Annotated in this window: 93 protein-coding genes and 2 pseudogenes (1 of these 95 running past the window's edge); 57 read left to right on the forward strand and 38 right to left on the reverse strand. The window is 67.7% G+C overall.

Translation table 11 applies throughout. The features are described from left to right. The 4 genes from J2W14_RS02715 to J2W14_RS02730 all read left to right on the forward strand — a co-directional run. Positions 1 to 1,313, forward strand: the 3' portion of a protein-coding gene (locus tag J2W14_RS02715; protein WP_307457980.1) for an acyltransferase family protein. 25 nt of this gene lie to the left of the window's left edge; the window shows 1,313 of its 1,338 coding nt (coding positions 26-1,338); its start codon lies off the left edge, out of view; the stop codon is at positions 1,311 to 1,313. Further along, a complete protein-coding gene (locus J2W14_RS02720; protein WP_307457982.1) occupies positions 1,310 to 1,654 on the forward strand; it encodes a GNAT family N-acetyltransferase in 345 nt (114 codons plus the stop codon). The genes J2W14_RS02715 and J2W14_RS02720 overlap by 4 nt, the downstream gene beginning before the upstream one ends. A gap of 117 nt (positions 1,655 to 1,771) precedes the next feature. Beyond that, positions 1,772 to 2,419 carry a hypothetical protein gene (locus J2W14_RS02725; RefSeq protein WP_307457984.1) on the forward strand — a complete coding sequence of 216 codons (648 nt, stop codon included), beginning with the start codon at positions 1,772 to 1,774 and terminating at the stop codon, positions 2,417 to 2,419. Between the two features lie 29 nt (positions 2,420 to 2,448). Beyond that, a complete protein-coding gene (locus tag J2W14_RS02730; RefSeq protein WP_307457988.1) occupies positions 2,449 to 3,231 on the forward strand; it encodes an SDR family NAD(P)-dependent oxidoreductase in 783 nt (260 codons plus the stop codon). Positions 3,232 to 3,241: 10 nt separating this feature from the next. Here the strand turns inward: J2W14_RS02730 and J2W14_RS02735 are convergent, their stop codons facing one another. Continuing rightward, on the reverse strand, positions 3,242 to 4,732 hold the full coding sequence (locus tag J2W14_RS02735; RefSeq protein WP_307457990.1) for a helix-turn-helix domain-containing protein: 1,491 nt from the start codon (positions 4,730 to 4,732) through the stop codon (positions 3,242 to 3,244). Positions 4,733 to 4,853: 121 nt separating this feature from the next. Here J2W14_RS02735 and pxpA point away from each other — a divergent pair, with 121 nt between their 5' ends. The 6 genes from pxpA (at position 4,854) to J2W14_RS02765 (ending at position 9,997) form a co-directional block, all read left to right on the forward strand. After that, entirely contained in the window at positions 4,854 to 5,609 is a 756-nt protein-coding gene (gene pxpA, locus J2W14_RS02740) for a 5-oxoprolinase subunit PxpA (RefSeq protein ID WP_307457992.1), read from the forward strand. A 43-nt stretch (positions 5,610 to 5,652) separates the two neighbouring features. Further along, positions 5,653 to 5,898 (forward strand): acetyl-CoA carboxylase, encoded by a 246-nt coding sequence (locus J2W14_RS02745; protein WP_307457994.1) that lies wholly within the window; start codon positions 5,653 to 5,655, stop codon positions 5,896 to 5,898. After that, on the forward strand, positions 5,895 to 7,250 hold the full coding sequence (locus tag J2W14_RS02750; RefSeq protein ID WP_307457995.1) for an acetyl-CoA carboxylase biotin carboxylase subunit: 1,356 nt from the start codon (positions 5,895 to 5,897) through the stop codon (positions 7,248 to 7,250). Before J2W14_RS02745 ends, J2W14_RS02750 begins: the two co-directional genes overlap by 4 nt. Continuing rightward, on the forward strand, positions 7,247 to 8,158 hold the full coding sequence (locus J2W14_RS02755; RefSeq protein WP_307457999.1) for a 5-oxoprolinase subunit B family protein: 912 nt from the start codon (positions 7,247 to 7,249) through the stop codon (positions 8,156 to 8,158). The genes J2W14_RS02750 and J2W14_RS02755 overlap by 4 nt, the downstream gene beginning before the upstream one ends. Further along, entirely contained in the window at positions 8,148 to 9,107 is a 960-nt protein-coding gene (locus tag J2W14_RS02760; RefSeq protein ID WP_307458002.1) for a biotin-dependent carboxyltransferase family protein, read from the forward strand. The genes J2W14_RS02755 and J2W14_RS02760 overlap by 11 nt, the downstream gene beginning before the upstream one ends. A 119-nt stretch (positions 9,108 to 9,226) precedes the next feature. After that, complete coding sequence (locus J2W14_RS02765) at positions 9,227 to 9,997, forward strand: potassium channel family protein (protein ID WP_307458005.1); 771 nt, start codon at positions 9,227 to 9,229, stop codon at positions 9,995 to 9,997. A gap of 645 nt (positions 9,998 to 10,642) precedes the next feature. Here J2W14_RS02765 and J2W14_RS02770 read toward each other — a convergent pair. The 7 genes from J2W14_RS02770 to J2W14_RS02800 form a co-directional block, all read right to left on the reverse strand. Next, positions 10,643 to 11,557, reverse strand: a complete 915-nt coding sequence (locus J2W14_RS02770) for an aminopeptidase (RefSeq protein ID WP_307458007.1) — start codon at positions 11,555 to 11,557, stop codon at positions 10,643 to 10,645. Beyond that, a complete protein-coding gene (locus J2W14_RS02775) occupies positions 11,550 to 12,239 on the reverse strand; it encodes an AroM family protein (protein ID WP_307458010.1) in 690 nt (229 codons plus the stop codon). The genes J2W14_RS02770 and J2W14_RS02775 overlap by 8 nt, the downstream gene beginning before the upstream one ends. After that, on the reverse strand, positions 12,232 to 13,176 hold the full coding sequence (locus tag J2W14_RS02780) for a DUF1177 domain-containing protein (protein ID WP_307458012.1): 945 nt from the start codon (positions 13,174 to 13,176) through the stop codon (positions 12,232 to 12,234). Before J2W14_RS02780 ends, J2W14_RS02775 begins: the two co-directional genes overlap by 8 nt. Beyond that, positions 13,173 to 14,240 carry an S-methyl thiohydantoin desulfurase domain-containing protein gene (locus tag J2W14_RS02785; protein WP_307458015.1) on the reverse strand — a complete coding sequence of 356 codons (1,068 nt, stop codon included), beginning with the start codon at positions 14,238 to 14,240 and terminating at the stop codon, positions 13,173 to 13,175. Before J2W14_RS02785 ends, J2W14_RS02780 begins: the two co-directional genes overlap by 4 nt. Before the next feature lie 2 nt (positions 14,241 to 14,242). Beyond that, positions 14,243 to 15,853 carry an OPT/YSL family transporter gene (locus J2W14_RS02790; RefSeq protein WP_307458018.1) on the reverse strand — a complete coding sequence of 537 codons (1,611 nt, stop codon included), beginning with the start codon at positions 15,851 to 15,853 and terminating at the stop codon, positions 14,243 to 14,245. 50 nt (positions 15,854 to 15,903) lie between these two features. Beyond that, on the reverse strand, positions 15,904 to 16,551 hold the full coding sequence (locus J2W14_RS02795) for an aspartate/glutamate racemase family protein (protein ID WP_307458021.1): 648 nt from the start codon (positions 16,549 to 16,551) through the stop codon (positions 15,904 to 15,906). A gap of 128 nt (positions 16,552 to 16,679) precedes the next feature. After that, positions 16,680 to 17,936 carry a PucR family transcriptional regulator gene (locus J2W14_RS02800; RefSeq protein ID WP_307458025.1) on the reverse strand — a complete coding sequence of 419 codons (1,257 nt, stop codon included), beginning with the start codon at positions 17,934 to 17,936 and terminating at the stop codon, positions 16,680 to 16,682. Positions 17,937 to 18,869: 933 nt separating this feature from the next. Here J2W14_RS02800 and J2W14_RS02805 point away from each other — a divergent pair. Then, a complete protein-coding gene (locus J2W14_RS02805; RefSeq protein WP_307458028.1) occupies positions 18,870 to 19,088 on the forward strand; it encodes a hypothetical protein in 219 nt (72 codons plus the stop codon). Then, on the forward strand, positions 19,088 to 19,468 hold the full coding sequence (locus J2W14_RS02810; protein WP_307458032.1) for a hypothetical protein: 381 nt from the start codon (positions 19,088 to 19,090) through the stop codon (positions 19,466 to 19,468). Before J2W14_RS02805 ends, J2W14_RS02810 begins: the two co-directional genes overlap by 1 nt. Before the next feature lie 159 nt (positions 19,469 to 19,627). On the opposite strand, the gene J2W14_RS02815 is transcribed toward J2W14_RS02810, so the two are convergent. Beyond that, on the reverse strand, positions 19,628 to 21,241 hold the full coding sequence (locus J2W14_RS02815; protein WP_307458034.1) for an MFS transporter: 1,614 nt from the start codon (positions 21,239 to 21,241) through the stop codon (positions 19,628 to 19,630). 400 nt (positions 21,242 to 21,641) lie between these two features. On the opposite strand from J2W14_RS02815, the gene J2W14_RS02820 reads away from it, so the two are divergent. After that, positions 21,642 to 21,869 (forward strand): hypothetical protein, encoded by a 228-nt coding sequence (locus tag J2W14_RS02820; protein WP_307458036.1) that lies wholly within the window; start codon positions 21,642 to 21,644, stop codon positions 21,867 to 21,869. Positions 21,870 to 21,978: 109 nt separating this feature from the next. Continuing rightward, the gene (locus J2W14_RS02825; RefSeq protein ID WP_307458038.1) at positions 21,979 to 22,236 is read left to right on the forward strand and encodes a hypothetical protein; all 258 of its coding nucleotides are present in this window, start codon (positions 21,979 to 21,981) and stop codon (positions 22,234 to 22,236) included. Between the two features lie 93 nt (positions 22,237 to 22,329). Here the strand turns inward: J2W14_RS02825 and J2W14_RS02830 are convergent, their stop codons facing one another. Continuing rightward, a complete protein-coding gene (locus J2W14_RS02830; protein WP_370871181.1) occupies positions 22,330 to 24,819 on the reverse strand; it encodes an ATP-dependent DNA ligase in 2,490 nt (829 codons plus the stop codon). Positions 24,820 to 24,943: 124 nt separating this feature from the next. Between J2W14_RS02830 and ku the strand changes: the two genes are divergently transcribed. Next, positions 24,944 to 25,948: a non-homologous end joining protein Ku gene (gene ku, locus J2W14_RS02835; RefSeq protein WP_307458046.1), complete on the forward strand. Its 1,005-nt coding sequence runs from the start codon at positions 24,944 to 24,946 to the stop codon at positions 25,946 to 25,948. A gap of 32 nt (positions 25,949 to 25,980) precedes the next feature. Here the strand turns inward: ku and J2W14_RS02840 are convergent, their stop codons facing one another. The 6 genes from J2W14_RS02840 to J2W14_RS02865 form a co-directional block, all read right to left on the reverse strand. Continuing rightward, on the reverse strand, positions 25,981 to 26,268 hold the full coding sequence (locus J2W14_RS02840) for a DUF7218 family protein (protein ID WP_307458049.1): 288 nt from the start codon (positions 26,266 to 26,268) through the stop codon (positions 25,981 to 25,983). A gap of 213 nt (positions 26,269 to 26,481) precedes the next feature. Beyond that, positions 26,482 to 26,760 (reverse strand): HPr family phosphocarrier protein, encoded by a 279-nt coding sequence (locus J2W14_RS02845; protein ID WP_056428072.1) that lies wholly within the window; start codon positions 26,758 to 26,760, stop codon positions 26,482 to 26,484. 60 nt (positions 26,761 to 26,820) lie between these two features. After that, a complete protein-coding gene (locus tag J2W14_RS02850; RefSeq protein ID WP_307458052.1) occupies positions 26,821 to 28,890 on the reverse strand; it encodes a PTS fructose transporter subunit IIABC in 2,070 nt (689 codons plus the stop codon). A 2-nt stretch (positions 28,891 to 28,892) separates the two neighbouring features. Further along, complete coding sequence (locus J2W14_RS02855; protein ID WP_307458056.1) at positions 28,893 to 29,879, reverse strand: 1-phosphofructokinase family hexose kinase; 987 nt, start codon at positions 29,877 to 29,879, stop codon at positions 28,893 to 28,895. Beyond that, entirely contained in the window at positions 29,876 to 30,679 is an 804-nt protein-coding gene (locus J2W14_RS02860) for a DeoR/GlpR family DNA-binding transcription regulator (protein ID WP_307458058.1), read from the reverse strand. Before J2W14_RS02860 ends, J2W14_RS02855 begins: the two co-directional genes overlap by 4 nt. A gap of 660 nt (positions 30,680 to 31,339) precedes the next feature. Then, positions 31,340 to 31,603 (reverse strand): DUF6458 family protein, encoded by a 264-nt coding sequence (locus J2W14_RS02865; protein ID WP_226774695.1) that lies wholly within the window; start codon positions 31,601 to 31,603, stop codon positions 31,340 to 31,342. A 389-nt stretch (positions 31,604 to 31,992) separates the two neighbouring features. Between J2W14_RS02865 and J2W14_RS02870 the strand changes: the two genes are divergently transcribed. From J2W14_RS02870 to J2W14_RS02890, 5 genes are all read left to right on the forward strand, one after another. Continuing rightward, entirely contained in the window at positions 31,993 to 33,213 is a 1,221-nt protein-coding gene (locus tag J2W14_RS02870; protein ID WP_307458064.1) for a beta-ketoacyl-[acyl-carrier-protein] synthase family protein, read from the forward strand. Between the two features lie 9 nt (positions 33,214 to 33,222). After that, complete coding sequence (locus tag J2W14_RS02875; protein ID WP_307458066.1) at positions 33,223 to 33,867, forward strand: alpha/beta hydrolase; 645 nt, start codon at positions 33,223 to 33,225, stop codon at positions 33,865 to 33,867. 140 nt (positions 33,868 to 34,007) lie between these two features. Continuing rightward, on the forward strand, positions 34,008 to 35,042 hold the full coding sequence (locus J2W14_RS02880; RefSeq protein ID WP_307458068.1) for a LacI family DNA-binding transcriptional regulator: 1,035 nt from the start codon (positions 34,008 to 34,010) through the stop codon (positions 35,040 to 35,042). Positions 35,043 to 35,177: 135 nt separating this feature from the next. Beyond that, complete coding sequence (locus J2W14_RS02885; protein WP_307458071.1) at positions 35,178 to 35,915, forward strand: HAD family hydrolase; 738 nt, start codon at positions 35,178 to 35,180, stop codon at positions 35,913 to 35,915. A 97-nt stretch (positions 35,916 to 36,012) separates the two neighbouring features. Continuing rightward, positions 36,013 to 38,343, forward strand: coding sequence for a glycoside hydrolase family 65 protein (locus J2W14_RS02890; RefSeq protein ID WP_307458074.1), 2,331 nt, complete (start codon positions 36,013 to 36,015; stop codon positions 38,341 to 38,343). On the opposite strand, the gene J2W14_RS02895 is transcribed toward J2W14_RS02890, so the two are convergent. Continuing rightward, positions 38,314 to 39,708, reverse strand: coding sequence for an MFS transporter (locus J2W14_RS02895; protein ID WP_307458077.1), 1,395 nt, complete (start codon positions 39,706 to 39,708; stop codon positions 38,314 to 38,316). The two genes, J2W14_RS02890 and J2W14_RS02895, sit on opposite strands and share 30 nt — an antisense overlap. Before the next feature lie 103 nt (positions 39,709 to 39,811). Between J2W14_RS02895 and J2W14_RS02900 the strand changes: the two genes are divergently transcribed. The 3 genes from J2W14_RS02900 to J2W14_RS02910 all read left to right on the forward strand — a co-directional run bounded on the left by J2W14_RS02900 (position 39,812) and on the right by J2W14_RS02910 (position 42,115). Next, positions 39,812 to 40,411 carry a hypothetical protein gene (locus J2W14_RS02900; RefSeq protein ID WP_307458079.1) on the forward strand — a complete coding sequence of 200 codons (600 nt, stop codon included), beginning with the start codon at positions 39,812 to 39,814 and terminating at the stop codon, positions 40,409 to 40,411. Between the two features lie 112 nt (positions 40,412 to 40,523). Continuing rightward, positions 40,524 to 41,375 carry a hypothetical protein gene (locus J2W14_RS02905; protein ID WP_307458082.1) on the forward strand — a complete coding sequence of 284 codons (852 nt, stop codon included), beginning with the start codon at positions 40,524 to 40,526 and terminating at the stop codon, positions 41,373 to 41,375. Next, positions 41,366 to 42,115 carry a LamB/YcsF family protein gene (locus J2W14_RS02910; protein ID WP_307458085.1) on the forward strand — a complete coding sequence of 250 codons (750 nt, stop codon included), beginning with the start codon at positions 41,366 to 41,368 and terminating at the stop codon, positions 42,113 to 42,115. The genes J2W14_RS02905 and J2W14_RS02910 overlap by 10 nt, the downstream gene beginning before the upstream one ends. A gap of 1,036 nt (positions 42,116 to 43,151) precedes the next feature. Here J2W14_RS02910 and J2W14_RS02915 read toward each other — a convergent pair. Continuing rightward, positions 43,152 to 43,586 carry a hypothetical protein gene (locus J2W14_RS02915; RefSeq protein ID WP_307458088.1) on the reverse strand — a complete coding sequence of 145 codons (435 nt, stop codon included), beginning with the start codon at positions 43,584 to 43,586 and terminating at the stop codon, positions 43,152 to 43,154. 287 nt (positions 43,587 to 43,873) lie between these two features. On the opposite strand from J2W14_RS02915, the gene J2W14_RS02920 reads away from it, so the two are divergent. The 3 genes from J2W14_RS02920 to J2W14_RS02930 all read left to right on the forward strand — a co-directional run bounded on the left by J2W14_RS02920 (position 43,874) and on the right by J2W14_RS02930 (position 45,014). After that, a complete protein-coding gene (locus tag J2W14_RS02920) occupies positions 43,874 to 43,939 on the forward strand; it encodes a hypothetical protein (RefSeq protein ID WP_307458293.1) in 66 nt (21 codons plus the stop codon). A gap of 255 nt (positions 43,940 to 44,194) precedes the next feature. Beyond that, complete coding sequence (locus tag J2W14_RS02925; RefSeq protein WP_307458090.1) at positions 44,195 to 44,572, forward strand: hypothetical protein; 378 nt, start codon at positions 44,195 to 44,197, stop codon at positions 44,570 to 44,572. Between the two features lie 67 nt (positions 44,573 to 44,639). After that, positions 44,640 to 45,014, forward strand: coding sequence for a sigma factor-like helix-turn-helix DNA-binding protein (locus tag J2W14_RS02930; RefSeq protein WP_307458093.1), 375 nt, complete (start codon positions 44,640 to 44,642; stop codon positions 45,012 to 45,014). Positions 45,015 to 45,455: 441 nt separating this feature from the next. Here J2W14_RS02930 and J2W14_RS02935 read toward each other — a convergent pair. Continuing rightward, positions 45,456 to 46,491: pseudogene (locus tag J2W14_RS02935) on the reverse strand (NAD-dependent epimerase/dehydratase family protein). A 208-nt stretch (positions 46,492 to 46,699) separates the two neighbouring features. On the opposite strand from J2W14_RS02935, the gene J2W14_RS02940 reads away from it, so the two are divergent. The 5 genes from J2W14_RS02940 to J2W14_RS02960 all read left to right on the forward strand — a co-directional run bounded on the left by J2W14_RS02940 (position 46,700) and on the right by J2W14_RS02960 (position 49,929). Beyond that, positions 46,700 to 46,876, forward strand: a complete 177-nt coding sequence (locus J2W14_RS02940; protein ID WP_307458096.1) for a hypothetical protein — start codon at positions 46,700 to 46,702, stop codon at positions 46,874 to 46,876. 589 nt (positions 46,877 to 47,465) lie between these two features. Further along, complete coding sequence (locus J2W14_RS02945) at positions 47,466 to 47,636, forward strand: hypothetical protein (RefSeq protein WP_307458099.1); 171 nt, start codon at positions 47,466 to 47,468, stop codon at positions 47,634 to 47,636. A gap of 469 nt (positions 47,637 to 48,105) precedes the next feature. Next, positions 48,106 to 48,321 (forward strand): hypothetical protein, encoded by a 216-nt coding sequence (locus J2W14_RS02950; RefSeq protein ID WP_307458102.1) that lies wholly within the window; start codon positions 48,106 to 48,108, stop codon positions 48,319 to 48,321. Between the two features lie 522 nt (positions 48,322 to 48,843). After that, positions 48,844 to 49,146 carry a DUF4193 domain-containing protein gene (locus J2W14_RS02955; RefSeq protein ID WP_307458104.1) on the forward strand — a complete coding sequence of 101 codons (303 nt, stop codon included), beginning with the start codon at positions 48,844 to 48,846 and terminating at the stop codon, positions 49,144 to 49,146. A gap of 93 nt (positions 49,147 to 49,239) precedes the next feature. After that, positions 49,240 to 49,929, forward strand: a complete 690-nt coding sequence (locus tag J2W14_RS02960) for a nucleoside/nucleotide kinase family protein (protein WP_307458108.1) — start codon at positions 49,240 to 49,242, stop codon at positions 49,927 to 49,929. A gap of 197 nt (positions 49,930 to 50,126) precedes the next feature. On the opposite strand, the gene J2W14_RS02965 is transcribed toward J2W14_RS02960, so the two are convergent. Next, positions 50,127 to 50,267: a hypothetical protein gene (locus J2W14_RS02965; protein ID WP_307458111.1), complete on the reverse strand. Its 141-nt coding sequence runs from the start codon at positions 50,265 to 50,267 to the stop codon at positions 50,127 to 50,129. 156 nt (positions 50,268 to 50,423) lie between these two features. On the opposite strand from J2W14_RS02965, the gene ppk2 reads away from it, so the two are divergent. Together ppk2 and J2W14_RS02975 are read left to right on the forward strand one after the other, a co-directional pair. Continuing rightward, positions 50,424 to 51,359, forward strand: coding sequence for a polyphosphate kinase 2 (gene ppk2, locus J2W14_RS02970; protein WP_307458114.1), 936 nt, complete (start codon positions 50,424 to 50,426; stop codon positions 51,357 to 51,359). Between the two features lie 39 nt (positions 51,360 to 51,398). After that, positions 51,399 to 51,521, forward strand: a pseudogene (locus J2W14_RS02975) (DUF4193 domain-containing protein); the annotation flags it as partial. A 306-nt stretch (positions 51,522 to 51,827) separates the two neighbouring features. Here J2W14_RS02975 and J2W14_RS02980 read toward each other — a convergent pair. Continuing rightward, a complete protein-coding gene (locus J2W14_RS02980) occupies positions 51,828 to 53,165 on the reverse strand; it encodes a DUF445 domain-containing protein (RefSeq protein ID WP_307458117.1) in 1,338 nt (445 codons plus the stop codon). A gap of 50 nt (positions 53,166 to 53,215) precedes the next feature. On the opposite strand from J2W14_RS02980, the gene J2W14_RS02985 reads away from it, so the two are divergent. From J2W14_RS02985 to J2W14_RS03010, 6 genes are all read left to right on the forward strand, one after another. Then, the gene (locus J2W14_RS02985; protein WP_307458120.1) at positions 53,216 to 54,115 is read left to right on the forward strand and encodes a glycerophosphodiester phosphodiesterase; all 900 of its coding nucleotides are present in this window, start codon (positions 53,216 to 53,218) and stop codon (positions 54,113 to 54,115) included. 66 nt (positions 54,116 to 54,181) lie between these two features. Beyond that, positions 54,182 to 54,625: a DoxX family protein gene (locus tag J2W14_RS02990; RefSeq protein ID WP_307458123.1), complete on the forward strand. Its 444-nt coding sequence runs from the start codon at positions 54,182 to 54,184 to the stop codon at positions 54,623 to 54,625. After that, positions 54,622 to 55,368 (forward strand): AzlC family ABC transporter permease, encoded by a 747-nt coding sequence (locus J2W14_RS02995; RefSeq protein ID WP_307458126.1) that lies wholly within the window; start codon positions 54,622 to 54,624, stop codon positions 55,366 to 55,368. Before J2W14_RS02990 ends, J2W14_RS02995 begins: the two co-directional genes overlap by 4 nt. Continuing rightward, a complete protein-coding gene (locus J2W14_RS03000) occupies positions 55,365 to 55,676 on the forward strand; it encodes an AzlD domain-containing protein (RefSeq protein WP_307458128.1) in 312 nt (103 codons plus the stop codon). The genes J2W14_RS02995 and J2W14_RS03000 overlap by 4 nt, the downstream gene beginning before the upstream one ends. 83 nt (positions 55,677 to 55,759) lie before the next feature. Beyond that, on the forward strand, positions 55,760 to 55,951 hold the full coding sequence (locus J2W14_RS03005) for a hypothetical protein (RefSeq protein WP_307458131.1): 192 nt from the start codon (positions 55,760 to 55,762) through the stop codon (positions 55,949 to 55,951). Continuing rightward, a complete protein-coding gene (locus J2W14_RS03010; protein WP_307458135.1) occupies positions 55,951 to 56,676 on the forward strand; it encodes a GAF and ANTAR domain-containing protein in 726 nt (241 codons plus the stop codon). Before J2W14_RS03005 ends, J2W14_RS03010 begins: the two co-directional genes overlap by 1 nt. 4 nt (positions 56,677 to 56,680) lie before the next feature. Here the strand turns inward: J2W14_RS03010 and J2W14_RS03015 are convergent, their stop codons facing one another. Beyond that, the gene (locus J2W14_RS03015; RefSeq protein WP_307458138.1) at positions 56,681 to 57,097 is read right to left on the reverse strand and encodes a YkvA family protein; all 417 of its coding nucleotides are present in this window, start codon (positions 57,095 to 57,097) and stop codon (positions 56,681 to 56,683) included. 5 nt (positions 57,098 to 57,102) lie between these two features. Continuing rightward, a complete protein-coding gene (locus J2W14_RS03020; protein WP_307458143.1) occupies positions 57,103 to 57,735 on the reverse strand; it encodes a TetR/AcrR family transcriptional regulator in 633 nt (210 codons plus the stop codon). Positions 57,736 to 57,902: 167 nt separating this feature from the next. Here J2W14_RS03020 and J2W14_RS03025 point away from each other — a divergent pair, with 167 nt between their 5' ends. The 5 genes from J2W14_RS03025 (at position 57,903) to J2W14_RS03045 (ending at position 62,534) form a co-directional block, all read left to right on the forward strand. Beyond that, the gene (locus J2W14_RS03025) at positions 57,903 to 58,250 is read left to right on the forward strand and encodes a thiamine-binding protein (protein ID WP_307458145.1); all 348 of its coding nucleotides are present in this window, start codon (positions 57,903 to 57,905) and stop codon (positions 58,248 to 58,250) included. A gap of 101 nt (positions 58,251 to 58,351) precedes the next feature. After that, on the forward strand, positions 58,352 to 59,029 hold the full coding sequence (locus tag J2W14_RS03030; protein ID WP_307458148.1) for an O-methyltransferase: 678 nt from the start codon (positions 58,352 to 58,354) through the stop codon (positions 59,027 to 59,029). A 162-nt stretch (positions 59,030 to 59,191) separates the two neighbouring features. Beyond that, positions 59,192 to 60,298 carry an acyl-CoA dehydrogenase family protein gene (locus J2W14_RS03035; protein ID WP_307458151.1) on the forward strand — a complete coding sequence of 369 codons (1,107 nt, stop codon included), beginning with the start codon at positions 59,192 to 59,194 and terminating at the stop codon, positions 60,296 to 60,298. Then, complete coding sequence (locus J2W14_RS03040) at positions 60,292 to 61,713, forward strand: bifunctional PIG-L family deacetylase/class I SAM-dependent methyltransferase (RefSeq protein ID WP_307458154.1); 1,422 nt, start codon at positions 60,292 to 60,294, stop codon at positions 61,711 to 61,713. Before J2W14_RS03035 ends, J2W14_RS03040 begins: the two co-directional genes overlap by 7 nt. Before the next feature lie 5 nt (positions 61,714 to 61,718). Beyond that, on the forward strand, positions 61,719 to 62,534 hold the full coding sequence (locus J2W14_RS03045) for a glycosyltransferase (RefSeq protein WP_307458157.1): 816 nt from the start codon (positions 61,719 to 61,721) through the stop codon (positions 62,532 to 62,534). A gap of 117 nt (positions 62,535 to 62,651) precedes the next feature. Here J2W14_RS03045 and J2W14_RS03050 read toward each other — a convergent pair whose 3' ends face one another. After that, the gene (locus J2W14_RS03050) at positions 62,652 to 62,807 is read right to left on the reverse strand and encodes a hypothetical protein (RefSeq protein WP_156135027.1); all 156 of its coding nucleotides are present in this window, start codon (positions 62,805 to 62,807) and stop codon (positions 62,652 to 62,654) included. A gap of 1 nt (position 62,808) precedes the next feature. Continuing rightward, positions 62,809 to 63,288, reverse strand: coding sequence for a DUF6325 family protein (locus J2W14_RS03055; RefSeq protein WP_307458161.1), 480 nt, complete (start codon positions 63,286 to 63,288; stop codon positions 62,809 to 62,811). A 320-nt stretch (positions 63,289 to 63,608) separates the two neighbouring features. On the opposite strand from J2W14_RS03055, the gene J2W14_RS03060 reads away from it, so the two are divergent. Then, complete coding sequence (locus J2W14_RS03060; protein WP_307458165.1) at positions 63,609 to 66,245, forward strand: cation-translocating P-type ATPase; 2,637 nt, start codon at positions 63,609 to 63,611, stop codon at positions 66,243 to 66,245. Between the two features lie 32 nt (positions 66,246 to 66,277). Beyond that, the gene (gene ppsA / locus J2W14_RS03065; RefSeq protein WP_307458168.1) at positions 66,278 to 68,668 is read left to right on the forward strand and encodes a phosphoenolpyruvate synthase; all 2,391 of its coding nucleotides are present in this window, start codon (positions 66,278 to 66,280) and stop codon (positions 68,666 to 68,668) included. On the opposite strand, the gene J2W14_RS03070 is transcribed toward ppsA, so the two are convergent. Continuing rightward, entirely contained in the window at positions 68,616 to 70,601 is a 1,986-nt protein-coding gene (locus J2W14_RS03070) for a heavy metal translocating P-type ATPase (protein WP_307458171.1), read from the reverse strand. The genes ppsA and J2W14_RS03070 overlap by 53 nt on opposite strands. Before the next feature lie 231 nt (positions 70,602 to 70,832). On the opposite strand from J2W14_RS03070, the gene J2W14_RS03075 reads away from it, so the two are divergent. From J2W14_RS03075 to J2W14_RS03085, 3 genes are all read left to right on the forward strand, one after another. Further along, complete coding sequence (locus J2W14_RS03075) at positions 70,833 to 71,945, forward strand: SDR family oxidoreductase (RefSeq protein WP_307458174.1); 1,113 nt, start codon at positions 70,833 to 70,835, stop codon at positions 71,943 to 71,945. A gap of 74 nt (positions 71,946 to 72,019) precedes the next feature. Beyond that, positions 72,020 to 72,967 (forward strand): polysaccharide deacetylase family protein, encoded by a 948-nt coding sequence (locus J2W14_RS03080; protein WP_307458178.1) that lies wholly within the window; start codon positions 72,020 to 72,022, stop codon positions 72,965 to 72,967. Continuing rightward, positions 72,964 to 76,146 (forward strand): HAD family hydrolase, encoded by a 3,183-nt coding sequence (locus J2W14_RS03085; protein ID WP_307458181.1) that lies wholly within the window; start codon positions 72,964 to 72,966, stop codon positions 76,144 to 76,146. Before J2W14_RS03080 ends, J2W14_RS03085 begins: the two co-directional genes overlap by 4 nt. Positions 76,147 to 76,195: 49 nt before the next feature. Here the strand turns inward: J2W14_RS03085 and J2W14_RS03090 are convergent, their stop codons facing one another. The 6 genes from J2W14_RS03090 to J2W14_RS03115 all read right to left on the reverse strand — a co-directional run bounded on the left by J2W14_RS03090 (position 76,196) and on the right by J2W14_RS03115 (position 81,404). Beyond that, the gene (locus J2W14_RS03090; RefSeq protein ID WP_307458184.1) at positions 76,196 to 77,203 is read right to left on the reverse strand and encodes a zinc-dependent alcohol dehydrogenase family protein; all 1,008 of its coding nucleotides are present in this window, start codon (positions 77,201 to 77,203) and stop codon (positions 76,196 to 76,198) included. Between the two features lie 63 nt (positions 77,204 to 77,266). Beyond that, positions 77,267 to 78,178 (reverse strand): universal stress protein, encoded by a 912-nt coding sequence (locus tag J2W14_RS03095; RefSeq protein ID WP_307458186.1) that lies wholly within the window; start codon positions 78,176 to 78,178, stop codon positions 77,267 to 77,269. Between the two features lie 74 nt (positions 78,179 to 78,252). Beyond that, positions 78,253 to 79,419 (reverse strand): YihY/virulence factor BrkB family protein, encoded by a 1,167-nt coding sequence (locus tag J2W14_RS03100; protein ID WP_307458188.1) that lies wholly within the window; start codon positions 79,417 to 79,419, stop codon positions 78,253 to 78,255. Positions 79,420 to 79,503: 84 nt separating this feature from the next. Next, positions 79,504 to 80,112 carry a DUF3618 domain-containing protein gene (locus tag J2W14_RS03105; protein WP_307458192.1) on the reverse strand — a complete coding sequence of 203 codons (609 nt, stop codon included), beginning with the start codon at positions 80,110 to 80,112 and terminating at the stop codon, positions 79,504 to 79,506. 18 nt (positions 80,113 to 80,130) lie between these two features. Beyond that, positions 80,131 to 80,544 carry a phage holin family protein gene (locus tag J2W14_RS03110; protein ID WP_307458194.1) on the reverse strand — a complete coding sequence of 138 codons (414 nt, stop codon included), beginning with the start codon at positions 80,542 to 80,544 and terminating at the stop codon, positions 80,131 to 80,133. Next, positions 80,541 to 81,404 carry a hypothetical protein gene (locus tag J2W14_RS03115; protein ID WP_307458196.1) on the reverse strand — a complete coding sequence of 288 codons (864 nt, stop codon included), beginning with the start codon at positions 81,402 to 81,404 and terminating at the stop codon, positions 80,541 to 80,543. The genes J2W14_RS03110 and J2W14_RS03115 overlap by 4 nt, the downstream gene beginning before the upstream one ends. 203 nt (positions 81,405 to 81,607) lie before the next feature. Between J2W14_RS03115 and J2W14_RS03120 the strand changes: the two genes are divergently transcribed. Then, complete coding sequence (locus J2W14_RS03120; protein WP_307458298.1) at positions 81,608 to 82,528, forward strand: spermidine synthase; 921 nt, start codon at positions 81,608 to 81,610, stop codon at positions 82,526 to 82,528. 28 nt (positions 82,529 to 82,556) lie between these two features. Here J2W14_RS03120 and J2W14_RS03125 read toward each other — a convergent pair whose 3' ends face one another. Then, the gene (locus tag J2W14_RS03125; protein WP_307458200.1) at positions 82,557 to 83,474 is read right to left on the reverse strand and encodes a LysR family transcriptional regulator; all 918 of its coding nucleotides are present in this window, start codon (positions 83,472 to 83,474) and stop codon (positions 82,557 to 82,559) included. Positions 83,475 to 83,616: 142 nt separating this feature from the next. Here J2W14_RS03125 and J2W14_RS03130 point away from each other — a divergent pair, with 142 nt between their 5' ends. Further along, positions 83,617 to 84,366, forward strand: coding sequence for a 3-hydroxybutyrate dehydrogenase (locus J2W14_RS03130; protein ID WP_307458202.1), 750 nt, complete (start codon positions 83,617 to 83,619; stop codon positions 84,364 to 84,366). Positions 84,367 to 84,377: 11 nt separating this feature from the next. Here the strand turns inward: J2W14_RS03130 and J2W14_RS03135 are convergent, their stop codons facing one another. The 3 genes from J2W14_RS03135 to J2W14_RS03145 all read right to left on the reverse strand — a co-directional run bounded on the left by J2W14_RS03135 (position 84,378) and on the right by J2W14_RS03145 (position 85,762). Continuing rightward, positions 84,378 to 84,638 carry a helix-turn-helix domain-containing protein gene (locus J2W14_RS03135; RefSeq protein ID WP_307458205.1) on the reverse strand — a complete coding sequence of 87 codons (261 nt, stop codon included), beginning with the start codon at positions 84,636 to 84,638 and terminating at the stop codon, positions 84,378 to 84,380. 17 nt (positions 84,639 to 84,655) lie between these two features. Continuing rightward, a complete protein-coding gene (locus tag J2W14_RS03140) occupies positions 84,656 to 84,916 on the reverse strand; it encodes a hypothetical protein (RefSeq protein WP_307458208.1) in 261 nt (86 codons plus the stop codon). A 192-nt stretch (positions 84,917 to 85,108) separates the two neighbouring features. Continuing rightward, a complete protein-coding gene (locus tag J2W14_RS03145; RefSeq protein WP_307458209.1) occupies positions 85,109 to 85,762 on the reverse strand; it encodes a LysE family translocator in 654 nt (217 codons plus the stop codon). 194 nt (positions 85,763 to 85,956) lie between these two features. Here J2W14_RS03145 and J2W14_RS03150 point away from each other — a divergent pair, with 194 nt between their 5' ends. Beyond that, positions 85,957 to 86,925 (forward strand): NAD(P)-dependent alcohol dehydrogenase, encoded by a 969-nt coding sequence (locus J2W14_RS03150; RefSeq protein WP_307458210.1) that lies wholly within the window; start codon positions 85,957 to 85,959, stop codon positions 86,923 to 86,925. 11 nt (positions 86,926 to 86,936) lie between these two features. Here J2W14_RS03150 and J2W14_RS03155 read toward each other — a convergent pair whose 3' ends face one another. Next, positions 86,937 to 87,272 carry a hypothetical protein gene (locus J2W14_RS03155; RefSeq protein ID WP_307458211.1) on the reverse strand — a complete coding sequence of 112 codons (336 nt, stop codon included), beginning with the start codon at positions 87,270 to 87,272 and terminating at the stop codon, positions 86,937 to 86,939. A gap of 227 nt (positions 87,273 to 87,499) precedes the next feature. On the opposite strand from J2W14_RS03155, the gene J2W14_RS03160 reads away from it, so the two are divergent. From J2W14_RS03160 to J2W14_RS03180, 5 genes are all read left to right on the forward strand, one after another. Then, entirely contained in the window at positions 87,500 to 88,342 is an 843-nt protein-coding gene (locus J2W14_RS03160) for an IclR family transcriptional regulator (RefSeq protein WP_307458212.1), read from the forward strand. 240 nt (positions 88,343 to 88,582) lie between these two features. Then, positions 88,583 to 90,283 (forward strand): urocanate hydratase, encoded by a 1,701-nt coding sequence (locus tag J2W14_RS03165; RefSeq protein WP_307458214.1) that lies wholly within the window; start codon positions 88,583 to 88,585, stop codon positions 90,281 to 90,283. 105 nt (positions 90,284 to 90,388) lie between these two features. Then, positions 90,389 to 91,981: a histidine ammonia-lyase gene (gene hutH, locus J2W14_RS03170; RefSeq protein ID WP_307458215.1), complete on the forward strand. Its 1,593-nt coding sequence runs from the start codon at positions 90,389 to 90,391 to the stop codon at positions 91,979 to 91,981. A gap of 150 nt (positions 91,982 to 92,131) precedes the next feature. Further along, the gene (locus tag J2W14_RS03175) at positions 92,132 to 92,368 is read left to right on the forward strand and encodes a hypothetical protein (RefSeq protein ID WP_307458217.1); all 237 of its coding nucleotides are present in this window, start codon (positions 92,132 to 92,134) and stop codon (positions 92,366 to 92,368) included. A 111-nt stretch (positions 92,369 to 92,479) separates the two neighbouring features. Beyond that, positions 92,480 to 93,784, forward strand: a complete 1,305-nt coding sequence (locus J2W14_RS03180; protein WP_307458220.1) for a cation:proton antiporter — start codon at positions 92,480 to 92,482, stop codon at positions 93,782 to 93,784. Between the two features lie 30 nt (positions 93,785 to 93,814). Here the strand turns inward: J2W14_RS03180 and hutG are convergent, their stop codons facing one another. Beyond that, positions 93,815 to 94,768 carry a formimidoylglutamase gene (hutG, locus tag J2W14_RS03185; RefSeq protein WP_307458222.1) on the reverse strand — a complete coding sequence of 318 codons (954 nt, stop codon included), beginning with the start codon at positions 94,766 to 94,768 and terminating at the stop codon, positions 93,815 to 93,817. Positions 94,769 to 94,981: the final 213 nt, after the last annotated feature.

The following is a 94,981-nucleotide window of genomic DNA, read 5'->3' on the forward strand; positions in this document are numbered from 1 at the left end:
GCAACCCAACCCTGAAGCCGGACCGCGACCTGGTGATTGATCTCGCCAGATTCTTCTGCCTTGCGCTCGTGGTGGTGGCGCACACCATGATGGTCAGCCCGGTGCTGCACCCGGACGGCACAGTGACCTCCTACAACACGCTCGGCAACGAGAAGTGGTTCGAACCCGTGGTCTGGGTCCTGCAGGTCATGCCGCTCTTTTTCGTCGCAGGGGGCATGACCGGGCTGCAGTCCTGGCGCCGCCTGCGCGCCCGGGGCGGCAATACTTTCGACTTCATGCAGGCGCGGATGCTGCGGCTCCTGCGTCCTGCCGCCGTCCTGCTCGCGATCATGTTCACCGGTCTCTGGGCGGCTCGGCTGGGCGGGGTGGACCCCCAGGTCGTCGAGCTGCTGGTATCCGGAGCGGGCATGCCGCTGTGGTTCCTGGCCGCCTATCTTGCGGCGCAGCTGAATCTTCCGCTGCTCGCTCGCCTGCACGCCCGGGCGCCCTGGCTGACCCTGGCGGGCCTTACGTCGCTGGTGGTGGCGGTGGACTGCCTGCGCGGGGCGATGCCGGCGCTGGCGTACCTGAACATGGTCTTCCTGTGGTGCGCCGTGCAGCAGCTGGGCTTCTTCCTCGCCGACGGCGGACCGCTGGCACTCGGGCGCCCCGTGCTGGTGGCCATCATCGTGGGCAGCAACCTGGTCCTGGGCCTGCTCGTCTGGCTGGGACTGTACTCCGGGAACATGCTGGTGAACCTCAATCCGCCCAACCTGACCCTGTTCCTCCTGGGGGTCTCGCAGGCCGCCACCCTGCAACTCCTCCGGCCCGTACTGTCCAGACTCGCTTCCCGGCGGCGCGTGCGGCAGTTCATTGGCGTCGCCGGACGACGGTCGATGACCGTCTACCTGTGGCATCTGCCCCTGCTCGCCGCGCTGTCCGGGCTCCTGCTGCTGACCGACTTTCCGAAGCCTGCGGGCGGAACCGCCGCCTGGTGGTGGGGGCGGCCGCTCGTGCTGCTGGCGTTGATCGGACTGCTGCTGCCCGTGCTGGCGCTCTTCGGCCGGCTCGAGGAACGCCCGACGGCGCCCGCGTCTGCCCGGTCCCGCCCGGCGGCCGCCGTGCTGATGGCCGCCGTCGTCGTCTATGTTCCGGTAGCCGACGCCGCACTGAACGGATTGACGCTGGGACTGCTCGGCGGGGGCGCGGCCTGCTTCGCGCTCGCCGTCCTGCTGCTGGGGCGGATCCCGGCCCGGTTCCTGGCCGATCCGGGCTCCGACGGATCGGGCCCGCCATTGCCACGCCCGCCATTAAGTGCCAATGTCGAACCATGACGGAGAACTCGGCAGCCACTGAAGACACGTTCAGCCCGAACGTATCCACCACGCGGAATGATGAGCTGCACCGCTACGAGCTCCACGTCGGCGAGAAACTGGCCGTCCAGATCCGCTTCATCGACGAGCCCGGCCATATCGACTTCATCCACACCGATACGGCGGAACAGTTCCAGGGCCAGGGGCTCGCCAAGGTGCTGGCCCACTTCGCGCTCGACGACGTGGTGGCGTCCGGCAAGAGGATCATCCCGAACTGCCCCTTTATGTACCGTTACCTGCGCCGGCACGACTCCTATACCCAGTACATCGACTGGCCGGAGCAACCCCCGGCCGGGGCCTGAAACGCGGACCGGCAGCGGGCCCGGTCGCCGGGACCGCTTGTGACCGGGGCGACAACCTCGTAAAGTTTTAGCAGAGTTATGCAGTTGGCTCTTGGACGTGTCCCTTTGGAGAACCCCGTGAACCATAAACTGCGTGTGCTTGTCCGTGTGGATGTCGATCCCGGACTCGTGACCCTCGAAGTCACCGGCTGCCTGACCCAATCCGATTTTCCCTCCTTGCTGCACATCATGCGGCGGGCCGGACGTCTCGGCGCAGGAACCGACGTCCTCGTCGACCTTCACGGTTCGTCCCATCTGGACCCGGAAATCCTCCTGCAGCTGCGGTCCATTGCCGACACCGGCGTGTCCGCCGGGCCCGGCGGAGTGGCCCGGGGCGTGACTGCTGCCGAAGAACAGCCCTTCCGCGTCACGCTGGCGGAACCCGCGGACCTGCCGATCTGCCTGCTGCACGTGGGCCCGGAGGGCGAAGTCCTCGCCGGGCTGGAGAAGGCCAGCAGCCCGATTCCCGCCGAGCTCAACACCATCGACGGCCTGGAGCTCGCCGAATACTTCGAGGGAACCCTGGACCCTGCCGCCACCGTCCGGGCACTGTCCGACACGGCCCTGTGCCAGCTGGCCGATGCCCTGTACCGGCACCTCGACACGAGCAGCCCGTCCTTCGGCGCGCACACCTGGTATGAGCTGGCCACCGAAGAACTGCAGAACCGCCACCTGGGCGGCGCGGCCGATTCCGCGGAAGATGAACTGGCCGCGGGCCTGGCCTGACGAGGGGGGAGCGGGGCTAAGCTGGCGCCATGACTGAACAAGCCGCGACGCCGGCTGCCACCACGGCCCTGATCACTGGAGCGAGCGCCGGGATCGGTGCGGAATTCGCCCGCCAGCTCGCCGAACAGGGCCACGACGTGGTCCTTGTGGCCCGCGACGCCGCCCGGCTGCAGGCCACGGCCCGGGAACTGGAGAACCGGTACAGCGTGCGCGCCGAAGCCCTCTCTGCCGATCTCGCGGACGACGCCGGAGTGGCGGCCGTCGTCGCCCGGCTTACGGATCCGGCCCGTCCGGTGGACATCCTCGTCAACAACGCCGGGATGGGCCTGCTGCACTCCTTCGAGGAGAACGACATGGCGGAGGAAACGCGGCACCTGAAGCTGCACGTCGAGACAGCCATGGAGTTGACCCATGCCGCCCTGCAGGGCATGCTCAGGCGGCGCTCCGGCAGGATCATCAATGTCGCCAGCGTGGCTGCGTTCCTTCCCCGGGGGAGCTACTCCGCGGCGAAGGCGTGGCTGGTCAGCTTCTCCCGCTGGGCCAACCTTGCCTATTCCAAACAGGGCGTGAAAGTGACTGCGGTCTGCCCGGGATTCACCCACACCGAATTCCACGACCGGATGGGCATGGACAAGACGGTGACCCCGCGCTGGCTGTGGCTCCAGGCCGAGCGGGTGGTGCGTGAAGGCCTCGCTGACAACGCAAAGGGCAGGGCCGTCTCCATCCCGACCAAACGCTACAAGGTGCTGACCGCGGCCGCCCGCGTCCTCCCCGACCGGCTTGTGACAGGGCCGGCCCGCCGCGCGAAATAGGCGCAGGGCATCAAAGCGTATCCTCGGTGATCCGGACCGCCAGCATGCAGGTGGTCAGCCCGTCCAGGGTGTCGAGACGGACGTTCAACAGCCGCGACATCAGGGCCAGCCGCTTGCTCAAAGTATTCCGGTGGATGTACAGCGCCTGGCAGACCCGGGACGGCTGGGCGTCATGCTCAAGGTAGGCCCGGAGCGTGGACAGCAGCTGGCCGTTGCTTGCCCGGTCGTAGTGGAGGAGCGGAGCGAGCAGGTTCTCCGCGGCGGCGTGGGCGCCGCTGCCCGCGGTCGCCACCACCAGGGATCCGATGCTCATCGGGGCCGCGATGGAGGGGCCCTGGACCTCCCGGACCAGGCGCTGGGCATGGGCCAGGCCAAGCCGCACCTCATCCACGCTGCGCAGCGGCCCCTTGATCACCAGGGGAAGCCCGGGGACCATCCGCCCGAGCGAGTCCAGCAGCCGGTCCGGGATCACGTCCCAGTCCGCGGCGGTGTCGGTCCGGGCCTGGGCGAGGGCATAAAACGCGCCGCGATAGGTGAAGACGTAGGCGTTGTTCAGGTGCTCCTGTACTGCCAGCCGAATCCGCCAGGCGTGCGGCAGCTGGCTCTTGTCCGGCCCGGCCACCACCAGGAAGGTGGGTGCGTGCGGGTCCAGGCCCGTGGCCCGGAACGTCCGGGTCAGCTCCTTCAGGGCCACGCCCTGCCAGTCCTCCAGCTGGTGCATCAGCTGCTCAAGCTTGGCCTGGTGCGGGACGCTGGCCTTGAAGGCGCTGTTGAGCTGCATGGCAAGAATGGACGACGCCGGCCCGATCAGGGTAGCGAGCGGCTCCCCGGTGGTCCCGCCCCGGACCACAAGCTGGAAGTGGTCCGTTCCGCCGGTGGGGAGCGCGAAGCTGGACCCGGCGGTGCCGCGCCCGTCGGTGCGGAGGTCCTCTGCCGTCCAGCGTGAACTCGCCGGCCAGCAGCTGATCAGCGCGCCGGTGGTGTCAAAGATTGCGCAGTGGCCTCCTGCCGCGGTGCCCACCTCCGCCAGCACGGCCTTGAGCGATCCGCCGGACCGCGCGGCCTTTGCGCACAGGTCGGCCAGCTCCCACGACTGCCGGGTGAGGGCAAAGCGCTCGGCCTCGAGGACGCTCGTGACGAAGCGCTGCAGCTGCAGGGCCGGAACCACGCTGGGAACCTCCAGCAGCGGAATCCCGTGGGCCTTGGCCGCCTCCACCAGCGGGGTGGGAATTAGCCGGTGAGCCACGCCCGTGACGAACGCGATGGCACAGACGGGGACGCTGGCCAGCCGTTCGACGTAGGCGTCCCAGGTCCGCTGGTCGAAGAAGTTGAAGCCGATTCCGTGGGTGATGAGCAGGCAGTTGGCGCCCAGGAAGGGCGTGGGGTCCAGGAACTCCGCCGGGGCGGTGTAGCTGATGGACGTGGCCAGGCTCTTCGCCGTGGACGGGGTGTGCAGCCTGAGCTGGAGCGAGTCCTCCGCCAACAGATCCTGGACTCTCATGATGCCCTCCCGGTGCGTCGTCGACGTCGGAAAAACGGTGTGCAAACTGCCCACTTGCTTACAAAGTTAGTGGACATTTGCCCACTATGTAAGGCGTGGGGCAATCCCTAATGTTGAGTGCATGAAGAATGTTAATGTGGCGAATGTCACAGCCGAAATCGAGATTAATTCGGACATGGGTGAAGCGTTCGGGCTGCACAGCTTCGGCAACGATCTGGCGCTGATGGAAATCATTGATGTCGCCAACGTGGCCTGTGGTTTCCACGCCGGGGACCCGGACACCATGGAAGAAACCGTCGCGGCAGCCAAGGCGCACGGCGTGCGGATCGGTGCGCACCCGGGCCTGCCGGACCTGACCGGCTTCGGGCGCCGGGAAATGAAACTGACCCCGGCCGAGGTCGAGTCCATCATCCTGTACCAGACGGGTGCCCTCGTGGGTTTCCTGAAGAAGGCCGGACTGGAACTCAACCACATCAAACCCCACGGCTCCCTGTACGGGATGCTCTCGCGGGACCCCGAGCTGATGCGGGCCGCCGCGAACGTCGCGGCGCTCTATGGGGTCCCGATGTTCGGCCTCGCCGGAACAGCGCACGAAAGCGTCTGCGCGGAAATGGGCGTGCCGTTCGTCGGGGAACTCTACGTGGACCTGAACTACAACCCCGCCGGCCAGCTCATCATCCAACGCCGGCCCGAGGCCACGGATCCTGCCAAGGCCGCCGAGCGCGTGCGCCGGGTCCTCAAGGACGGACTCGTGGAAACCTCGGACGGCTCGACCGTAAGCATCGACTTCACCAGTATCTGCGTCCACTCCGATGCCCCCGGTTCGCCGGCCGTGGCGCAAGCCGTACGGGAAGCCCTGGACGCCGGCAGCCAATGATCTCCCATGCACTGCCCCACCCACCGCAACTGAAAGGCACCCCATGTCACACCAAGTCACCTCGCCGCTTCCCGGAGTGTTCTACCGCAAGCCCGGCCCGGACAAGGATCCCTACGTGCAGGAAGGCGACCGCGTCGAGGCGGGCCAGACCATCGGCGTCGTCGAAATCATGAAGCAGTTCAGTGAAGTCAAGACGGAAGTGGCCGGGAACCTGGTCAAGTTCGAGGTGTCGGATTCAGGCACGGTCAACCCGGGTGACGTCATTGCAGTGATAGAGGAAAAACCATGAAGAAACTGCTTATCGCCAACCGCGGGGAGATCGCGGTACGGATTATCCGCACAGCCCGGGAACTGGGGATCCGCACGGTGGTGGTGGCCAGCGAACCCGACGTCGACGGGCTGGCGGCCCGGCTTGCGGACGAGCACGCGGTCATTGGCCCCGCCCCGGCCAGCCAGAGTTACCTGGACCATGCCGCAGTCCTGAAAGCGGCAGGGGATTTCGGCTGCGACGCGGTGCATCCCGGCTACGGGTTCCTGTCCGAGAACGCAGTCTTCGCCCGGGCGGTCATCGACGCGGGGCTCATCTGGGTGGGCCCGTCGCCGGAAGCCATCGAGCTGATGGGGGACAAGGCGCAGGCCCGGCAGGCGGCCGAGGCGGCGGGAGTCCCCACCCTGCGCGGAACCCACGGCGAGGCCCCCACCGGCGACGCGCTGCTCGAAATCGCGGCCGAGATCGGCTACCCCCTGGTGGTCAAGGCGGCCGCCGGCGGCGGCGGGCGCGGAATCCGGCTCGTGACACGGGCGGAGGACCTGGCCTCAACCGTCGAAGTGGCGCAGGCCGAAGCGGCCGCCGCGTTTGGCAGCGCCGCCGTCTACCTGGAGAAGTTCGTGGAACGCGCACGGCACGTTGAGGTCCAGGTTCTCGGCGACGGCACCAACGTGGTCCATCTCGGGGACCGGGACTGCTCCATGCAGCGGCGGCAGCAGAAGATCCTGGAGGAAGCACCCGCCCCGGACCTGCCGGACGCCGTCCGGCAGCACATGCTGGAGTCCTCCGTGGAACTCGCCCGGCAGTGCCACTACAAGGGGCTGGGCACGGTCGAATTCCTATACGACCCGGTCAACCACGAGGTGTCCTTCATCGAGATGAACACCCGTCTGCAGGTGGAGCACCCGGTCACGGAAATGGTCACCGGCCTGGACCTGGTCCGCGAACAGCTGCTGATTGCCGCCGGGGAGCCGCTGCGGATGCGGCAGGAAGACGTCGTCTTCCGCGGCCACGCCTTCGAATTCCGGCTCAACGCCGAAGACCCGTCCAAGGGCTTCATGCCTAGCCCCGGGCTGCTGGAGCGCCTCGACTGGCCGGGCGGGCCTGGTGTCCGCATCGATTCCGGCTTCGTCGCCGGATCCACGGTGATGCCTTTCTACGATTCGCTCCTGGCGAAGATCATCGTCTGGGACGAGACCCGGGACGAGGCCATCGGCCGGTCCATCCGCGCCCTGGATGAGATCGCGATCGAAGGCGTCTCCACCACGATTCCGCTGCTGAGCGCCGTGCTGCACCGGCCGGAACTGAAAACCGTGGAACACCACACCAAGTTCATCGAAACCTGCCCGGAGATCCTGGGGGACCTGTCATGAGCGATACCCTGAGCGCCGACTCGCTGAAGGGCACGGCACGCTACACCTGGGGCGGGGACGAGTTCCTGTTCGTGGAAATCTCCGAGGCCATGAGCCTGGCCGCGAACTTCAAATCCAACTCGATGGCCACCCGGCTCGGCGGCCGGGCGCTGCCCGGCGTGACCGAAATCTGCCCCGCCAACGCGTCCCTGCTGGTCCGCTTCGACCCCGACGTGCTGGGCGCCGCGGAACTGGAAGCTGCAACCCGGGAGATCGAAGTCGAAGTGGACAACACCACCCACCCGGTGCTGAACACCCGGCTGATCGAAGTGCGGGTCTGGTACGACGACCCGTACACGAGGGAAACCGCGGCACGCTTCCGCAGCGGCCACCAGCGGCCCGAGGGGACCGACCTGGATTTTGCGGCCGAGGTCAACAACCTCTCCGGTGCCGCGGAGTTCATCCGGCGCCATCACAGCAGCCCCTGGCTGGTTTCGATGGTCGGGTTTGTCGCCGGTCTGCCGTTTATGTTCCAGATGGTGCCCCGCGAGCAGCAGCTGGAGGTGCCGAAGTACCTCAGCCCGCGCACCGACACACCACCGCTCACCGTCGGCCACGGCGGGTGCTTCGCCTGCATCTACTCCGTCCGCGGCGCCGGCGGCTACCAGATGTTCGGCATCGCGGCGGCGCCGATTTTCGACCCGGCGCAGTCCCTGGCGGACTTCAAGGACTTTATGGTCTTCTTCAAACCCGGCGACATCGTCAAGTTCCGGCCCATCGATGAGGACGAATACAAGATCATCAAGGGTCAGGTGGAGGCGGGCACCTTCGTCTACAAGCAGGTGCCGGTTACGTTCGACCTGGCCGAGGCCCTCGGCGACCCCGAGAGCTACAACACCAAGCTATTGGAGAACCTCAATGACTCTTGAGATCTTGGAACCCGGCCTGTCAACGACGGTCCAGGACCGTGGGCGATTCGGCCACTACAACGTGGGAATCCCGCAGGGCGGCTCCATGGACCAGCTCTCCGCGGAGATCGTGAATGCCCTGGTGGGCAACAGCCTTGAGGAAGCGGTGCTGGAGTGCACCTACCTTGGCCCGAAGTTCCGCACCTCCGAACCCGCGGTCATCGCCGTGGGCGGGGCCCCGGTGGACGTGAAAGTCAACGGGGCCACCGCCCCGCAATGGGAAGCCATCGAACTCGCCGCCGACGACGAGGTGTCCTTCGGCTTCCTCCAGGGCGGCACCCGCTATTACGTGGCAGTCCGCGGCGGCATCGACGTGCCCCTGGTGCTCGGCAGCCGCTCGACGTACGCGCTTGGCGCCCTGGGCGGCTATCTGGGGCGCAAGCTCGCCGCCGGGGACGAGGTCCCGGTCGGTGACACGGCCTCCGGGGACGTCCTCACCGGCATCGCCCCGGAGCTGCGGCCGGCGTTTCCGGCCGAAACGGAGATCAGGGTCCTGTTGGGCCTCTACGACCACCGGCTGACCGCCTCAGGGCTCGCGACCCTGCTGGATTCGACCTGGACCCTCACCCCGGTGGCCGACCGGACCGGCCTGCGGTACAGCGGGCCGCAGATCGAATGGAAGGCGCGGGAACAACCCTTCGGCGCCGGCTCCGATCCCTCCAACATCGTCGACGCCGGCTATGCGGTGGGTTCCATCCAGATCCCCGGCGGCAACGAACCGATAGTCCTGCACCGCGACGCCGTGTCCGGGGGAGGCTACGCCATGGTCGCCACCGTCATCAGCGCCGACATGGACCAGCTCGCCCGCAGCGCCCCCGGCACCAAGACGCGGTTCGTCGCCGTGACCATGGAGGAAGCCGTCGCGGCCCGCGCGGAAGGCAAAGCCCTCCGCCGCTCCATCTGGGGATAACCCCAGAGGCCTGTGTGGAGCCACTCGTTGTAAGAAGGCAATAGGCCCCACGATCTGCGCAAAGATCAGCACGAGATCGCAACGCCCGCGGTGCCGGTGCCCTGCCTTAGAATGCAGCCATGACGCAAGAATCATGGCGAAGGCGCTCCGAGTGGCCGTTGGTAATCGCCGCTGTGCTGTTCCTCGCCGCCTATTCCGTCCAGGTCATTTCCAACACCGACTTCGCTGTTGTCGAATTCCTGATCTGGACGACGTGGCTAGCGTTCGCTGGCGACTACGTGATCAATCTAGTCCTAGCTCCGAATCGTGGGGGCTGGTTCGTCCGAAATCTCCACGAATTGGCAATTGTCGCACTACCGGCGCTGCGGCCATTGCGGCTGCTGCGCCTGGTCAGTCTCCTGAGGGTCGTTCACCGCGTCGGCGGAAATGCCCTGCGCGGCAGGGTGCTGATCTTCGTACTGAGCTCAGCCGCGCTCTTGATCTACGCCGGTGCCCTAGCGGTCCTCGACGCCGGAAAAAATGCTCCCGGTTCGAATCTGACCCTCTTCGGAGATGCCGTTTGGTGGGCTATGGCCACCATAACGACCGTGGGGTACGGGGACCATTACCCCGTGACGGCGCTCGGCCGGTGTGTTGCCGCCGGGCTCATGGTCGGCGGCGTCGCCGTCCTGTGTGTCGTCACGGCTCCCGTCGCGTCCTGGATGGTGCAGTCCGTCGCGGAAGAAACCGCAGCGGAGATCGACTCCGCAGAGGAACCGATCCGAGAGGAACTCCGCCGGCTCTCAGCACAGGTTGGACACCTGACGACGCTCCTGCAGGCGCGCGCAACCAATCTTCCGTCTGGTACCTCAAAGGTGCCCGGGGTTGAACCAGCGGCGACCTTGAAGTAAATGCTGCGTTCCGCGTAACCACCACCTCGGCCGGAGTTCGTTACGTATGGGCTGTTATCGGCGTTTCGGTTGTGCCCCCTTCGTGAAGGTCCCAAGGCGTACGGTCCCAGAGGGAAGCGGCCGCTAGGGGTGTTTGGATCCGGCTGAACCCCGGAAAGGACGCAAGAAGGGCAACATGATTGGCAATTCATTGCGGGACCTGGAACTCACCGACGAGGAGACTGGCCGACACCGTGATATTTGATCGCCATAACGACTGCGCTGGTATCGGCGTTCATTCCGGCCGTTACCCCCTCGATTCCTATTGCACGTTGGAGTTGTCGCCGCCGCGTTTGGGGGCGGCCAGGCCCGGCAGGAAAATCCAGCCGTAGTGAGCAAAGCCACGGCGCCGTTTTCGACGGCACCATGGCTTGGCCGGAATTGATGCTCGTGAAGCGGGTCCTCCCGGCTCCACGAGGCCCCTGATAGAAGTCGACCTTATTGAGACTGCCGTCCTCATACACACCAAGCGGGCGAGGGAACTAGATGGTTTCCAGATCGCAGGTCGACAGTGTCAGCGTAGTTTGTGGCGTCCAGTGAGGGCGTGGGCTGACGGCTGGCGACATCCCACGTCTAAGACGAGGGGCGGCCCAGCGATAGAGGGGGCTAGAACTCCCACTCGACACGAGGTTCAATTACGATGCAGTCGATGTGGACGCCGGCCGCCACCGTGCCCCCGAAAGTGTCATTTGAGCCAAACGCTATGTGAATGGTTTTGTAAGCTTTCTCATCCTCCAGAATGTTCCCAATCACCCGGGCCGCGTGATTGGTTCCGATACCGAGTTCTGCAACGTTGCGGCCAGGACCATCTCCGAGCAGACCAAGGAGCTTGTTCCCGGTGTCACCCGTCGCATCGACAAGTCGACCCTCCGCGATCGTGAGCAGCACTGGCTCTGTCACGAGCCCAAGGCCAGCAATGGAGCCATTAACTTCGAGCAGCCCCGAAGCCTTTCCCTCATCCGGTGCGATATATGCCTCCCCGCTGGGAAGATTCCCAGATGTTCCTCTCGTCCGGTAGACCCCGGTGCTGGCGATGCCATGGCGTTCAGCGACGGGCACTTCCAAGACCCGGTCCACACCCGTGCGAATACGTACCAGAGAAGCGGCTGTTAGCCGGGCGGTCATTGCTAGAGTCTCTGCTTCCACCCGCGCGTAGTCTGCCGTCATCGCTCCCTCGGTCAACATGGTCGAGGTGATACCAGGCATGGTCACGAATGCGATGCCCTGTGCATTGGCTTGTTTGCGAGCAGATGTGTGCGTCAACGAGTGTTTGGTCATGGCGAAGACCAGGTCTGCGGAACGGATCGCCTCGACTGCCTCTTTCGGAGGCTCTTCACCGGACTTACTCAGATCAATCATTTGGTGCACACTCGGCTCCACACCATGAGCGCGAAGTCCCGCGATAAATTCCTCCGCCACTGGCGCAGTTGTGTTATCGGTGAGCACCAGGACTCGTTCATATTCATGGACTGGAACGTTCTGCGAGATAACGTTGGCCACTGTCGCAGCGATGTCAGACACGAGGATCGGAACCTTTCGCTTCAGGGCGGGAAAAGCACTCTTGCACCGTGGCGGCGATCAGCGACTGGGGTAGAACTACAGGAAGATCGGTAGCAGCTCTCACACGGTCACGGTGCCAGGGCGAGTAGCCCATGCAGTCGAGCACAATTAAGTCCGCTCCTTGATCTCTTAGTTTGATGGCTGCCTCCGTCGGATCGCTGCCATCATAGGGAGACGAGGAGGCCACAGAGATCCGGCCCGGGAAGTCCAGCCATTTCTCTCTCATGTGATGCATCTGTTCCGGTAGCGGAACGAGCAACCCTAGATGGGAAACAAAGGTCAACCCGCGGACCACACCGGATACGAGTTGGTCGGGGTATATCATCGGCGTGCGCGTGCTGAGCTCGGGAAAGCTACCAGTGCACGCCATGACGACGGCATCCACCTTATTGCCGAGCTGATCCAGCTTGTCAGCAAGCCGCGGCACGAGCGCTTCCTTGCTGATCCGGACCGGCGCACCTGTTCGCAACTTCGAGATATACACAACGTCGTCGGCTGAAGGTAGCAGTGCGGCCCACTGGTCTTCACTCACGTCGTCGAGAGCTCCGGCTTCCAGAATGTCGATGTCGGGGAACCGGGCAAAAGGGGCGGCGATGTCTGACCTGGGCGACTGGCCGATGGTAAGTAAGCCAATCCTAGGCATTCACCCCACCCCCTACAGTCTGCAGGTGACTCAGATTCCCGTACAGTTCGGTCAGCCGCGAGTACTCGTCCGCGTCGTAGAACTGTGCCCGTTGGCCGGTGAATTCCTTGGCCGCTTCAATGCAGAACCTCGCCGCGGAGGCGACATCGGTCTCGTGGCTTGCTCCGGTGGCACTGCCTGGGACTACGGAAGCGGACGTAATGGCCAAACCGACCACAGGAGCCGCGGTGGCGACCGCGGGCTGGAGAATACTGTTGATATGGAAGACACCGTTGCCGTAGGGGGTGATGTCCTGCGTGGTGACAGCGAAGGTGTGGGCCGCCTCGCCGGTCGTCATCTCCAGCAGCCTGACCAGGTCATCAGAGAACTTCAGAACGTAGCCGGACTTGACCGTAGGCGACAGCGCAATCCCTCGGTGGTTGAAGACCCGGTTTCCCTTCGTTGTGTCCACTGAGATGACCGCGTCCATGTCTGCTTTGACTTCATGACTGTTCATTGTGGAGATCTCCACGGGCGAGTCCATGAACTCCACGGGTTCATGGGGGAGCGTCGGTGCATCCTGGCATATGTGGGTTGCGATGATTACATCCCCGGGCAAACGGTCACCCCGAGTGCTCATCTCCGCGAGCTTGAGTGCCGCGGAGATCACGGCGATGGCTCCATCTCCGTCTGACACCGATCCAATCCTGGTGGGCCGAGCGCCAATGCCACCGAGTCGGCCAATGAGTCCCAAAGTGGGGTTCGTGCCGCCCGCAGTCCGTCCGTTCACGCCGGCGATTGTGATGCAGATGAAATCCGTGCTTCCTTTGACACCGTGCACGGTCTGCACCGCCGCGGAGCAGTGTCGGTGATCAGTAAATAGGTCTGCGACGTTCTGGCCACCGACTTTGGGGTGATCGAGCATGTCGGTAATCTCGAGTACCTGTTTCAGCGTCATCTCAGCACACCTTCGGCGTTGGCAAGGATAGGTTTACCGATGACCGGCTCGATCGCTTTGAGCAGTTTCGGGTTGTTCATGGTGCTGCTTAGCAGAAGTTGATCCCGTGGCACGAGAATCGTCGTGACGGAGCGGCCTTCGCATAGCTCTGCGCTCACGATGGGCTCACCTGTGGCGGTATCCAGAGTCATAATTAGGTCGGGGAAAGTTCCTACCCGTTGACCAGCGATTTCGGCCGTCATGTACTCGTTCCAAATAGTCAGCTCAATGTCGCCGATGAGCACCTCGCCGACATCAAAGCCGCCTGACTCGACCATGCGAAAGCTGGTAACTGTTCCGGTCGAGAGCACGCTACCGCCGAGGAAATCGATGACGGCGCTAACTCGAGAAGCACCCGACGTACGCGCGTGGTAAACCTGGCCGAGCTTAATGGCCTGGGTGATGCCCCCTAAGGCAGCGTTCTGGGACAGATATTCAATCGATACCGGGTTGCGGCAGACGCTGACCATACCGCCTGCCTGGATAGAGACAGAGCGCACTGCGCTGGATGCCAAATCCAGGCTCGCTGAGACGGTTCCTGCTATTTGACGGGTTCCCTTGCCTCCAGCGAAGGCCTGGAAGGAAACGTAGTCCTCGAGCTCAGAAAGGTTAAGGGCTCCCATGGAACCTGTGGGGTGTGCCCGACCATTGGCTGGGCTGTCGAGCACCGGGAGCCCTAGAGCCGCTGCCTGCAGCCAGCCGTTGGTCGTCGTGGCGGCGCCATTTTCGTTTGTCATGATCGCGACAATCGGGACATCGTTCCTGACGCGGGCAACGCTGTCGATCATCTGGTCGGTGCTGAGATACATCTCTTTGGCGGATGGTGCGCCGACGAGCGCGACGCAGGGCACTACGGCATCTGAGTCGAATTCATCGATAGTAGCCAATTCCGGGGCGTGCCGGGGAAATATCTCAGCGGCTTTGCTCAAACCTTCAGCCAAGCGACCACCGCCGCCGCCGCCGAGAATGCACCCACCGTAGATCGCGTTGATTGCGTCATCGTGAGTCAGGGTTCGTCTAGTCATTTTTATTTCGCCTTCCAGAGCGAGGAGAAGAAGCTGTACAGGGCGTCGCCAGCGATGAATCCGGCGGCCATGGTGACCATCGTGTCTTCGGCTGCAGGGCCCTTGATCTTTATGACCAGGAATCGGATGATCACGCCGGCCGCTACTGCCCAGCCAGCCATGGGGTTGAGGATGATCAGGCCACTGGCCAACATGATTCCGAGTTGCCGCTTAGGTCCGCCGATAAACTGGATCAGCGCGCCCGGGATAGCCCACAGGGCCAGCTGTAAACCAGCGCTGGAATCGAGGCCGGCCTTGATCGTCGCGGCGAACACGCGATCGACTGGTGGTATCAGGCCCTGTGCAAAGAAGGACTGGTGGGCGAAGGCAACCACTATAACCGCGACGCCAAGACCGATCACCGAACTCTTGAGCTGCAGCCTGCGACCATAAAGTTCTTCGGCCACAGGCATGCCGGCGCGTAGCAGGGCACCGGTCTTAAAGTCGAACCCCATGTCGGCGAAGGCCGGACCTGTGGCAGCTGTGTAACCGCAAAGAAGCGCCAGGGCGATGGGAGGGAATCCCATGAGCATTCCCAGCACGAGAACGATCAACGTAACGGCAAACGCCGGGAACCAGCCCGAATGCATGGCTGCGATACCGACAATGATCTGGTGCATAAAGGACGCGAACGCTGCGAAGACCACAAAAAGCAGCAGGTAGCCGAATGACAGCTCGGCGAAGAGGCCACCCATGATTGCAACCAGGACAGCGCCGAGAACAAAGAGAAGACCTCCGACGGAGAAGGCGCGTCTGACATCACGGTCACTGCGGGTGACGGCGGGGACAGGTGGCTCGAAGACGGACGCGGCTGCACCGCCGTGGACGGCACGATCCTTTGGAACGATATCTTTACTCCCGGCACGCCGGGCAACCAGGAGGAAAATGAACTGGGCCAAGGCAACTAATCCGGCGCCGATCATCATGCCGTGCGGGACGTACATGGCGTTCAAGTTGATGTTGAAGAGCTGTCCCGAGTAACCCCGCGAAAGCAGACCCAAACCGAACATTGAAAGGGCCCAGATATTGCCGATGAATGCTACGCCAAATGCTGACATGGGGATGCCGAAATGTGCGCCAACAGCACCACCAAGGATTCCGAAGCCGAGGAGTTTGGCCTTGTTGCCGCCTTCATCTCCGGCCCTGATAGTTTCAGCTGAGGCTACACCGGCCGGCCAGGTTTCGTGTGCCCCGAACAGTTTGGAATCGAAGACCCGGTAGAGGACAAAGACGTCCAGCGCCATTGCCATGGCCGCTCCGATAAGCATCGGTACGACCAGCTCGGGCATTCCAAGTGCCCACGGAATGCCGATCGGAATCAACAAACTGTTAGCCGCGCCGAAGGTGGCAGCCGAAACCGTTGTCTGAATGAGGTTCTGGTTGTGAATGTTCCGGAACTTCAAGAACATCTGCATCGGGATTCGCGAGATTATCATGGCGAGAAGCACACCGATGATAGAGGTATTCGGGCTGATACCGAGGGTCGTGATTAGTTGCATGCCAATGATCGCGCCGAAGACTGCAATCAAGGCAGAGACCACGAAAAACGTTATGCCGAAGGGTTTCTTCGACATGACGTGCGTGTGGTCTCCACTCAAGACTTCCCTACTCATGATTTCACGACTCACGAAGCTCTCCCGGGGGTAATAAGGGTCAACGCAGTAGCTTGTGCTTCTACGAGATCGATAATGGGTATTGTGATCTGTTCGGCCAGGTAGGACTTGAGGTCGATGGTGGAAAATCCGGTGCACGCGAACAAGATAACGTCTGCGCCTTCCCGGCGGGCGTCCTCCGCAAGCCTGAGGAGTGCTGGTTTGGCGCTGTCTTCAAATAGGTCAGTGGCCTTGCGGTGCTCCGGTGAAAACCGGTAGGAGTGGAAAGCTTCTCCCAGAGCAGCGCGCATGCGAGGAAGTGCTTCGTCGAGTATGCCGATAACAGCGATCTTTTCGCCCACCATCCGTGCAGCAAAGGCGCCTGCCTGACCGGCGCCGATGACTGGCAGGTCAGTGTGCTCCCGGACCAGGGTGAGCCCTGGATCCGCAGCACAACTGATCGCAAGAACCTGTACGCCGGGCTCTGCTTCTAGCTCCTTAGCCAGTGCGAGGATCTTTGGTTCTGCGACCAGTTCAGTGGCCTCGTCATGTATGCCATGCGGCTGATCCTGAATGCACCTGCTCAGCGTGGCTATTCCCGTCTGCGCTTCGATTCTTCTGCCGTGCTCCAACAGGACATTCTCATTCTCGGTAGTGAGAACGCGGATGATTCCAAGCATTTTTCTGTTCCTCGCCGTCGTCGCGACAGTCAGTTGCTGTCACTCAGATCACACTAGGAGCGGATACAAGGCCGGAGATAGGCGCAAAGTGTGCACCCTTGGAGGATCTTAGTTTCCCATTTGGGAAATCAGAGCCGACCTTGAACCCGCAAACAGAAGTGCAGAAGGAAGACAGTCTCAGAGTTACCGAGGTCCATTCCGAGGGCTTTGCGGATTCGTTCCAATCGGTAGCTAACGCTTCTTCGAGTCAAGTACATGCGCTCTGCTGTGCGAACCACATTTGTGTTCTCTTGGAGGAACAAAGCCAGAGTGTCTATTAATTGCTTGTCCTGCTCCAGCGGAGCCAAGACTCGTCGGGCGTAATCCTGCACTTCCTGATCGGAGAATAGCGGCATCAACAGCTCATGTAGCCCTATCTCAACACTTGAGTAGACACGCACAAGCGGCAACCGCTGTTTGCCTAAATCAAGGACCCGAACGGCCTGGTCGAAATGCTGGGCAAGCTGTGACGATCGTTTGAACTCCGAGCTGACGGCCAGAGCGGTGCTTCGGAAGGCAGCGTTCTTGCCAAGCAGCGAGTCCAGCTGCCGCTGAACGCGCTCCCGGTCAGGAAAACCACTCTCGGGGTGCAGGGCAATGAGTATGCCCAGGCGATTACCGTGGATGAATACGCCATGACCGGGCAGATGCCGGATAGCCTCCGGGCGCCAATCCGTGGACTCTTCTATAGCCCGGATGACGAGACGTTTTCCCGCGCGTCTGCCTAGCGCCTGATAGTCCAATGGGAATGACCGAGACTGCAGGAGTGAATATCGTTGGAAATCTACGGCGAGGACGACGTATGTGGGCTCAGCTGTACGGAAGTGACCGCCACGAATATGGTTCTCTAGCTCGCCTACTAGGTCCTCCATTCGGAAGGAATGGGAAGCTGTGTCGTACAGTTCCCCAATCATGACCATGTAGATCTTGTCACCAATCTCCTTCAGGAATGAGTGCTCAAGGAGCAACGTATGAAGATCAAAGTTGGACCGCGAGGTCAAATGGACGAAGGCAAAAGGCTGTCCCCGAAAAGTGAGGGGAAGAATCACGTGGTGTTCCGTGCTCACCAACGGCAGTTGGGCGACGGAATACATGGGCAGTTCCTCTGCCCACGACTTCAGGTATGTGCCAGCCTCCGGGTTGCTTGGTGCCGAGAACATACTGAAGTCGGTTCGCCAATCGTCTGCCACAAGGCTCCTTGAGGCGAAGAGCAGGTTTCCGTTCGTGTCCTCGATATAGACGGTTGCTTCTAGCCGAGTAGAAATAAAGTTAAGGGTCGACTGGATATCGAGCTGCTTATAGCTCTCGAAAAAATAGCCGGGTGGTGTGGCATTGGAACTTGACATATTATCCTGTGATTCCCAACGCTTCGTGGATAAGTGGCGAACTGCGCTCCTCCAAGGAAGCCGGCGGCTACTCATCATCGCCTCTGCGTTTTCAGGTTACCCTTTGAACGGCAGGCGACACTTGGTTCCGCTCCTATAATATCTGCATTACCCGGGAGACATGCGTCGCAACCACTGCGCCGATGCCCTGCGCGGCCCCTGTTACTACAACCACTTTGGCCAGAAACCGCCTCCGATTTGAGCCCAGTTCGTTGTCCATGTTCCCCCTGCGACGTAAACGAGCCCCGCGCTGGACGTGACAGGCGTCACTGGGCTGCCGCATCAACACTGCACCATTCTTTGGTCGTTGAGAAATACTAATTTCGGCCTGATTGATATCCCTAGGCACCTAATGGGTCGGGTCGGGGTCAACGCTGATGGGATCTTCCAAGAACGGAAAAAGATGGCGGGAAGAATAGACGCTGAAATTGCGCGTTGTGCTCTGACGGTGACGTTGGTTGGCAGTCTTGACGTCACGTCGCTCCATCACTGGAAATTTCATCCGCAGTCGGCGACGTCGAACCGGCCCGCAAAGACACTGAAGTCGCCCAGATCCAGCGTTACATCGAGGAGCACGACTGCACTGAAGGATGTCGACCTCAACGCCGATCCCGCTGCTGGACCAGCGGCGGGGAAACCTGCTGAAGATTCACAAATCTCACTATCACGGACAGGTGCCCGTCAACCGAAACGGGGCGACGTTTCTCGTGTTCCGGGTAGCTTGGCGCTGTGCCTATCGTGGTCTGGCGATATAGGAAGCCAGCCCCGTCTCGTGGTGAGACGGGGCTGGCTGGGACGGTCCAGGGAAACGCCCGGTACCCTCACCTTCGGCTGGGTGTTTTACGCCTTCACGTTCGGGCTGAACGGCCTGGTCGGCATCCACATCATGAGCGCATGGGGCTGGAGGCGTCCGAGACGGGCGTGGTCACGTCGTTCATTTCTTCGCTGGGCATCTGGGGTGTGCTGGTCATCTTCATCTCGCAGACCCGCATCAACACGGCCAACTACTTCCTCGCCTCGACGAATCTCTCGGCTTTCGCCCACCGCGCGTTCGGCCTCAACCTGCCGCGGTATGTCTGGGTGATCGTCTCCGGCGTGCTGGCCTACTGCTGATGCTCACGGACGTGCTGAGCTACCTGCTCAAGGCGCTCGCCTGGCAGGGAGTCTTTGTCACGGCCTGGGTGGCGATCGCGCTGACGTACATTGCCATCAACTGGAAAGAGGAGCGGTATCTCCCGGAAGTCCGGCCGGGTCGGCTGAAGCCTGTCACCGCCGGGGCCGTTGCCTGGCTGATCGCCTCCGCCACCGGCATCCTGCTGACCGAGCAGACGGCGCTGCCCGTGGTCTCGCAGCTCACGCCGGTGATCACCGTGGCACTGGCTGCCGGCCTGTACTACGCCGCGTACAAGCTGTCCCCGCCGCCAGTCATGGACGGGCGGAAGGACCTCACGCCGGCGGAACACGCCGAACTCCAGGCGGCAGAACCGCAGTAACCGGCGCCGCCGGCGCCGGACACGCCTAAGGCCTGCCCTGCGTGCTTCCCCCAACGGGTAATCACGCAAGGCAGGCCTCAATGGGCGGGACTTCGCTACAGAATCCGGATTAGCCGGCTGGGCTCAGGATGAACCAGGCCGGGCTGCCAGAGGGCAAGCTCAGGCTCCGGCGGGAACCTTTTCGGCGTCTCGGGCCGGCGTCGAACCGGCAACTGAATCCGCCGGCCCCGTGGTGAACGGCATGTCCATTTCCACCAGGTCAATCAGCGGGTTCTCGTCCTGGTTTGCGACGAGTTCCTTGGCCTCGGCCTGGGAGTCCACGCTGGGCATGGAGCCCGGCAGGGGTCGGTTGGCCGATTCCTTGAGGAAGTAAATCGCAACGGCACCGATCGCCGAGGTGGCCATCAGGTAGTAGGCCGGCATCATGTCATCTCCGGTGGCGCCGATGAGGGCGGCAACGATGAAGGGAGTGGTGCCGCCGAAAATGGCCACGGAGAAGTTGTACGCGATGCCCATGGCGCCGTAACGGCTCGCCGTCGGGAACTGTGCCGGCAGGGCCGAGGCCAGGTTGGCCACGTAGAACGTGACCGGGAAGGCGACGAGGGCGAGACCCAAGAGGGTGGACCAGATTTCTCCGACGCCGATCAGCATAAAGGCGGGGACGACCAGCACAATGGTGCTGCCGGCGCCGATCCACAGCACGGGGCGGCGGCCGATCCGGTCGGACAGCTTGCCGGTCAGCGGGATGCACAGGCTCATGATGACCAGCACGGGGATCGTCAGCAGGGTGCCGTGCACGGGATCGTAACCCTTGGACTCGGTGAGGTACGTCGGCATGTAGGACGTCAGGGCGTAGCCGGCGGTGTTCGCGGCTGCGACCAGGATCATGGCGACGATGAGTGAACGCCAGTAGGCCTTGACGATGCCGACGGGGCCCTTGGAGGCGGTGACATCGGCGGACGTGGCGTCCTTCGCGTTCGCCTCCTGGGCGTCCAGGGTGGCCTGGAACTGCGGGGACTCCTCGATCTTGTTACGGAAGTAGACCGCGATCAGGCCCAGCGGGCCGGCAATGAGGAACGGGATCCGCCAACCCCACTCCTCCATGGCGCTCTGGCCGAGAGTCAGCTGGAGAACGGAGACGAGGGCGGCGCCGAGGGCGAAGCCGAGGTAGCTGCCCATGTCCAGGAAGCTGGCGAAGAAGCCGCGGCGCTTGTCCGGGGAATATTCGCTCACAAACGTCGTGGCACCGGCGTACTCGCCGCCGGTGGAGAAGCCCTGGACGACCTTCAGCAGCACCAGCAGGGCAGCAGCCCACATGCCGATCTGCGCGTAGCCGGGCAGCAGGCCGACGGCGAACGTGCTCGCGGCCATCAGCATCAGGGTCCAGGCGAGGACCTTCTGGCGTCCCACCTTGTCGCCGAGCCAGCCGAAGATGACTCCGCCCAGCGGGCGGGCAATGAAGGTGGCGGCGAAGGTGCCCAGCAGGAACAGGGTCTGCACGGACTTGTCCGCTTCGGGCAGGAACACCGGTCCCATGGTGGTGATCAGGTAGCCGAACACGCCGACGTCGTACCATTCCATGGTGTTACCCACGATGGTGCCGCCGAGGGCTTTTTTAAGCATCGGCTTGTTGACGACGTTGACGTCGGACTCTTTGAGTCGACGGCGCGTCCGTAGCTTTGGTTTCTTCGCACCGGTGGGTGCGACTGGGTAGGTTCCGCTGGCGTTCATAACGCCTGCTGAAGAGTCGGTCGTGCTTCGGTCTTTGGGCATTTGGGCCGCTCCTAGGGAGGTCATTTGCTTGCGACTTGTAGCTGCCCCGCTCTGGGCAGACCTTCAATTTTACGCGATTTCCATGGTGTTTCCGAGTTTGGTGCCGTATGATCCGGTGTTTCGGCCCGGATCGGGGTCCCGTTGGCGGTTTTCTTTTCCGCGGTTTCACCGCGCCATTGCAGGGAAACCCCGGTCCGCGCCGGGTGTTGCGGAAACTTTTTCGCCGCGGGACCGCTTAGGGCCGGAAATCCGGGCCAAATGGCACTGTTGCGGCCCGCATGACCCGCCCTTCGGACGGCCCCGCCGGACGGCAAAAAAGGGGGTACCCAAGGGATCGGGAATGCGCTTAGGGTTGACAGCAGCGCAGTGCTGACCACGAGCCACCCAAGGAGAACAGTCCATGACTGGCAAAGAGACCAAGAAGAGCGACAACAGCGGGGCCGAGGGCGACGAGAAGACCCAGGCCAAGCAAGGGAAAGGCATCAAGTCGCGCCTCACGGACGCCCAGCGGGAGATGCTCGAGAGCAAGTCCCGGGGCGGCGCCGCCTCACAGAGCGTGGGCCACAGCCACAAGCCCACGCACGTCAGCGGCAAGCAGGGCCCGGCGGAGAAGAAAGTCCGCTGGTAGCCCTACAGACATCGCACACCGGCCGACCTACGATGGTTGGACACTTCGTTTCACAGCTTATTTCGACGACGTAAGTCGGCAGCGTAAATCAAGAGCGGAAGGAAGAGCAATGGCGGAACACCAGTTCGGCGACGACATCAATCCTGAGGTTGCCAGTCATTTGGCGGAGTCCATGGACGAGGCGCCCGGTCCGGAAACAAGACGCCCCGCCCCGCCCACCGCAGCCGACGGGCAACAGTGGCCGGACGGCAGCGGCAAACACCGCCATCCCAAGGAGCACGACGTCCAGCACGGCCGGCTGGGGCACGAGGCCGCGGTGAACGCGGTCCACCGGATCACCCCGCCGGACACCCCGCACTCCTCCTGAACCACTGTGTCCTGAATCAACAGCAGGGCGCCTTGCGCCGGCGGCTACGAGCCCGGGACGGCCTGCATCGGCCGCCCGGGCTTTTCACTGCCATCAGTCCGATTCCACCACCACGTCCGCCGGGCTCTTGTCCAGCCGCCAGCCGCGCCAGACCGGGTGCCGGAGCTTGCCGCTGCCGGTCCATTCCCCGTAGGTGACCTCCCCGACAAGCTTGGCGCTCACCCAGTGCGCGTCTGAGGCGTCGGCCGCCGGCACGTCGTCGAAGGGTGAGGTCTTCCGGGTCAGGGCATCGAGTTGCTGGCGCAGTTCCTTGAGCTCCCGGGAGCTGAAGCCGCTGCCGACGCGCCCGACGTAGCGCAGCTTGGATCCGGCCGGGATCCCCAGCAGGAGTGAGCCGACGGATTGCCCCCGCTCGCCTTTGCCCGGCCTCCAGCCGCCGACCACGACCTCCTGGGTGCGTTCGAACTTGAGCTTGAGCCAGGACCTGCTGCGCTGTCCGACGTAGCGGCCGTCCGTGCGCTTGGCCATCACGCCCTCCAGCCCCAGTTCCTCGGCGCTTTCCAGGATGTGCCGGACGTCGGCGTCGATCAGCGGGGACAGTTCCACCGGGCATCCGGACGTGGTGAAAAACGCTTCGAGCCGGGCCCGCCGCTTGCGGAGCGGAAACCGGCGCAGGTCGGTGCCGTTCTCGGACAGGAGGTCGAAGAGCATCAGCCGCACGGGCGTCGACGACTGCGCCTTCGCGACGTCGGCGGCCTTGGTGAGCTTCATCCGCCCCTGCAGCAGCCCGAAGTCGGGCCGACCGGAGGGGCCGACGGCGATGATCTCGCCGTCGGCCACGAATGGCCGGTCCGGCCAGCAGGAGCGGTCCGTCAGTTCCGGATAGGCAGCCGACATGTCGTTGCCGTTCCTGCTGATCAGGCGGATCCTCGCCGCGTCCCCGACGATCAGGGCCCGCACACCGTCCCATTTGAGTTCAAACTGCCAGTCCTTGTCCGGCAGGTCCGCGGCGGTGCCGGAGCTGGCGAGCATCGGCGTGAACCCCGCGGTGGCCGGGGCGGCCGGCGGTTCACTGTCCGGCGCTGCACCGGATTCCTGTGCCTGTTCTTGCGCCGGTGCCGACGCCGGTTCCGGCTCCGGCTCCTCCGCCGGCGGCCGGGGCGCCCGGCCCTTCTTCGCGCCCGGCGGGTCCATCAGGTGGATGAGCCACTGATCGTCGCCCCGGCCGGTGTGGATCAGCGCGAACCGGCGGGCGCCGCCCAGGCCGCCGTCGTCCTGGCCGGTGAGGGTGGCGATGACCTCTTTTCCGGCAATCCACTTCTCGCACTCGTAGTAGCCGCGGTCCCAGATGCTGATGGTCCCGGCGCCGTACTGGCCTTTGGGGATGGTGCCTTCGAAGTCCGCGTAGTCCATCGGGTGGTCCTCGGTCTGGACCGCCAGGTGGTTCTGTGTCTTGCTGGTGGGGACACCCTTGGGCAGCGCCCAGGACACCAGCACGCCGTCGCGCTCCAGCCGGAAGTCATAGTGCAGCCGGCTGGCGTGGTGTTCCTGGATGACGAACTTCTCCCGGAGGGTGCCGCCTGCTGTCTCCGCGCTTTCCGTCCCCGCAGTTTCTGTCCCCGCGCGGTGGCGTTCCGCCGTAAACGGCTCCGGCGTCGAGGCCGCGTCCCGCTTGGCCCGGTACTTCTCCAGCCGCGGGTCGGTGTCGCCGCCGTCGCCGCGCCCCTCCCCGGCCGTGCCGCCCGCAAGGGCGTCCGGCCGGGCCCTGCCGGAGATGACGGCGAAAGGATCCTTGCCGGACTTCACCCGTTTCAGGACCTCCTCATAGTCGAGCTGGTGAAGGGACGGGGAGCTGAGCTCGCGCCAGGTCCGTGGCGCCGCCACAGTGGGCCGGAGCCGGCCGCGCAGGGAATAGGGGACGATGGTGGTTTTTGCAGCGCTGTTCTGGCTCCAGTCCACCAGGACCTTCCCGGTGCGCAGTGTTTTCTTCATGTCGCTCACGGCCAGCTCCGGGTGATCGGCTTCCAGCGCCCGGGCCAGTTCGTGGGCGAACTCGGAGATCTGCTCGGAGCTCTGCGTGCCGTCGAGCGCCGCGTACAGATGGATGCCCTTGCTGCCGCTGGTCACGGGCACCGGATCCAGGCCCACGTCCTGCAGGATGGTGCGGGCGAGCTTGGCGACCTCCACGCACTCGGCCAGCCCCGCCCCCTCGCCGGGATCCAGGTCCAGCACCAGCCGGTCCGGCGGCAGGGCGTTGCCGTGCGAGTCGACGCGCCACTGCGGCACATGGATCTCCAGGGCCGCGATCTGCGCGAGCCAGGCCAGCGTGGCCGGGTCGTTTACCAGCGGGTACTGGATGGTGCGGTCCTTGTGCGTGATGGACGCCCGCGGCACCCACCCCGGCGTCGAATGGTCCAGGTTCTTCTGGAAGAACATCTCGCCAGGCGCATCGGCCGTCCCCACGCCGTGCACCCAGCGTTTCCGGGTGGCCGGGCGGTTCGCGGCGGCCGGGATCAGGACGGACGCCACCGCAGCGTAGTACGCCAGCACATCGGCCTTCGTGGTGCCGGTCTCCGGATACATCACCTTGTCCAGGCTGGTGACCACCAGTTCGCGGCCCCCGACGCGGACCCGTTCCCTCTTGCTGCCGGATGCCCTTTCAGCCAAGGGGCTTCACCTCCACGCAACTGTGATGTTCACTTGATCCATGAGAGCCATCTGGAAAGGCGCGATAGCGTTCGGGCTGGTCAACGTGCCCGTCAAGGTCTACAGCGCGACCGAGGACCACGACATCAGCCTGCACCAGGTCCACAATGCCGACGGCGGACGGATCCGCTACCAGCGCCGCTGCGAGGTCTGCAGCAAGATCGTGGACTACGAGGACATCGATAAGGCCTACGAGGACGACGGCCGCACCGTGGTCCTCAGCCGCGAGGAACTGAAGTCCATTCCGGCCGAGAACAGCCACGAGATCGATGTCGTGCAGTTCGTGCCGGCCGAGCAGCTCGACCCCATGATGTTCGAGAAGAGCTACTACCTGGAACCGGACTCCAAGTCGCCCAAGGCCTATGTCCTGCTGCGCCGGGCGCTCGAGGACACCGACCGGGTGGCCATCGTCCAGTTCGCCCTCCGGGACAAGACCCGGCTGGGCGCCCTGCGGATCCGCGGTGACGTGCTGGTGCTGCAGTCCCTGTTGTGGGCCGACGAGGTGCGGGAGGCCAGCTTCCCCTCGCTCGAAACGACGATCCGGATCTCCGCGCAGGAGCGCGAGATGTCCGCCGCGCTGGTCGATTCGATGGCCGCGGACTTCGAACCGGACCAGTTCACCGACGACTACCAGCTCCAGCTCCGCCAGCTCATCGAGGCGAAGCTGGAGAAGGGCGAATCCTTGGACACCGAGGAAACCTTTGGTGTCCCGGCGGCCGAGGCCGGCAGCGGCGAGGTGATCGACCTGATGGAGGCACTCAAACGGAGCCTGGAGAAGAAGCGCGGCGGAGGAGCGTCTGCCGCGGACGAACCCGCCAAGCCCGCTGCCAAGTCGACGGCGGCCAAGGCCGCGCCCAGGACAGGTACGCGGACCGCCGCCAAGACGCCGGCCAAGACCGCTGGCAAGACGCCAGCCAAGACGCCGGCCAAGACCGCCGCCGCGAAGACTGCCGCTTCGAAGACGTCCGCCCCGACGTCCGCACGGAGCGCGCGGAAGGAGGCCTGAGCGGGCGGTTGTCCGGCCCGTGGCCACCGGGATCAGGAGTTCCGGAGCGCGGAAATGAGCTCGCTTTTCCTCTTGGCCGAGTAGCCCTTGAGTCCGATTTCCTTGGCGCGTTTCTTGAGCTGGGGGACAGTCCAGTCCTCGTAATCGCCGGCCTTCCCGCCCTTGCGGCCCACGGCTGACCGGCCGTTCCTGGCAGCGGCATTGGAGATGCGGGCGGCTTTCTGCTGCGACGCACCGTCCTCCAGCAGCTCTTCGTAGAGTTCCGGATCTTTGATGCTGGGGCTCTCGGAGCCCCGCGGGGCGTTCTTCTTCGTCGGCATGGCTCCCTCGGCTGCTGGTGGTAAATCCTCCCGCGGCGCCGGTGAGTGGTGCCGCGGATTCCAAACTAACGGCGCCGCCGGGCCCTGACAAGGACTTACTAAGTTTGCTGAGGGGTATCCCGGGAAGCCAGGGACGACAGAGGCCCGGCCGCACCCCCTGTTCGGGGTGCGGCCGGGCCTCTGAAGCGGTGGCGGTACCGCCGGACGGTGACGCTATTCGGCGTCGTGGTCCGTTTCGAGGATCTGGACCAGGCGTTCCAGGGCGGCGTCGGCGCCGTCGCCCTCGGCGCGCAGGACCACAACTTCGCCGTGGGAGGCGCCCAGGCTCATAAGGGACAGGATGCTGGCGGCATCCATGGCCTCGTCGACGGGTTCGCCCAGGCGGGCAATGGTGATTTCGAGATCGAACTCGCCTGCAGCCTCGGCAAAGATGGCGGCCGGGCGGGCGTGCAGCCCGACACGGCTGGCAATGGTGGCGTTACGTTCGGTCATTTTTGCTCCTTGGTTTCAGCTTGGGGAATATCAGCCGGGTGTTGGTGTTGGTGGAGTGGTTCAGGCGGCGACGGGAACAGTTTCCACCGTATCAACCGGCTTCTTGACTGCCCAGCGCTTCAGCGCGATCACGGCGAAGGCGCTGACGACGGTTCCGGCCGCGATGGCAATAACGAACCACAGGAAGGGATCGATCGCGAAGAAGACGAAGATGCCGCCGTGGGGGGCTTTGGACCCCACGCCTGCCGCCATCGAGATGGCGCCGGTCACGGCACCGCCGAGCATGCTGGCGGGGATGACGCGCAGCGGGTCCGCAGCGGCGAAGGGAATGGCGCCTTCGGTGATGAAGGAGGCTCCCAGCAGCCAGGCGGCCTTGCCGTTTTCCTGTTCCGCCAGGCTGAAGAGCTTCTTGTTCAGCACGGTCGCAGCCAGTGCCATGGCCAGCGGCGGGACCATGCCGGCGGCCATCACGGCTGCCATGATCTGCCACGGGGCCTGGTTGGTAATGGAGGCGGCTCCCAGGCCGGCGACGGCGAAGGAGTAGGCAACCTTGTTGACCGGACCGCCGAGGTCGAAGCACATCATCAGACCCAGGATGACACCCAGGGCGATGGCGCTGGCGCCCGTCAGGCCGGACAGGAAATTGTTGAGGCCGACGGTGATCTGCGCGATGTAGGCGCCCAGGAACACGAACAGCAGGCCCGACGCCGCGAGCGATGCCACGAGCGGGATGACGACCACCGGCATCAGGCCGCGCAGCCAGCGGGCCACTTGGAGCTTGCCGATCGCATGCGCCACGTAGCCGGCGATCAGGCCGCCCACGATGCCGCCGAGGAAGCCCGCGCCCATGAAGACGGCAACGGCGCCGGCAACGAAGCCCGGGGCGATGCCCGGCCGGTCCGCGATGGCGTAGGCGATGTATCCAGCCAGTGCGGGCACGAGGAAGCCCAGGGACAGTGCACCAATCTTGAACATCACGGCACCCAGGTACGCGCCCAGCGGGCCCCAGGCGAGTTCCGGATACACGGTGGGCAGGTTGAAGAGGCTGTTCTCCGCCAGGATCTTGTCCGCGAAGGCAGTGATGTCGTAGCCGCCCAGCAGGAAGCCGAGGGCGATCAGCAGACCGCCGCCCGCCACGAACGGGATCATGTAGCTGACACCCGTGAGGAGCGCCTTTTTCAGCTTCGTGCCGAAATGCTCGCCCTTTTCCTCGGCCTCCTGCTCGGCCTGGTCCTCACCAAAGTGCGGGACGCGGCGGGCATTCGGGTTGTCCGCGGCGGCGAGGGCTTCCTGGACCATCTTGCCGGGCTCGTCGATGCCGCGCTTGACGGGGGCGTTGATGACCGGCATGCCGGCGAAACGCTCCTTGCCGCGCACGTCCACGTCCACGGCGAAGATCACGGCGTCGGCGGCCGCGATCACGGCCGGGTCAAGGGCTTTGGCGCCGGAGGAACCCTGCGTCTCCACCTGCAGGTCGATGCCGACCTCCTTGGCCGCGGCCACGAGCGAATCGGCGGCCATGTAGGTGTGGGCGATGCCGGTGGGGCAGGCGGTCACGGCGACGAGGCGCTTGGGGCGGGGTGCGCCGGCCGCTGCGGGCTCGGCGGCTGAGCCGGCTTCGGCTGAGCCTGCAGCGGTGGCAGCGGCTGTTCCCGCTGCCGGGGCTGCGGCGGCGGGCTTGTCCGCGAGGGCGCCCTCGACGAGCTCGACGACCTCGGCCTCCGAGCCGGCGGCGCGCAGGGAAGCGGTGAAGTCCTTTTTGATCAGGGAGCGGGCCAGGCGGGAGAGCAGCTTGAGGTGCTCCTGGTCCGCGCCTTCGGGGGCGGCGATGAAGAAGATCAGGTCCGCGGGTCCGTCCTTGGCGCCGAAGTCGACCGGCTGGGAGAGCCGGGCCATGACCAGCGTCGGTTCGGTGACCGCCGTCGAACGGCAGTGCGGGATGGCGATGCCGCCGGGGACGCCGGTGGCGGTCTTCTGTTCCCGGGCGAAGGCGTCGGCAAAGAGGCCCTCCACTTCGGTGGCGCGTCCGTTGGCTGCAACTTTGCCTGCCATGTGCCGGATCACGTCCTCGGGCGTGCTGCCCAGGTTCTGGTCGAGCTCGACCAGTTCGGTCGTAATGAGCTGAGTCACTGTCAATCCTTCCGGAGGGCCGTGATGGTTACGGCGTCAGGGGTGGTTTGGTGGACTGCCGGGACTGTGGAGCCCGGCAGCGAAGCGGCGGCGGCACCATGGGCCACAGCCTGACGGAGACAATCGGCCGGGGCGGCGCCCTGGCTGGAGGCGAGCAGGTAGCCGGCCAGCGAGGAATCACCGGCGCCCACCGTGCTCACCGCGGTGACCGGCGGGTGCGTGGCCAGCCACGCGCCGTCGGCCGTCACAAGTACCGCACCCTTGGAACCGAGAGTTGCGAGCACGGCACCCACGCCGGAGCGCACGACGGCGGAGGCGGCCACGGCGGCGGCCTCCGGATCCGCTTCGAGTTCCTCGGCGGACTTGTGCGTGGCGAACCCGGCTGCGGCAGCCAGCTCCACCAGTTCCTCGGCGTTGGGTTTCAGGAGATCCGGTTTCCCCAGCGCGTCGCCGGAGATCGCGGCGGCGAGCGGTTCGCCGGAGGAGTCGACGGCGATGAGGGGGGCCTCGTCGCCGTGATCCATGGAACGCAGCCGCCGGGTGACGGTGGCGTAGAAGTCGGCCGGTACCCCGGGTGGGAGCGATCCGGCCAGCACCACCCAGCTGGCTCCGCGGGCGCGGTCCAGGAGCAGCCCGATCAGGGCCTCCTGCTGGTCCGCACTCAGCACCGGGCCGGGTTCGTTGATCTTTGTAGTGACGCCGCCCGGTTCGGTGAGCGCCACGTTGCTGCGCAGCGGCTCGCCGATCGGGAGTGCGGCGAACGGGACGTCGGTCTCCCGGAGGCCGGCGAGGACGGGGTCCGCCTCGGCTCCGGGCAGCACCGCGACCGTCGTCAGGCCGGAGGCGACGAGGGCGCGGGAGACGTTGACTCCCTTGCCGCCGGATTCCTGCCGGACGGAGACGGCCCGCTGGACTTCGCCGCGGAGCAGGGGTCCCGGCAGCGCCACGGTGCGGTCCAGGCTCGGGTTGGCGGTCAGGGTGACAATCACGCGACCACCACCTCCACTCCGGCGTCCGCGAGGGCGTCAGCCAGGTCCTGGCTGGGTTTCGTGTCAGTGATCAAGGTGTCCAGATCTTTCAACGAGGCGAACTGGACCAGGGTTTCGGTATCCAGCTTGGAGGCATCAGCCAGCACCACAATGCGGCGCGCTGATTGGACGAAGGCAGCCTTGACAGCGGCTTCTTCAGGATCGGGAGTGCTCAGCCCGAAGGCTGCGTGGATGCCGTTGGTGCCGATGAAGGCGATGTCCGGGCGGAGCCGGCGGGCGGCTTCCACGGTGGACTGGCCAACGGCGGCCTGCGTGATTCCGCGGACCTTTCCGCCCAGCAGGTGCAGGGCGATGCCGGGTTCCCCGGACAATTTTGCCGCGACGGGCAGCGAGTGGGTGATGACCACGAGTTCCGCGGCGGGCTCCGAGATGGCAGTGGTTGCTGCCGTCCGGGCGGCCAGGAGTTCCGCGAGGGCCTCGGTGGTGGATCCGGCGTCGATCAGGATGCTGCCGGTGCGGTCCTGCGGGATGAGCGCCAGGGCGGCCTCGGCGATCCGGGTCTTTTCAGGCTGCCGCTGGTCGGTGCGGACCAGGATGCTTTCCTCGTTGGTGCTGAAGCGGTCCGGGGACACCGCGCCGCCGTGGACCCGGCGCACACTGCCGGCTGCTTCGAGGGCGGCAAGGTCGCGGCGGACGGTCTCGGTGGTGATGCTGAAGCGCTCGGCAAGGTCCGTGACGCTGGCGCGGCCGCTGGCAGTAATGAGCCCAACGATCAGCTGTTGGCGTTCTTCGGCGAACACTGGCTCTCCCTTGCGTCAGTACTGCGGGCCTTCCCGCCACTTCAGTGATAGCCATCACAGGTAGTGGAGTTGATTGACTTTATCTTTGAATCTGTGGCTTTGTCAATGGAAAACAACATGAACGCAGAATTCTCACCCCGCCCCCCGGGGGGACATGCCCAGTTTTCGCGCCTCAGGGTGGGCATATGGGCACTATGTCCGCTGTTGGCCGCACAGGTCGGGCATGCGCGGTCCGGGGGTTGGTGAGCCGTGGGACATGTCCAGTCTTTGCGCCGGGGGAATGGTGAGCCGGGGGACGTGTCCAGTCTTTGCGCCGAGTGGTTGTGGGCCCGTGGGACATGTCCAGTGTTCGCGCCAGGACGTGGGCACGGTGGGACTATGTCCACCCGTGGCACCGCAGGCTGGGCATGCCCGAGCTGGGGGTTGGTGAGCCAGGGGAGCATCGGGCGCTGGAGGCGCTCGGGCCGCGGGACATGTCCAGTGTTCGCGCCAGGGCGTGGGCATAGTGGCACCCTGTCCACCGGTGGCACCGCAGGCTGGGCATGTCCCCCGGGGCGGCGGGGGCGCCCGGAAATGCCGGACGCCGGGCCAGACCTGAGGTCCGGCCCGGCGTCCGGGTCGTTCATGGGGCGCACCGTGGTGCACGGCAGCGCCCGGGGACTAGATGCCGGCGTCGCGGCTCTCATTGCGGGTGATGGTCTCGCCGGTGTTGGGGTCGACGACGGAGCGGGTTTCGCTGACCCGGCGGGTGCGGCTGCGGCCCGGGGACGCCAGCACCAGGGAGGCGATCAGCCCGATGACACCCACCGCCATCAGGATGTAGCCGATCATGGTCTGGTCGACGTTGGGGATCAGTCCGGGGGTGATGGCCCAGGCCAGGATGGCGCCGAGGGCAATGAGGAAGATGGCGGAACCGATTCTCATGACTTGCTCCTTGTGTCCGGTGGGACGGATAGGTACTGCTAAGCATGCTGTCCAGCGTCAGGCTACAGTCCGGTGAGTGCTGTTTCAACGAACCGCGCGGCGCCGCTCCGGCCAGTTTTCGCGCGGCATCGTGCCTGCCCCGGCGGCTCCGGACCGCGGCGGCTGGGCCAGTGTGCGGCCGGGCCGCGGTTGTCCGATTCCGTAACGGACCGGCGGCTGGCGAAACCGGGGCGGCCCTGGACGGCGGATCGCACGTACTCTTAAAGGGTGCATCGCGGCATCCCCGTGCCTGCTGCCCCCGTTTGACCCTGCCTGACCCCGCTACGCCGCCCACCTGCCCCCGCACTGCCGCGGGTCCCATGGTGGGCCTCACAGAAATGCCGGTACCCATGCCTGAAGCTTCCCCCAGAGTTGTTGTCACCGGACTGGGCGCCGTGACTCCCGTAGGCGGGACCGCCGCCGAGACCCGGGCCGCGCTGCTGGCCGGGCGCTCCGGAATCACGGCGCTTGAGGAGGACTGGGCACAAGCGCTGCCCGTCCGCATGGCCGGCCAGGTGAAGATCGACGTCGCCGCGCTGCTCACCAGGCCCGAATACAAGAGGATGGACCGGTGCGGGCACCTGGCGCTGATCGCCGCCCGGGAAGCCTGGGAGCAGGCCGGCCGCCCGGAGGCAGATCCGGAGCGCCTGGCTGTGGTGATAGGTTCCGGCTACGGCGGCCTGGACACCACACTGGAGCAGACCCGGACCCTGGATTCCAGCGGCCCGCGCAGGGTTTCCCCGCATACCCTCACCCGGATCATGACCAACGCCCCCGCGGCGTGGGTCTCCATCGACGTCGGTGCCAAGGGAGGGGCGCGCACCCCGGTGAGCGCCTGTGCCTCCGGGGCGGAGGCCATCGCCCAGGCCGCCGACATGATCCGGGCCGGTGCGGCAGACGTGGTGATCGCCGGCGGCGTCGATGCCTGCATCAACGGCCTGATCATCAGCGGCTTCGCGCAAATCCGCGCCCTGTCCACCCGCAACGGGGACCCGCAGTCCGCATCCCGGCCCTTCGACCGGGACCGGGACGGATTCGTGATGGCCGAAGGCGCCGCGATCCTGGTCCTGGAACGCGAGGACCACGCCCGGGCCCGCGGGGCGGAGATCCTGGGTGTCGTGGCCGGAACCGCCGTCACGTCCGACGCCGTCGACATCGTTGCTGCCGATCCGGCCATGCAGCGCCGGGTGATGGAAAAGGCAATCGCGGCCGCCGGCCTTGGCGCCGGGGACATCGGCCTCGTCCACGCCCACGCGACGTCCACACCGGTCGGCGACCGCCTGGAAGCCGGGGCGATCAGGGCCGTGCTCGGAAACCAGGTTCCCGTCACCTCCACGAAATCCCTCACCGGTCACCTCCTCGGCGGGGCCGGCGCGCTCGGAGCCATCGTGATGATCCAGGCCTTGAAGACCGGGGAATTCCCCGGCACCGGCAACCTGGACCAGCCCGATGACGGGATCGACCTCCACCTCCTCCGCGAAACCGTTGCAGGCCAGCCGGCCAGGGCGGGCATCGCCAACGCATTCGGATTCGGCGGGCACAGCACCGCGCTGGTGATCACCGAAAGCTAGGCTGTTCCGATGGAGACAGTCGTCTGGTCCAGACCGGAACACGAACGCGCCGGCACGCCGCTGCTGGTGATGCTGCACGGCTACGGCCGGGACGAATCCCGGATGGTGAAGCTCTTTGGGAGCCTGCCGTCCGGGTTCACCTGCGCCGCGCTGCGCGGCCCCAAGGAGATCGGGGACGGCTACGGCTGGTTCCTGCTGGACTACTTCCTGACCCATGACTTCGCCGACGTCATCTCCTCCACCAACGCCGTCTTCGGCTGGATCGAATCCGTCAAGGCCCAGCACAGCAGCATCAGCCTTTTCGGCTACTCGCAGGGCATGGCCATGGCCACCACCCTGTTGCGGCTGCGGCCCGAGCAGTTCCGGGCCGTCGTCGGGCTCTCCGGTTTTGTCCTGGAAAACGAGCTTCTGGCCATGAGCGAATCGTTCGACGCCCGCCCGCCCTTCTTCTGGGGCCGTGACCGGGACGACGTGGTGATAAACGACGCCGCCACGGAGCACACGGAGGCATGGCTCCACGAGCACACGCAGCTCACGGCGCGGACGTACCCCGGAATGGGCCACTCGATTTCGGCGGCGGAACTCGTGGACGTCAGTGCGTTCCTCCGCCACTACGTGCTGCGCCCGGACGGCCCGGCGCAGGGCGCCGCCTAGGCCGCGGGGCGCCCGGCGCAACAGGGCTAAACGACCTTCATTCATTTATCCACTTGCGCGCCAATTTTGTAAGCGTTTACACTCGACGTTGGCCATGTTCACGGCCCACTTACTTCTGGGGGAAGAAAGGGCTGAGCCCCGTGCAGCAGGCCAAGACGCCGCGCGTCACCATCCAGGACGTCGCCGCCCTCTCGGGGCTGTCCATCTGCACCGTTTCCCGGGCCCTCCGGAATCTCCCCAACGTCTCCGTCCACGCCCGGGCCAAAGTCGACGACGCCGCCGCCAAGCTGGGATACAAGGCCTCACCGGCAGCCTCCCGGCTGGCGGGCGGAAGCACCGGTTCCGTGGCCATCATCGTCCCCACCGCCACCGCCTGGTTCTTCGCGCAGGCCGTCGAAGCGGCGGAGGAGATCTTTGCCGACAGCGGCTACGACACCGTCCTGATCAGCCTCCGCAGCCGGCCCAGCGTGCAGCACCAGCTGTTCGCCGACCTCGCCGGGCTGTCCCAGCGTGTCGACGGCGTCCTGCTTCTCAATATCGCCCTCAGCGACGCCGAACTGGCAGCCCTCGCCGGCTCGGGACTGGCCGTGGCCAGCGTGGGCATGCACGACGTGCCCTGGGACAACGTCGGGATCGACAACGAGGCCGCGGCGCGCACCGCCACCGAACATTTGCTGGGCCTGGGCCACTGGGATCTGGCCATGCTTTCCGGCAGCGAGGCGGGCGAACCCTCCCTGGTGACCGCCAACGAGCGGCTGCGGGGATTCGAACACGCCCTCGGCGCCCATCATCTGACGGTCGATCCGGACCTGGTCCTTGCGGCGGGATACAGCATTGAAGGCGGTCGGCTGGCCATGATCGAGCTGATCGAAAACCGCCGGATGCCCTCCGCGATCCTGGCCGGCTGCGACGAAACAGCCTTCGGCGCCCTCATGGCCCTGAGGGATCTCGGTTTGTCTGCACCGAAAAACGTGTCCATTATAGGAATAGACGATCACCAGATGAGCTGGTTCCTGGGGTTGAGCACTATCTCCCAGCCGGTAGCGGATCAGGGCGCGTTCGCGGCCAGCCTGCTGATTGACAGACTTCACCGCGCCGGGTTGCCGAACCCCCCGGCCAGCCACGTGCTGGAAACCAAACTGATAGCGCGCAAGAGCACCCGCCGCCGGCGCTGACCGGCGCTGAGCTCCGCGACTGGCTCCTCCAAGCGTTTGCCCTCCAAAGATTCCCGCCATGGCGCCGTGCCTGCCACCCGCCGAATGGCGTGCCCACCGATTTTGTTTACCGCCGTCTGAAAGGACAACCGATTCATGACTGAGCTTTCCAACAGCACCCCTTCGAGCTGGACCGGGGCCTCCGCCATCCTCTTTGACCTCGACGGCGTCCTGACCCCCACGGCGATCGTGCACGAACGCGCTTGGCAGGAACTCTTCGACGGCTTCCTCAAGACCGTGCCCGAGGCGCCCGCCTACCGTGAAAGCGACTACTTCGACCACATCGACGGCAAGCCGCGCTTCGACGGCGTCCGCGACTTCCTGGCCTCCCGCAACATCGTCCTGCCCGAAGGCCCGCTGGATGACGACCCGGCGCACGACACCGTCCACGGGCTGGGCAACCGCAAGAACAAGGTCTTCAACGACATCGTCGAGGCCGGCGGCGTCAAGCCCTACGAAGGCTCGGTGCGCTTCATTGACGCAGCGCTGGCCCGCGGGCTCAAGGTCGCCGTCGTCTCCTCCTCCCGCAACGCCCCGGCGGTGCTGAAGGCCGCCGGACTCTCGGACTACTTCCCGGTGGTGGTCGACGGCGTCGTCGCCGTTGCCGAAGGCCTGCCCGGCAAGCCCAGCCCGGCGACCTACGAGTACGCCGCCCGGCTGCTGGGCCTGCCCAGCGAGGAGTGCGTCGTCGTCGAGGACGCCGTCTCCGGGGTCCAGGCCGGAAGCGCCGGGAACTTCCACTCGGTGATCGGCGTGGACCGCGGTGCCGGCCGGCAGACCCTGCTGGCCGCCGGCGCCACCCTCGTGGTCAACGACCTCGACGAGCTCCTCTAGCCTCCGTTTCCGCCCTCCGTTTCCGCCCTCCGTTTCCAACCGCAGGGTCCCGCACCGACTTTCGCCACCTGACTCTTTACCGCCTGAAGGAAAATCCATGGCCCTCATCACTTCGGACCGCGCACGGTTCCCCAACGACCCCTGGCAGCTGGTGGAGACCGTCCACCTCCCTGGCAACGCCGGGACGCTGGAGACGCTCTTCAGCCTGGGCAACGGCCACCTCGGCATCCGCGGCGCCCACTGGTCAGCCCCGGACGCCGACCTGCCGGGCAGCTTCATCAACGGCTTCCACGAGACCTGGGACATCAAGCACGCCGAGAACGCCTACGGCTTCGCCCGCACCGGCCAGCGGATCCTCTACATCCCGGACGCCAACAACTTCACCGTGGTCATCGACGGCGAAACCCTGAGCCTGGAAGAAACCACCGTGCTGGACTACCGGCGCAGCGTCGACTTCGCCACCGGCGTCTACGACTGCCGGATCACCTGGCAGTGCCGCTCCGGCGCCACCGTGACCACCACCGAACGCCGCGCCGTTGGCTACGAATCCCGCGGCGCGCTCGGGATCTCGCTGGAACTGGCCGCGGACCGGGACATCTCCGCGGACGTGACCTCCTCGGTGATCAACCGCCAGGACCAGCCGGTCGAGGACCACTCGTCCCATGACCCGCGCCGCGCCGGCCGGCACGCCGGCCGCGTGCTGCTTCCCGTGCGGCTCGACGGCGGCGACGGCTCGCTGCGCCTGTCCTGGGAGACCGCGGAATCCAAACAGCGCATCGGCCTGGCCGTGGACCACTGGACGAACGCGGGGGTGCAGCCGTTCGACACCCAGGTGCACGAGGACGACAGCAGCGTGCGTTACGTCCTGGCCGTCGGCGCCGACGAGCCGTTCGTGCTGGAAAAAAGCGTCAGCTACGCCGTCGGGCAGGCATCCGAGGACCTGGCCGACGACGCGGAGGCGGGCCTCAGGACGCTCGCGGAGATCTTCGCCGAGAGCGCCGCGCACTACCGCGAGTACTGGACCACCAGCGACATCATCCTCGCCGGCCAGACCGAACTCCAGCAGGCCGTCCGCTGGAACCTCTTCCAGCTGGCCCAGGCCACGGCCTGCGCCGACGTGGCGGGCATCCCGGCCAAGGGCGTCAGCGGGTCCGGCTACGAAGGCCACTACTTCTGGGACCAGGAGGTGTACCTGATGCCGTACCTGACCTACACCAGCCCGGGCAACGCCCGCCAGGTCCTCGAGTTCCGCCACAACATGCTCCCGGAGGCCAAGATCCGCGCCAAGGAGCTCAGCGTCGACGGCGCCCTCTTCCCGTGGCGCACCATCAACGGGCTCGAGGCGAGCGCCTACTACGCCGCCGGCACGGCCCAGTTCCATATCGCCGCCGCCATCGCCTTCGCCACGAACCGCTACATCTGGGCCAGCGGCGACCAGGCGTTTGAGGAGACCCTCGGCTCGGAGCTGCTGATCGAGACCGCCCGGATGTGGGTCTCCCTGGGCTTCTTCGGCAAGGACGGGCTCTTCCACATCCACGGCGTCACCGGCCCGGACGAGTACACCGCCGTCGTCAATGACAACCTGTACACCAACGTCATGGCCCGGTTTAACCTGCGCGCCGCTGCGGCGCTGGACCACGCGGAGATCGACGACGCCGAACGCCAGCTCTGGGAACAGGCCGCCAACCGGATGCAGCTGCCCTACGACGAGGACCTCCAGGTGCACTCGCAGGACAACGACTTCATGACCCTGGAGCCGTGGGACTGGTCCACGCCGCGGGACAAGTACCCGCTGCTGCTGCACTTCCACCCGCTGGTGATCTACCGCCACCAGGTCCTCAAGCAGGCGGACAGCGTGCTGGCGATGTTCCTGCAGTGGCAGGACTTCACCGCCGAGGAGAAGCGCCGCGCCTTCGACTTCTACGACCCGATCACCACAGGCGACTCCACCCTGTCCGCCTGCGTGCAGGGCATCATGGCGGCCGAGGTCGGCTACGCCGACGCGGCGCTCGAGCACTTCACGCACGCGCTGTTCATCGACCTGGACGACACTCACGGCAACACGATCGACGGGGTGCACATCGCCTCGACCGGCGGGGTTTGGAGCTCGCTGGTCAGCGGCTTCGCGGGCCTCCGCGACCAGGGCGACGTGCCGTACTTCGACCCGCGGCTGCCCGCCGAATGGGACGGGCTGTCCTTCCACCTGAAGCTCCAGGGCCGGCTGCTGCAGCTCGAACTGGCACAGGGCTCCATCAGCCTGACCGTGCGCGAGGGCGCACCGCTGGAGGTCGAGGTGCGCGGCGAGCGGCTCACCGTCGACGGCGACACGGTGCGGGTTCCGCTGGCCCCGGTCGCGGTTCCGGAACCCACGATCTTCCCGAGCGGACTTCCGACGGCGTCAATTCCGATCGTGCGCGCGGCGGTCTAGGCCCGGTCCGGAGGCTTCGGCCCGGGCCGTGGCGTCGGCGAGGCCGTCCACCTCGAGGCCGTCCGGCTCGCGGCCGTCCAGCGGGTGGGCGAGTTCGTCGGCCGGCATCCGGGCGACGGCCATGGCGACGGCCGCCATCACCGGGCACACCGTCCCGGCGACCAGGAAGATAAGCCAGATCGGCAGCACCTCCGCGGCGGGTCCGGCGAGGGCCATCGAGACCGGCATCAGGGCCAGCGAGACGAAGAAATCCAGGCTGGACACCCGGCCCAGCAGGTGCGGCGGCACCCGGCGCTGCAGCAGCGTCCCCCAGATGACCATGCCCATGCCGCCGGTGGCGCCGAAGATGAACACCGCGGCGGCCAGCGCCCAGAAACTGTCCAGGATGCCCACGGCTGCCAGCGGCAGGCTGCCCGCACCCCAGCCCACCATCATGACGGTGAGATAGCGGCGCGGCAGCGGGAACGACGCCGTGGCCAGCGACGCTGCCGCGCCGCCGACGCCCGCGATCGCCAGCAGGAAGCCGAACATACGCGAGTCGCCGCCGAGCTGGTCGCGGACCACGAACGGCAGAAGCACCTCAATCGGTCCGATCAGGAACAACACGGAGATGCAGGCCCACAGCAGGGTCCACAGCAGCCAGGGCGTGCGGACCGTATAGCTGACCCCCTCGCGGAGGTCGTGCAGCACGGACGTCCGGGCGGGTTCGCCGGACCCCGACCCGGACCCGGCCTCGGCGCGCTCCGGCCCGGCCCCGCCCTCCGCCCCGGGCCGGGGCTGGCGGTGGAGCAGGTTGAGGATGGAAAAGGCCAGCAGGTGGCACACCGCCACCCCCGTCACGGCGTGCGCGGGGGACAGGGCGGCGACCAGGATGCCCGCGACGGCGGGACCGGCGGCCTGCTGCAGCATCGGCCGCATGGTCCCCTCCATGCCGTTGGCCGCGAGCAGGTCCTCCGGCGGAAGGATCCGGGGGAGGATGGCGGAGTAGGCGGGAAAGAAGAACGCCGCCCCGACACCCAGCACAAACCCGCCGAGCGCCAGATGCCAGAGCTGCAGCCAGCCCAGCAGGGCCAGCCCGCTGATGACGGCGATGACGGCAAGGTTGGCACCCTCCACCGCGATGATCAGGAGCCGCTGCGGGAACCGGTCCGCCGCGATGCCGCCCGCGAGGACAAACGCGACGAGTCCCACGCTGCCCGCCGCCGCCACGAGGGAGAGCTCCAGCGGGCCGCCGCCCAGATGGATCACCTCATAGACCATCGCCACCGCCCACATTCCGGAGCCGAAAATGGAGATGGCCAGGGCCGCAATCAGCACACGGTATTCCCGGTGCGCGAACGGGCGGAGGGCCCTCAGTGAACGCATGGCTCCAGTCTAGAGGCCCGGTCCCGACCCCACCCAGCCCATCCGGGGACGCGTCGGCGGGGCGCGTCCGCGCCGCAGGGCTACCCCCGGCTAGGCTCCTGTCATGAACACATCGGCCGGCTCGGCCACAACAACTTCGCGGCGCAGCCTGGCCCTCATCGGCGCCAACGCGGGACTCGCCCTGCACCCGGTGGACGCCGGTGGAACCCTGCTGCCGGGCGAGCCGGCGAGCTGCTTCGCGTCGTTCTGGATGGTCGACTGGTCCCGCTGGGGCGCCGGCCATGCCCTGCTGGTCGCCACCCTCCAGGGCTGGCGGAGCTACGGCACCAGCGAGTTCTTCGCCGCGACCCTGGCCACCGAACTGACCCGCCATTTCCCGGAGGCTGCCCGGTTTCCGCTGGACGCCATCACCCACACCGACGACGAGTTCGACGTCGGCCTCGACGCCGGGAGGGGACTCCGGGCCATCGGACGGAAGGCCGAGCTGGAGATCAGCGGGGTCCTGGACCGCCGGCAGTTCGCCGCTCCCAACTTTCAGCTCGGAGACTCCAGCGCCTCGCTCAGCAACGTGTACCTGCCGTGCGGCACCGGCCGGCTCGTGGAATTCGGGGTGGAATGGCCCGGCGCCGCCAGTATGTACCCCGGTCCGCTGGGCCCGGCGTCGTCGGCGTTCGTGGCCGTCGCCGAATCGTGGGCGCTCTAGCTGCCTCGCCCGGGCGGTGGCTGAGGCGGGCCGATGCGCGGTCGGCGCGGCCGTGGCCTAGTGTTAACACCAGACGAAACTCAGCACCCTTACAGTTCACGGAGAGGCGACGATGGCCAAGCGCAGCAACCCGGCAATGAAGATTGCCCAGAAGTCAGCACACAGTGCGATGTTCGACGCCCAGGGCAAGCCCAAGCCGGGCGTCCACAACGTGCTCCTGCGGGCCGTGGAAGTCCAGCGCCCGCTGGTGCTGGCGAACATCCGCCGGCTCCAGCGGAGGAATCCCCAGGCCACGGCGGCGCAGCTCGCCGCGACCCTGGAACGGGACTACCTCATCGCCGTCACCGGCGGCGGCGCCCTGGTGGGCGGCGCGGCCGTCATTCCCGGCGTCGGGACCGCCGCCGCGCTGGGCCTCTCGGCCGCCGCGACCATCGGTTTCCTCGAAGCCACCGCACTGTTCTCCACCTCCCTCGCCGAACTCCACGGCGTCCGGCTGGTGGACCCGGAGAAGGCCAGCACCCTGGTCATGGCCATCATGCTGGGAGAGGAAGGCACCGCACTGTTGAGCTCGCTGAGCGGGCAGGCCGCGGGACAGGGCAAGGGCCCCACCCAGGCCTGGGGTTCCCTCTTCTCCCGCCGGGTCCCGCTGTCCGGCTTCGGAACGGTGCGCGAACGGATCCAGACCATGTTCCTCCGCACCCTGCTCAAACAGCAGGGCACGGCCCTGCTGGGCCGGGCGTTGCCGTTCGGCATCGGCGCCGTCGTCGGCGGCGTGGGCAACCGGATGATGGGGCGCGCCGTCGTCGCGAACGCCAAGGAGGCGTTCGGCCCGATGCCGCTCATCATCCCCGGCGAACTGGGCGGCCCCGCGGCACCTGCCGGCCCGGCGGCAGACGCAGGCCCGGGGGCCGTGCCGGGCAGCAGGGACAAGGCGGCGCAGGAAGGCGGCACGTTTTGGATCTGAACGCTGACCTGGGGGAGTCCTACGGGACCTGGACCATGGGCGACGACGCCGCGATGTTCCCGCTGGTCACCAGCGCCAGCGTGGCCTGCGGCCTGCACGCCGGGGACCCGGTGACCATGCTGGACACCTGCCGGGCCGCGTACGAGCTCGACGTCCGGGTCGGCGCGCACCTCGGCTACCCGGACCTCGCCGGCTTCGGCCTCCGGTCCATGGACATCACCTTTGATGACCTCTTCGGCGCCGTGCTGTACCAGCTCGGCGCCCTGGACGGGGTGGCGCACGCCGTCGGCGCCTCAGTGGACTACGTCAAACTGCACGGGGCGCTCTACGACCGGACAGTGCGCGACGCCGAGCAGGCCTCCGCCGTGGTCGCCGCGATCCAGGCCTACGATCCGGGACTTCCCGTCCTGGGCTTCCCGGGCTCCGCCCTGCTCGGCATCGCCCGGGAAGCCGGCCATCCGGTCTTCGCCGAGGCCTTCGCCGACCGCGCCTACCTGCCGGACGGCACCCTCGTGCCGCGCGCGCAGGACGGGGCCATGCTGGACGACGTCGACCGGATCACCGAACGGGCGGTGCGCCTCGCCACGAAGGGCGAGATCGAGGCCGTTGACGGCACCGTGCTCCGGATCGAACCGCAGTCGCTGTGCATCCACGGCGACACCCCCGGTTCCCTCGCCACGGCCGCCGCGATCCGCACGGCCCTGGAAAGCGCCGGCGTCGAACTGGAGAGTTTCGCCTGACCCGTGTCTGACGGATCCCCCCGCCCGGTTCCCGCGCCGCTAACCGGCGAGATCTGGCTTCCACGTACGCCATGAGTTGTTCCCGTTCGCGCGCACTCTCAGGATCGGTCAGTGACATCAACGCCTATGGCATGCCGGCGTATGTCTGGCATTTTCTTCCAAGCTGCGGGAGTCATCGCCCTGGGCGTCCGTCGGCCGAGGAGCGCCGGGTCTGGGAGCTGGCGCTTTGGGCGTCCGATTTCAGTTCTACGGGTGCCTGATCCGCCGGTACTTCAGAGTCGCTGCGGTCGGTCATCGTCCCTGCCTTTCCGAGACGAATCGTGCGTCTACTCCGGCGAGATTCAAGTCTGGTCAGAGCTAAGGCACCCCAACGAAGCCGCGTGTTTGGTTCCGTGGGAGATCGTGGCCTCCGTTCTTCCGCGTACGGGACACGCGCAGCGTCCAGGGAACGATGAACGCACCCACCGAAGGTCCAAATCGAGAGGACGAGGTATCCGCAGTTTTGTTTTCTGTTGTCCTCGGTTCCGGCTGCCGTCCATGAGGTCGCTGTGGGGCTGGCGCTGCTCTTCGGTGTGCTGACTTGCAGTGACTTGCTGGTCGGGCCTTCGTCGGCGTGCGTCGTTCGTGGGGGTGCCCTGATCGCCGCCCTGACCTTCGAGTTGTTTCAGGATGCCTTCGAGCACCGGGGAATCGGGCTCGCAGCGACCGGCCTGTTCATCGGTGCCCCCGGGTTCGTGCTCTCGTGTTCCCGCTACTCATGCGATTGCGGCTCGACCGGGTCGGCGGCCGCTTCGGGAGTGCCCATATCCGGGTCGATCTTGTTTGCAGCATCACCAGCAAGGGAGTCTCGTGCGGACGCGTCCTCGGGTGGCACTTCGTCCCGTTCACCCTCCCGGGGTTTCCGGACGTTGTGGTCTTTGTTTCCCATGTGCTCCTCCAGATTTGTGCAACTTGATCAGGGACGCGTGCCCGCTCAGCAGACCTATCCGCCACTGGACAGCTGCCGGGTGTTAAGGGTCGAGGGCGGATGGCCCCCTCAGCCGCGGCCCATGGAGGCAGCCGGGTCCTCGTCCCCTTCCGAGGGGTCGGCGCGAAGGCCATCCGGGTCCGGCTCCGGCAGGCCGCCTGGTCCAGGGACCCCGCGCGGGGGACGCGCGACGCTTTCCTCCCCCGCTGCTGCTTCGCTGCCCAAAGCCCCGGAGCGATCATCGCCCTCACTGGGGACCGGAGTTCCGGCGCTCCCATGACCTCGCGCCTCCACGGTACCGTCGGTCCGGTTCGCTGCGTCGGCCAACGTCTCTGCCCCCGCTTCACCGGCATTGGATCCTTCACTGATGGATGAGTGGACCTTGATTTCTTCATCGGGGTCGCCGGGTTCCGGCACATGAGCGTCGTCATTCGGCTCTGACAGCCCGGCGAGATCCTTAAGAGCGTTCTCGGCCGCTCCACGCACGTTGTCTTCGATTCCCATCACACGCTCCTTCGCTGTCGTCGCATTGCTCTCGTGCGGACTTGACAGCACCAGAAATAGCAGCATGCTTACCAATAGTCCATAGCCAATGAGCACGGAAGGCTGCAGTCGATGAGAGCCCAACATTCTGGCGGCGGACCGGACAATCCGGACCGGGCCCTCGACGGCAGCCCCGATCGGCAGCACGGATGAGGCGGAAGACCCCGACGGTACAGCCGGGGATCGGCGTCGTCCTCGAAATCGGATCCGCTGGAGGGGAACGTTACCGGCCGGAGCCGGGAGGGGGAATGGCCCCTGGGGAAACCCCGCCCGCGGAGGACCAGATGAGCAGGGATCAGGGTCACGAAGAGTGACTGCCGACGCCCCGGGAGCGGAGGACCACGACAGAGGGGTCCTGCGCCTGTCAAAACAGCAGCCCTACAGTCAGGACAACGCCGCGCCGCGCTGCCCGCTCGTACATTCCTAATCTCTGAGCCGTGTATCTTTCGGCCCTGCATCACGGTCTTTACGAGCCCGAACCGGGTAGTCCTCGAGTAATTTGGATCTGGCCGAGTCGCTGGCATGGCGATTCGGCCAGCAGGAGCCGCAAACGGGAGGATCTGGTCCAGGTGGCGTACTTGGGCCTCGTCAAAGCGGCGCGGGCGTTCGACGAATCCAAGGGCACCAGCTTTGCGAGCTTTGCCGCCCCCTCTATCAAAGGGAGCTCAAGCGCCACCTGCGAGACCGGTGCTGGGTCGTCCTCCCCCCGCGGGGCGTTCAGAACCTTCGCATTGAACTCCTGCGTGCAGAACCGGAACTGGCCCAGGCCCTGGGCCGGAATCCAGGTCCGGCGGAACTGGCCGGGGCGTTGGGTGCTCCAGTCCGGGCCGTGCAGGTGGCAGCGGCGGCCGCATCCAGTATGCGTCCGGATCACTCGATGCCGCCGATCCACACTCCGATGCTCCGTCGAGGACAGAGGGGCTGGCGGTACAGGATCCCACAGTTGAGCGGCTCGATGAGCTCATCTGGCTGACCCAGGCCATTGAAGAACTCTCAGGTCCAGAACGGGATCTGTTGTACCGTCGCTTCTTCTGTGAGGAAAGCCAGGCCGAATTGGGCAGGCGGTTCGGGGTGTCGCAGATCCAGATCTCACGGCGGCTGGCGCGGGTGCTCATGTGTCTGCAACAGCGGCTCTTGGAGGCGGAGGGTCATAAGAGCCGGAGCTCGCGGATGGGGCTTCCAGCCGTCCAGAGCAGAGACGGCCAGCAGCGCAGGATCCGGGTCGGAGGCAATGGCGTCGCCCCGGCGCAGCCGGCCTTTGTCAGTACGATATGCGGACCCGGCGGTCTGACGCCCATCAGCCTGGACTTCAACCATTCCCACCGAACGGAAGAACCACGAGCGGTTACCGTCCGGAGAACGATTCTTCGAATCCTGATAAAAAGTTAGGTGGCGGGGACGGGACCACGCCTGGCCGCAGCAATGCAACGCAGGCCAAGGATCCCGCGGCCAGCCAACCCCGATCCTTTGAAAGGCAACATAACCAAGGTCGGGCCCGAGGCGGGGGTGGCGCCGGGGGAGACGCCTACCGCCGAGGACTCAAAGAGCGGGGATCAACGTCAGGAGGAATGAGCTGAGTCGGCTCTAAGGCCTCCGCCATGCGGATGTTCCGGCTCTCCAGGGTGGTCGTCACGATGGCGACCCGCCGGATCTGTTGGCGGAAGTCGGGAGGATCCCGCCCTGGTGTCGCCACGCAGGTCTGGGACCGGTCTTCCAAGCGGCCAATACAGAGGAAGTGGACGTTGCGGTTTCTGGCCATGCGACTGCACCGGATCATCCCCATGGTGTCCGACACCAAAATGGGGCCGGTGACTTCCCAGGGCGTGACCGTTATCGGGGAGTGAGCGGGGGCGAGGACTGCCGTCCCCGGCCTGCGCCCAGGCCATCCAGCATTTCAGTCAAAGCCTCGAGTGACGACCATCGGGGCGTCCACCCCAAGAGCTCGCGTGCCCGCGCCGTTTCCATGATAGGTGCCCCGGCCGCCATGTCGATCCATCCGCCGTCGGTTGCCTGCAGCCGCAAGCGCCAACTAACGTCGACCACGGCGCGCAGTACAGGAAGCGGCAACGGCAACAGCCGTCGGGTGCCGAACACCCAACCCAGCGCATTGGGATCGAGAATAGGTTCTGCTGCGATGTTAAATGCGCCTTCGGCCCGCCTCTCCAGCACGCGCCAATAGGCGTCCGCGACGTCGGCGGCGTTCACTGCCTGGAATACCAGCTCCTTCGGAATCGGCAGCAGGGGCAACCAGAGTTTTGCGCGGGATGAGACGCGCCAGGACCCTGCCAAGGAAATAGCGGCCGACCTCGCTGCCGGCCTCGGCACTGAACGTCAATCCGGGTCGAAGCCGTGCCACGACGACGTCGGGGTTCTCCTTGGCAAAACCGTCCAAAAGCCTTTCCTGCGCGGCCTTGTCCACACTGTAATGGGACCCCTTGATGCCGCCTGCCGGCCAGCTCTCTTTGGTCCGCTGGTTTTTGGGAGCAGGCGAGTAGGCGCCCACTGACGAAGCGCACACGACGTGCCGGACCCCGGCCGTCCGGGCCGCAGCGAGAACGTGGGCCGTGCCGGCCACGTTCGTCCGGCGGAGGAGCTCCCGGTCATGGTTGGGCTGGATCAGCCAGGCCAGGTGCACCACCGCGTCGGCCCCGGTGAAGGCCTTCGCCAATGCCGCTTGGTCCCTCGGGTCTCCGATGTCCAGGCCATGCCACTCCACGTCGCGATACGGGGGGGCATCCTGGTCTGGGTCACGGCGGGCTATACCCACGAGTTGAAGGTCGGCGCCCTCCTCCGAGTGGGCTGCCTGAAGCCGCTTCAAAAGTGCCGAGCCAACGTGGCCGGTGGCTCCGGTGATGACAATGCGCATGGGCTTCTCCTCAGCGTGGTTTGGCGGCTGTGGTTCAGGTTGTGCTTGGCAGTGCGGGTACTTGCCGATGCTCAGTGATCGTCGCCTGCGTTGCCGCGTCACTGCTTTCACGATCGAGGAGAACCTCTACGCCAAGCAGAATTGTCACCCGGCAACAGGGCGTCAGCGATGCCTCGACACTAGCTGGTGCCCAGCCTACATTGAGGCTATGAGCGAAGAACCTAACCAACCGGCCACAGTACCTGTCGGCGCCGGGAACGAAGGCAGCACCCCAGGCACAGGCGACTTCACCACTGGTGTCGATCCCAGTTTTATCCCTGATGAAAGCGACGAAACCCCGGAGGAAAAGCGCGCCCGGATACACCCTGAAGCGACCGGAAGCTAGCACTCCCGACTACCTTAACCCTGCACGACGGTGGGCCACCCGCTGCGTCCGACCGTCAACTCCCGTTTCAGCGAGTGAAATGCGTCCGGCCAAACACGTTTGGCCGGACGAATCTGGAGGAATGCCTGCACATCGCATGGGCCCGTACACACGCAATTTCACGATTTGCCGCAGCACTCCTCCGCAACGGCCGCGTCATGGCGCATCTCCTTTCCGCAGCAACACCGCCCCGACGGTTCTAATGACAACCTCGCTCTTGGACCAGGCCGGCCTGAAGCCGCTGTGTGTGCATCGGCTACGGGAGGCGGGTGCTCATTCCCTTGACGTTTCCCCACAAGACCCCTGGACCTGGAATCTTTGACTAGCACCGCTGGATGGTCACCACCGGGTGAAAGAACGAGGGACGCGCTTGTGCATTTTGCTGCCCCGGACCACATGACCGGAGCAGGGCCGACTTATAGCTGTCCATTGCTGGGTCAATTTGGGTTATCCACGGCTGGAAACCGGAAGCCCTTGGGGGAGCTTCCTCGGCAGCAGGTGCGGGGATAACTCAGGCTACAGCCCGGGCTCCGTTCAAAGGACCAATGTCATGGGTGTACGTGTCGATGATCTCGTCAACGACGTTGCCCTTGATGTAGCCCGCGTCCTCATGGACAACGAAGGCCCCTTCAAGAGATGCGCCCACGACGGACACAAGACCCGAACATCGGAGAAGGCAGCACTGCCCCACGTCGTGCCTGAGGCCGGCATCTTCGACTGAGGCCGGGGCCTACCGCCACCGCGATAACACCTGCGTCCGAACTTTGTGCCCCGGGCCGCACCGCAAGCCACTCCGAACGCCCGGCACCTCTTCTGAGCCGGCGTAATGACGTTTCCTCAACCTGCCTGTTTGGTCAGCGAACATGCAGGAGCCACACGGCAGAGTCCCACGAAGCTCCCAGCTTTAGGGATTAACCTAATTTAGCCCGCGCAGTCCACTCCGCGCAGAACCATGGCCGTGAAATTTGCCGTAGCAGCCAAATGGCTCCTGATGAACGCTGGCGCAGGCCTTCTTCTTGACATGCTCACTTTGAAGTTCCGTGTCGCAGGTCGAACCCGCGCCACTTGAGGAAGGGACCACTCCTTCGATACTTCAACATTTAACTAAATGGTGGACATGCTGTCAGCTGCCCGGGCAGAGGCGCCCCTGAAAGCCCCAAGCAATCGCCGCACAAGAAAGCCAGATCCATATGAAAACAACTATTGAGCTCCCGAAGACCGTCACCGCAACCGACCGCGCAAGCATGGAACGCCAGCTCGACGAAGCCGTGGACGCCGCCTTATCACAGGCAATGCATGAAGGGCGTCAGGGAATCCTGGTCACCCAACATGACCCCGTCTCCTTCACGGTCGATCTCAGCGATGCCGTCCCGTTCGGACTGACCCGCGAACATCGGGACTGGTAGACCACCCCTGGCTGGGCTGATACCGGAAACGCCGGCAGCTGACTGACAACCGTCCGCGCACCGCATCCGGCCAGCGGGGTCCAGGGCTCTGCGCACCGCCCAGGCAGGCCGCGGTTAGCTGTATGCCATTGTCCCCGACATGGCGGGCAATGCGGATGACCTGGTGTCACTGCGGACGGCCACCGTGGCTCGATCGGGAGGCGGTTTATGCGCTGTGAAGCAGCTCTTACCGGGCTAATTCCGGAACGCCGATATTGGACCTTTTGTGAGGCTGGCGTTCCGGGTCGAACGCAGCTGAACACTGTCGGCGCCAGGACCTCGAAGACGGCCAAGCCGGACGGTGGGTAAGACGCTGGGACGCGGGGGGCTGGAAGAATTAAGAGATTGGCCACGCATTCGAGGGTCAACTTTTGGCGCTTCGGACGAGGACTGCAGGCCGGGGGCGATCAGGGAATATCGGGGCTATGGTGTACGTTGCAGCTCCGTCAGACACAGAACACCCGAAAAGAGATACACAACCAAGTGGCAACCGATTACGACGAAGTACGTTCCGACGTTAAGGAATCACAGGACCGCTCCCTTGAGGCGCTGCAGTCCGCCAACGCTCCTGATGCCCGAAGCGTCGTCCGCGAGCTGGACGAATCCGATGCTCTGGACGAGGCCATGACCCCGGGCGGGGAATTTGTCTCCGAGGAACTCATTGTTCAGGTCATTCCCCAGGCCGAGGATGAGTTCACCTGCTACTCCTGTTTCCTGGTCCGGCACCGGTCCCAGCTCGCGCATGAAAGGGGCGGCCACTCGTACTGCATCGAGTGCGAGGGTTAGGAAGCTCGCGCACCCGATGCCCGGCCGTCGGCCATGCTCCATGCTTCCTGTTGGTTGCCGTCCTGGTCCAGACAGACTCGGAAAGAAGAGGCGATGAACACCCCTCCCTACGTGCGCTGGGACGTATCCGGCCAGCAGCAGCTCCTTGCCCGGGCTGAAGCGCTGCTCCTGCGGCGCGGACGGTGCCTGCTCGGAATAGCCGGGGCGCCCGGTGCCGGAAAATCCACGATTTCCGAATGGCTGCTGGAGCACCTGCTCACCGACTATCCCGGGCAGGTCGCGCTGGTTCCCATGGACGGATTTCATCTGGCCCAGTCGCTGCTCGAGTCCCGCGGGCTTGAGCACCGCAAGGGCGCTCCGGACACCTTCGACAGTGCCGGCTACGTCGCCTTGCTCCGCCGGCTGCGCTCGGAGACCTGGCGGGAGATCTTCGCCCCGATGTTCCGCCGCGAAGTCAACGACGCCATTGCCGGGGCCATCGCCGTCCCGCCGGAAACACGCCTGATCATCACCGAGGGCAACTACCTTCTCTTCGACGACGCCCCATGGAACGAGGTCGCATCTCTCCTGGATGAAACCTGGTTCGTGGAACTCGAACAGGACGAACGCCTGCGCCGGCTCACCGCCCGGCACCTGAGGTTCAACAACGACGCCGCTATCGCCGAATGGCGCGCAACCGGCAATGACGAACGCAATGCCCGCCTGGTCGCAGCAGGAAGCGAGCGCAGCACACTCGTAATCGAGCACCCACCCGCGACCTTCTCGGCGCCCGGCCGCGAGTAAGCGGCTGGAAACCGGGCCGCCGGCATCATATGGGCGGCGCCGTTGCTCACTGCCTGCGACATATAGTGCCCTCGAGGCTCATCGATAGTACTCACATAGCGAGCAGCAACTTGTCAGCAGTGGGCCTGCGGGCAGCGACTCACCGACTCCCGTAGTGACAGACTTCCGAGTCTCATGCTTCAAGGTCAACCCGCGGGCTAATCAACGACCGCAACAGATTCGATTACCAGGCTGCCCGAGTGCCATTTGATGGCCTGAGCCACGTCGTCAGACCAGATGATCCATACGGCGCAGGACGAAATTGAGGCCAGCGAAGCCGCATAGTGTTCGGCAGTCATTCCTGCGTCCCATTCGGACTCCGGCCAGAGTCGGTTGCCTCCGCGCGCCCGTGCCGGACCGGTGCGTTTGTGAGGTTTCCTCACGGCTTTCCCGGTGAGACACTCATCTTGTTGATTGGATGCGGCCGATCCGGGCGGTTCCGGAAGGGGGACCTGATGGCGCAGGGGGACGGGCCTTGGAAGCCCCAGGAACAATGGTGGGTGAGGGACAACCTGCGGGAGGCCATCGATAACTTGGTGGAAATGGGCTATACGGTCAGCGGTGGCCAGGCCGAGGACCCGGAGCTTATCGATCCCCAAGGCTCCGCGGTGCAGACGTGGCGGGATGACTACCCGTACGAGCAACGGATGTCCCGGGAGGAGTACGAGCTCGAAAAATACCGCCTCCAGATCGAACTGCTGAAGTTCCAATATTGGGGACAGGATCACGGCCTCAAAGTCGTTATCGTTTTCGAGGGCCGCGATGCCGCAGGCAAGGGCGGAACAATCAAGCGCTTTACCGAACACCTCGATCCTCGCTCGGCCCGGACTGTGGCCTTGAGCAAACCCTCGGAACGTGAGCATGGTCAGTGGTATTTCCAGCGTTACATTCAGCACCTTCCCACCGCCGGGGAAATCGTCATGTTCGATCGCTCCTGGTACAACCGGGCAAACGTCGAGCGGGTCATGGGCTTCTGCACGGAACAGGAGTACAACACCTTCATGGTTCAAGCGCCGCTTTTCGAGAAGATGCTCGTGGCCTCCGGAATCCACTTGACCAAGTTCTGGTTCTCCGTCACCCGCCGCGAGCAGCGCACCCGTTTCGCGATCCGCCAGATCGACCCCGTCCGCCGCTGGAAGCTATCCCCTGTGGATCTTGCCTCCTTGGACCGGTGGGAGGAGTACACGGCCGCCAAGGAAGAGACCTTCCTGCGCACAGACACGGATCATGCGCCATGGATCACCGTCAAGTCCAACGACAAGAAGCGCGGCCGGATCAACGCCATGCGCTTCTTCCTCAATCAGTTCGACTACGACGAGAAGGACACCTCGATCGTTTATGACCCTGACCCGCTCATCGTGCGCCGCGGCCGTGAAGCCGTCGGCGACTAGCCCCGCTGATTGCCCCAGGGCACCGAGTACTAAGCGTGCAGTTCGACGCCGGCGGATGCCAGAAGCGTCGTCCGCGACCTGGACGAGGCCGACGCGCTGGATAACGCGATGACCCCGGGCGGAGAGTTCGTCGCCGAGGAACTTATCGTCCAGGTGGTTCCAGGCACTGGCTCAGCGGGCGTAAGGGGAGACCTGCCCTTCTTCGTTGAAAGGGTTTCTCGATCTGGTCCAGGAGGCACCGGACGGCGAGCTCCTGGCACCGCAACTGGGAGAGGTCCAGCCGCTGGTGAGTTTCGTGGTCATGTCAGCGGCCACCACGAGGAATCGCTGTGCGAAGAGTCCGTTGTACTTTACGGCGTACTGCTGTGGCAGGCCGGAGAGAATCCAGGTTTCATCGATGTCCTCCCGCGTGTTGGACTCTTTTCCATGCAGCGTGTGGATGTCCTGGAAGACCGGCGCGCCGCGGTGTCAGCCGAAGGCCAGATGCGCCACCGTGAAGATCGCGAGCCCGGCGAGGGCGCCCACCACGGTGCCGTTGATCCGGATGAACTGCAGGTCCTTGCCGATCTGGAGTTCGATCTTCTGCGAGGTCTCCTCCGCATCCCAGCGGGCCACGGTATCGGTGATCACGCCCGCGATGTCGGAGCGGTACGTCTTCACGAGGTACCCTGCGGCGTCCCCGATCCACTTGTTCACCTTGCCGGCCAGTTCGGGGTCAACGACCAGCCGGGTGCCGAAGTCGTGCACGGCGGCTTTGAACCGCACGGTCAGCTCGCTGTGCGGATCGTCGACGGCGGAGAGCAGCGCGGCCTTGATGGTCCCCCAGGTGCGGGAGGCGAGTTCCCGGATCTCGGGATCACCCAGGACCTGGGCCTTGATGCCTTCGGCCCGGGCAATCATCACCGGATCATGCTGGAGGTCCTGGGCGAGGTCCTTGAGGTACTTATCGATCGACAGGCGGACCTGGTGCTGCGGGTCGGACTGCACGGCGCGGGTGAACTTCAGGATCTCCACGTAGACCTTGTCGCCCACGAGTCCGTCCACGAACGAGGGCACCCACGTCGGGGAACGGTCGGTGACCAGCCGGTTGACGGTTTCCTGGTTGTCCCGCACCCAGTCCACGGTGCGGTCCACAAGCACGTCCACCAGCGCGTGGTGGTGGCCGTCCTCGAAGATCCGCTGGGCGACGCGGCCCACCGGCGGACCCCACGGCGGGGCGAGCAGATGCCGGCGGACCATGCCCTCGATCACGGCCTGGACGTCGTCGTCGTTGAGCACGGTAAAGGCTCCGCGGATGACGGCGGCGCCTTCCTTGGCGACGCGTTCGGCGCCGCCGGGCCCGGAGAGCCAGACCCCGGCCTTCCGGGCGATGTCGACGGAGGCCAGTTTTTCCTGGACCACCTGCTCGGAGAGGAAGTTGGTCTCCACGAACTCGCCCAGCGAGGCGCCGATCTGGTCCTTGCGCTGCGGAATGATGGCCGTGTGCGGGATTTTGAGGCCCATCGGGTACTTGAACAGCGCCGTCACCGCGAACCAGTCCGCGAGGGCGCCGACCATACCGCCTTCGGCCGCGGCCCGGACGTATTCGAGCCAGGGGTACTGCTTCTGCAGGGCGAAGGCGACCACAAAGATGACCGCCATCAGGACCAGCAGCGAGAGCGCCAGCAGCTTCATCTTCCGCAGCGCGGAGGCCTTCTCGGCGTCGCTGGCGGACATGGTGTGGCGGCGGGCGGCACCGCCGGCGGCGGCAGCTCCGGCGTCGCCGTGTCCGTCCGGACGGGTACTTGGCTCAGTATTCACCTGCATGTGCCCAGCCTAGCCCGGCTCGGGCGGCGGCTGTCCGCTAACGTGGCAGCATGACGACTGACGAGACCGCCGCAGCCCGTCCGCTGGTCTACGCCCACCGCGGTTCAAGCGGCGTGTTCGCCGAGCACACCCGGGCCGCCTACCTGCAGGCCATCGCCGACGGCGCCGACGGCGTGGAGTGCGACATCCACCTCACCCGGGACCAGCACGCGGTGCTCCTGCACGACGCCAACCTGGACCGCACCTCCGACGGCACCGGACCGGTGGCGGACCGGACCCTCAACGAGCTCCGGCAGCTGGACTTTTCCTCCTGGAAGGGCGTCAGGATCCCGGACGAATACGGTGCCCGGTCCACCCAGCTGCTGACGCTTCCGGAGCTGCTGGTCCTGCTGGAGGCTGCCGGCCGGGAGATCGGCCTCGCGATTGAGCTCAAACACCCCAGCCCCTTCCAGCTCAAGCTGGAGGACCGGGTCCTGGAGGTCCTGCGGTCCCAGGGCTGGGACCCGGCGACCTCACGGCTCGGCAACATCACGGTGTCCTTTATGAGCTTCAGCCCGGATTCGGTGAAGCACCTGCTGAAATCAGTCCCGGCCGCCGCCGTGTGCCAGCTCGTGGACGACGTCAACGTCCTGGAGATCCGGGAGGAGCTTGGCCTCGGGGCGATCACCGGCGGGGCGCTCGCGAACCTGATGAAGGCAGCGCAAACCGAAGCCGAGCGGATCCTGGACGACTGCGAGACCGGGCTCGCCGGACCCGGAATCGACTACGTCCGCGGGCACTCCCGGACCATCCGGCGCTGGCTGAACTCCGGCCGCCGCTTCCGGGTGTGGACCGTGGACTCGGAAAACGACGTCGCGCTCTGCCAGGAGCTGGGGATCCACGAGATCACCACGAACCGGCCCGCGCAGGTCCTCGCCCAGCTGTCGGCCGGCACCCAAAGCCGCCGCTAAGATCCCCGTTTCTGGGGGAGGCGGCCGCGGTTAGCGGGCGCCCCGTGGCTGTGATTGAGTTGTTCCATGCCTTCTCGCTGGTCCGGCCGGGACACCCAGATGCTTTCCGCCGCGGCGCTGAGCGCCCTGCTGCTGGCCAGCGCCGCGAAGCACTTCGACGATCCCGGTTTCTTCGCCCCGGTGGTCCCTGACTTCCTCTGCCGCGACGACACCGGTGAACGCCTCAACAGCCCCCTGGCCGTGCTGTCCAGGGAGGAGTGGGTGGCACTCAGCGGACTGCTCGAGGCGGGCGCCGCCGTCGGGCTCCTGATCCCGGCGACCCGCCGTGCCGCAGCCGGCTGCGTCGCGGCCATGTTCACCGCCTTCCTCGCCGGACACCTCGACGCCCTGCGCAAGGCGTACCGCCCGGACGGGTCGCCCGGCCAGCGCCGCGCGCACACCCTGCGGCTCCCGCTGCAGGCGCCGCTGATCGCCTGGGCCTGGAGTCTGCGCAACCCGGTCCGGCGGTGAGGCTCCTGCAGTCCCCGGCCGTCCGGGTCGGGCTGTCCATCAGCATCGCCACCGGTCTCTATGGCGTGTCCTTTGGCGCGCTGTCCGTCACCTCCGGGCTCGACTTCTGGCAGACCATGGCGTTGAGCCTGCTGCTGTTCAGCGGCGGCTCGCAGTTCGCCTTCATCGGGGTGGTGGCCGGGGGCGGCTCCGGCGTCGCCGCGATGGGCGCGGCCACCCTGCTGGGCATGCGCAACGGGATCTACGGCATGCAGATCAACGCGCTGCTGCGGCCCCGCGGCTGGCTGCGGTTCGCCGCCGCCCACGTCACTATCGACGAGTCCACCGCCACGAGCACGGGCCAGACCGACCCGCTCGAGCAGAAGCGCGGCTTCTGGACCGCGGGCCTGGGCATCTTCGTCCTCTGGAACCTGTTCACCGCCGTGGGCGCGCTGGCCGGAGCGTCGCTGGGGGATCCCAAGCAGTGGGGCCTGGACGGAGCCGCCGTCGCGGCGTTCCTTGGCCTGCTCTGGCCGCGGCTCAAGGGCCGGGAGCCGGTGGCGATCGCCGTCGTCTGCGCCCTGGCCACCGTGCTGGCTGTACCGTTTGTGCCCGCCGGGGTGCCGATCCTGGTGGCCGCGGTGGTGGCCGCAGCCATCGGCTGGTTCAGCCACGGCCGCAGCGACGAAGGACTGGAACCGGACATGGACCCCTACGCCGATCACCCGCACCCGCACGGGCGCCCCTCCGGGGATGCCGCATGAGCCTGTGGATGTGGCTGCTGCTCTCCTGCCTGCTGGCCTACGCCTGGAAGCTGCTGGGCTATCTCGTCCCGGCCAGCGTGCTGCGCGACCCCCGGATGTCCCGGATCGCCGGGACCATGACCATCGGGCTGCTGGCATCCCTGACGATCGTGAACACCGTGGCCTCCGGCCAGACCCTGGCGCTTGACGCCCGCCTCGGGGCGCTGGCCGCGGCCGGCATCGCACTGCTGCTCCGGGCGCCGTTCCTGGTCGTCGTCCTCGCCGGGGCCGGCGCGGCAGCCGGACTCAGGCTGCTGGGCTGGGGCTAGCGGCTGAGCTACCTCCTGCCGCACCGTTCCGTAACGGTCTTTAGTCCCTACTTGCCGCCAAGGCCCCGTGGGAGCATTCGGATATGAGCGACAACGAGGATCCGGATACCCCTGCGCCCGGCAAGGGCCAGCATTCGAAGCCCCACGAGCCGTTCGTTCCGCCGGGAGCCGAGTCCACCCGGGAACTGCGGGAGATGGCCCGGCGCCGGCGGGAGGCTGAGGAGAAGCTGCAGCAGCACCTGCAGGAGGCCAAAGAGAAGCCGGCGGAGGACTGATGCTCCGAGCCCGGCTCTCCGAGCGGCTGCAGGACCTCCTGCTCGACAACGAGGCGCTGGAGGAATTTCTCCGGCAATTGTCCGTCCTGGCCGCCGAGTTCGCCGCAGCCGAAACGGGCCGCCCGGTGCTGTGCTCGGTGCGGCTGGCCCGGCGCCGCCAGCCGACGGTCCTGGCCGGCAGCAGCCGGGAAGCGCTGGCACTGGACAGTCTGCAGGACGGCGTGGCGGAGGGCCCGGGACTGGAGGCCCGGGAGACCGGGCTGGCGGTGCTGGTCCCGGACACCACGATGGATCCCCGGTGGAGGCGCTACCAGCGGGCCGCCGCCCAGCGCGGGAACCGCAGTGTCCTCGCGGTAACCCTGCTGGCGGACCGGGACGCAACGGCCATCCTGACCTTCTCGTCGACGGCCCGCGAGGCGTTCGACGACGGCGCCGTGGCAGCCTGCGGGGCGCTCGCGGTCCGCGCCGCCAAGGTGATGCGGCTGGCTGTCCGGCTGGACGCCGCCAAAGGCCTGAACCGGGACCTGCTGCAGGCCATGCGGTCGCGGACCGTGATCAACCTGGCCACGGGAATCCTCATGGCGCAGAGCCGCTGCTCGCAGACCGAAGCCTTCGAGCTGCTGGCCCAGGTTTCCAACACCAGGAACGTCAAGCTCCGGGTCATTGCCGAGGAGATCCTCCGCAGGTTCGACAGCGGTCCGGCCGGAACGGCCTTCATCGCCTAAGCTCCTACCGCGGGGCGCCGAGACCGGCGAGCCTGAGGATGAGCTGCAGCCCCTCGGGCGTTCCCGGCCAGTGCCGGCGCACCGCAGCCTGGCCCGCCCGCGCGATCACCGAGCGCAGCACGAGGGCCACAATGATCACGTCGTCCGCGTACCCGATCACGGGCACGAAATCCGGCACCAGGTCAATCGGCGAGAGCAGATAGGCCAGGAGCAGGGCCAGCCGAATCCGCACCCCGGCGCCAAGGGTCCTGTCAGCGAGCAGCCGCCGCAGGAGCCGCAGCAGGTCCGGCAGCAGCCGCAGCGCGTCTTTCATCGCGACCGTTTCCGGGTGCCGGCGCGCATAACCCCACAGGAGGAGCAGCAGCACGGCGTAAACCAGCAGCACGCCGCCGACAGCGCCCGCCACGGTTTCCCATGACACCGGTACTAGCCGAGGACAGAGTCGAACGCGGTGCCCGGCAGCGGCGCCTGCGGCGGCAGAGGCCGGTTCGGGCGCTCCGTGCGGATGGCGTCCTCGACCAGGGCAACAGGACGGCGCCATGCATCCGAACCTGCTTCCATCGTGTCCACCACACCGATCAGCATGGCCAGCAGGCGGATCAGGTCCGTCATCGAAATGTCGCTGCGCAGGGTTCCCTGGCCCTGTCCGCGGCCCAGGAGCACGGCCACGGATTCGATCAGGTCGCCCGTGATGCCGGTGAGGAGTCCGCGCCGGCCGGCGACGGCCCCCAGCAGGTTGGCTTCCTCGCTGGCAACGCCCATCAGCGCGTCAATGACGCGGAAGAGCCCGTCCGCGGCGTCCGGTCCGGCGAGGGCCTCCTCAATGACCGGGTCGACCAGCAGGCCGAGCTGCCGGTGCAGGGCCGCGAGGACCAGCTCTTCCTTGTCGGCAAAGTTCCTGAAAAGCGTGGCCGGGCCGACGCCGGCCGTCACGGCGATGGTCTGCAGCGGCACCTCGGGGCCGTGCTCCCGGAAGCACTGGCGGGCGGCGGTAATGATCTTATCCACATTCCGCGCGGCATCGGCGCGGAGCGGCCTGCGGTCTGCTACCCGGTTCATTTGCTTAGGTTAGCAACGCAGGGCCGGGCCCGGGAGGTTACTTCCGGGTATTGATTTATGTGACGGAGCCCGCAACGGGCTCCGGGCCGGGCCCCGGTCCCGGAGCGGGGCAGCTTCGGGCTCCAACCGGGCCGTCACGGCGTTCGAGCGCGTGAAAGACTGGTGCCATGTTGCTTGCATTCTCTGTCGCACCCTCAGGCCGTCCAGCACGCACGGCCGATGACTCGCCCGCCGGTTCCGCGGCCGTCCCGGCGGACGAGGCCTCCGTCCACGACGCCGTCGCCGAAGCGGTGCGGATCGTCCGGGAGTCCGGCCTGCCGAACCACACCGACTCGATGTTCACCACGATCGAGGGCGAGTGGGATGAAGTCTTCGACGTCGTGAAGCGGGCCACCGAGGCCGTGGGCCGTTACGGCAGCAGGGTCTCCCTCGTCATCAAGGCGGACATCCGCCCGGGCTTCACGGGCGAGCTGACCGGAAAACTGGACCGCCTGGAGCAGGCGCTCGGCGACTAACAGGTCGGTGCCGCGCCGGCAGTGCTGCGCCGGAAGTCCGGGCTGGACCCGGACCCGCGGCGGCCTACCGCCGGGGCGGGCCAGCTGGAAGACTGGGGGGCATGTTCGAGCATCAGCCCACCGCCCGCTGGATCGCCGTCGAGGACTTCCTGTCCGAGCTTGTGGTCCGTCCGGACAACTCCCTGAAGCGCGCGGTCACCTCCGCCCTCGAAGCGGGTCTGCCGCCCATCGAAGTCGCCCCCACCGCCGGCAAGCTGCTCAAACTGCTGGTGCAGCTCTCCGGGGCCCGCCGCGTCCTGGAGATCGGGACGCTGGCCGGCTTCAGCACCATCTGGATGGCCCAGGGGCTGCCCGACGGCGGCCGGCTGCTCACGTGCGAATACCTCCCGAAGCACGCCCGCGTGGCCCGCGCCAACGTGGACGCCGCCGGGCTGGGCCATCTCGTCGAGATCCGGGTCGGGGCCGCACTGGACACGCTGCAGGCCCTCGCCGACGAGGGCGCCGAGCCCTTCGACTTCGTCTTCATCGACGCCGACAAGGAAAACAACCCGCACTACCTCGACTGGGCCGTCCGCCTCGGCCGGCCCGGCACCGCCGTCGTGATGGACAACGTGGTCTGGGAAGGCGCCGTGCTGGAACCCGCGATGGACGCCGTCAACGCCCCGGGCATCATCAGCGCCCTGCACATGCTGGGCGAAGACCCGCGGCTGGACGGCACCGTCATCCAGACCGTGGGCTCCAAAGGCTGGGATGGCTTCGCCCTCGCGCGGGTGCTGTAGCGGCGGTGGAGCCGAGCCGCGGCGCTGGAAGCCACCGGAATTCCCAAAGTGCTAAGTGTGCTTAGATTTACTGAGCAGCCTGAATTTACTGAGCAGTAGCCCGGCCGACAGGCGTGGACGCCGGGAGCACCAGACGCACTTCGAAAGGGAACAGGCCACCGAATGAACCGGACTCCCGATTCCCAGCGGCCGGTCGCCGTGAGGATCAGTTCCGCGCCGGAACAGCTGGCCGGCCTCACCCCCCTGCTGGAGGCGGCCCGGGCGGCCGCCGGCGACGTCCCGGCGCTGCTGGAGCTGGCCAAAGCCGCCGCAGCCGCGGCCCCGCTGCCCGGCGGGGGCCGGACGGCGTTCCTCTGGGAGATCCTGGCCTCCGTCACGGCCGTGGATGTCGCCGCCGGACGGGCCATTGAACCCCACCTGGACGCCTCGGCGATCCTCGCCCAGGCCGCGGACCGGCCGGCGCCGGACGGCCGGGAGTGCCCGGACCAGGGCGGCGGGCACTCCGACGGCGCCTGGGGTGTGTTTGCCGCCGAAGCCCCCGGGCTGCGGCTGGAGGCGAAGCCGGCGGACGGCTGTTTCCGGCTGCACGGCGCCAAACCGTGGTGTTCCCTGGCGGCCCAACTGGACCACGCCGTCGTAACCGCCCATCTGGACGACGGCGGCCGGGCGGCGTTCGCCGTCGACCTCCATGCCACCGGCGTCAGCTTCGAGGATCCGGAGTGGACCAGCCGGGGACTCCGGGAAATCCCCAGCGGCACCGTGCACTTCGCCGACGTCCCGGCCGTTCCGCTGGGCGACGCCGGCTGGTACTACCGCCGGCCCGGCTTCGCCTGGGGCGGCATGGGCGTGGCGGCCTGCTGGCTGGGCGGCGCCGTCGCGGTGGCCCGGGGCTTCAAGTCGTCCCTGCTCAAGGCGGCCGACGGCGGACGCGCCCCGGACCAGCTCGCGCTCGCCCACCTCGGCGAGATCGACCGCACGCTCACCGCCCTGACCGGCTACCTCGCCCGGACCGCCGGGCGGATCGATGCCGGGGAACTCACGGACACCGGCGCGTGGAGCGAGGCCCTCCGCGTCCGCGGCAACGTCGCGACCGCCGTCGAACGCATCCAGACGCTGGTCAGCCAGAACCTCGGGCCCGCACCGCTGGCCTTCGACGAAGCCTACGGAAAGCGCATGGCCGACCTCTCGCTCTACATCCGCCAGCACCACGCCATGCGCGACGACGCCCAGCTTGGTGCCCTCACGCTCAAGGGGGACCACCCGTGGTGAGCTTCACCCACCGGGACGCCGGAACCGGCGAGGACGCCTGGGCCGCCAGCGGACTCGGGGCGCTCCCGGAACTGCCGCTGGACGCCGTCGAACTCGCCGGGCAGGCGTTCATCGTCCTGGCCGCGCACCCGGACGACGAATCCCTGGGCGCCGGCGGGCTGATGGCCCGGCTCCGGGCGCTCGGCGCCCGCGTCACGGTGCTGCTGTGCACGGCGGGGGAGGCCTCCCACCCGGACTCGCCCACCACAACGCCGGAACAGCTCGCCGACGTGCGGCTCCAGGAATTCGGCGGTGCGCTTGCGCACCTGTTGCCGGATCCGGACTGGCGGTTCCTTGCCCTGCCGGACGGCAGGCTCGCCGCCCACCGGCCGGAGGTGCACACCGCGCTGCAGCGCGCCATCGCCGACGCCGCCGCAGCGGGACTGCCTGCGGAGCGCATCACCCTCGTGGCCCCGTACCGGCACGACGGCCACACCGACCACGAGGCACTGGGCTCCGCCGCGGCCGAGGCTGCCGGCGCCGGCGGCCACGGACTGCTGGAATACCCCATCTGGTACTGGCTCTGGGCGGACGCCGCGGACCACACCTGGCAGTCCTGGCTGCGCCTGCCGCTGGACCCCGCCGAACGGCGGGCCAAGGCGGCGGCGATGGCCGCCCACACCTCGCAGGTCCGTCCCCTGTCCGGACGGCCCGGGGACGAGGTGCTGCTTCCGCCGGCGTTCCTGGAGCACTTCGAACGTCCGTTCGAGACGTTCGCGTGGCAGCGTCCGGCCGCCAGGGGTGGCGCCTACGCCGCCGCCGACGCGGAAGGCGTCTTCGACGCCGTCCACACCGGAACCGACGACCCCTGGCAGTACACCACCAGCTGGTACGAACACCGCAAACGCGCCCTCACCCTCGCGGCCCTGCCCGGCCTGAACTACGCGGCAGGGCTGGAGATCGGATGCTCGATCGGGACGCTCAGCGTGGACCTCGCGGAGCGCTGCACCAGCTTCACCGCCGTCGACGCGAGCAGCGCCGCGCTGGCGCACGCCGCCCGGCGCCTGGCACATCTGCCCGCCGCCCGGACCCGCCATCTCACAGTCCCGCAGGACTGGCCGGACGGCCGGTTCGACCTGATTGTGGTCTCCGAGGTCGGCTACTACCTCGCGCCTGGCGAGCTGGCCGAGCTGTTCGCACGGGTCCAGGCCACCCTGCTACCCGGCGGCACCCTGGCCCTATGCCACTGGCGCCACCCCATCTCCGGCTGGGAGCTCGACGGCGACTCCGTTCACGCCGCCGCGCGCCGCCACCTCGGCTGGGCCGACGCCGGACTCTACCGGGAGCGCGACTTCATCCTCGAGGTCCTGATCGCGCCGGAGGCCGGCGGGGAACCCCTGCCCGCAGCGGCCCCGGTACCCGGCCCGGAAGGCTAGGCGGCATGGCCGCCCATGCCCTGCCGCTGCCCCGCGGCCACAGCATCGACCGGATCGCCGTGGTGATGCCCGCCCACAATGAGGACGAGCACCTCGGGCGCGCCCTGCTGGCCGTGCAGCGCGCCGCCGACGCCCTGCACCGGGTCCGGCCCGACGTCGACGTCCGGGTGACCGTGGTGCTGGACAGCTGCACCGACGGCTCCGCCGGCATCGCCGCCCGCTACGCCGCCGCGGACCGCCGCTTCAGCACCCTCGCAGTATCCTTCCGCAACGCCGGAGCCAGCCGCGGTGCCGGCATCCGGGCCTCCGGGATCGGCACAGCCCGGCGGCGGGCGCCCGGACTGCGGTGGACACCCCCGCCGTGGGCGGGCCGGACCTGGCTGGCCAACACGGACGCTGACTCGCAGGTTCCGGAATGCTGGCTCGTCCGGCAGCTGGAGTTCGCCGACGCGGGCGCCGACGCCGTGCTGGGCTCGGTGGAACCGGACCCGGACGGGATGGACCCGGAGCTGCTCCGGCGCTGGCTGGAACGCCATCCCTTCGAGGAGGACCACCCGCACATCTACGGAGCGAACTTCGGGGTCAGGGCCTCGGCCTACCTGGCCGCCGGCGGTTTCCCGAAGCTCTCCTCGCACGAGGACCGGACCCTGGTGCAGAGCCTCCGCAGCCGCGCCTTCACCGTGACGGCCACGGACAGCATGCGCGTGCTGACCTCGGGCCGCGTCCACGCCCGGGCGCCGCACGGCTTCGGCGCCTACCTGCGGACGCTGGGACGGCACCGGCCAACTGCGGTCGACCTGGGCGGACCGGGCCCGGGCTAAGCCGTCATCGCGGTCTTGAATCAGGTTGGCAGACTCAGGGGGTGCGCATGACCCGGAAGAGTCATGCGCACCCCCTGCGGGAACCGGGAGCCGGCCCCGTGGTGTCAGTCGAGGGCGTCAGTCGCGGCGGTCGCGGCGGTCCTCGCGGCGGTCGCCGCGGTCGTCCCTCCGGTCCTCACGGCGGTCACCGCGCCGGTTAATCCCGTGGGCGACGACAATGGCCCCGCCGACGGCGGCGGCGGTCCTGCGCCTGCGTCGTGCTGCCAGTGGCATGTCAGGCTCCTTCCTTCATTCCTTCGGGCGATTGGGCTTCGGCTTCGGCGTCGGCCTGGAAAGCGGCGATGACTGCCTGGGTCGGGATCCGGCCGCTGGCCACGAGCTGGCCGCCGGCCTTGCGGACGGCCGCGCCGAACGGGGCAGCCCACTGGTTCTCCCAGACGAGCACCGCGGCGGAGTGGCCGGGCGCGATCGTTTCGGCCAGGTCCATGACGTCCTGCTCAGAGAGCACCATGGCCAGGTCGGCCTCGGCCATGCGGATCTCGCCGAGCTCGCTTGCGTCGAGGCCGGAGATCTCCGCCGTCTCGAGCGTGCCGTCCTCGGTCTTCCGCAGGAACACCATGTCGAGCACCCTGATGAGCTCACGATTGACCAGGTCCTCCAGGAACGGGGCGATCTGGCCGTTACCGAAGTTGGGTCCCGGGAACTCCACTACGAGCCAGTCCACCGGCCCTAGTTCATCCAATGTCTCAGCCATGCTGATGACCTCCGTTTCTCATGGGGTTCTGGCGATCCGACGGACCGCCGCAGTCTTATCCTGTGCCCCCGGTGCGGCGTGGCGCCTCATCCGTGCCGGGTGACCTCACGCATCCGCCGGACATCCAGGCTGTGGCCCGTGGCCGGTGGAGAGCTCCACCGGCCCCGCGCCGTGACCTTTGGCCCTAACGGCCCGCACCTCCGCGGCGCACCCTCAGTCCATGAGCTACCTGACCCGGGCCGGTCTGCGGTGTTGCGCCTGAGTAGCCCCGGCCGGCCGTGACCCCGGAGGCTCCCTCCGGGGGGCGAAGCGCCGCGGCGTTGCCAGGCATTTCCGGCCTGAGCTCCGCCGAGGCGGCCCAGCGGCTCACCCAATTCGGGGCGAACAAGCTGCCGGAGGCCGGAACCGTCCCGGGCTGGCGCAAACTGCTGGCCGAGATGACCCACTTCTTCGCCATCCTGCTGTGGTGCGCCTCCGTGCTGGCCTACCTGGCGGGCATGCCGCAGCTGGCCATCGCGATCGTCGTCGTGATCCTGGTCAACGGAATCTTCGCCTACATCCAGCAGGAGCGCGCCCAGCATGCGGCCTCCAAGCTCCGCGAGCTGCTCCCGGCGATGGTCTCGGTCCGCCGGGACAACCGCCTCATCAAGGTCCACACCACCGAACTGGTGCCGGACGACGCCGTCGTGCTGGTGGCCGGCGACCGGGTCCCGGCGGACCTCCGGCTGGTGCTGGCGGCGGGCTGCTCGGTGGACGAGTCGATGCTTACCGGTGAAAGCGAGGCGCTCGCCAAGGTCCCCGGCGACACCGTCTATGGCGGGACCTTCCTGGTCAACGGCCAGGCCGAAGGTCTGGTCGCGGGAACGGGCGGGAAGACCCGGCTGGCCGAAATCGCTGCCCTGACCGGCAAGGTGGCGGCGCCGCCGAGCCCGCTGGCGCGGGAACTGCAACGCATCGTCCGCATCACCGCCGCGATGGCCCTGGGTATCGGTGTGCTGTTCTTCTTGCTCTCCCTTCTGGTCGGCATCTCCTGGCGGGACGCCTTTCTGTTTGCCATCGGCGTGATGGTGGCGCTGGTGCCCGAGGGCCTGCTGCCCACGGTGACGCTGTCCCTGGCCGTCGGGGCGCAGCGGATGGCGCAGCGCAACGCACTGGTCCGCAACCTGGAAGCGGTGGAAACCCTCGGCTCCACCACGTACATCTGCACGGACAAGACCGGCACGCTGACCCAGAACCGGATGAACGCCGTCGAGGTCTGGACCCCGGCCGGGGTGCTCAGTATTATCGGCGCGGGGTACGGGCCGGAGGCTGAGGTCACCGGGACGGGGGCCGGGGAAGCACGGCACCTCAGCACCGCCGCGCTGGCCGCCTCCGTAGGCCGCGCGGTGCTCCATGAGGGCAAGTGGATTGCCGAGGGCGACCCGATGGAGGCCGCCATCGCCGCGCTGGCCGCCCGGCTGGCCGGTCCCGGGCCGGATCCCGGGTGGGGTCCAGGTCCAGCCGAACCGGCGGTGTCGCACCGCTTCGCCTTCGATCCCCGGCGGCTGCGGGAGTCCGCGATCGTCGGCACCACGCTGTATGTCAAGGGCGCCCCGGAATCCGTGATTCCGCTGTGCGTGCACGGCGGCGGCGACGCCGGCGAGGCCGCGGGCGCCGCCCGGGCGCGGGAGATGGTTGACCGAATGGCCTCCCACGGGCTGCGGGTGCTGGCCGTGGCCGAACGGACCCTTCCCGGCCGGCCCGGCGCCAGCTTCAAACTGGAGGAGGTGGAGAGCGAACTGACGCTGCTGGGGCTGATCGGCCTGCACGACCCGCCCCGGGCCGAGGTCCGCGTGGCACTCGAGGCGGCCCGCGAGGCCGGCATCAAGGTCGCCATGGTCACCGGCGACCACGCCTTCACAGCGGCCGCCATCGCCCGGGAAACCGGGCTAATCGGATCACCCGAGCTGGTGCTGGAGGGCCACAACCTGCCCGAGGACGACGCCGTCCTGGCCGCCCTGCTGGACCGCGACGGGGTGGTGGTCAGCCGGGTCACCCCGGAACAGAAACTCCGGGTGGCCAGCCTGCTGCAGCGCCGCGGCCACGTCGTGGCGATGACCGGCGACGGCGTCAACGACGGCCCGGCCCTGCAGCAGGCCGACATCGGCGTGGCCATGGGGCTCAGCGGCACGGACGTGGCCCGCGAGGCGGCGGACCTCGTGCTCCTGGACGACGACTTCGCCACCATCATCGCCGCGGTGGAGCAGGGCCGCGCCACGTACGCGAACATCCGGCGCTTCCTGACCTACCACCTGACGGACAACGTCGCCGAGCTCACCCCCTTCGTGATCTGGGCGCTCTCCGGCGGGCGGTTCCCGCTGGCGCTGAGCGTGCTGCAGATCCTCGCCCTCGACATCGGCACCGACCTGCTCCCCGCACTGGCGCTGGGCAGCGAGGCCCCGAGCAAGGGAACCCTGAAACGCCCGCCCGAGCGCAGGCACCTAATGGACCGGGCACTGATGTACCGGGTGTTCGGGCTGCTGGGCCCGGTCGAGGCACTCTTCGAAATGACGGCGTACACGGCGGTCCTGCTCGGGGCCGGCTGGACCCCGGGGGCGGAGCTGCCGGCGTCGGACGTGCTGATGGCCGCCTCCGGCGCCGCGTTCACCACCGTGGTCCTGGCGCAGCTCGCCAACGCCTTCGCCTGCCGCAGCGCCTCCGTCCCGCCCTGGCGGCTCGGCTGGTTCACCAACCGGCTGCTGGTCTGGGCCGTGCTGGCCGAACTGGGCCTGCTGGCGGTGTTCCTGTTCCTCGGGCCGCTGGCCGCCCTGCTGGGCCACGCGCCGCCGTCGCCCGGCGGACTGGCAGTGGCGCTCGCCGCCATTCCCGCCGTGCTGCTCGCGGACTGGCTCTACAAGATCGCCCGCCACCGCCGGGCCGCGAAGGCCGAACCGGCCACCAAGGTCCAAAGACTCTGACACCGCCCGGCCCGCCGCCACAGGATGGGTCCATGACTGACTCCCCGGTGCTGTGGTTTGACGAGATCGGCATGGGCGATGTCCCGCAGGTGGGCGGCAAAAACGCCTCCCTCGGCGAACTCATCCAGTCCCTGAAAGCCAAGGGCGTGCGCGTGCCCGACGGCTTCGCCACCACCGCCGACGCCTACCGCCGGTTCCTCGAGGCCAACGGGATCGAGGCCGCGATGCGCTCGCGGATCAAGTCCTACCGCTCGGGCGAAACCTCCCTGCGCGCCACCGGGGAAGCCATCCGGGAACTGTTCCTGGACAGTGAGTTCCCGGCGGACATCAGCGAAGCCATCCGCTCCCACTACCGCGAACTGGGCGGGCGCGCCGGACTGGACCGGCTCTCGGTCGCGGTCCGCAGCAGCGCCACCGCCGAGGACCTGCCGGACGCGAGCTTCGCCGGGCAGCAGGAGACGTTCCTGAACATCGCCGGGGAACGGGAACTCCTGGACGCCTGCCGCCGCTGCTACGCCTCCCTCTTCACCGACCGGGCCATCAGCTACCGCGAGGTCAAGGGCCTTGACCACCTCGACGTCGCGCTCTCGATCGGCGTGCAGCGGATGGTGCGCTCCGACGTCGGCGCCTCCGGCGTGATGTTCTCCATCGACACGGATTCCGGCTTCCCCCGCGTCGCCGTGGTCAGCGCCGCCTGGGGCCTGGGCGAAACCGTGGTCCAGGGCACCATCAACCCGGACAAATACCTCGTGTTCAAACCGCTCCTGGCGCAGCCGGAGTACGCCCCGATCATCGAAAAGACCCTCGGCTCCAAGGCGCGGAAAATGGTTTACAGCCGCGGCGGCCACGCACGCACCAAAATGGTGGACACCTCGGAAGCCGAACGCCGCGCCTTTGTCCTGGCCGACGCCGAGATCCTCGCCCTGGCGCGCTGGGCCGTGAGCGTGGAGGAGCACTACGCCCGGCCGATGGACATGGAATGGGCCCGGGTCGGCGTGACCGGGGAGCTGTTTATGGTCCAGGCCCGGCCGGAGACGGTCCAGTCGCAGAAGACCGGTTCCCGGTTCACCCTCCACCACCTGCTGGAGACCGGCACCGTGCTGGCGCGCGGCGCCGCGATCGGCGATTCCATCGCGCAGGGCACCGCGTGCGTGATCAGGAGCGCGGCGGACATCGAAAACTTCCGCGACGGCGCCATCCTCGTCACCGAGATGACCGACCCGGACTGGGTTCCGATCATGAAGCGGGCGGCCGGCATCGTGACCGACCACGGCGGCCCCACCAGCCACGCGGCGATCGTGAGCCGCGAACTCGGGGTCCCTGCCGTCGTCGGCACCGGCAACGCGACCACTGTCCTGGCGGAGGGCCTCGCCGTGACCATCTCCTGCGCCGAGGGTGATGAAGGCCGCGTCTACCGGGGCAGCCTTGCGTTTGAAACCGAGGAGGTGGACCTCGGGGAGCTGCCGGAGACGCACACCAAAGTCATGGTCAACATAGCCAGCCCCGCGGCCGCGTTCCAGTGGTGGCGGCTGCCGGCCGACGGCGTCGGGCTGGCCCGGATGGAATTCATCATCAGCAGCCTGATCCGCGTGCACCCGATGGCGCTGGTCCACCCCGAGCGGGTCACCGACCCCGGCGAGGCCGAGCAGATCCGCGTCCTGACCAGCGGCTATACGGACCCGAAGGACTACTTCGTGGACGCCTTGGCCCTGGGCATCGCCAAGATCGCCGCGCCCTACCATCCCCGGCCGGTGATCGTCCGGCTCAGCGACTTCAAAACGAACGAGTACGCGCACCTGATCGGCGGCTCGGCCTTCGAGGAACCGGAGGAGAACCCCATGCTCGGCTTCCGCGGCGCCTCCCGCTACTACGACGAGCGCTACCGCGAGGGGTTCGCCCTGGAGTGTGTGGCCCTCAAAAGGGTCCGGGAGCAGCTTGGGTTCGGCAACATCATCGTGATGATTCCGTTCTGCCGGACCCCGCAGGAAGCGGACCGGGTGCTTGCCGTGATGGCGGAGAACGGCCTGGTCCGGGGCGGGAACGGCCTGCAGGTCTACATGATGTGCGAGATCCCGTCCAACGTCGTCCTCGCCGAAAAGTTCGCCACCCGGTTCGACGGCTTCTCCATCGGCTCCAATGACCTCACCCAGCTGGTCCTGGGCGTGGACCGGGATTCGGCGCAGCTGGCCTCACTCTTCGATGAGCGGGACGAGGCCGTCATGGCGATGATCAGCGAGGCCATCCGCAAGGCCCACGCCGCCGGGATCAAGATCGGCATCTGCGGCCAGGGCCCCAGCAACCACCCCGAGTTCGCGGAGTTCCTGGTCAGCGAGGGCATTGATTCGATCTCGCTGAACCCGGACAGCTATCTCAGGACCGTTCCGCGGATCGCGGAAGCCGAGAAACAGGCAGCGGCCCGGTAGCGCCGGCGGTTTTCTGCCCCGGAAGCTTTGCTCCGGCCGCCTTCCTGCCGGGGCTCAGTGCGCGGAGCGCATTGAGGATCGTGGCCAGGTCCACGAGTTCCTGGGTCAGGGCGCCGGCGATGGCCGGGATGTAGCCGGCCGCCGCCGCGATCATCAGCGCCACGCTCAGCCCGATCCCGATCCAGATGCTCTGCAGCGCCACCTTGACGGTGCGCTGCCCGATCCGCACGGCGGAGGCGGCCTTGGACAGGTCATCGAGGATGATCACGACGTCGGCCGACTCGCCGGCCGCCGTCGAGCCGCGCGCACCCATCGCGATCCCGACGTCGGCGACGGCCAGGACGGGGGCGTCGTTGACGCCGTCGCCGACCATCATGACCGGGCGGAGCGGCAGGGACCGGACGGCTTCGACCTTGTCCGGCGGCAGGCACTCGGCCCGGACATCGGTGAGCCCGGCCTCGGCCGCGATGTGCTCGGCGGTGGCGAGCGCATCGCCGGTCAGCATGACCGTCCGGGTGACGCCGAGTTCCTTGAGCTCGGCCAGGGTGCGGCGGGCTTCCCGGCGGATCGGGTCGCTCATCACGAGGGACCCGGCGAATTCCCCGGCCACGCCCACGTAGATGGCCAGTTCGCCGCTGGCGAGCACCGTTGCCACGACGCCGGGGGCCGATTCGGCCACGAAGTTGGGCTTGCCGACCACCACGTCGCGGCCGTCGAAGCGGGCCCGGACGCCGTGCGTGGCGAATTCGGTGGCCTCCGTGGCTGTTTTGAACGCCAGCCCGCGGCTCTGCGCGGCATCCATCACCGAGGCGGCGAGCACATGGGAGGAATACTGTTCGGCGGAGGCCGCCAGCCCGAGGACCTCGTCCTCGGTGAAGGATCCCGCGGTGCGGACAGCGACCAGGGCCGGCCGGCCGTAGGTGAGGGTGCCGGTCTTGTCGAAGGCGACCGTCTTGATCCGGCTCAGTTGCTCCAGAACGCCGGCGTATTTGACGATGATGCCGCCGCGCGCGGCGCGGCTCATGCCCCCTAGGAACGCCACCGGGGCGGCGATCAGCAGCGGGCACGGGGTGGCCACCACCAGCACCTCCGCGAAGCGGGCCGGGCTGCCACTGACCATCCAGCCGATCGCGCCCAGGACGTAGGCGAGGGCAGTGAACGGCACGGCATACCGGTCCGCGAGCCGCACCATGGGCGCCTTGCTGTCCGCGGCTTCCTTCACCAGGGCCACGATGCGGCTGTACTGCGAATCCTCCATCCGTGCCGTGACCTGCATCCGGACCGCGGCTTCGCCGTTAAGGGAGCCGCTCATCAGCCCCTCCCCGGCAACCCGCTCCACCGGAAGGCTCTCCCCGGTGAGCGAGGACTCGTCGAAGCTGCCGGACGCGGAGAGCAGGATGCCGTCCAGCGGCACCACCTCACCCGGCCTCACCAGCAGGATGTCCCCGACCTCGACCTCCGTGGCCGCGACATCCTCCTGCTGGCCGTTTGTGGGGGTTCCGGCGGTATGGGTTCCGCCTGTGTCGGTTCCGCCTGCGTCGGTTCCGCCTGCGGAGGTGCTGCCGCCGCGTTCCCGGTGGGCCGTCTGCGGGACGCGTTCCAGCAGGGACGTGAGTTCTTTTTTGGCCCGGCCGGCCGCGTAGTCCTCCAGGGCGGTCCCGCCGGCCATCATGAGGACGATGATCATGGAGGCGATGTACTCGCCCACGAGCACCGTGCTGACGATCGCGGTGACCGCCAGGATGTCGATGCCCCACTGGCCGCCGATCAGCCGGCGGACCATGCCGACGGCCAGGTACGCCGCCACGGCAAGGGCGTAGATGCTGGCTGAGATCTGCGCAATCAGCGGCTGCCCGGACAGGAGCAGTATAAGCACCGCGAGCAGGGCAGCTATTGTGCCCGCAACAAGCGGATACCGGAGCAAAAGTTTCACGGATATCCTGCCTTAGCTTTCGCGTTATCTTCACGCGTCTTCCACTATTTGCATCCTACTGCGGCCCCTTCCGTGGAGGTCCGTGCGGGCACAGGTTACGAAGCTCCGGCGGGCGGTCCCCTCACGGGCATGAGACGCTGGAGCGGGGCGGGGGAGGACCCGTCCCGGCCGAACCGGCCCGCAGCCAGGGACCCGGTGACGGTCCGGCGGGACAGTACCAGGAGGAATGGCATGCGCAGCAGCTCAGACACCGTTGAGACCAAAACTGCCCTGGTGGTGGGAGCCAGCGGAATTGCCGGGTCCGCCCTGGTCGACAGGCTCGCCGAGGAGGGCTGGGACGTTGTGGCACTCTCCCGCAGCCCGCTCCGGCGCAGTGACGTCCGCCATGTGAGTGCGGACCTGAATTCGGTGGAAGGCCTGCGGGAAGCGCTGGCCGGCGAACAGGCGAGCCATGTGTTCTACACCGCCTGGTCACGGATGAACACGGAACAGGAAAACATCGAGACCAACGCGGCCATGCTGCGGAACCTGCTGGCCAGCCTCAGCGGCCATCCGGTGAAGCATGTGGCCCTCATGACCGGGCTGAAGCACTATCTGGGCCCCTTTGAAGCGTACGCGGCGGGGGAGATGCCGGACACTCCCTTCCGCGAAAGTGAGCCGAGGCTGCCGACGCCCAACTTCTACTACGCCCAGGAAGACGAGTTGTGGGCCGCCGCTGGGACGCAGGGCTTCGGCTGGTCCGTGCACCGGGCGCATACGGTGATCGGGCATGCGGTCGGCAATGCCATGAACATGGGCCTCACCCTCGCCGTCCAGGCGTCCATCTGCCGGGAGCTCGGCCAGCCATTCATCTTCCCGGGCTCCGAGACGCAGTGGAACAGCCTCACGGACATGACGGATGCCGGGCTGCTCGCCGACCACATGATCTGGGCAGCCACCGCCGACGGGGTGGGCGACGAGGCCTACAACATCGTCAACGGCGACATCTTCCGCTGGCGCCGCATGTGGCCTGCTCTCGCCGCCTATTTCCGCGTCGAACCCGTCGGGTACGACGGCCAGCCCCGCCCGCTGGAACAACAGATGCTCGGCAAGGAGGGCCTCTGGGCAGACATCGCCGCCCGCCACGGGCTCGCCGAACCCGATCTCGCAAGGCTCGCCTCCTGGTGGCACACGGACGGTGATCTGGGCCGGAACCTCGAAGTCGTCACCGACATGAGCAAGAGCCGCCTTGCCGGCTTCACCGGGTACCGCCGCACGGAAGACTCCTTCACCCGCTTGTTCGACCGGCTCCGGGCCGACCGCCTGATACCGGCAGCGTCCGCCCCGGGGGCCTTTCAGCCCTAGTTTGGCTGTGGCCGGTGGTGCCACCGTGAAGCATGTGGTCGTTCCTGTCCGAGCGGCGCCGGTGGCTAGCGGCCGTGGCCGCGGTGCTTCTGCTGTCCGCGGCGGTGGTGCTGGCCGCCGTCCTGACGACGGTCCCGCCGTCGGCCGGCCCGTCCCCATCCGAGTCGTCACCGCCGCCCACAGTGCCGCCTTCGCCGGCGATTCCGGTCACGGCGGGCCCCTCGGACAGCGCGACGCCGGGGCCGTCGCCGTCGGACGCTCCGGTCCCCGCCCCCAGCGACACGGCTCCCGCCGGGCCCGCACCGCTGCCCACCAGCCCCGCTCCGCCCCCGCCCGCACCGCCGGCGCCTGAACCCCCGCCCCCGCCCGTACTGGCGGCACCGTTCCCCGCCGCGCTCGCCGGCCGTGACCTCGAGGTGATCCCGGACGCCGGGACGGTGGTGGCGCTGACGTTCGACGCCGGCGCCAACTCGGCCGGGCTGCCCGGCATCCTGCAGACCCTCGCCGCCACCCGTGTGCGCGGCACGTTCTTCCTCACCGGCAACTGGGCCGCCGCGAACCCGGCGGGAGTCGCGGCCATCGTGGCGGGCGGCCACCGGCTGGGCAACCATTCGATGACCCATCCGGGCTTCACCGGGCTCCCCGACGCCGCGGTCGGGGACCAGCTGTCCGGAGCCGAGCAGGCCATCCGGGCCGGCGGCGGGGACCCGCGGCCGTTGTTCCGGTTCCCGTTCGGCGAACGCGACGCCCGCACCATCGCCGCGGTCAACGCCTACGGGTACCTGCCCGTCCGCTGGACCGTGGACACCCTGGGCTGGAAGGGCAGCAGCGGAGGGATCACGGCACAGATCGTGGCGGACCGGGTGCTCGCCGGGCTCCGGCCCGGGGAGATCGTGCTCATGCACATCGGCTCCAACCCCAACGACGGGACCACCCTCGACGCCGACGCCCTGCCCGGGATGATCGAGCGGATCCGGGCGGCCGGCTACGGCTTCACCACCCTCGATGCGCTGCTGGCATGACGGAGTCGCCCACCCTCGCCGCCGCTCTGGCGCCTGTCGATGCCGTGATTCTTGACCTCGACGGCGTGGTCACGGACACCGCGGAGCTTCGCGCAGCCGCGTGGAAGCAGCTCTTCGACGGTGTCCTCCAGGACCCGCGGCTGCCCGCCGGGACGCGCCGGGACCAGTTCAGCACCGAGGACTACCTGGACCTCGTGGCGGGACGGACCTGGGAGGATGCGGTCACCACCGTCCTGCGCTCCCGCGGCGGAGCCATCCCGGACGGCTCAGCCGCGGACGGCCCCGGGGAGTGGACCGCCTTCGGCCTCGCAGCACGCCAGAACGAACTGTTCGACAAACTGCTCGGCACCAACCCGGTCCGGGCTTTCCCCGGCACCGCGGACCTGCTTGGCAGGTTGAAGGCCGGCCGGGTCCCCGTCGTGCTCGCCACCTCCGCCAGGAACGCCGGCGCGCTGCTGGCCGCCGCCGGGCTCGCGGACGTCTTCGACCACGTCATCGACGGGCAAACGGCCCTGGACCGCGACGTCGCGGGAAAACCGGCCCCGGCGCTGCCGCTGGAGGCGGTCCGCCGGCTGGGGATCCCGCCCGCCCGGGCGATGGTGATCGAGGAGTCCGTCACCGGGGTGGAGGCGGGCCGGCGCGGCGGATTCGGGCTGGTGGTCGGCATCGACCGGGACGGGCGCCGGGATCCGCTGGAAGCCGCGGGCGCCGACGTCGTCGTCGAGGATGTCAGCCAGCTGGACATCGGCCTCGTCATCACGCACCCGTGGCTGCTGGTCTACGAGGGTTTCGACCCGGCGCACGAGGGCCACCGCGAGGCCCTCACCACCCTCGGCAACGGATACCTGGCCACCCGGGGAGCCGCTCCGGAGCACCGGGCCGGGGCCGTGCACTATCCCGGCAGCTATCTCGCCGGGGTCTACAACAGCCTGCACAGTGTGGTCCTGGACCAGGAATCCGACGACGAGCACATGGTCAACATCCCCGACTGGCTGCCCCTGGATCTCCGGATCGGAGACGGCGGCTGGTGGTCCGAGGACGGGCTCTCGCTCCGCAGCGAGCGGCGCACCCTGGACCTGAAGCGGGCGGTGCTGAGCCGGGAGGCGCTCCTGGAGGACGACGCCGGCCGGCAGCTGAGACTGCTGCAGCGCCGCCTCGTGTCCATGGCCAGACCGAACCTCGCCGCGCTCGAAACCGTCATCACGGCCGTCGGCTGGAGCGGGGGCGTCAGCATCCGCAGCGGCTGCGACACGGACGTGACCAACTCCAATGTCCCCGAGGACGCGTCTCTGTCCAGCCGGCATCTGGGGTCCGTCCAGGCGGCCGCCTCCGCGGCCGGCCCGGGCGTCGCAGGCCTCACGGTGGAAGTCCGGACCGTCACCAGCGGGATCGGGATCGCCCTGGCGCTCCGGACCGACGTGTCCGGTGCCGGCGGGGCGGCCGGGTCCGGGATTCCCGAACAGCTGGGCGGGCTGCACACGCACCGCTTCGAGCTTTCCGTGAATGCGGGGGAGTCGCTGACCGTGCTCAAGACCGTGGCCGTGGCGTCCTCCCGCGACCACGCCATCGCCTCGCCGCTGACGGCCGCCCGCGCCGCCCTGGCCCGCGCACCGGAAGGTTTCGCTGCCCTGCTGGCCGAGCACGAGGCCGCGTGGGAGATCCTGCTCAAGCCGTTCATCATAGAGTTCGACGCGAGCTCGCAGGCGCAGCTCATCCTGAACCTGCACGTCTTCCACCTGCTGCAGACGCTCACCACCCACACTGCCGAACTCGACGCCGGCGTACCGGCCCGCGGACTGCACGGCGAGGGCTACCGGGGGCACATCTTCTGGGATGAACTCTTCGTCCTGCCGGTGCTGAATTCGCGGCTGCCCTCCCTCGCCCGGGAGCTGGTCGACTACCGGTGGCGGCGGCTCGGCGCCGCCCGGGACGCGGCGCGGGCGGCGGGGCTGAAGGGGGCGCTGTTCCCGTGGCAAAGCGGCAGCGACGGCACGGAACAGACACCGAAGCTGCTGTTCAACCGGCGGTCCGGGCACTGGATGCCGGATTACTCCCGGCTCCAGCGCCATGTCGGCCTCGCCGTCGCCTACAACGCGTGGCAGTATTTCGAGGCGACCCAGGACCGCGGCTGGCTGACCGAGCACGGGGCGGAAATCATCGTCGACGTCGCCCGGATGTTCGCGTCGATGGCGGAGTTCGACCCGGCGGACGACCGCTTCCACCTCCGGGGCGTTATGGGCCCGGATGAATACCACACCGGGAACCCCGGCGACCCGGGCGGCGGACTGAACGACAACGCGTACACCAACGTCATGGCCGCCTGGGTGTTCGACCAGGCCGTCTGGATCATGCATTCGGTCCGGGGGTTCGACATGGAGGAGCTGCGCGCCCGGCTGCTGGTCACCGCCGCCGAGATCGAGGCCTGGGAACACCTCAGCCGGCGCATGTTCGTTCCGTTCCACGACGACGGGGTGATCAGCCAGTTCGACGGCTACAGCGCGCTGCGGGAACTGGACTGGAAGCACTACCGCCGCAGCTACGGGCTGATCGAGCGGCTGGACCTGATCCTGGAGGCGGAGGGGGACAGCACCAACCACTACCGGCTGGCCAAACAGGCCGACGTGCTGATGCTGCTGTACGTTCTGGGCGAGGACCAGCTCATCCAGTTCCTGGCCCGGATGGGTTACGCCGTCACCTCCGCGCAGATGGCCGCCACTGTGGACTTCTACCTCGCCAGGACGGCGCACGGATCCACGCTCAGCCGGGTGGCCCACGCCTCGGTGCTGGCGCAGCGGGACCCCGAGCGGGCGTGGGCGGTGTTCCGGGAGGCCCTCGACGCGGACCTGGACGACACCCAGGGCGGGACCACCAGCTCCGGCATCCACCTGGGCGCCATGGCCGGGACGATCGACGTCGTCCAGCGCAGCTTCGCCGGGCTGCGGATCACCCGCGACGCCCTCGATTTCGCGCCCCGCCTGCCCGTCGAGCTCAGCCGCCTGGATTTCCACGTCCGCTACCGGGACCAGATGCTCGCCGTCCAGCTCGAACGCGACCGGCTGACGGTGTCCGCGGCCCCCGGGGACGCCGCCCCGGTGCTGGTGCGGGTGGGAACCCGGCGGGTGCTCCTCAGGGCTGGCCAGGACCACGTGTTCCTGCGCACGGAGGGCTGGCCCGGCTGACCAGTCTGATCCCGCTGACCGGTCTGATCCGGCGGGCGCGCCGGGCCGGCTACGGGGCGTCCATCCGGAGCACCGCCGCTCCCGTGACCCGGTCCTCCGACAGGTCCAGCAGGGCCTTGTCCGCAGCCGAGAACGGATAGGGCACAGTGGTGGGGCGCAGCGGGATCTCCGCGGCGACGCGGAAGAACTCCTCGCCGTCGGCCCGGGTGTTGGCCGTGACGCTGCGCAGCTGGCGTTCCTGGAACAGCTCCGCGGCGTAGTGCAGCGGCGGAATGTCACTCAGGTGGATGCCGGCGACGGCGAGCGTGCCGCCCCGGTCCAGGGCACGCAGGGCCACCGGAACCAGGCTGCCGGCCGGGGCGAAGAGGATGGCGGAATCCAGCGGATCCGGCGGCTGCTCGTCGGCGCCGCCGGCAAAGGTCGCCCCCAGCTCGAGGGCGAGGGCGCGTGCTTCCTCGGACCGTGTCATCACGTACACACGGGCGCCCTGGAAGAGGGCGATCTGGGCCGCCAGGTGGGCGGATCCGCCGAAGCCGTAGATCCCCAGCCGGCCGCCGATGGGCAGGTCGGCGCGGCCGAGGGCGCGGTAGCCAATGATTCCCGCGCACAGCAGGGGTGCGGCCTCCTCGTCCGAGAAGCTTGGCGGGAGCCGGTAGGCAAAGTTTTCGGCCACGGTGATGAGTTCGGCGTAGCCGCCGTCGCGGTCCCAGCCGGTGAACACGGGGAAGAGGCAGAGGTTCTCCGCGCCGCGCAGGCAGAAGCGGCACGTGCCGCAGGTCCTGCCCAGCCAGGCGACGCCCACGCGTTCTCCGGGGGAGAACCGCGTGGCGCGGGCCCCGCACGTGATGACTTCGCCGACGACTTCGTGTCCCGGGATGACGCCGGGGTGCCGCGGCGCGAGGTCGCCCTCGGCCAGGTGCAGGTCGGTGCGGCAGACGCCGCACACCCGGACCCGCAACAGCACCTCCCCGGGGCCCGGCCGGGGGTCGGGGCACTCGTCCGCCACCAGGGGGCCGCTTCTCATCGGCCCGGGCTGTCCTACGCGCCAGGCTCGCACGGGCGTCCTCCTCTGCTAAAACCTCCAGCTCCCCTCTGAAGGCGGTGGTCCGGTGGAGCGGGGTCAGCGCGTAATCAGGACATTGCAGCGCGCTTTGTTCAGGACCCTGGTGACGGTGTTGCCCGGGCCGCCCTCACGGTTGTGGGTTCCAATCACCAGTACTTCGGCGTCTCCGGCGGCCGCCAGCAGCTCCTTGGACGCCGCGTGGCCTTCCCGCAGGACCCCGGAGACCGACAGCTCCGGGGCGAGGTTACGGGCCTCCTCCACGGTGTGGTCCAGGAGTTCCTGGCCGTGCAGCGGGCCATGCCGTCCGTGCCTTTCCCGGGCTGCGCCGCCGGACTGGTCGATGTGGACGATCTGGAGGTTGGTGCCCAGCATCCCCGCCAGCCGGGCGGCGGCGGCCAGCGCCGCGGAACTCCGGGAGGTTCCGTCGATGCCAACGACGACAGGGCCGGCAGCCTGGCCGGGGCTGCGCGGCCGGCGGATGACCATTAAAGGGCAGGGGGAGGAGCCGGCCAGGTCGAGGCAGACTGATCCGGCAACATGGCCCAGCACGCCGCCGAGACCGCGGCTGCTGACCACCAGGAGGCGGGCATCACGGGCGGCGTCGCGCAGCACGGCAGCCGGGAGCCCTGCTTCCATGACACCCTCGACGCCGGAATCGGGTTCCGCGGTGGCGGCGGCCGTGTCCCGGGCCCGCACGGCCGGCGCGGCGGCGGCGGCCGTGCGGGCCAGCTCCACGCCTTCCGCCAGGACTACCTCGGCCGCGTGCCGCAGCCCGCTGCCCTCGACGCCCTTGACCGGTCCGAGCTTCTTGGTGAAGACGGGCCAGATCCAGGCATGCACGACGCGGAGCCGGTACCCTCCGGCGGCCGCGTACTCCGCGGCCCACCGGACGGCCGCCTGCGCCGCCTCGGACCCGTCGTAGCCCACTGCCACGGTGGTGCGTTCGTCCCCTGCGGCGGGTGCCGTCATGCGTCCTCCCGGTCAGCCAAGTCCGCCCTCGGGCGGCACTTTGCCCCCAGTAGAACGCAGGGTCCAGGAAAGGGCTAGGGGCTTTGGTCCCGCTGGTTGCGGGGATCCTGGTCCCGGGGGGACCGGGAATCCGTCGCGGCCCCCGTGTCCGCGCCGCCGCTCCGCTCACGCAGTTCGCGGCCGTGCTGGATGTCTTCTTCCTCCCGGGCCTGCAGCTTGTCGCTCTGTTTGGTGTCGCGGGGCGGCAACTGGATGGTTTCCTCGGCTTCGATGCCGGCCTGGAGCTGGCGGCCGCGCTCCATCTCGGCGTCGAATTCGGCGCCGAACAGCAGCGACATGTTGAGGATCCAGAGCCACAGCAGCGAAATGATGACGCCGCCGATCGTGCCGTAGGTCTCGTTGTAACTGCTGAAGTTGGCGACGTAGAAGCCGAAGGCCAGGGAGGCCAGCAGGAAGATCACCAGGGCGATCAGGGACCCGAGGCTCATCCAGCGGAACTTGGGCTGCTTCACGTTGGGTGTGGCGTAGTAGAGGATCGCGATCGCTGCTACCACGAGCAGCACGATGAGGGGCCACTTGGCGATGTTCCAAATGGTCAGGACCACCCCGCCCAGGCCAAGGGCGTTGCCGACGGACTCCGCCACCGGGCCGCTGAGGACCAGCATGGCGGCCAGCAGCACCACGATCAGCACGGTGGCGATGGTGACCGCGAGCATGGTTCCACGGAGCTTGATGAACGGCCGGCCCTCGTCGACTTCGTAGATCCGGTTCATGGCCCGGCCAAACGCCCCCACATAACCGGAGGCCGACCACAGCGCGGTGAGAATACCGAGGACCAGCGTGAGTCCGGCGGCGGAGGAGCTGCTGAGCTGTTCGACCGGCTCGCGGACGGCCTCCACCGTCTCGGCCGGTGCAAAGCCCTGGACGATCTCCAGCAGCGCGCCCGTGGTTTTCTCGGGCTGTCCAAAGATGCCCAGCAGCGACACGAGGGCCAGCAGCGCCGGGAAAATCGAGAGCACCGAGTAGTAGGTCAGGGCCGCGGCGAGGTCGGGGCACTGGTCCTTGGTGAATTCGCGGAAGGTCTTCTTGGCGATGTACCGCCACGAGGGCTTGGTGACCTCCGTGGGGCTGTCCGGTTTGCGTGCGTCGTCCGGTGCCGGCGCCGTGCGGGCCTTGGCGGTGCTGCTCTCCTGGGTTTCGGCGTCGGCCGGCGTTGCTGCCGCGGCGGGGTTCTTGGACATGGGAATTCTTCCTTCGGGGGTTAAGTGCGTCAGCCGGCCGCCCGGCGCGTGAGCGCGGGAACGGCCGGCCGGGTGCCAGCGGGATCAGGCCTGCTGGACGTTGTCCTTGGCCACGGCGGTCCGGTCCTTGACGTCGGCCACGGCGCCCTGGCCTTCGGCCTTGACGTGCTCGGTCGCGTCAGCGGCGGTGGCCTTGACGTTGTCCATCGCTGCCTGGGCGGGTTCCTTGAGTCCCTCGGCGACGTGTTTGGCGGCCTCGGTGAGTTCCGTGGTGAGCGGTTCGGCCGCGGTCTTCAGGGCATCCGCGGCTTCGCGTTCCTTCTGGCTGGCCGGGATCAGGGAGGAAACCAGCAGCCCGGCCCCGAACGCGATCAGGCCTGCCGCGAGCGGGTTGCCCTGGGTCTTGGTCCTGACCTGCGCGGGGGCGTCCCCGATGGCTGCGCCGGCGTCGCCCAGGTGCGCCCCGGCGGTGCCGGTGGCGGAGTGGACATTGCCAGCGGTGTGGTCGGCGACTCCCATGACTTTCTCCTTCACTCCAAAGACGGCGTCCTTGACGTTTTCTTTAACTTTGTCGGTCTGGCGCTGGACGATGTGGGACGGGGTGACCTTGTCCGCTACGGCATCGACATTGGTGCCCAGCCGCGCGCGGGTTGCTTCGATATCTGCTCGGATGACATCCGGGTTCTCACTCATCGTGTTTCCTCGCTGTATTTAGGGGGTGGGCTTGAGCGTGGGCGGGATTTCCTGCAGCGTCTCGGCGGTCTGGGGCATGCCCTTGATCGCGTTGAGTTCCTTGCGGCCCCTGGCTGCCAGGATCGCGGCGACGACTCCCCAGATGAGGGCGACGACGACGCCGGACCAGCCCAGGCCCATGACGGTCCCGAGCGCCCACCAGAGCGCCAGGGACAGGAACAACAGGACGAAGTGGCCGGCGACGCCGGCGCCGGCCAGCATCCCCGCGCCTTTCCCGGCACGGGTTGCGGACTGCCTGAGTTCGACCTTCGCCAGCTCGACTTCCTGCCGCATCAGGGTGGACATGTCCCGCGTGACCTCGCCCAGCAGATCACCCAGCGACGTCGTCTCAGCCTTGGCGTGCGCGCCGGTCTGGGGCATTTCGCTGGTCATCGACGGCCACCGTCAAAGGGATCATCACGGAACGGATCCTGTCGGGCCGGGTCCGTCACCACAGGCTCGGAGGCCCAGCGGTCCTGCCGGCCACGGTCACCGAGCGGATCGGCGTCGAGCGGGTTGGGCGGGTAGGTCTCGGCAAAGCCCGCCGTCGTGGTCTCCGGGGCAGGCATCTGCACGGGCGGCGGCGGAACGGCCATGCCGGTGTCGGGGACTCTGGTGACCGGGGTCGTGGCGACGCCAGCGGCGCCCGTTTCCGGAGCTCCGGCGCTCAGGCTGCGGCTCAGCCGCCCGGCCAGGACGCCGGCGCCGGCCGCGAGCAGCAGGAACGTGCCGGGGCGCTGGCGGGCGAAGGATTTCACCTCGGTCAGCAGCGAACCCGGGTCCCGGGCATCGAGCCAGCCGGCGACGGCGGAAGACCGTTCGGCCGCCTGGCGCACGAGGTCGCTGGCGACGCCGGGCTGATCGGAGGCCGCGGCCATGGTCTGCAATTCGGTGGAAATCGAGCGCAGGCCCTCTGCGACTTTCTGCTGCTGAGTGCCGGCCTGGTCGGTGAGGTCGGACTTGGCCTGGTACAGGAGATCCCGGGCGTTCGTCTTCACTTCGGCCGCGACGTTGGCGGCTTCGGTTTTGGCGGTCTCGGCCACGGTCTGGGCGGAATCGGTGGCCTGGCGCTTCACGTCGGCTGCCTCGTCCCGCGCGGCATCGGTCTTGGAGGCCCCGTTCTCGGTGGAGGTGCCGGATGAGCTGCCCTTCGGCGTCGGCGGGAAGGTGGTTTCGGGCCGGAGGGGAGTCTGCTGGGTGGTGGCCGTGGGAGTGCGGTAGCTACCGTCCTGGGGCCATTGGTTCTCTGTCATCTTCGCTCTCTTTTCAAGATCGGCTGCTGATCACAACCAGCATTAACTGGAGAGATAATAGTAAGCATGATTACTAAAGAATAGTAAGTACCCTTTGCTTAATTTTTTGCCGCAGGAGCGCATCCTGCGGGGCCGGGGCCCGCGGTGAAGCCCGCCCGGCCGGTGAACTAGGCTTGAAACATGAGCAAAACGGTGCACGGCTGATGGCCAAGCGGGGCAGGGCTGCCAGCCGGAGCAACACCGAAAAGGCCGCCGGAGTGGTGGAGATCCCGAAGGGCAGCCGCCCCGAGGGGCCCTTGGAAGGCATCTACTACATCGACACCGGTGACTGCGAACTGATCGCCGACCAGGACAACTCCAACGGCTGGCTGCTGCGGATCAACGGGGTGATGAGCTCGCACATCGACCTGGCCGATCCGCTGTTCCTCGACTTCGAATACATGCGCTGGATCTCGGCCCTGGTGGAATCGCGCTGGCCGCGGGACTCCCGGGCGAAGCTGCGAGCCTTGCACCTGGGCGGCGGAGCATGCTCCCTGGCGCGCTACTTCCACGCCGCCTACCCGGAGGCCCGCCAGGTGGTGGTCGAACTCGACGGCAAACTCGCCGAATATGTCCGGGGCTGGTTCGACCTGCCGAAGGCGCCGCTGATGCGCCTGCGGGTCGGGGAGGCCCGTGAGGTCACCGAAAGCCTCACTCCCCAGACCCGGGACCTGATCATCCGCGACGTGTTCGCCGGCTCGCTGACGCCGCGGCCGCTCACCACGCGGGAGTTCAACGAGCACGCCAAGCGTGTCCTGGCCCCCGGGGGGATCTACGTGGTGAACTCCGGCGACGCGCCGGACCTGAAAAACGCCCGGGAGGACGCCGCGACCATCGCGGAGACCTTCAAGCACACCATCATCATCGCGGACCCCGCCATGCTCAAAGGCCGGCGGTACGGGAACATGATCATGGCCGGCAGCGACCTGCCGTTCGACGACGACCCGGGACTGGCGCGGCGCCTGCTGGGCGGCGCGGTGCCCGCCCACATCTGGAACGACGCCAAAGTCCGGGCCTTCGCGGCCGGCGCCCCGGTCCGCCGCGACCCGAAACCCGCCGAACCGGCGCCGTCGGCTGCTCCGTAACGGCCCTTTACCGCCCCGAAAACGGCGGTTACGGAGCAGTCGATGCGGACCCTCCCCGCCCCAGGAGCGCCTTGCGGTGGGCCTTCGTCTGCTCGCGCAGCGCCTGCACCACCGCCGCGACGGCCGGGCGGCGCATGGAGTCGGGCCGTAGCACCATCCAATACGGCAGCAGTTCGGCGAACTCCTCCGGCAGCAGCCGGACCAGATCCGGATGCAGGTCCGCCGCGAAGCAGGGCAGGAAGCCGATCCCGGCGCCGGCGCGGGTCGCCTCCACGTGGACGAAGACGTTGGTGGAGCTCAGGCCGTCCCGCATCGTGGGCACGAGGCGCCGCGGGGCGTCCAGATCGTCCACCTGCAGCATGGAATCCACGAAGTAGACCAGCGAATGGGTGGTGAGTTCCTCGATCGTGGTGGGGGTGCCGTACTCGGCCAGGTAATCGCGGGAGGCGTACATGCCGAGCATGTACTCGCCGAGCCGGGCGGCTGCGGCCCGGTGCACCTGCGGTTCGCCCACCACGACCTCGATGTCCAGCCCGGAACGCTGCTGGAGCGCCCGCCGCGTCACGGTGATGATCTCGACGCTGAGGCCGGGGTGGTCGCGGCGCAGCCTGGCCACCGCGGGGGCCGCGATGTAGGCGCTGAAGCCGTCCGTCGCGGTCATCCGGACGACGCCGGTGATTGGATCCGGCACCCGGCCGGGCTGTTCGAGGGTCCGGATCGCCGCTTCCACCCGCTCGGCCACCAGCACCGCTTCCGCGCCCAGTTCCGTGAGCTCCCAGCCGCCGGAGGCACGGGAGAGCACCCGCCCGCCCAGGGCCTTCTCCAGCGCCGCGATCCGGCGCGACACGGTGGTGTGGTTCAGCCCCAGGGACTGAGCCGCCGTCGTGAACTTCGCGGAGCGGGACACGGCCAGAAGGACAAGCAGGTCATCCGGGTTCGCATTCATATCTGCAATTCTGCACACAAGGGGTGCTGGTTTGACCATTGAAACGCACACTTTCTGCGGCAATACTCAGTACGGCTGCTCAGCGCTGTGCATCGCACCTCCTCTGGGCCGTTGACGACCCCAAACTTGAGGAGTGCAGGACATGGAGAGCAGCTTGAACGGGCGAAAAGCCCTGGTGACCGGCGGAGCCGGCGGAATCGGCGCCGCGAGCGTCCGCGCCCTGGCGGCACGGGGGGCCAAGGTGGTGATCGCGGATATGGATGAGGCCGCGGCCACAGCCCTCGCCGATGAGGTCGGCGGCACCTCCTGGGCGGTCAACCTGCTCGACGTCGAGGCGCTGCAGTCCGTCAGCCTGGACTGCGACATCCTGGTCAACAACGCGGGCATCCAGCGCATCAGCCCGATCGAGGACTTCGACCCGGCGGACTTCCGCCGCCTCATCACGCTCATGCTGGAAGCGCCGTTCCTCCTCATCCGGGCCGCGCTGCCGCACATGTACGCCAACAACTTCGGCCGGATCATCAACCTGTCCTCCGTGCACGGGCTCCGGGCCTCGCCGTTCAAGAGTGCCTATGTCTCGGCGAAGCACGGCCTGGAAGGCCTGAGCAAGGTCACGGCGCTGGAAGGCGGCGAGCACGGCGTCACCTCCAACTGCGTCAACCCCGGTTATGTCCGGACGCCGCTGGTCGAGTCGCAGATCGCTGACCAGGCCAAGGTGCACGGGATCCCGGAGTCCGAGGTGCTCACCAAAATCATGCTGACCGAGGCCGCCGTCAAGCGTCTCGTCGAGCCGGAGGAGGTCGCCTCCCTCGTCGCCTGGCTGGCCTCTGACGACGCCGGCATGGTCACCGGCGCGAGCTACACGATGGACGGCGGCTGGTCCGCCCGGTAGCGGGCCGACGATCAGTCCGTCGTCTTGTCATCCTTCTGGGCGTCGGTCCTGCCGTCCTTTTTGTCGTCACCCTGGGCCGGGGTCGCGGGCTCGGTGGCGCGGCGGATGTAGTCGTTGACGGCCTCCTCGGGAACCCGGAACGAGCGGCCCACCCGCACCGCCGCGATGGCGTGTGACTTCACCAGCCGGTAGACGGTCATTTTGGACACCCGCATGGCCGCAGCGACCTCCGCGATCGTCAGGAAGTGGGAGGAAAAATTCGCTGAGCTCATGTCATCTGGCCCGTCCACTAGTCGGGGTACCGGAGTTGCCGGTAGTCGTAGAAGGTGACGTCCCCCGCCTTGCTGCCGCCGGTCCGGAGACCCACGTAGGGGGCATCGATCACGGCCACGGTGCCCAGGTGCCGGCCGTTGAACGGATCATCGCCAATGAGCACCTGTCCCATCCGGAACGGAATGCGCGGTGCTCTGGCGCGGCTCACGGATCCCCACAGGAAATCCGCCACCCGGCGTCGTTGGTGTTGTGCCTGCGGAGATGCTGGGGACTCCATCGGAACTACTCCTTCGGAAAGCGCGCCACTCGGACTATCGGCGGCACCCGGACCAGTTGTGGGAGGGCTCCCCAGCCCCGCACCCCCGGCCGGTCCGTGCAGCCGTGAAGCTACTGTAGCCCTCAGCCCCATTCGTCACACGAGTAACTTCTCCCTCTGCCGGACCGAGTACCACTTGGGACGCAGCGCCGACTACTTGCCGGGCCGCGGCTCCGCCCCGTTCCCGGCCAGGGCAAGGGTTCCGCCAAGCCCGATCATCATCGCCCCGCCGGTGGCGCCCAGCGCGGCGATCCGCCGGGGCGAGCTGGCAAACCAGCGGCGGGCAGTGCCGGCGATCAGCGCCCAGCCACTGTCCGAGGCCAGGGCGATCGCGAGGAACAGCGCTCCCAACGTCGCCAGCTGCAACGGGATGGCGCCGGCCGAGTAGTCCACAAACTGGGGCAGTACGGCGACGAAGAAGATGATCGACTTGGGGTTGGTGGCACCGACGATGAATCCCTCCCGGAGGATCCGCAGGGTCGACGCCGGACGCGAGGGCTCCGCCGCCGTCGGGCCTCCGCCGCGGTGCCTGATGGCCTGGATGCCGAGGTAGATGAGGTAGGCCGCGCCGGCGAACTTGACCACGCTGAAGAGCAGCACGGACTGGGCCAGCACCACGCCCACCCCCAGTGCCACCGCCGCGATCTGCAGCAGCTCCCCGGCGGCGTTGCCCAGCACACTCAGGAGCCCGCCCCGGCGGCCCAGCGCCAGCGTCCGTCCGATCACGAACAGGACGCTGGGTCCGGGCACAGCGATCAGCAGGAGGGCGGCGAGGGCGAAGGCCAGCAGGTTCGTGGCGGGGACCATGACTGATTTTAGCCCCGCGGCCCCCGCCCGTGGCGGGCGGTGCCCTACCGGAGGGGCTGCCGGCCGTGATAAAACCGATCCGGGTCGCGAATCCCTTCGTCTCCTGCGCTTTGAGCAGGGCTGTCACCCGCCCGTGCGCTCAAGGTGCCGCCGGGTGTTGCGGTCCAGCACCCCGACAGTGAAGAAGAGGCGCCATGAAAGCCATTGTCCAGGACGTGTACGGCTCTGCGGATGTGCTGGTGCTGCGCGACGTTGAAACCCCGGTACCGGGCGACGGCGACGTGCTGATCCGGGTCCGCGCCGCCGGCGTCGAACAGGGGGTCTGGCACCTCATGACCGGACTGCCGTACCTGACCCGGGCCTTCTTCGGGTTCAAGGCGCCCAAGAACCCGATCCGTGGCAGGGAAGTCGCCGGCCGGGTGGAAGCGGTGGGACAGAACGTCGTCGGGTTCCGTCCGGGGGATGAGGTCTTCGGCACCGCCGAGGGAACCTTCGCCGAATTTGTCTGCGCCAAGGAGGGCAAGATCGCCCTGAAGCCGGTGAACGCCAGCTTCGAGCAGGCAGCGGTCGTGCCCATCTCCGCCACCACGGCACTGCAGGGACTGCGCGACAGCGGGCAGCTCCAGCCCGGACAGGAGGTCCTGATCATTGGCGCCGGCGGCGGCGTGGGCTCGTTCGCCGTCCAGCTCGCCAAGGTGCTCGGAGCTCAGGTCACCGGCGTATGCAGCACCGCGAAGCTGGACCTGGTCCGGTCCATCGGCGCCGACCACGTCATTGACTACAAGCACGACGACTTCGCGGACGGCGCGCGGCAGTACGACCTCATTCTCGACACGGCCGGCAACCGCCCGCTGTCAGTCCTCCGCCGGGCGCTGAAACCCCGGGGAACCCTCGTCATTGTCGGAGGCGAAGGCGGCGGCCGCTGGACCGGAGGATTCGAACGCTCCCTCCGGGCCGCCCTGATCTCCCCCTTCGTCGGGCAGAAACTGACCGGCCTGATGGCAACCGAGCGCCAGGAGGACCTCCGCTACCTGGCCCAGCTCATCGACGCCGGAACCGTCACCCCCGTCATCGACAAGAGCTATCCGCTGGGCGACGCTCCGGGAGCAATCCGCCACATGCACGACGGCCACGCCCGCGGCAAGGTGGTCATCACGGTCTAAGGAGGCCCGCTTCAAGGCTGCTGCAGCGCGAGCACGATGATCGCGACGTTGATCCCGAGCCCGATCAGCCACCAGCGGTTGAAGGTCAGGAGCAGCAGCATAGCCGAGACCACGGCGCCCGCGACCGTGACCGGAATCCACCAGGACGCGTCGCCGATCAGGCCCAGGCCGCCCAGCATGAGGACGGCGGCGGCCGCGATGCCCAGAGCGGACGCCAGCCGCCGGACGTCGCCGGCAAAGGGCGAATGTCCGACGTCGAACGGCGCCTTCTGGTCCGGCTTCGGCAGCCAGATGGCCAGATGGACCAGGCCGTGCGCGATCAGGAACAAACCCGCAATCCAGCGCATGGCGGACCTCCTGCATCCCGGCTGACGCGTCCATGCAAGCACCGCCGCCGAGGTGCGGCAAGGGGCGGAGGCCCCGCCCCCGGGGAGCGTTCTTCATTGCCGCGGCGGGACATGTCCCTTCGTTGTCCGGGATTCCAGACACCGCAGTCGCGTCGGACTGTCCGGGGTCCCGGCCCGGGGCGCATGCTTAAGTACGGGATACCGGACACCGCACTCGAAGAGGATCCATGCCAGCCACCAGCACCACCCCGCCTGCCGACGAGGGGGCACCCCGGGCCACCCCGGCCAAGGTGACCTCGAAGGTTCCGGCCGCGGAAAATACCCTGCGCATCCTCAAACTGCTGGCCTCCAAGCGGGGGCCGATGGCGGCGTCGAACATTGCCACCGCGCTGGGGCTGCCGCGCTCCAGCGTCTACCACCTGCTGGGCGTCATGGAGGCCAACGGCTTTGTGCTGCACCTGCACGAGGAGCAGCGCTACGGGCTGGGGATCAGTGCCTTCGAACTCAGTTCGGCGTATTCGCGGCAGGAGCCGCTCTCCCGGCTGGGCCGGCCGCTGCTCGCCGCCCTGGTGGATGTGATCGGTGAAAGCGCCCACCTCGCCGTGCTGCACGGCCGCGATGTGCTCTACATCGTGGAGGAGCGGGCCAAGAACCGCCCCTCGCTGGTGACCGACGTCGGGGTGCGGCTGCCGAGCCACCTGACAGCGAGCGGGCGCGCCATCCTCGCCGCGCTGCCCAAGTCGCAGGTCCGGGCGCTGTACCCCAACGCGGCCGCCTTCACCGCCCGGCACGAGACCGAATCGCCAATCATGAAGTACTCGGCGCTCTCCTCGCATTTGGACCAGGTCCGGCAACGCGGCTACGCCACCGAACACGGGGAGGTCACGCCCGGCTTCGGCTCGATCGCGGCCGCCGTCACGGACCATGTGGGCTGGCCGACCGCCGCCGTCGCCGTGACCTTCCTCGAGGACAAGCTCCCGCCCGAGGAGTGGCCCGCCCTCGCCGCCCGGGTGCGGAAAGCCGCGGACGATCTCTCCCTCCGGATCCACGGCCGCCCGCAGCCCGGCTGACCGGCCCGCCCTCCGCCGCCGTCGCCCCCTCCAACCTCCCGTTGCGCTATCACTTTGAGCGCTCATCCGGGCATTTTGGGGACCGGAAGTGATAGCGCAACGCGGGGGAGGGGAGCCGGCGGGCTTGTCTGGAATCCCGGACAGCACCCCTCCGCGGGCCCTGTTTCCGCGGCCGCGGACAGGCTTTAGTTGATACAGAACCTCATTCCCCCGAACCATCGAGACACGAAGGAGCCCCTCATGGCACCCGCCGATTTCACCACCGGTGCCCGCCCGGTCAAAGCAGCCCGCGGCACCGAGCTCACCGCCAAGAGCTGGCAGACGGAAGCCCCGCTGCGCATGCTCATGAACAACCTGGACCCCGAGGTCGCCGAACGCCCCGATGACCTCGTGGTCTACGGCGGCACCGGCCGCGCCGTCCGGTCCTGGGCCGCGTTCGACGCGATCACCCGCACCCTGGAAACCATGGAAAAGGACGAGACCCTGCTCGTCCAGTCCGGCAAGCCGGTCGGCGTCTTCCGCACGAACGAATGGGCGCCGCGGGTGCTGCTGGCCAACTCCAACCTCGTCGGCGACTGGGCGAACTGGCCCGAGTTCCGCCGGCTCGAGGCCGAGGGCCTGATGATGTACGGCCAGATGACCGCCGGGTCCTGGATCTACATCGGCACCCAGGGCATCCTGCAGGGCACCTTCGAAACCTTCGCCGCGATCGCCCGCAAGCTCACCGGCGACGAAAACGGCACCCTCGCCGGGACCCTGACCCTCACCGGCGGCTGCGGCGGGATGGGCGGCGCGCAGCCGCTCGCCGTCACCCTGAACGACGGCGCCTGCCTGATCGTCGACGTCGACGAAAGCCACCTGCGCCGCCGCCTCGGCAAGCGCTACCTCGACGAGGTCGAGACCGACCTCGACGCCGCGATCGCCAAGGTCCTGGCAGCCAAGGAGGAGCGCCGCGGCTGGTCCGTCGGCTATGTCGGCAACGCCGCCGAGGTGTTCCCGGAGATCCTGCGCCGCCACAACGCCGGGGAGCTCACCGTGGACATCGTCACGGACCAGACCTCCGCGCACGACCCGCTGAGCTACCTGCCCGAGGGCATCACCGTGGCGGAATGGCACCGCGAGGCCGCGGCCGACCCGGAGGGCTTCACCAAAAAGGCCCAGGCCTCTATGGCCAAGCACGTCCAGGCCATGGTCGAATTCCAGGACGCCGGCGCCGAGGTGTTCGACTACGGCAACTCCATCCGCGACGAGGCCCGCAAAGGCGGCTACAGCCGGGCCTTCGAGTTCCCCGGCTTCGTCCCGGCATACATCCGGCCGCTGTTCTGCGAGGGCATGGGCCCGTTCCGCTGGGTCGCTCTGTCCGGTGACCCGGAGGACATCGCGGTCACGGACAGGGCCATCAAGGACCTTTTCCCGGAGAACAAGCACCTGCACCGCTGGATCGACGCCGCCGCCGAGCGCGTCGAGTTCGAGGGCCTCCCGGCCCGCATCTGCTGGCTGGGCTACGGCGACCGCGCCAAGGCCGGGCTGCTGTTCAACCAGCTCGTCAAGGAGGGCAAGGTCAAGGCGCCCATCGTGATCGGCCGCGACCACCTCGACTCCGGCTCCGTCGCGTCCCCGTACCGCGAAACCGAGGCGATGGCTGACGGATCGGACGCCGTGGCCGACTGGCCGCTGCTGAACGCGCTGCTCAACACCGCCTCCGGCGCCACCTGGGTCTCCATCCACCACGGCGGCGGCGTCGGCATCGGCCGCTCCATCCACGCCGGCCAGGTCTCCGTCGCGGACGGCACCGACCTGGCCGCGCAGAAGCTCGAACGCCTGCTCACCAACGACCCCGGCATGGGCGTCATCCGCCACGCCGACGCCGGCTACGACCGCGCCGTCGAAGTCGCCAACGAACGCGGCGTCCGCATCCCCATGCTCCCCCCGAGCCACTAACCCGCTAACCAGGCCCAACCCACATCGATTGCTCCGCAACTGCCGTTTTGAGCCCCCAAAAGGGCACGTGCGGAGCAATCGATGGGAAATACACAGGAACATCCCATGACTGTCACCACCCACTCACCGCTCACCGTCACCCTCGGCTCCAGCGGCGTCACCCCCGAGGACGTCGTCGCCGTCGCCCGCCACGACGCCCGGGTGACCATCGCCCCGGACGCCCTCGACGCCGTCGCCAAGGTCCGCGCCCACATCGATGGCCTTGCTCACAGCGAGGTCCCCGCCTACGGCATCTCCACCGGCTTCGGGGCGCTGGCCAACCGGCACATCCCCACCGAACTGCGCACCCAGCTGCAGAAGTCGCTGATCCGCAGCCACGCCGCCGGCATGGGCCCGGCCGTGGAACGCGAGGTGGTCCGCGGCATCATGTTCCTGCGCGCCAAGACCCTCGCGTCCGGCCGCACCGGCGTCCGCCCCGTGGTCCTGCAGACCATGGTGGACGTCCTCAACGCCGGCATCACGCCGGTGGTCCGCGAATTCGGCTCGCTCGGCTGCTCCGGCGATCTCGCCCCGCTGTCCCACTGCGCCCTCGTCCTGATGGGCGAAGGCGAAGCCACGGGCCCGGACGGCGAACTGTACGGCAGCAGGGACGGCCGCCCGGTCGCCGATCTCCTCGCCGCGCACGGGATCGAGCCGGTCACCCTGGCCGAGAAGGAGGGCCTGGCGCTGGTCAACGGCACCGAGGGCATGCTGGGCATGCTGCTGATGGCCATCGCGGACATCCGCCAGCTGCTCACGACGGCGGACATCACCGCCGCGCTCAGCGTCGAGGCGCTGCTCGGCACCGATCAGGTGTTCCTGCCCGAGCTGCACGCGGCGCTGCGCCCGCACCCGGGCCAGGCCGCCTCCGCGGACAACATGCTCCGGGTCCTGTCCGGCTCCCCGATCGTGGCCTCGCACCGGATCAACGACACCAAGGTCCAGGACGCGTACTCGCTGCGCTGCGCCCCCCAGGTGGCCGGCGCCGTCCGCGACACCGTGGACCACGCCGCCATGGTCGCCTCCCGCGAGCTGGCCGCCGCGATCGACAACCCGGTGGTCCTGCCCGACGGCCGGGTCAGCTCCAACGGCAACTTCCACGGCGCCCCGGTCGCCTACGTGCTGGACTTCCTGGCGATCGCCGTCGCGGACCTGAGCTCCATCGCCGAGCGCCGGACAGACCGCATGCTGGACCCGGCCCGCTCGCACGGGCTGCCGGCGTTCCTGGCGGCGGACCCCGGCGTCGATTCGGGCCTGATGATCGCCCAGTACACCCAGGCCGGGCTGGTCTCGGACAACAAGCGGCTGGCTGTCCCGGCGTCGGTGGACTCGATCCCCAGCTCCGCGATGCAGGAGGACCACGTGTCGATGGGCTGGCACGCTGCCCGCAAGCTCCGCCGCGCAGTGGAGAACCTGCGCCGCGTCCTGGCGATCGAACTCGTGACCTCGGCGCGGGCACTCGACATCCGCACCCAGCTCTCCGGCGGCGAACTTGCCCCGGGCCCCGCCGGCACCGCCGTGATCGCCGCGCTGCGCGACGTCGTCGACGGTCCCGGCACCGATCGGTTCCTGTCCCCGGAACTGGAAGCCGCGGACCGCCTCGTCGCCTCGGGCAGGGTGCGGGCCGCGGCCGAATCCGCCGTCGGAAATCTCGCCTGAAGGAAAACAAAATTCAATCCGGGTGAACAATTTCCGCCGCCCCCGAAATAGTGGGCAATACGCCCGGCTGGGGCGCGGGAACTGTAGTACAAATGGAAGATCACACCAACGAAGTTGTGACCAGGAACATATACAAAGGGGTAAAAGTTCATGAAAGCACGGGGGACGGTAGTGTCCAGGCGCCTGGCATCGATCAGCGCAGTTTCCGACTGGCGGAGCCTCAAGGCGGGGGACCGGGTCGAAATCCTTAAGCACGCCCAGGTTTTGGCGGCCGGTGAGGTCGAAGAAGTCTCACTGAGCGGCAACGTTCTCTGGCTGGTCCCGGTAGTCCCGTCCGAGACCCAGCTTTTCCTGAAATCCGACGGCGTGGAGGTGCGGCGCAGCTAGCCGCTCCCGGGTTTTAGCGCCGTTCGCGTATCTTGGTGAGGGGGCGCCGTTCCGCAGGGACGGCGCCTCACTCATCCCCGGGCATCCGGGCCCCGGCAGGAGGAATACGCAGTGTTTGAGGCTCCCAGTATCATTTTTGCGGCGGCAGGCCTGGCCGTCTTCGCCGCAGCCCTCCTGCCCAAGCTGCTGCGCAATGCGCCGCTGTCCATGCCGATGGTCTTCCTGGCCGCCGGCATCCTGGCCTTCACGTTCATCCCGTCGCTGCCGGACCCGGACCCCCTGCAATACGGGGAATTCACCACCCACCTGACCGAAATCTGCGTCATCATCTCGTTGATGGGCGCCGGCCTCGCGCTCGACCGCCCCGTGGGCAGGCGCGAATGGTCCACCACGTGGCGGATGCTGGGTGTGGCCATGCCGATCTGCATCGTTGCCCTCACCCTGCTGGGTCTCGGGGTGCTGGGGCTGGGGCTCGGCGCCGCGCTGCTGGTCGCGGCGGCGCTCGCGCCGACCGACCCCGTGCTGGCCTCGGAAGTCCAGGTGGGCGAGCCCGCCGACGACGAGGACGAAACCGAACGCGGCGAAGACGAGATCCGCTTCGGCCTCACCTCCGAGGCAGGCCTGAATGACGGCCTGGCTTTCCCGTTTGTCTACCTGGCCATCGCCATCAGCCTGGTGGGCCCCGCGCCGTCTGAGTGGTTCGTTTCCTGGTTCGCCACCGACGTCGTCTGGCGGATCGGCATGGGCGTGCTCCTTGGCTGGCTGGCCGGGAAGGCGTTGAGCCGGCTGTTCTTCTCCGCCCGGGACAGCATCCGGCTGTCCGGCCACTCCGAAGGGTTCGTGGCACTGGCGGCGACCTTCCTGGCGTACGGGGTCACGGAAATGCTGGAAGGCTACGGGTTCATCGCCGTCTTTGTGTGTGCGGTGACCATCCGGGCCGCGGAACGCACGCATGGCTTCCACCGCGTGATGCACTCCTATGTGGAGCAGCTCGAACGGCTCATGACGGTGGTCATCCTCGTGCTCCTGGGCGGCGCGATCGCCCGGGGCCTGCTGGCCGGCATCGGCTGGGCGGAGGTCCTGGTGGCGCTGGCGTTCCTGCTGGTTGTCCGCCCGCTGGCCGGCTGGATCGGCCTGGCCCGGGGCAAGACCGGCCCGCGGGAACGGATCGCCATCGCCTTCTTTGGCATCCGCGGCATCGGCTCGCTCTACTACCTCGCCTACGCGCTGAGCAAGGGCGACTTCGACGCCCAGGCCGAGCAGCTGTGGGCCTTCATCGGCCTGGTGGTGGCAATGTCCATCGTGCTGCACGGGGCGACCACGGCACCGGTCATGAACCGGCTGGACCGGCTCCGCGAACGGAAGGCCGCGCGGCAGTATGGCGACGAGGGCAAGGCGCCGAAGACACCGATCTGACTTTGGCCGCGGTGCCCGCCGGGCCGCCGGCTACCCCAGCAGCGTATTGATGAGCCGCGCGGCCACCTTCGCGGTGCGGGCATCGAGGTCGAACTCGGGGTTCAGCTCGGCGATGTCGAGGTGCAGCAGCTTTCCGCTCGCGGCCACCTGGCGGCACACCGCGCTGATCACCGGCAACGGCACGCCGTACGCGGCCGGTGCGCTCACGCCCGGCGCCACCGAGGCCGGCAGCACGTCCAGGTCGATGGTCAGATACAGGGCGTCGACCTGCGCCAGGAACGCGGCCACAAACACACGCGCGGCCTCGGCGGAACAGTCCTCGTCCAGGAGGTAGTCCACCCCCAGCTCCCCGGCGGTCCGGAACAGCGCCCGGGTGTTGTTCGGCTCGGAGATCCCGACGACGGCGTACCTCAGTTCGCGGCCGGCGGCGGCTTCCGCGCGGGCCATCTGCAGGAACGGTGTCCCGGAACTGGGCACGGCCTCGTCGCGGAGGTCGAAGTGCGCGTCCAGGTTCAGCACCCCCACGCGGAGGCCCTCGCGGACCGCCGCCGAGCCTGCCACGCCCAGGTAGCTCGCGAACGCGGTCTCGTGCCCGCCGCCCAGCACCACGGGAAGCTGCCCGGCGTCGAGCAGGCCGGTGATGGCGAGCCCGGCACGCGCCTGACCCGCCTCCAGGGCATCCCCGGCCACGGTGACGTCGCCGGCGTCGTGCACTTCCCGGCTGAGGTGGAAGGCGAGCGGACCGAGGGCGGCGCGGATCGCGGCGGGGGCCGCGGCGGCACCGGTGCGGCCCTTGTTGCGGCGCACCCCGGCGTCGCTGCCGAAGCCGAGAATGACGGCGGGGCGGGCGGAGGCGGTGTGGACGCGGCGCGGGGTGTAGGGCGTGACGGCCTGCCACCAGCGGCGGTGCTCGGGGCCGTCGCCGTCGAACCGTCCGGTCCAGGGCTGCGGCGGGACATCAACGGCGGGCACGGGGGAAACCATGCCCCTAGCTCACCGCAGCCAGGGCCGGAAAACCAGCCGCGCCGCCGCCGGAGTGTCCGTAATCCCGGAATCCTCGCCTAGACACCGCTTAAACGCCGCCGAGGTGACACATCGCGCCCAAGGTTGTGGCAATAAAGGGGGCGGAGTGTCACCACGGCGGGGGGGGGGGGGGAGGTGGCGAGTGCATACCCCGCGCGGGCGACATCGGGCCGA

Source organism: Pseudarthrobacter oxydans (assembly GCF_030812335.1).
In the GTDB taxonomy this organism is placed as follows: Bacteria; Actinomycetota; Actinomycetes; order Actinomycetales; family Micrococcaceae; genus Arthrobacter; species Arthrobacter oxydans_B.

Bases quoted from the DNA above. Each gene is read 5' to 3' on its own strand.
- J2W14_RS03025 (WP_307458145.1), top strand. From the start codon at position 57,903: ATGTTGCTTGCATTCTCTGTCGCACCCTCAGGCCGTCCAGCACGCACG.
- J2W14_RS03020 (WP_307458143.1), bottom strand. From the start codon at position 57,735: ATGAACCGGGTAGCAGACCGCAGGCCGCTCCGCGCCGATGCCGCGCGG.
- ppk2 (WP_307458114.1), top strand. From the start codon at position 50,424: ATGGCGCAGGGGGACGGGCCTTGGAAGCCCCAGGAACAATGGTGGGTG.
- J2W14_RS02875 (WP_307458066.1), top strand. From the start codon at position 33,223: ATGGAGACAGTCGTCTGGTCCAGACCGGAACACGAACGCGCCGGCACG.
- J2W14_RS03075 (WP_307458174.1), top strand. From the start codon at position 70,833: ATGCGCAGCAGCTCAGACACCGTTGAGACCAAAACTGCCCTGGTGGTG.
- ku (WP_307458046.1), top strand. From the start codon at position 24,944: ATGAGAGCCATCTGGAAAGGCGCGATAGCGTTCGGGCTGGTCAACGTG.
- J2W14_RS02765 (WP_307458005.1), top strand. From the start codon at position 9,227: ATGACGCAAGAATCATGGCGAAGGCGCTCCGAGTGGCCGTTGGTAATC.
- pxpA (WP_307457992.1), top strand. From the start codon at position 4,854: ATGAAGAATGTTAATGTGGCGAATGTCACAGCCGAAATCGAGATTAAT.
- hutG (WP_307458222.1), bottom strand. From the start codon at position 94,768: ATGGTTTCCCCCGTGCCCGCCGTTGATGTCCCGCCGCAGCCCTGGACC.
- J2W14_RS02965 (WP_307458111.1), bottom strand. From the start codon at position 50,267: ATGACTGCCGAACACTATGCGGCTTCGCTGGCCTCAATTTCGTCCTGC.
- J2W14_RS02990 (WP_307458123.1), top strand. From the start codon at position 54,182: ATGCCTTCTCGCTGGTCCGGCCGGGACACCCAGATGCTTTCCGCCGCG.
- J2W14_RS03145 (WP_307458209.1), bottom strand. From the start codon at position 85,762: ATGGTCCCCGCCACGAACCTGCTGGCCTTCGCCCTCGCCGCCCTCCTG.
- J2W14_RS03130 (WP_307458202.1), top strand. From the start codon at position 83,617: ATGGAGAGCAGCTTGAACGGGCGAAAAGCCCTGGTGACCGGCGGAGCC.
- J2W14_RS02760 (WP_307458002.1), top strand. From the start codon at position 8,148: ATGACTCTTGAGATCTTGGAACCCGGCCTGTCAACGACGGTCCAGGAC.
- J2W14_RS03035 (WP_307458151.1), top strand. From the start codon at position 59,192: ATGAACCGGACTCCCGATTCCCAGCGGCCGGTCGCCGTGAGGATCAGT.
- J2W14_RS03000 (WP_307458128.1), top strand. From the start codon at position 55,365: ATGAGCCTGTGGATGTGGCTGCTGCTCTCCTGCCTGCTGGCCTACGCC.
- J2W14_RS02795 (WP_307458021.1), bottom strand. From the start codon at position 16,551: ATGCTTGGAATCATCCGCGTTCTCACTACCGAGAATGAGAATGTCCTG.
- J2W14_RS02825 (WP_307458038.1), top strand. From the start codon at position 21,979: ATGGCGGAACACCAGTTCGGCGACGACATCAATCCTGAGGTTGCCAGT.
- J2W14_RS03030 (WP_307458148.1), top strand. From the start codon at position 58,352: ATGTTCGAGCATCAGCCCACCGCCCGCTGGATCGCCGTCGAGGACTTC.
- J2W14_RS02940 (WP_307458096.1), top strand. From the start codon at position 46,700: ATGAGCGAAGAACCTAACCAACCGGCCACAGTACCTGTCGGCGCCGGG.
- J2W14_RS03045 (WP_307458157.1), top strand. From the start codon at position 61,719: ATGGCCGCCCATGCCCTGCCGCTGCCCCGCGGCCACAGCATCGACCGG.
- J2W14_RS02960 (WP_307458108.1), top strand. From the start codon at position 49,240: ATGAACACCCCTCCCTACGTGCGCTGGGACGTATCCGGCCAGCAGCAG.
- J2W14_RS03175 (WP_307458217.1), top strand. From the start codon at position 92,132: ATGAAAGCACGGGGGACGGTAGTGTCCAGGCGCCTGGCATCGATCAGC.
- J2W14_RS03165 (WP_307458214.1), top strand. From the start codon at position 88,583: ATGGCACCCGCCGATTTCACCACCGGTGCCCGCCCGGTCAAAGCAGCC.
- J2W14_RS03150 (WP_307458210.1), top strand. From the start codon at position 85,957: ATGAAAGCCATTGTCCAGGACGTGTACGGCTCTGCGGATGTGCTGGTG.
- J2W14_RS03135 (WP_307458205.1), bottom strand. From the start codon at position 84,638: ATGAGCTCAGCGAATTTTTCCTCCCACTTCCTGACGATCGCGGAGGTC.
- J2W14_RS03155 (WP_307458211.1), bottom strand. From the start codon at position 87,272: ATGCGCTGGATTGCGGGTTTGTTCCTGATCGCGCACGGCCTGGTCCAT.
- J2W14_RS02820 (WP_307458036.1), top strand. From the start codon at position 21,642: ATGACTGGCAAAGAGACCAAGAAGAGCGACAACAGCGGGGCCGAGGGC.
- J2W14_RS02800 (WP_307458025.1), bottom strand. From the start codon at position 17,936: ATGTCAAGTTCCAATGCCACACCACCCGGCTATTTTTTCGAGAGCTAT.
- J2W14_RS02805 (WP_307458028.1), top strand. From the start codon at position 18,870: ATGGGGCTGGAGGCGTCCGAGACGGGCGTGGTCACGTCGTTCATTTCT.
- J2W14_RS02775 (WP_307458010.1), bottom strand. From the start codon at position 12,239: ATGCCTAGGATTGGCTTACTTACCATCGGCCAGTCGCCCAGGTCAGAC.
- J2W14_RS03120 (WP_307458298.1), top strand. From the start codon at position 81,608: ATGGCCAAGCGGGGCAGGGCTGCCAGCCGGAGCAACACCGAAAAGGCC.
- J2W14_RS02870 (WP_307458064.1), top strand. From the start codon at position 31,993: ATGCCTGAAGCTTCCCCCAGAGTTGTTGTCACCGGACTGGGCGCCGTG.
- J2W14_RS03115 (WP_307458196.1), bottom strand. From the start codon at position 81,404: ATGACAGAGAACCAATGGCCCCAGGACGGTAGCTACCGCACTCCCACG.
- hutH (WP_307458215.1), top strand. From the start codon at position 90,389: ATGACTGTCACCACCCACTCACCGCTCACCGTCACCCTCGGCTCCAGC.
- J2W14_RS03085 (WP_307458181.1), top strand. From the start codon at position 72,964: ATGACGGAGTCGCCCACCCTCGCCGCCGCTCTGGCGCCTGTCGATGCC.
- J2W14_RS02745 (WP_307457994.1), top strand. From the start codon at position 5,653: ATGTCACACCAAGTCACCTCGCCGCTTCCCGGAGTGTTCTACCGCAAG.
- J2W14_RS03105 (WP_307458192.1), bottom strand. From the start codon at position 80,112: ATGAGTGAGAACCCGGATGTCATCCGAGCAGATATCGAAGCAACCCGC.
- J2W14_RS02900 (WP_307458079.1), top strand. From the start codon at position 39,812: ATGAACACATCGGCCGGCTCGGCCACAACAACTTCGCGGCGCAGCCTG.
- J2W14_RS02980 (WP_307458117.1), bottom strand. From the start codon at position 53,165: ATGCAGGTGAATACTGAGCCAAGTACCCGTCCGGACGGACACGGCGAC.
- J2W14_RS02945 (WP_307458099.1), top strand. From the start codon at position 47,466: ATGGGTGTACGTGTCGATGATCTCGTCAACGACGTTGCCCTTGATGTA.
- J2W14_RS02905 (WP_307458082.1), top strand. From the start codon at position 40,524: ATGGCCAAGCGCAGCAACCCGGCAATGAAGATTGCCCAGAAGTCAGCA.
- J2W14_RS03055 (WP_307458161.1), bottom strand. From the start codon at position 63,288: ATGGCTGAGACATTGGATGAACTAGGGCCGGTGGACTGGCTCGTAGTG.
- J2W14_RS03125 (WP_307458200.1), bottom strand. From the start codon at position 83,474: ATGAATGCGAACCCGGATGACCTGCTTGTCCTTCTGGCCGTGTCCCGC.
- ppsA (WP_307458168.1), top strand. From the start codon at position 66,278: ATGACTGACTCCCCGGTGCTGTGGTTTGACGAGATCGGCATGGGCGAT.
- J2W14_RS03050 (WP_156135027.1), bottom strand. From the start codon at position 62,807: ATGCCACTGGCAGCACGACGCAGGCGCAGGACCGCCGCCGCCGTCGGC.
- J2W14_RS02790 (WP_307458018.1), bottom strand. From the start codon at position 15,853: ATGTCGAAGAAACCCTTCGGCATAACGTTTTTCGTGGTCTCTGCCTTG.
- J2W14_RS03010 (WP_307458135.1), top strand. From the start codon at position 55,951: ATGCTCCGAGCCCGGCTCTCCGAGCGGCTGCAGGACCTCCTGCTCGAC.
- J2W14_RS02750 (WP_307457995.1), top strand. From the start codon at position 5,895: ATGAAGAAACTGCTTATCGCCAACCGCGGGGAGATCGCGGTACGGATT.
- J2W14_RS02865 (WP_226774695.1), bottom strand. From the start codon at position 31,603: ATGAGAATCGGTTCCGCCATCTTCCTCATTGCCCTCGGCGCCATCCTG.
- J2W14_RS02890 (WP_307458074.1), top strand. From the start codon at position 36,013: ATGGCCCTCATCACTTCGGACCGCGCACGGTTCCCCAACGACCCCTGG.
- J2W14_RS02755 (WP_307457999.1), top strand. From the start codon at position 7,247: ATGAGCGATACCCTGAGCGCCGACTCGCTGAAGGGCACGGCACGCTAC.
- J2W14_RS02845 (WP_056428072.1), bottom strand. From the start codon at position 26,760: ATGACCGAACGTAACGCCACCATTGCCAGCCGTGTCGGGCTGCACGCC.
- J2W14_RS02830 (WP_370871181.1), bottom strand. From the start codon at position 24,819: ATGTATCCGGAGACCGGCACCACGAAGGCCGATGTGCTGGCGTACTAC.
- J2W14_RS02785 (WP_307458015.1), bottom strand. From the start codon at position 14,240: ATGACTAGACGAACCCTGACTCACGATGACGCAATCAACGCGATCTAC.
- J2W14_RS03140 (WP_307458208.1), bottom strand. From the start codon at position 84,916: ATGGAGTCCCCAGCATCTCCGCAGGCACAACACCAACGACGCCGGGTG.
- J2W14_RS02915 (WP_307458088.1), bottom strand. From the start codon at position 43,586: ATGGGAATCGAAGACAACGTGCGTGGAGCGGCCGAGAACGCTCTTAAG.
- J2W14_RS02950 (WP_307458102.1), top strand. From the start codon at position 48,106: ATGAAAACAACTATTGAGCTCCCGAAGACCGTCACCGCAACCGACCGC.
- J2W14_RS02815 (WP_307458034.1), bottom strand. From the start codon at position 21,241: ATGCCCAAAGACCGAAGCACGACCGACTCTTCAGCAGGCGTTATGAAC.
- J2W14_RS03100 (WP_307458188.1), bottom strand. From the start codon at position 79,419: ATGTCCAAGAACCCCGCCGCGGCAGCAACGCCGGCCGACGCCGAAACC.
- J2W14_RS03160 (WP_307458212.1), top strand. From the start codon at position 87,500: ATGCCAGCCACCAGCACCACCCCGCCTGCCGACGAGGGGGCACCCCGG.
- J2W14_RS02895 (WP_307458077.1), bottom strand. From the start codon at position 39,708: ATGCGTTCACTGAGGGCCCTCCGCCCGTTCGCGCACCGGGAATACCGT.
- J2W14_RS02985 (WP_307458120.1), top strand. From the start codon at position 53,216: ATGACGACTGACGAGACCGCCGCAGCCCGTCCGCTGGTCTACGCCCAC.
- J2W14_RS03005 (WP_307458131.1), top strand. From the start codon at position 55,760: ATGAGCGACAACGAGGATCCGGATACCCCTGCGCCCGGCAAGGGCCAG.
- J2W14_RS02780 (WP_307458012.1), bottom strand. From the start codon at position 13,176: ATGACGCTGAAACAGGTACTCGAGATTACCGACATGCTCGATCACCCC.
- J2W14_RS02840 (WP_307458049.1), bottom strand. From the start codon at position 26,268: ATGCCGACGAAGAAGAACGCCCCGCGGGGCTCCGAGAGCCCCAGCATC.
- J2W14_RS02810 (WP_307458032.1), top strand. From the start codon at position 19,088: ATGCTCACGGACGTGCTGAGCTACCTGCTCAAGGCGCTCGCCTGGCAG.
- J2W14_RS02735 (WP_307457990.1), bottom strand. From the start codon at position 4,732: ATGAGAGTCCAGGATCTGTTGGCGGAGGACTCGCTCCAGCTCAGGCTG.
- J2W14_RS02720 (WP_307457982.1), top strand. From the start codon at position 1,310: ATGACGGAGAACTCGGCAGCCACTGAAGACACGTTCAGCCCGAACGTA.
- J2W14_RS02885 (WP_307458071.1), top strand. From the start codon at position 35,178: ATGACTGAGCTTTCCAACAGCACCCCTTCGAGCTGGACCGGGGCCTCC.
- J2W14_RS03095 (WP_307458186.1), bottom strand. From the start codon at position 78,178: ATGACGGCACCCGCCGCAGGGGACGAACGCACCACCGTGGCAGTGGGC.
- J2W14_RS02730 (WP_307457988.1), top strand. From the start codon at position 2,449: ATGACTGAACAAGCCGCGACGCCGGCTGCCACCACGGCCCTGATCACT.
- J2W14_RS03110 (WP_307458194.1), bottom strand. From the start codon at position 80,544: ATGACCAGCGAAATGCCCCAGACCGGCGCGCACGCCAAGGCTGAGACG.